This is a genomic window from Providencia sp. NPDC089933, from assembly GCF_049545585.1.
In the GTDB taxonomy this organism is placed as follows: Bacteria; Pseudomonadota; Gammaproteobacteria; order Enterobacterales; family Enterobacteriaceae; genus Providencia; species Providencia huashanensis.
Genome location: NZ_JBMWDT010000012.1, coordinates 57,672 through 173,014 on the forward strand (window position 1 = coordinate 57,672; position 115,343 = coordinate 173,014).

Below are 115,343 nucleotides of genomic sequence, written 5' to 3' on the forward strand. Positions count from 1 at the left end.
TTAATAATTAACCATCATGATTGGCGGTATATTCCGCCAGTCTTTTCACAATAATAAGGTTAGCTATTATTCTTGCAAGGATCTTCTATGTTTAAATTTCTGGGGAAATTAAGTGATATTGTATCATCACTCGCCGTCGCAGCGATTGTGATGATCACTATTCTTGCTGTGTTCATGCGTTGGCTTCTTAATGACCCTTTAATGTGGAGTGAAGAAGTTTTAATTATTTGCTACATCTGGCTTGTCATGATCGGTGCCGCTTCGGCCGCAGGTAAAAGAATGCATGTCAGTATTGATGCCATCACCTCTTTATTTCCTGAAAAAATACAGTTAGTTATCGCAGTATTCACCCATATTATGGCTATCATTGCTTTATCAATTTTCGGTTACCTTGGATACGAACTGTCTATTATTGCAGAAGATAAGATAACCCCAATTATTGGTGTTTCTTATTATTACATCGACCTCTCTGTTCCTATTGGTGCATCCATCATGGTGTTATTTTCAATTCAACATTTGTTGGAAGATATGAGCAAATTAATTAAAGGGGATAAACCATGTCAGTAGTTATCGCCTGTATTGTATTAATTTTCTGTTTTTTAATTAACGTCCCTATATTCTTAAGTGTATTAATCGCTTTACTCACTTATTTCTTTTCTGTTGGTGATATTTCTCCATTAATCGCCGTACAGAGAATTATTGGTGCAGGGGAAAACGTAACCTTACTAGCTATTCCTTTTTTTATTTTATTAGGAAATTTATTAAATTACACTGGAATAACCAGTCGAATGCTAAAATTCACTGGCACTTTATCCGGCCACTACCCTGGAGGTCTTGCTCAATCAAACGTATTGTTAAGCACCATGATGGGTGGGCTATCAGCATCTAACCTTGCAGACTGTGCAATGCTGTCTAAAATGCTAGTGCCTGAAATGACGAAATTAGGCTATGGAAGGAGTTTTTCTGCTGCTGTGACAGCCGCTGGTTCACTCATAACCCCAATTATTCCCCCTGGGATAGCCCTTATTATTTATGGGTTTGTTGCTGACGTTTCCATTGGCAAAATGTTTATGGCTGCAATTATTCCTGGCCTTATGTGCTGCCTTGCCTTAATGGTTACTATTTATTTGATTGCCAAGAGACGTGGCTATAAACCAGCAAGAGAAAAAGGACCGACTTGGTCAGAGGTATACCAAACCGGTAAAGGCGCAATGTCAGCTTTCTTGTTGGTTCTTGTGATCATTGGTGGAATTAGGTTTGGTATTTTTACCCCAACAGAAGCTGGTGCAATTGCTGTACTTTATGTCATCGTTATTGGTACCTTCTTTTATCGCGAAATGAAGTTAAAAGATATCGCCGCTTCGTTTCTCGAAACAGCTCGTTCAACCGCGAGTATTATGCTAATCATCATGACATGTTCCGCATTAGCATGGGTATTGACGAATGAGCAAGTGGCACAAGATGTCGCGCGAATGATGACCAATTTTTCTGACAATCCTTATGTATTTTTAATGATAGTCAATGCGGTTCTGTTAATTCTAGGCATGTTCATTGAAGGTAATGCCGCGATTATTGTGCTCGTTCCTCTATTAATGCCAACGGTGAAATTACTCGGTATCGACCCAATCCACTTTGGTATTGTGATGATATTGAATTTGGCTATTGGTTGTTTAACGCCACCAATGGGAACAGTGATGTTTGTCGCGACGTCTATCACAGGTGTGCGTATTGCTGACTTTATTCGTGAAGTATTACCGTTATTCTTCGCATTAATTGTTGTTTTATTACTAGTGACATTTATGCCTGTATTTACAACATTCTTACCAAGCTTATAAAAATAATACTAACTTTAGATGGCAAGTAGCTCAGAAAGCTACTTGCCCATTTTAATTAAGTGTTTTTATTTAAATTAATATAAATGAAATGCAGCAAGAATACGCATATTCACTTCACTACTTGACAACAGACTCCCTCGTAACTATTCACCATTACGGCTGAGCAACAATTTTGGGTCGAATAAATATGGCAGGAATAGCAAGAAGAGCCATTAAATAGAAAACCACACCATGATGGGCTGGAACGCGCTCATAAATATAACCAACAATAATTGTAAGCACAGCTAACCCACCACCGGTGGCTAGGGCAGAATACACCCCTTGTAACGGAATGATTTCATTTTCTTTACGCGCACTAATAAAACGCATCGCGGCTAAATGGCAAACCGTAAAGGTACCACTGTGCAGTATTTGTATAATGATTAATACTGGTAAACTGGTAAATGCCCCCATTAAGCCCCAGCGAATCACCCCACAAAATGCAGATAAGAGTAATAGATTACGAGCACTCCAACGCCTAAATAAACGGTGGCTCAACATAAAAACTATCACTTCTGCGACAACACCCAGTGACCACAAATTACCTATTACTAAATCTGAATAGCCCGCTTCTTTCCAAAATAGGGACGCAAACCCATAATAAGCTGCATGTGCACCTTGCAGCAGCGTTACGCAAACTAAAAACTTCACGATGTTCTTATCTGCAATTAATTGCTTAAAGGAAAGCTTATCATCGCCCTCTACTTTGGCAGCTCCAGTCGGCATGATAGCGGGTTTTAACATTGACCCTAGCAATAATGCTAAGCAACTTATAATCAAAGCAACCATAATGGACTGATGACCCCAGACTCCCGCCAAATAGCCCATTAAAGATGAGCCGATAATAAATGCGATAGAGCCCCAAACACGGATTTTGCCATAATCGAATGAAAATTGTTTTTGCCAAGTGCCAGCCAACGAATCCCCTAATGGAACCATTGGTGCAAAAAACAAGTTAAACCCTATCATCACAAATAATAACCATGCCCAATGGGAACCAAAAGCAAAACCAACAGAGAAAATTAATGAGAGACCTGCTAGCAGTCGTAGTGCCATGATGAGTTTTGAGGGCTCTTTAACGGAAGGAGTAATAAACATTGCACCTAGGAAGCGAGCTGTTAGCCCGACACCGAGTAAAACCCCTATCATTTCTGCATCAATACCCTCGCCCTGTAGCCACACAGACCAAAATGGTAAAAAAATACTATACGCAAAAAAATAGGTAAAATAGTCAATAGCTAACCAACGTGTTGATGGAATGACCATCACCCCTCCCTTTTTTCAATGCAAAAAACCCGCTCATACAAACATGTAGAAGCGGGTTTAGGTAATTAAATATTGTTTATATTATGCGTAAACTGGGTATTTTTTGCAGATTGTTAATACTTTTTGTTTCACGCTTTCAATGGTCGCTTCGTCATTGAGGTTGTCTAGAATATCACACATCCAGCCAGCTAGCTCACCTGCTTCCGCTTCTTTAAAACCACGACGTGTAATTGCTGGAGAACCAATACGTACACCAGACGTTACGAATGGGCTTTTCGGGTCGTTTGGTACGCTGTTTTTGTTAACAGTGATATTAGCGCGGCCAAGAGCTGCATCAGCATCTTTACCAGTAATACCTTTATCAACTAAATCAACTAAGAATAAGTGGTTTTCAGTTCCACCAGACACAACTTTATAGCCACGTTTTTGGAAAACGTCGACCATGGCTTTCGCATTTTTCGCCACTTGCTGCTGGTAAACTTTGAACTCTGGCTCCATAGCTTCTTTCAACGCAACCGCTTTACCTGCAATCACATGCATTAAAGGACCACCTTGAGAACCTGGGAATACCGCAGAGTTGATTTTTTTGTACATCTCTTCGTCGCCACCTTTAGCAAGGATCAAACCACCGCGAGGGCCTGCTAAAGTTTTATGGGTCGTTGTTGTGACAACATGAGCGTGAGGAACTGGGTTTGGATAAACACCAGCTGCAATAAGACCTGCAACGTGAGCCATATCAACAAACAGATAAGCACCAATGCTATCTGCAATTTCACGCATTTTAGCCCAATCAACCACACCTGAATATGCAGAGAAACCGCCGATAATCATTTTAGGTTGATGTTTTACTGCTTGTGCTTTGATATCGTCGTAGTCAATCTTACCGCTCTCATCAATACCATAAGGAACGATATTATATAACTTACCCGAGAAATTAACTGGCGAACCATGCGTCAAATGCCCACCGTGTGCAAGGTTCATACCTAACACTGTATCGCCCGGTTGTAATAAAGCCATGTAAACAGCAGCGTTTGCTTGTGAACCAGAATGCGGCTGTACGTTTGCGTAATCAGCGCCAAATAATTCTTTTGCACGGTCAATCGCTAATTGCTCAACGACGTCAACGTACTCACAACCGCCGTAATAGCGTTTACCTGGGTAGCCTTCTGCATATTTATTGGTTAGCTGAGAACCTTGAGCCTGCATGACTCGTGGACTGGTATAGTTTTCAGAAGCAATTAATTCAATGTGTTCTTCTTGACGTTGTACTTCTTGCTCCATTGCTTCCCATAGTTTTGGATCATAGTCTGCAATATTCATTTCACGCTTTAACATTCGCTTCTCCTGCCTCAGCAATTCAATAGGTTGAAAATCGATTCATCGCAATAACACACAGTGTAAACTCTTTTTCTCTGTTGAGATAGCCCTAAAGAAAAAATATACGCAAACGATTGCATTAATTTTTTTCACTTCATTTGCTTCTTAAGGCTTCACTATAAAATAGTCCAAATTTTATTTTTTGACGCAGAGATCGCTGAATTTGCAAGCCCCTTCTCATTATGTGTTTATTTCAGTCATATTTTCCACGTTTGAGTATTTACTTGTTACCTTAAATATTATAAGTTGTATTTAAAATACATGTTTATAAATAAACTTTGTGTCTCTCAAATAAAAGTACGTTTATTACGGTGAAATAACGCTATCTAAATGAAAATATGCAATATATTTTCAAGTAGCTGAAAAATACATCATCGCGATGAACACTAAGGGAACATGAACATAATTCAGGAGCACCTGTATGTTAGATAGCCAAACCATTGCCATTGTCAAATCAACTATCCCTGCCATTGCTGAGACAGGCCCCAAACTTACCGCCCATTTTTATGACAGAATGTTTAAACAACATCCTGAACTAAAAGATATTTTCAATATGACTCACCAAATGAATGGTGACCAACGCGAAGCCCTATTCAATGCTATTTGCGCTTATGCCGTCCACATTGAAACACCTGAAGCACTGGTTTCTGCCGTGGAAAAAATCGCACAAAAACACGTGAGTTTAAATATCAAACCGGAGCACTACCCAATTGTTGGGGAAAACTTACTGGCAGCTATCGATGAATTACTTAACCCAGGTCAAGAAGTGCTTGATGCATGGGGAAGAGCTTATGGTGTATTAGCGGATATTTTCATTGGTCGTGAAGCCGCAATTTACCAAGAAAACTCAGATAAAACGGGGGGATGGGAAGGCCTACGGGAATTTAAACTAAAACAAAAACAGCCACAAAGTGATGTCATCACCAGTTTTGAATTTGTCCCTGTCGATGGAAAACCCGTCGCAAATTACCGCGCAGGGCAATATATTACAATCTATGTAAATAGTGATGATTTTGAAAACCAAGAAATTCGCCAATATTCATTAACTACTGCACCTAATGGTCATAGCTATCGTATCGCCGTAAAACGCGAAGACCAAGGCGCTGTTTCTAATTTTTTACACCAGCAATTAAATGAAGGTGATAGCGTATTATTGGCCCCTCCTTGTGGTGATTTCTTTATCGATGTTGATAACCAAACCCCTGTCACGTTAATTTCTGCGGGTGTAGGTTTAACCCCGATGTTAAGTATGCTTAACCACCTCACAGAACAAGGGCACGATGCACAAGTTAATTGGTTACATGCGGCTGAAAATGGGGCTGTTCATGCTTTTAGCCATGAAATACAACAACTGATGGCAAAACAAAAAGCGGGGCAATCTGCCATTTGGTTTAATCAACCTCGTACAACTGATCGGGCTGGCTTTGATTATCAATTCCAAGGTTTAATGGACTTAGAGCAAGTTCGTGAATGGATTGAGCAACCAAACATGCAGTTTTACTTCTGCGGCCCAGTCGGTTTTATGCAACATGTTGGTAAACAGTTAGTTTCAATGGGGGTTGATGCCAATGCTATTCACTATGAATGTTTTGGCCCACATAAGGTTCTGCCACTCAACTAATTGATAAAAAAATGCTCTTCTCGTGAGAAGAGCATTTCTTGAGATGCATTAACGCATTAAAATTGCTTTAATCACGTTTTAAAGCTCAAGCGGCTTAGTTTTCTCGCAATTTAGCGGTAACGGGTTCATCTAACAAATACACTGTTTTAATCCCATTCCTGTGTATTTTCCGTTACCGCTTTTTCCTTCTATGTTTAAATCGCTTCTTCGTCCTGTTCACCCGTACGGATGCGGATCACCCGGGCAACGTCATAAACAAAGATTTTACCATCACCAATTTTACCGGTTTGCGCGGTTTGCATAATGGTTTCGACACAGTTTTCGACTATATCGTCCGGAACTACAATTTCAATTTTTACTTTAGGGAGGAAATCGACCATATATTCTGCACCGCGATACAGCTCGGTATGCCCTTTTTGGCGACCAAAGCCTTTCACTTCAGTAACAGTCATCCCAGTTATTCCTACTTCAGCCAGAGCTTCACGAACATCATCAAGTTTAAATGGCTTTATAATTGCATCAATTTTTTTCATAAATAGTCCCTGTTATGACCAGTTTTTACGGCCAAAACCTGAGGTGATCGGATAACGGCGATCTTTCCCAAAATTACGCATGGTAATACGCGGCCCAATAGGAGCTTGACGGCGTTTATATTCGTTAATATCAACAAGGCGTACAACTTTACGCACCATGTCTTTATCAAAACCTAACTTAATTAAATCATTAACGGAGAGATCTTTTTCGACATAACCTTCAAGTATCGCATCCAAAACGTCATAAGGCGGTAGGCTGTCTTGGTCTAACTGGCCTGGAGCAAGTTCCGCAGAAGGAGGCCTATCAATGACACGTTGAGGGATAGCTGGCGATATTGTATTACGATATTTAGCTAACTCAAAGACGAGGGTTTTAGGCACATCTTTTAATACATCAAATCCCCCAGCCATATCGCCATATAATGTTGAATAGCCCACGGCCGATTCACTTTTGTTACTTGTGGTCAACACTAACCGACGGCGTTTATTAGACATTGCCATTAGAATAACAGCTCGGCAACGTGCTTGTAGGTTTTCTTCTGTTGTATCAGCTGCTGTACCTTCAAACATAGGTGCTAATTGTGCCATGAATGCATCAAACATTGGCTCAATAGAAACAATATCAAATTCAACTCCGAGCAGCTCAGCTTGTTCTTTGGCATCATGGATGCTCATTTCAGAAGTATAGCGGAAAGGCATCATCACTGCCTGTACATGCTCTTTACCTATTGCATCTACGGCAATAGCAACAGTCAGCCCTGAGTCTATTCCTCCAGACAACCCTAAAATGGCACCGTTGAAGCCATTTTTAGTGATGTAATCACGTGTTGCCAATACCAACGCTTGGTAAACTTGAGCCACTGAGTTCGTTTCTTCTTGAGCCCCACCATCAGTCACCAATACCAAATCTTCAAAATGGACTGTCGCTACTTGTTCTTCAAACTCAGCCAACTGGTATACTTGTTTACCTTTATTCGCCAATACCTTAGAACCGCCATCGAATACTAGTTCATCTTGACCACCGACTTGGTTGAGATAGACGATAGGCATATTAGTACGTTGGCAATGATCGACCAGCAAGTCACTACGAATATGTTCTTTGTGAATATCATAAGGTGAAGCATTTATCGTGAGTAATAACTCAGCACCGGCGCCTTTAACGGCATCCACTGGCTCGTCATACCAAATATCTTCACAAATCAATAACCCAATGCGATAACCTTTAAATTCGACTACGCAGGTTTTTTCATCAGCCGTGAAATAACGAGGCTCATCAAATACGCCATAATTTGGCAGTTCTTGTTTAAAATAACGTGCGTGTAATTTGCCTTGGTAAAAAAATGACAACGCATTATAGATTTCATCGTTTTCATACCATGGGTGACCGACGATAATTGCTGTAGCAGAACTGGCTTTTTGTAGGCGTTCAAGTTGTACGAGGCAACGGTCTTCAAAATCACCACGGAAAATCAAATCCTCCGGAGGATACCCAGTCAGTGATAACTCTGAAAACATAACGATATCAGTGTGACCTGCTTGTTCTTTTACAACTTGCAGCATGCGTTCACAATTGCCTTCAATATCACCGACTAGCCAGTTAAGTTGTGCTAGCGAAATGTTAAGCTTACGGCTCATAAGGTGTTTTTTCTCCCGAAGCATGAATATGGATTGCTCTATTGCACATAATTTGTTCGATAAAATTCATGCGGTCAATAATTTTCATTTATTCTTTAAAATCATTGGCTTCTAAATCATGACGACCAAGTAATTTATAAAATTCTGTACGATTTCTCCCTGCCATTCTAGCAGCTTGAGTCACATTCCCCTTCGTCATTTGTAATAACTTACGCAAGTAATTTAGTTCAAACTGATTACGCGCTTCAACAAAAGTCGGGAGGGCCGTATTTTCCCCTTGCAGAGCCTGACTGACAAGCGCTTCACTAATAACAGGAGACGTGGTGAGTGCAACACATTGTTCAATGACGTTGACTAGCTGACGCACATTTCCTGGCCAACTCGCGGTAATAAGGCATTTCATCGCATCACTGGAAAAACTGCGTACAAACGGTTTATGGCGAGATGCTGACTCACGTAATAAATGATTAGCTAATAATGGGATATCTTCAGAGCGTTCATTCAATGCAGGAATACGTAGATTAACTACATTCAAGCGGTAATAAAGGTCTTCTCTAAACTCATTTTTTTCCATCGCTTTCGGTAAGTCACGATGAGTGGCAGATAAAATTCGTACATCAATATCTAAATCACGGTTACTTCCTAAGGGGCGTACTTTGCGCTCTTGCAACACTCGCAATAATTTGACTTGCAATGGCATTGGCATATCACCAATTTCATCCAAAAATAAGGTCCCACCACTAGCAGCGAAAAATAACCCCTCACGATTACTCACCGCGCCTGTAAATGCACCTTTAGCATGGCCAAAAAGTTCAGACTCTAATAATTGCTCAGGTAATGCGCCACAGTTAATCGCAATAAATGGCTTACGAGCACGAGGGCTTGCTTTATGGATTGCTTGAGCCAATACTTCTTTACCTGTACCACTTTGCCCATTAATTAATACGCTTACATCTGACTGAGCAACCATATGGGCTTGCTCTAGTAAACGGATCATTAAAGGGCTGCGAGTCACAATACCAGAGCTCCATTCCTCATCACTTATTGGGGTTGATGAAAGCGCAAGAGCTTCGTCGATGGCTTTATATAGTGCATCTTTATCAACGGGTTTAGTTAAGAAACTAAATACCCCTCGTTGTGTAGCCGCAACAGCATCAGGAATAGAGCCGTGTGCCGTTAATATAATAACGGGCATATTCGGATGGGCTTTTTGAATTTCATCAAATAACGCCATGCCATCCATTTCATCCATTCGTAAATCGCTGATCACTAAATCTAATTTTTCTTTTTGTAATATTTTTAGTGCTTCAGGCCCGCTTTCTGCCGTAATGACTTTAAAACCTTCACTACTTAAACGCATTCCGAGTAGTTTAAGTAGACTTGGGTCGTCATCCACTAACAGTAAATTTGCCGATTTACGGTTTGTCATTAGGTTCATTCTCCGATGAAGGCTGTTCTACAGATGAGCCCGATGTGTTACTTGGCTGCTGGCTCTCTGAAGATGTAGGTTTTTCCCCTTCTACTGCATTCTCGACTTCTTTTTCTGTTTCATTAGTACTTTTTTTGCGTGAAGAAAGTTGGCGTTCAATATCCGTTAAGTTTTCTAATTTTCGCGCAGTCGTGTTCAATTCAAAAGCCAGCTTGGCATTGTCTTCCTTTAGGCGGTCGAGTTTACTGTCCATTTCTTGCTGCAAACGCTTATAACGCGAACCTGCATCAGAAAGATTAATAATTTGCACTTGTTGTTCACGCCATAGCTGCAATAAGGGGCGTACCCCTGTTGGAAAACTCAAACTATAGGTATTAATGCTATCAAGCATTTTTCGCCTTTCAGCAATGCTGGGGTCTGCTGAATTTAATAAGATATTTTGTTGAAATGCCGTCGACCAATCCGTCACCGTTATTTGATTAGCATCAGTTCGAGCCTGAGTCATATCAACCCTATCAGCACAATCCATCATACGTAACCAAAACAAGGCGTTTTCACGAGCTGCTAGCTGGTCATTATCCCAAATAGTTTCACAAGATGCATAGCGATAGTCAGTCACTTTAACTTCAGGTACAACAACTTGTGACAGTGTTTCAAGGGGGGATTGCCCATCTTTCGTAACACAACCTGTTAAAAAAAGGCCAAATAAAACCACCCCAATATGTGTAGTTGTACGTCTCATCACGTAACTAACCACCTGCTTTTGTTTATTAAACGCGACTTTATTACAAAGTACGGTTAAAAGTTCTGTAGACCGATTTACCATTATTCATTCTCTGCTGTTAGAGGCAGTTCAATTCTAAAACAAACATCTGCTGATTTATGAGGCACCAAGGAGAGCTCTCCCCCCATTTGTTTGATGCAATCCTGTGCAATACTTAGCCCTAATCCACTTCCTTTAACAGCACCTTTTCTTTGTAATGAACCTTGATAAAAAGGCTCAAATATCATGCTTTTTTCAGAATCTGGGATTGGAGTACCTGTATTAGCAACTTCAATCAGAAGTTTATTGTCTATCCTACGACTAGAAACCCAAATATTACCTGATTCGCTGCCATAGTGCACCGCATTGGAGTAGATATTATCGATTACACGCCCAAGAAGTGTCGGTTCTGCTAAGCAACTTTCAACTTTTAGACGCACGTCCGTTTTAATATTTTTCGCTCTCGCCGGTAAATTATGTGCATTTACAATATCGTCAATCAGCTTTTGCAAATCGACTAATTGTGCTTCAGGTGGGTTATCTACCAATTTGCGATTATAATCAAGAAGTTGTTCAATAAGTTGCTGAAGGTGCTTACTGCTATGATCTAAGATTTCGACAACTTCCCTTTGGGAGACCGTTAATGGCCCAGCAACCTCATCCGCAAGAAGTTCTGTTCCCTCACGCATACTGGCTAAAGGCGTTTTTAATTCATGTGAAATATGACGCAAAAATTCATGGCGTTGAGATTCAAGCCATGCCAAACGTTCGCTCAACCAGATGATCCGCTGAGCAATAGTACGCAGCTCTCGAGGGCCTTTAAAGCGTTCTATATTGCTCGCCAAGGTTCGACCAGTACCGAGGCGGTTAATCATTCGCTCAATAACCTTCACCGGACCAATAATCATCCTTGTGAATAAAGTGACCAGTAATGCGCTCAATAAAAAGAGGATTAAACTTTGCCAACCAAATAATTGCCCTTTATTGGCAATTGCTTTTTGTAATTGCTCTCCACGACTAAAAATCACATTTCTTGTTTCTTGAATTAAAAGTGCATTTTCAGCGGAAAATTGTTCCAATGCTTGAACAACTTTCTGGGTTGGTTCGTTATTTTCACAAGTAACTGCTTTAAGTTGCCCTAATATTTTAGACAGGTTAGAGGTATCTGAGTCTTTCGGTAAAATCGTCTTTTGGCGCTCAAGCATCTGTTCATAGTCAACAAATTGCTTTTGATACTGTGTCTGTAGTGTCGCATCTTGTAAAACACAATATTGCCGATAACTACGCTCCATTTCCAAGGCGAGACTACTCATGACCTCACTGCGCCTTGCGTCAAGCAATGTGGTCTTATTGATATCGGCTGCTTGATTACTCAGTTGCTCTAAGCTTTGGTAAGCCTGATAAGCTAACACTAAGAGTGGTAATAATACCAACCAGAATGCCATAACAACCAATTGGCGCAAGGAGCGCGGGAAAAAACGCCATTTACTCAATGCATTCATCTCATACTCATTAAACGTTTTTTAATGGTAACAGAACTCTTTGTAGGACGGGTAGTTGAATCACAATTCTGTATACCGCAATGTTGAAATCAGACTAAGTGTATAATGTGATAGCAATCAACATGCCAACCTCTCTAAATAAAGGTCGGGGCTTTTTAGCCACGCATATCTATTGATAAATAAATAGCAAAAGCGCATTTCAACAACCAATCACTTAAGATGATCTTTGGGGAAACTACACTGAGATAGCAACGCAGCGGTTCGAAAGATTGGGGGAGATAAACAGGAAGGCGGGATAGAGTATTGGACTCTACCCCGCCAGCGATGGGTTACTTCTTTTATATGACTATGTCTTTACAATAAAGATAATCATATAGGTGGTGCCTCACTCAACGTGTCGCCCTGTGTTTGATAAGGCCCGAAGGCGAGTATCTGTGCTGTTGGACGGTAGGCACCTTACTTTGGCGTCATTCTTGCTTTATGTGGTATGTACCCAACTAATTATGGACCTACATAATAAATTGAATGAGCAACTGAATATTATTATGCACAAGCCATGCCAACTTTTCAAGAAAACACTCATCACTTTGAATAATAACAAAAAATATATTCAATCATTCTTTTGCGGGATTTAAGTACACAAAAATAGTGTTCTCCATTCATCGTATTGTCGCTAATTTAAGACACTCTAGCACCAAAAATAAAATAACCTTAAATATCAATAAGATAAGTGTCTCCATTTGGCGACAGTGGCAATACTGGTCTGTCGTTAATTTTATACACCCCGTATTAGAGGGGGAAAAACCTAGTTAACCCTATTGATATTTCAGTTAAGTTACATTAAATATATTTATATTTTATGTGTGAAATAAAATATTGACTCTAATTTGACAATCTATAACAAAGCAGACAACCAAAAAAATAATTACTTATAATACATTAAGATAAGAAATTCTCGCATTTTCTTTTTATATGGTTTGCTTTTTCCGCAAAGTAATATAATACTTAAAAAGAACAAATCAATTGACCTTTTTTTAAACAATAATAGGATGTCAAATGAAAGACTCTTCAACGGTAACTAACAAACCAGATGACCTCAGTGCTGGCGTATACGTTTTACAGCAAACAATTGGTTTCATGTTTCAAGCTGCATTACGTGCAGCTGCAAAACTTAATTTAGCTGAACACTTAGAGAGTGGCCCCAAAACGTCAGAGCAGCTAGCACAAGAACTCGGTTGCAGAGAAAGAACAATTCGCCAAATACTGCGCCTGCTTGCCAGCCACCGGATTTTTACCTCTCTAGGTGACTCGCGTTTTGCCTTAAACCCTGAAGCCGAATTTCTAAAGGCTGATCATCCATTTTCATTACGCCAAGCGATACTCATGGTAACAGACCAAACATTTTGGATGCCGTCTTATCAATTAAGTGATATCGCATTAAAAAAACCGGTATTTGAAGATTTATTTGGCGGTAGTTTCTTTGAATATTGGGAGAAAAATGCCAACTTACCCGACAACTTCCATAATGGTATGTCATCATTTTCAGCGATAGAAAATAACTCTGTAGTTAGGCATTATGATTTCAATGAAAATATTGTTGTAGCTGATATTGCGGGTGGCTTTGGTGGTTTACTTCTCGAAGTACTGAAAAACAACCCAACAGTTCAAGGTATTCTATTTGATAGGGAACATGTTTTAGAAAATAATATCTTACACTTATTAGAAGATGACTCTCGTTGGGAAACTTGCCCCGGTTCTTTCTTTGAAAAATGCCCAGAAGCCGATATATTTTTACTTAAGTATATCAGCCATGACTGGCCAGATGACAAAGTTGTTGAGATCCTAAAAACTATCCGCCGTGCCATGAAGCAATCATCTAAATTACTCTTGATCGATTGTGTTATTGGTGATGATGACAAACCCTATTTTGGCAAAGAATTGGATTTACTCTGTATCAACCTTTCCGCGGATGGCGGCGGGCATACAAAAGCAGAGTTTGAAGCGCTATTTGCCAAGTCTGGGTTAAAACTTAACCGAATCATCGACACGGATACCCACGTTTATATCATTGAAGTATTGCCTGTTTAATCATCTAAGTAAGGGCTAACTCTTCAGGTAATAAAGCATTAAGCCTTAGTTTTATTACCTTGTACGATTAAGTCATTGCCTATTGTGGGCTCGCCTTCCCTACTCCTTTTATACTCTGCTTTTCTGATGAATATCAGAATTCTAAATGATGTTTATAGATTATCCTTTCCCATCTTGATATAAGACTGAGTAACACACTACACATTAAAATAATAAAGCCAAATGATAAAAATCGCCTTAATTGATGACCATATTGTTGTACGGTCTGGGTTCGCTCAATTGCTTACCTTAGAAAGTGATATTTCAGTGGTTGGGCAATATGCAAATGCCCAAGAAGCTTGGCCAAACCTAATTAACCTTGATATAGATGTGGCCATTATGGACATTTCTATGCCTGATGAAAACGGCTTGCAATTACTCACGCGTCTACGCCAGAAAAAGCCCGACTTCCGTACAATTATTTTAAGTATTTATGACACGCCGGCTTTTGTTCAAAGTGCGTTAGATGCGGGGGCTAGCGCTTATTTAACGAAACGCTGCGGACCAGAAGAATTAGTCCAAGCTGTTCGTTCTGTCCATCAGGGAGGTTGCTACCTATGTTCAGATGCCATGAGAGCTTTACGCCATTCACCGCAGCAACAAAAAGGAATTCAAGAACTTACCCCTCGTGAACGCGAAGTATTTGATTTATTAGTATCAGGGTTAAGCGTTAAGGTCATAGCTGAACAACTCGAATTGAGCCATAAAACTGTTCATGTGCACCGTGCTAATGTACTCGGTAAATTACAGTGTGAAAATACCATCGATCTGGTTCATTATGCATTAGAACACAACCTGATTTCTCGATAATTTATGATGAATAAAAGCCTGCGATTAACACTGCAATCCACCTTTCTACTTTTTACCTATTCATTATTGTGGGTTGGGTTGTGGATCATCGGTTTTTATTTGAGCCAAAATAGTTTTCAAGCAACATTATTTCTTCCTCAAGGGTTAAGACTCGCTTTAATGATCATCCTTTGGCGACGCTATTGGCCAACACTGCTACTCAGTGAAGGAATACTCAATCTTTGGCTATCAGAAGAACAATTACTGTTTCAACCTATTTTATTACTCTCTCCATTGCTTAGCCTTGGAGTCGCTTTTATTATTCAAGATATCTGGTGGCGATACACTTTATATTGGCAACGTTTATTACTGTTGCTCGCCGGTGTGGCTGCAAATAGCATTCTGCATGCGTTATTATTTGGTTGGTTATCCCCCTATTCCGTTAGCCAGTTATTTTTAACGTCATTTACTGGCGGAATTTTGCTATCCCCATTTGTTTACCTAATTTATGAATATCTACACGAACAGCACTACCAAATGTTACTTGACTATGGGACTCCTGATAAGCAATTACGTACTTCATTGATTGTCTGGTGCTTTTTGTTTTGTGTTGTCGGTTTAAGCGCTCAAGTCTTTTTTGCGCCTGAAATAGAGCGTTTAATTGTCCTACTGGTATTTATTCCTAATGTTTTTATGGCCTATCGCTATGGCTGGCAAGGTGGAGTACTTTCCGCTCTATTAGGGAGTTTAATTATTACTTTTGCTCGGCAATTCCACGGTGCCTTCGCTGATTTAGAAGAACTAGAGATGTTCTTAAGTACCCAAGCCCTTATTGGTATTGGATTAGGGATTGCCATTAGCCGTCAAAAACAACTTGCTAGCAATTTACAACGTTACCGCCAACGTTTAGAACAAGAGCTAAAAGCTCGTCGTGATTTAATGCGCCAATTAGTCCATACCGAAGAAGATATTAAAAAAGCGATTGCCCGTGAGTTACACGATGAAATCGGCCAAAATATTACCGCCATCCAAATTCAATCAATGTTAGTCAAAAAAACTGCCGCTGATCCACTTGGCCAGCAAGCAGCGAGCCAAATTAATGAACTCGCGCAGCAAATTCACCAGTCTACACGGCAATTGTTGCGCCAGTTACGCCCGCCCGTGCTAGAAGAAATGTCCTTGGAAAAAGCGCTTAAACACTTAATTGCTGAGTTTTCCTTCCCTGAAAGGAATATTCAATGCCATTTTCATTACGGTTTACAAGAAACACCAATAAACGAAACGGTTTTATTTACACTATATCGGCTAGTCCAAGAGTTACTTAACAATATCAGTAAGCATGCGAAAGCCACTCAAATCCATATATCACTTGAACAAGTAAATGACCAGATCCAGCTTATCGTTGATGATAATGGCGTTGGTATTCCTTTTAGTAAACGAACCAGCGGCTTTGGTTTACGTGGTATTGAAGAACGAGTCAGAGCCTTAGGCGGTGATTGGACGTTAACCACCCAAAATGGAACGAAAATAAGTGTTAACTTGCCCACATTTTGAGATAAAACATCGCAAAACTAGGAATTATTCCTACCCCTCTAATACCTTCTCTCATCCTTTTTGTTAAAAACTTGATTACATTTGCCAAACAAGAGAAACAACACCATGACAGGTAATGACACGTTGAGTCTGGATAACACTTACCGTTTTTGGCGTCGCCGCTTAATGCTATCAATGATTATTGGTTATGCCACTTTTTACCTTACACGAAAAAGCTTTAATTTCGTGATGCCAGTTATGCAAAGTGAATTGTTTCTCGATAAAAGCGATATCGGCTGGATAGCCACTGCGTTTTACCTTACCTATGGTATTTCAAAGTTTTTATCGGGTATTTTTCACGATATTACAGGATATCGCTGGTTTATGGGGGCAGGCCTAGTGATGACTGGGTTGCTAAATATCGTATTCGCCTATTGCTTATCGTTCCCTGCTTTATTAGTGGTGTGGACATTAAATGGTTTTTTCCAAGGTTGGGGATGGCCTCCTTGCGCACGTATCTTAACCCATTGGTATTCACGCAATGAACGTGGCTTTTGGTGGGGGTTATGGAATATCTCGATAAACCTTGGTGGAATGCTGCTGCCTTTATTGACAGCGCTATTAGCCACCCAATATAGCTGGCAGATGGCTTTAATTGTTCCTGGGGTAATTGGCGTGGTTGTTGGTTTATGGCTATGTAGTCAGTTACGAGGAACACCACAAGAAGAGCATCTTCCTAGCGTGGGCCAATGGCGAAAAGATGTGCTGGAATTACGCCAAGAGCGTTTGTCTCCGCCAATGCCAATGCTCTTGATTTTAAAAGAGAGCATCGTTTTTAACCGCATGATTTGGTTATTAGGTTTCTCTTATATCTTAGTTTATTTGATCCGTATGGCAATAAATGATTGGGGAAACCTATGGTTAACGGAAACACACGGTACCAACTTACTGAGTGCTAACGCAACATTATCGTTATTTGAATTAGGTGGCTTATTAGGGGCACTTTGTTCTGGCTGGGGTTCAGATCTTTTGTTTCGCGGCCAACGCGCACCTATGATTTTACTGTTTTCATTGGGCCTGTGTGTTTCAGTTAGCGCCTTATGGTTAACGCCAATTCATCATTATGCATTATTGGCTGTATGTTTTTTTGCTATCGGCTTTTTTGTTTTTGGACCACAAATGTTAATCGGTCTAGCTGCAACAGAATATTGTCATAAAAAAGCAGCTGGAGCGGTAACAGGCTATCTTGGCTTGTACGCCTATTTAGGTGCCGCAATTGCTGGATGGCCACTCTCTCAGGTCATTGCACGTTATGGTTGGTCAGGGATGTTTACCTTGCTCGCCAGTGCAGCGGCTCTGATGGGGCTACTGCTAATGCCTCTTTTGATTGCCAATGTCAGCAAACGGGAGCACTTAGCAGGCACTGTTTCACCCTCTGATAATAAAACCTGAAAAAAGGACTGACAATGAAACTGAAAACTCTCTCTACGCTTATCGCTGCGGGTTTGTCACTTGCAGCAATCACTACCACTGCAAATGCCGCAGGCCGTCTGGTGGTTTACTGTAGCGCAACTAATGCCATGTGCGAAACAGAAACCCAAGCTTTCGCGAAAAAATACGATGTCAAAACCACATTTGTTCGTAACGGTTCTGGCAGTACTTTAGCTAAAATTGAAGCAGAAAAACGCAATCCACAAGCTGATGTATGGTATGGCGGTACATTAGACCCTCATTCACAGGCGGGGGAAATGGATTTACTCGAACCCTATAAATCGCCAAAATTATCTGAAATCATGCCTCAGTTCCAAGACCCTGCGAAACGTAAAGGGAACTATTCTTCCGCGGTTTACATTGGTATTTTAGGCTTTGGCGTAAATAAAGACCGCTTAAAAGAAAAAGGTTTACCTATCCCAACTTGCTGGAAAGACCTGACTAAACCTGAATATAAAGGCGAAATTCAAATTGCTGACCCACAAAGCTCAGGGACAGCTTATACCGCACTGGCCACTTTTGACCAGCTATGGGGAAATGAACAAGCTTTTGATTATCTGAAAAAACTGAATGCGAATATTTCACAATACACCAAGTCAGGGATTGCACCGGCACGTAATGCGGCTCGAGGTGAGTCTGCTATTGGTATCGGGTTCTTACATGATTATTCATTAGAAGTCGAAAATGGCGCACCATTAGAGCTTATTGCACCTTGTGAAGGTACAGGCTATGAAATTGGCGGTATCAGTATCCTTAAAAATGCGCGCAATATGGATAACGCCAAACTATTCGTTGATTTTGTCCTCTCTAAAGAAGCGCAAGAACTTAGTTGGAAAGAAGGTAAATCTTACCAGATTTTAACCAATACCACTGCGGAGTCTTCCCCAGTTTCATTAAAACTCAATGACTTAAACCTAATTAACTATGATATGGATAAATACGGGGATGCAGATGTCCGTAAAAATCTGATCAATAAATGGGTTACTGAAGTAAAAATGAGCAAATAACAATTTGGTGCGGCGTTAATACGCCGCATTGAGCACTTACTTAACTAAAATAAAAATTAATTTAATTAAGCTCAAAATAGTTTGTGTCATGGCTAAACACCCTGCTTACACAAAATATAATGAGCTTAGGGGGATCTATGTCTCAAACCCTAACACTGACACCACCTAAAAAGCGAGATAGCACCTTTTTCTGGTTGTTATTAGCTTGGATTGGTTTTGCTTTGCTACCTTCTTGGAGCCTTGATTATGGCTTACTTGATTCTACGCAAGATGAAATCCTTGCCGCGTATGGTTGGAGCAGCTTAAACATTAGTTGGCTTTGGTATTTATTGCCTTCTATTTTATTTATTCGCCCGTTAACACCTGCGGATCGCTATCATAAAACTCGCCATTATTTGGATATTGGCATTGCAGTAGCAACGGTTGCTATAGTCATTTTGACCTCTTATCTTGAAGGAAAAGGCTTAGGCTACTCTTCGATAGTGTTATTTATCGCCCTTGGCATGGTGATGACTCTCGCACTAACACGCCTTGAATGGCTTGGTGGCGACCAGTTTGTTATTGGTTCACTCATCACTGTTGTCACCCTGATTGCGCTGTTTATTGTTTTTCCGAGCGTGGCTATTTTTATTCCCATGTTCACCGATGGTAATGGCGATTTTGCTCCCTTTGCGTTTGTAGCGATTTTGACACAATCACATATTGTTCAAGTCATTATTAACTCAATCTTTTTATCATTGGCGGTTGGTGCTGGCTGTACCTTCTTTGGTTTAATTTTAGCTATTTACACCACTCGTATTGCGAAACGCTCCGCAATTATTGGCCGTATTTTCTCAATATTACCCATCGTAACTCCGCCATTCGTTGTCGGTTTGGGTGTTACGTTGATGATGGGGCGTTCTGGGTATATCACCGAATTTCTCGCGGCCTATATGGGGTTAGAAAATACCAACTGGTTATACGGTTTTACTGGTATTTGGCTAGCTCAAGTCCTCGCCTTTACCCCTATGTCATTTATGATTTTGGATGGGGCAATTAAAACTATTCATCCATCATTAGAAGAAGCTTCGTATACCTTACGAGCTAACCGCTACCAAACCTTTTTTAATGTGTTTATGCCATTACTGAAACCTGCACTGGCTAACGCATTCTTAATTGTCATCGTTCAGTCATTAGCCGATTTTAGTAACCCATTAGTGTTAGGCGGTAACTTCGATGTTCTAGCAACACAAATTTATTTTTATATCACAGGTTCTCAGCTCGATTATCAAGCAGCAAGTACCTTGGGTGCATCACTATTAGTTTTCTCACTATTAGTGTTCTGCGTTCAATATATGTGGATAGGTAAGCGTTCCTATGTCACTGTTTCGGGCAAATCGTATCGCGGTGATGTACAACCATTACCTGTGTCATTAATTGCTACTGTAACTACCTTCTTAGCTATTTGGGTTGCCTTTAACGTATTGTTATACGGTAGTATTTTCTATGGTAGCTTCACGGTAAACTGGGGCGTTGATTACACATTAACCTTCGATAACTTTATTAAGTTATTCGGTCAAGGTATGAGTGACGGCGCATGGCCATCCTTATTAGATACCCTTCTGTACGCGGGTATTGCTGCACCAATCACCGCCATACTCGGCTTGTTAATTGCTTATATCGTCGTTCGCCAAGATTTTCGTGGTAAAAAAACCATCGAATTTACCACCATGCTGTGCTTTGCCGTACCGGGAACAGTGGCTGGTGTGTCATACATTTTAGCCTTTAATGACTCGCCATTTTACTTAACTGGTACCGCAGCTATCGTCATTATATCGATGACCATGCGTAATGTTCCGGTCGGTATCCGTGCCGGTATTGCGGGCTTAGGGCAAATTGATAAATCGTTAGATGAAGCCTCACTCAGCTTACGGGCAGGCTCCATGCGCACCATTTTCTTTATCCTGTTGCCATTACTGCGCCCTGCGATTTTATCGGCTTTGATTTATAGCTTCGTGCGAGCGATCACGACAGTAAGTGCCATTGTATTCTTGGTAACCCCCGATACTCGCGTAGCAACTGCCTACATTCTTAATCGTGTTGAGGATGGTGAATACGGCGTGGCAATTGCTTATGGTTCAATACTGATTGTCGTCATGTTGGCCATTATTTTCTTATTTGACTATTTAATTGGCGAAGCCCGTGTTTCACGTTCCAAAGCCAAAAATGCACAGTAATCATGGAGTAACTGACATGACACAACATAATTTTGTTGAATTAAAAAATGTGACTAAACGCTTTGGTACCAATACGGTCATCGACGATTTAAGTCTTTCTATTCCACAAGGCAGTATGGTGACCTTATTAGGTCCCTCTGGCTGTGGTAAAACCACGGTATTACGTTTAGTCGCAGGGTTAGAAAAACCCACAGAAGGACGGATGTTTATAGATGGTGAGGATGTTACCGATCGTTCAATCCAACAACGTGATATTTGTATGGTTTTCCAATCATATGCCCTATTCCCTCATATGTCGTTAGGGGACAACGTCGGTTATGGTTTGAAAATGTTAGGCTTACCTAAAGCTGAAATCAGAAAACGTGTTGACGAAGCACTAGAATTGGTTGATTTAGCTGGCTTTGCTGACCGTTTTGTTGACCAAATTTCTGGTGGCCAGCAACAGCGTGTTGCTTTAGCTCGTGCATTGATCCTCAAACCTAAAGTGTTGTTATTTGATGAGCCATTAAGTAACTTAGATGCCAATTTACGCCGTAGCATGCGTGAAAAAATCCGTGAATTACAGCAACAGTTTAACATCACCTCGTTATACGTGACCCATGACCAAAGTGAAGCCTTCGCCGTTTCCGATATGGTTTTGGTGATGAACAAAGGGAAAATCATGCAATTAGGTTCTCCACAAGAACTATACCGTCAGCCTGCCTCAAGGTTTATGGCCAGCTTTATGGGAGATGCGAATATTTTCCCTGCCACACTGACTCATGATTCAGTAAATATTTTTAATTATCACTTACCTCGCCCAGCACAACTAGCAACGGATAATACGGAAATCACTGTCGGTGTACGCCCTGAAGCTATCACGCTTAGCTTACAAGGTGACGATAGCCAACGCTGTACTGTCACTCATGTGGCTTATATGGGGCCTCAATATGAGGTCACTGTTGATTGGCATGGTCAATCCATGTTGTTGCAAATTAATGCCACACAATTGCAGCCAACAGTAGGGGAAAACCTTTATTTACAGATCCACCCCTATGGCATGTTTATTCTTGAGTAATGTTACACTCTTTAAATAATGCTTAATGTGGTTAGGCAACAGGTAAATGAAATACCAGAGTAAAGTACAAGGAAGTAACCACGTTAAGAAGCATTAAAGACTAGCTTAGCTAACAACAGAATAACTTGGCATTTGTGAATAACTCGTCGCCCCTCCGCCCTTTAGGGTGGAGGAATACGCAGCACCGATAGGAAGTTTAATCACTAAAAGCATGTAAGCCGTTATTTGAATATCAAACTTTATTTTTTTCTAAAAAAATAATTAACATACTTAAAAGAATAAATAACATACCGATTATCATTGAAATTGTCATAGACTCATCTAAAAGATAAGATGAGATCATGACACTAATGATTGGTGAAATAAGAATTGAGTATGATGACAGTTTAACACCGCCGTGCCCTATCATGTAATACCAAAGAATATAAACAATCACCCCATTAGCCAGCCCCATATAGATAATTGGAATATATACAGTCCAAAGAAATTCAGGATGTATATTACTCAATATGTTTACATCAACATCTAAAAATGGCATTAACAATACAAGAAAAATCAATGAGACTATATTTTGGTAAAATACTTTTGAAGTTAGGTTTATTTTTAAGACGATTTTTTCAGATAAAATGGTTCCTATCGCCCACATGAGTGCACTTAATAGAATTATCGCTTCGCCAATACTTATGCCAGATGGCGCTATAAATATAAAAATGCCACTAATACATAATAAAGACACAATTATTGAACGAAATTCAATGTGTTTATTCATTATGCTCAGCAAGAGTGTTGCCATTACTGGCATCGTATAAACAAGTACAGACGCCTTTACAGCTTCAGTATACTTTAACGCCAAACTATTTAATATAGGAACCAAAAAAACATTCAAAAAACCAAGTGGGATACTTTTTAAAAAGTATTGAATATTAAACCGATATCGACCAATAATGAAAAATACAAAACACAAAAAAACAACTGAAATAACTAATGAATAGATTCTAAAACCCCAAACACCTACTTGGTCAATTGCCAGTTTTGATATAGGAAATGCACTCCCCCATATTAATGACATTAAAGTAGCACAAAGAAGCACTTTAATTTTTTTCATTATACCTCACAACTAATGCCATTCTTTTGCTTATTTTATTAGATATTACTGTAGAAACAAAATGTGGGATTTTTCTTTTTTTTGTGTCAAAAATTAAAATGTTTAGATATGATGGGATAAATGTTTCTAAAATTTCTTTTTTTTCGTTATCTAATATCATCGTTAACCCTCCATAGTTCGCTTCCCATTTCTTTGTTAAGTTAATCACGATGCCTATACCATCATCGGAGTCACAATGTGTAGTTAAAAAATCATTTTTATCAAACTTGCTTAAATATATGTTTGATATCATATTTACTTTCTTTCCAGTTATACTCCATAAAAAATCTTTAAATTTAACATCATCAACAACCGCAATTAAATCAACTAAAATTATTTTAATTTCATCAAAGCATATTCTTCTAAATGAAAATGAAAACTCGCCATTATCTCTATCCTCAAATGCTATTGTTTTTTCATAATTGATACTCTCTATATCAGTGTCAGAAAGATAAAAATCGCTTACCCCTCGCCTATTTTTTATAATAAAACTCCATTTATCCTCTTCAATATTATTAATTAAATTTAAATTAACTTCAAATTCAGGAAAAAAATCTTTTATTGAAAAACTAGTATACCCATTACTTAAAAATTCTTTGTTATGCTTACTTATCCCCATTAAACAGATTCTCCTCTGAAAAACTCAAGTCCCTAAGTGAGATTGTAACTTTCCTTCCTTCCAATGAGATAGCATCATATTTAGTAATAACTTTAATTACTTGGTCAACCACTAACCCTGACATTACAGCTAGTGATGGTGAGCTTTGCCAAGCATTAACAGTTCTCACCCCATTTAAAAACTGTTGCTTCATTCTTGCTTCTTGAAACTCTTTCACTGTCGGGTCATCACTATAGAATGTTTTTTTAATTTGATGTTTAACATCAAAATATGTTTTCCCTATTTGATTATTTAAATAAATAGGTCCTATGGATATTTCATGTGGGTCCCCACCAAGCTCAATGATAGGTATCGATTTATCAATAGCAACTTTGTGTATTACCTCCTCTACCGTATTTTTTTTGTAGTAGCCTAAACTTGCCCATGCAAGTAAAATCATATCAACATTATTAAGTAAATCATTAATTCTATTTTCATTTGGCGTTAAAAATTCAAAAAACTTTTCTATTTTAGTGTGTTTATTATGCTTATATATTCCATTTTCAGCTGAGTCAACTTTTCTTTTTCCGATATCCTCCTCTGTATATAAGACTTGTCTATTTAGGTTTGATAATTCGACAATATCACCATCAACAATCCTTAACGTTCCAACCCCCATTAATGCAAGTTGTAATGAGCACCATGTTCCCCATCCACCCATTCCCAGCACTAAAACTCTGCTTTTTTTCAAACGTTCCTGATATCTTATCGATGATAAATTATCATTATCGACTAAAGAAAATTGTAATAATTGACGATCGTACAATTCAATCTCTCTAGAAGAAAGTAATTCGGATGAAATAATATTATCTTCAACTAAACCACATGATATCATTTTTTGAATAAAATCTATGACTTCATATTCTTCAACATTTAAGTTTCTATTTAATAGTTCCTTTATTATTCTAGGTAATGTATGCTCTCCATCTAATTTAGACAATACGACTTTTACCCATTCAGGGGGGGACTTAATTATTTTAGCCTTACTAGGGATCTCACCAATACAAATATTTCCATTATCAGATTCAATAACATGATGAGAACGCTTTATCATTGGTTTTGTTATTCCGTTATACATATTCACACCTCCATTAAAATGCCGCCGTGGACGGCATTTTTTCAATCTTTACGACTCTAATATAACTTCTTCATCTTCATTATACATCGCAATTTCTTCGCTAATTGAAGATATACGCTCAGTTAAATCATGTAATATTATTTCATTTTCCATATTTTCACCTAGAATAAATGTAATTTTAATTAAACATTATCCACATTGATAACATTAAGATTAAAAATGATTAAATTAAGACAGTCAATATCAATAGAGAAACAAAAAAACTAACCATATAACAATAAAAAATACTGATAATTCATATTATTTAAATATATGCATGCTATTTTAAACCTCATAAAAAAACCAGCGCTTAAGTCTCCTTAAACGCTGGTTTTTAATAGCAGGATTAATTATAAGAATGCTTTATATGGCAGTTCAGGTTCATTTTTAAAAATATCATTAAAGCCACGGAAATGCTGATAATATATGCGGTCTTTATCTGTTGGGTAAGTATACTTACCACCTACCTGCCAGAAAAACGGCGCAAATTTGTATTGTAAACGCTCTTTTTTCATATTCCATAAAACTTCTATTTCACGTGGGTCATTTTGGAAGTTGGCCCAAATATCATGGTGGAATGGAATAACTCGCTCGCAATCAAGTGACTCCGCAGCACGCAAAATATCAGATGAAGTCATTTTGTCCGTGACTCCACGGGGGTTCTCTCCAAAAGAAAGCAATGCCACGTCAATATTATAACGGTTACCATGTGCTGCGTAATAATTTGAATAGTGAGAATCACCTGAGTGATAAATAGAACCACCTGTTGTTTCAATTAAATAATTCACTGCACGGTAATCCATACCATCTAGGATTTCTTTATCATAAGAAGACACGCCTTGCGGTAGCGTAACCAGTGCTGTACGGTCGAAAGAATCGAGTACACGAATTTTCATGTCTCCGACTTCAATCACATCCCCCACCTTTGCCACAACACAACGCTCTGTAGGAACGCCCCATTTGGTCCATAAATCAACACAAGCTTGCGGGCCAATAAATTTAACGTGTTCACCGCAATTTTGTAATACTGCGGCTGCGACATTGACATCAATATGGTCGGCATGGTCATGGGAGGCTAATACCGCATCAATTTGTTTAATTGCAAATGGGTCGAGAGGAAAAATAGAGGTTCTTAGGTTAGGCTGTAATGCTTCTACCCCTCCCATGCGCATCATTTGGTGTTGCTTATTCATCAACGGATTTTTCTGCGTTTTTTTACCTGTCCCACACCAAAAATCGATAGAAATATTGGTATTACCTGCACTTTTCAGCCAAATTCCTGTACAGCCTAACCACCACATTGAGAATGTGTTTGGCTCAACAGCCGTTTTTTCAATTTCTTCATTCAACCAAGTTCCCCACTCAGGAAACGTACTTAAAATCCAAGATTCACGTGTGATTTCATTTACTTTACTCATAGTATTAATACCTTTTTCCAGAATTTTGAATGTAGGGAGCTTGGCGCCTTAATAGAGCATTAAGGCACTTAGCAAGATAGGATTAAATTCAATAAACCAAATATATGAAGGAATTAGACCAGTATGACCCGTGTTCCCTGTGCTTCAATGGCTTTAATAACTTCAGGGTTAGCGTTTTTTCCAGTAATTAAAACATCAATTTTATTTGCTGGGCAAAAGAGCATTCCTGTTCGATGCCCCACCTTAGAACTGTCAACCACCACCACGAGCTTATCGATTTGGTCAAGCATCTGTTGTTCAGCCACCGCCGTTAACATATCCGCTTTATACAAGCCGGCCTCTGTTAAGCCTTTGCCCGATGTAAACATCCAGTTACCTGCATAACCCATTAAGCTGTTCAGAGCTGGGTTTAAAAAAATATTTTGTGCCTTGTTGTACTGGCCACCAATTAAAATAACATCGTCGTGGTCTTGGTCTATTAAATAGCTTGCTAGCGGAAAATAATTGGTCACTATCTGTACGTTTTTCCCGCACAATTGCTGCCCAAGAAGGAACGCTGTTGAACCGCAGTTAATTACCGCGCTCTCACCGGGTAAACAGATTTCTGCCGCCTTAACCGCTATTTGTGATTTTTCCTCGTAGTGGTCAGTACTGTTAATATTTAACGGTGTCCACTTACGCTTTTTATTTTCAATTCTTTCTGCACCATTACGGACTTTTCGTAACTTACCTTGCTCATCTAACTTAGAAATATCGCGACGAGCCGTTGCAGGAGACACATTAAAGTGATCGGTAATATGAGAAACGTTGATCACCCTATTTGTTTCTAATAAAGACAATATTTCATTGTGTCTTTGCACTTCATTCATAACTATCGTCCTGTTAATAAGTAATCACTCTATGATTAAGTTTGATTACTTGTGATTGGTTTTGATTCTATTTATCTCGCTATTAGTTGTCAACCTTTGTCGTAACAAAAAACAGATATTTACTATGAATAAAAAAATAACACTGATTTTATTGGTGTTTTTAAATTTTACGTGATCAAGTCGCCATTTATTTATTTTTTTGCTGGTAAAAAAACAGACAAATGCAAACAATCATAAAAGATCAGACGGTGATTACATATGATTACTTTTGGTTTTTTAACGACATTTTATAGGTTTAAAATGATTATATCGCAAGAACACCAGATACGATCAATATGATTAATCTCTACCCCATATAAATTACAAAAACAATTTGATTAGAGGTAAAAATATGGATTTTTTATACGACGCTTTCTATATTTTTTACAGCCAGGTAATGACAAAAGCGCCTCTATTATTAGGCTTAGTCACTTTTATTGGTTACTGGCTTTTGAAGCGTGACGGTACCACAATTCTTAAAGGAACAATCAAAACCATTGTCGGCTTTATGTTAGTCAGTGTTGGTGCCAGTACTCTGGTCTCCAGCTTCAAACCCGTGATTGAAAAAATGTCTGAATATCATGGCCTCACCGGTTCAGTCATTGACCCTTATACCTCCATGATGGCCACTATGGAAACCATGGGGGATGACTATTCATGGGTGGGTTATACGGTATTGTTAGCACTTGCACTTAACATCCTGCTGGTACTCTTTCGCCGTATTACCGGTATCCGCACCATCATGCTGACGGGACATATCATGTTCCAGCAAGCAGGGTTGATTGCTGTTTTCTATTTTGTACTTGGCGCAAGTATGTGGGAAACCATTATCTACTCTGCGGTTTTAATGGCGTTATATTGGGGGATTTCCTCCAATATTATGTTTAAACCTACGCAGGAAGTCACTGGTGGGGCTGGTTTCTCAATTGGCCACCAGCAACAATTTGCCTCATGGATAGCCACTAAAGTCGCACCAAAATTAGGAGATAAAAAAGACAGCGTAGATAATTTAAACTTACCAAAATGGTTACACATCTTCCACGATAGTATTTCTGCAACAGCGATTGTGATGACCTTGTTCTTTGGGGTTATCCTGATTTCCTTCGGCATTCCAAACCTACAATCAATGGCAGGAACAACACACTGGACCATCTATATTATTGAGACTGGGCTAAAATTTGCGGTAGCCATTCAAATTATTGTAACCGGCGTGCGTATGTTTGTGGCTGAATTATCGGAAGCTTTTAAAGGTATTTCAGAACGAGTGATCCCAAATGCAGTGCTCGCGATTGACTGTGCGGCTATCTACGCCTTTTCACCAAATGCAATGGTATTTGGCTTTATGTGGGGGGCAATTGGCCAATTTGTTGCCGTACTCGGTATGCTGGCATTTAGCTCCCCTATTATGATTATCCCAGGCTTTATCCCGATGTTTTTCTCAAACGCCACTATCGGTATTTTCGCTAACCACTTTGGGGGCTGGAAAGCCGTGATGAAAGTATGTTTTGTCATGGGAGTCATAGAAATATTAGGCTCGGCATGGGCGATTGATTTGATTAACCGCCAAGGCACTGATTTCAGCGGCTGGATGGGTATGGCCGACTGGGCATTAGCCTTCCCTGTTATTATGCAAGGGTTATCATTTTCAAAAATGTTTTTCTTTGTTGTCGTGGCGTTAGCCGTTGTCTATATGTACTTTGCGGCTAAAAAACTACGCGCAGAGGAAGATGCACAAGCCGCTTTAGAGCCTATTACTGAGCTAGAAGAAACTGAAGAACCACCCGAAGCTACATTTGAAAACCCCGCTGTTAAACCCGTTAGGATTTTAGCCGTTTGCGGTAATGGACAAGGTTCATCAATGATGATGAAAATGAAAATTGGTCAATACCTTGAGAAAAAAGGCATTCCCCATGTAATGGACTCCTGCGCAGTATCTGACTATAAGTCAAAATTAACGGCAACAGATATTATCGTTTCTTCAAAACACCTAAGTGCTGAGATGGACCCAGGTGAAGGCAAGTTTGTTTTAGGCGTACAAAATATGCTCAATCCACATTCGTTTGGTGATGAACTGCTCAGTATTATTCATACTAATTTTCTAGCAAATAAATAGCATCACTGAGGAATTATGACCTTAAATGTTCATTTAATATTAAAAGGAAGACAATGATGGGGTTTAAACAGTCATTAATTGATAATAATTCAATCCAGCTACAAGCATCCGCAACCAACTGGCGTGATGCCATTAAAATCGGTACGGATATGCTGGTCGCTTCTGGCGCAATCAAACCCGCCTACCATGATGCGATTATCAGTAGCGTCGAAAAACTCGGTCCTTACATTTGTATCGCGCCCAATCTCGCACTTCCCCATGCTAGGCCTGAAGATGGTGTGATCCGCACGGCTTTTGCCCTTGTCACATTAGAAAGCCCCATTATTTTTGATGGGGAAGAGGAACCCGTCGATGTGCTGATCACTCTTGCTGGCAGTTCATCAGATGAACACATGGAAGGCTTAATGGAAGTCACTCGCGTTCTTGATGATGAAGACAGTGAAACAGGCGTTGACCTCAATAAATTGCGCCGCTGTCGAACGATTGATGATGTTTATCAGGTTATTGATCAAGCATTATGCTAATTTAATGATAACAAAAGAAAATCACTAATTAGCTATAGAGGTAATCCACTATGTATAAAGTATTAGCACTTGATTTGGATGGCACCGTACTCACTCAGGATCACACAATTCACCCTGAAGTCAGACAAGCCATTCAGGCAGCAACAAAGCAATGTCACGTTATGATTGTAACGGGACGCCATCATACCGCTGCTCGCCCTTATTATGATGAGCTAGGGCTAACCACGCCTATTATTTGTTGCAATGGTACTTATATCTATGATTACCAAAACGAAAAAGTTATCACGCACAATGCACTCACCAAACAAAATGCACTCACTTTTATCGAACTCGCGCAACAAGACAAGCTGAAAATGGTGATGTATATCACTGATGCCATGGTGTATTCAAAAGTCGATCCTATCGATTACATGAATGCAATGGAGCAATGGGCTAACGACCCAACAATGGCCCATCCACCCAAAATTTATCGTATTGATTCATTTGAAGAACAAGTCCAGCACGCTGACTATATTTGGAAGTTTGTTGTCGAAGGTGAACCCGCTACATTACAACGTTTCTTGAATTCCCCTTGGATAAAACAAACTTTTAATGCAGAAAAGTCATGGTCAAACCGTTTCGATTTCGCCGCTAAAGGCAATAATAAAGGAATACGTTTAGCTGAACACCTTAACTCTCTGGGGTATCAACCAAACCAAGTTATCGCTGTCGGCGATAATCACAACGATATCTCCATGATTGAGCTAGCGGGCTTAGGAGTTGCAATGAAGAATGCCGATGATACCGTGAAATCCCACGCAGATGTCGTTTGTGCTACAGATAACAATGGTGATGGCCTTGCGCGTTTGATACGTGAAAATATTCTAGGACAATCACAATGACCAAACCTTTGATCCAAATTGCATTAGACCAAACTGACTTACAATCCGCTTTAAACGTCGCTGAAAATGTGCACTCCTTTGTCGATATTATTGAAGTAGGAACAATTTTAGCCTTTGCGGAAGGAATGAATGCCGTTGCCACGTTACGCAAACAATACCCAAACCATATTATTGTTTGTGATATGAAAACTACCGATGGCGGTGCCATTCTTTCCCGTATGGCCTTTGAGGCTGGTGCAGATTGGATCACCGTTTCCGCGGCGGCTCATATCGCCACTATCGCCGCCTGTAAAAAAGTCGCCGATGAATTTAACCGGGAAATCCAAATCGAAATCTATGGTAATTGGACATTTGAAGATGCTAAAAACTGGGTTGAACTTGGTATCTCACAAGCCATATACCACCGGTCTCGTGATGCTGAACTCGCTGGTATTGGTTGGACTAACGAAGATATCGAAAAAATGCGTCAGCTTTCTGACCTTGGGCTAGAACTGTCTATCACTGGCGGTATCGTTCCTGAGGATATCCACTTATTCAATGGCATCAAAGCGAAAGCGTTTATCGCTGGGAGAGCCTTAGTTGGTGAAACAGGGAAGCAGACCGCAGAAGCATTGCGTGAACAAATCAATCGCTTTTGGAAATAGTGTTTTCTCCCCTACTCGCTAAAAAAACAGGCCAGAAGAAAAATCAACTGGCCTGATAAACAACCTTAATTAACTATTAACCTAATTGTTTACGTGCATTACGGAAAATTCGCATCCATGGGCTATCTTCTCCCCAGTTTTCAGGGTGCCATGAGTTACTCATCGTACGGAAAACACGCTCTGGGTGAGGCATCATAATAGTGGCTCGCCCATCTTTTGTGGTAACCGAAGTGATTCCATTAACTGACCCATTCGGGTTAGCTGGATACTGCTCAGTCACTTGACCATAATTATTCACAAAACGCATGGCTACTAGCCCATTGTCTTCTAACTGCTGTAAATGTGCCGCACCACGAGCCTCTACCTGCCCCTCGCCATGAGAAACCGCTATCGCCATGCGAGAGCCAGCCATATTTTGCAGCAATAATGACGGGCTATTCGCAATTTCAACTAAACTAAAGCGGGCTTCAAAACGTTCTGAACGGTTACGAACAAAACGTGGCCAGTACTCTGCTCCTGGGATCAGCTCATGTAAGTTTGACATCATTTGGCAACCATTACAGACCCCTAAGGATAAGGTATCAGGACGATTAAAGAATGCCGCAAACTCATCACGAACTTTATTATTGAACAAAATTGATTTTGCCCAACCTTCCCCCGCCCCTAATACATCACCATAAGAGAAGCCGCCACAAGCTACCAGTGTTTGGAATTGACTCAGGGATAAATTCCCCGCTAACAAGTCACTCATATGAACATCAACCGCATCAAAACCTGCACGGTCAAAAGCGGCTGCCATTTCAACATGAGAGTTAACACCTTGTTCGCGCAATACCGCCACTTTTGGACGTACGCCTGATAAAATATATGGCGCAGCGACGTCATCTTCAATATCAAAAGTCAGATGAGCATGTAAACCAGGGTCTTGGTCATCTTGTTTCATCGCGTGCTCTTCATCAGCACACACTTCGTTATCACGCAGACGTTGCATTTGCCATGTTGTTTCAGCCCACCATTGGCGCAGTTGGCTACGAGAGCCATGATAAACCACCGTATCGCGACTATTAATTATCACCGCATCATCTTGCGTCGCCGTCCCCAAATAATGAACACAAGAGGCCAAGCCAGCCTGAGCAAAGCATTCTTCTACATAAGATTTATCCGCGCCATTAATTTGGATCACAGCTCCAAGTTCTTCATTGAATAACGCGGCAAGAGTGTCTTCATCGAATGAGCTAATATCAACATTGATCCCACAGTGCCCTGCAAAAGCCATTTCCGCTAATGTGACAAACAAACCGCCATCTGAACGGTCGTGATAAGCGAGTAATTTTTGCTCTGATAATAATTTCTGCACAGTATTAAAGAAGCCGAGCAGCAACTCAGGACTGCGTACATCAGGGGCTTTGTTGCCTAATTGGCGATAAACCTGTGCGAGTGCAGAACCACCTAATGCATTGTGGCCTTGACCAAGGTCAATCAATAATAATGCGTTATCTGTCGATGTTTTTAATTCAGGAGTCACTGTTAAACGCACATCTTCTACACGCCCAAATGCAGTGATCACCAATGAGAGTGGTGACGTCATTTCACGTTCCTCACCCTCATGCTGCCAACGTGTTTTCATTGACATTGAGTCTTTACCAACAGGGATGGTTAACCCTAATGCAGGGCAAAGCTCTTCACCGACGGCTTTAACCGCTTCATATAACCCAGCATCTTCCCCTGGATGCCCTGCTGCCGCCATCCAGTTTGCTGACAATTTGACGCGTTTTAAATCTTGAACGTAAGAACAGGCGATATTTGTTAACGCTTCACCGACAGCCATACGTGCAGAGGCCGCGAAATCTAATAGTGCTACCGGCGTTCTTTCGCCGATAGACATCGACTCACCATAGTAGCTATCTAAGCTTGCTGTTGTTACTGCGCAATCTGCAACAGGGATCTGCCATGGCCCGACCATTTGGTCGCGAGCGACCATCCCGGTAACGGTACGGTCACCAATCGTAATTAAGAACGTTTTCTCAGCCACCGCAGGTAAATGAAGTACACGTTTAACCGCTTCATTTAGGTTAATCGTTGTTCTATCTAATGCATCGGCTTCTGCTTTCAGGGTTTTCACATCCCTAAGCATTTTCGGCGTTTTACCCAGCAGCACATCCAACGGCATATCAATAGGTTGATTATTAAAATGCTGGTCATTTAGCGTTAAATGGCGTTCTTCTGTTGCTTCACCAATCACTGCAAATGGCGCACGCTCACGCTCACAAATTGCCGTAAATACAGGAAGCTGTTCTGGTGAAACCGCCATAACATAGCGTTCTTGTGACTCATTACACCACACTTCTAATGGGCTCATTCCCGGCTCATCATTGAGGATTTTACGCAGTTCAAAGCGACCTCCACGGCCCCCATCACTGACTAGCTCAGGCATAGCATTTGACAGACCACCAGCGCCCACATCATGAATAAATAAGATTGGGTTATCATCACCAAGCTGCCAACACCTATCGATAACCTCTTGGCAGCGACGCTCCATCTCTGCATTATCACGTTGCACGGAGGCAAAATCTAAATCAGCATCGGATTGACCTGACGCCATAGATGATGCAGCACCTCCCCCTAAACCAATATTCATGGAAGGGCCGCCAAGTACTACTAATTTAGCACCTACGGTGATCTCACCTTTTTGAACATGGTCCGCTCGGATATTACCAATACCGCCCGCTAGCATAATTGGTTTGTGGTAGCCTCGTAATTCTTCACCATTATGGCTGTTAACTTTTTCTTCATAGGTACGGAAGTAACCCAATAACGCAGGACGGCCAAACTCATTATTAAATGCCGCCCCCCCAAGAGGCCCTTCCATCATAATGTCCAGCGCAGTAACAATCCGCTCAGGTTTACCGAAATCCTCTTCCCATGGCTGTTCAAAGTCCGGAATTCGTAAGTTAGAAACAGAAAAACCAACTAAGCCTGCTTTTGGTTTTGCACCACGACCTGTGGCCCCTTCATCACGAATTTCACCACCAGACCCTGTTGCAGCACCAGGCCACGGAGAGATTGCCGTTGGGTGGTTGTGTGTCTCTACTTTCATTAAAATATGTGCATCTTCTTGATGATAACGATAAGTGCGCCCTTCTGGATCAGGGAAGAAGCGGCCAACTGATGAGCCTTCCATTACCGCAGCATTATCTTTATATGCAGATAAAACGTGATCAGGTGTTTTCTCAAAGGTATTTTTAATCATTTTAAACAGCGATTTCGGCTGTTCTTCACCGTCAATAACCCAATCTGCGTTAAAAATTTTATGGCGGCAGTGTTCTGAGTTTGCTTGTGCAAACATATATAATTCAACGTCTGTTGGGTTACGCTTCAAGCCTGTAAAAGCATTTAGCAGATAATCTATTTCATCATCAGCCAATGCTAACCCCATTTCTTTATTTGCTGTTTCTAATGCAAGGCGTCCACCAGCAATAATATCAACCACTTTCATGGGAGCTGGTTGTTGCTGCGCAAACAACGCACTGGCTTGTTCAAAAGAAGAAAAAATAGTTTCCATCATGCGGTCATGCAAAATAGTGATTACATCATGCCATTGTTCTTGGGTTAAGTTGTCCCCTTGAACATAGTAAGCAATTCCGCGTTCAATACGTTTCACTTGAGTAAGACCGCAGTTATGCGCGATATCCGTTGCTTTAGAAGACCATGGAGAAATCGTCCCCGGACGTGGGGTCACTAGAATCAGCTTACCGAATGGGTCATGCTCCGCCAGAGAAGGACCATACTTTAACAAACTGCTCAGTTTGCCTTGCTCACTTTCACTTAACGGCGCTGACAGCTCAGCAAAGTGCATATATTCAGCATAAATATCCGTAACAGGGAGCTGTTTTTCTGCGAACAGCGCCAAAAGGCGGGTAATACGAAATGCTGATAGAGCAGGTGAACCACGCAAAATTTCCATAGTCTTAATTTCTCTCTTTTAAACGCCAGCCCTGAACATGAAAGCAGGGAAACCGAAGGACATTATAGAGCAATGTTCATCAATACGAAACCGTTTGCGTGATTAAAAATGAAGCGGTTAGTTAAATATTATTATGTGCTAAATACGATAATATAGGTTGCACCGATCTTGATTGTTAAGCAAAATAGCCAACCACTGGAATTATAACCATTACTTAGCCATACTCTTTTTAGGTATACCAGCACCAGTTAATGCACGAGAAACTATTATTTGAATAACTTAAAAGTTAACTATCTAATCATCCTAGTTATCACGCTACTGGCTACAATGGTCATTGGTTTTAACGTCCGTTGGCCAAATACACAAGATTCACAAATTAATAGAATTATATCTCAAGGTGAATTACGTATTAGTGCTGTTAGCTCACCACTTATCTATATAGATGAGCAAAAACAGTTACGCGGATTTGACTATGAACTCGCCCAAGGGTTTGCCTCATATCTTGGTGTTAAACTAAAAATCACCATTCGCCCAAATTTTGAGCAGATTTTTGATGATCTTGAAAATGGGGATGCAGATATCGCTGTCGCTGGGCTACTTTATAATAAAGAAAGGTTAGCAAAAACTAAAACTGGGCCAAGTTACCTTAATGTCACCCAGCAACTCGTATATAGAAAGGGAACCACGAGGCCAAAATCTTTCAATGATATTGATGGCAAACTACTGGTCACCTCTGGTACCGCCCATGCTAGCACGCTAAAGGAGCTTGCTAAGGAATACCCAAATCTAAAATGGGAAGAAACATCTCAATATACTACAAATCAAATACTTGAGATGCTAGCTGATGGTGAAATCGATTATACACTAGAAGATTCTATCGCCATCGCTTTACAGCAGCGCATCCATCCTCAAATTGCTGTCGCTTTTGACCTATTAGATGACCATGCTGTTACCTGGTATATGCGACGTAGTCAAGAAAATAGCTTAGATGCCGCATTACTGGACTTTTTCAATCTCAGCAATGAAAGTGAATTATTAGCACGATTAAATGAAAAGTATTTTAGCCACGTAGAGTCATTCGATTACTTTGATACCATGGCATTTATTAAAGCTATCGATAATAAACTACCTGACTACCAACCTTTATTTGAAAAATATGCCCAACAGATAGATTGGAAACTACTCGCAGCAATTGCATGGCAAGAATCTCACTGGGACCCCCTTGCAACTTCTCCTACCGGGGTTCGTGGCTTAATGATGTTAACAAAACCAACGGCAGCAACGATGGGAATTGCCGATAGGTTAGACGCAGAAGAAAGTATTAAAGGCGGTGCTGCTTATATTGCTTATATAATGGACCGGTTACCCGAAAGCATCGCAGAAGATGACCGAATTTGGTTCGCTCTTTCAGCTTATAATATGGGATATGGCCATATGCAGGATGTGCGTAAACTAACGGAAATGCTAGGTGGGGACCCAAATCGGTGGTTTGATGTTAAAGCACGGTTACCATTACTGACCCAAAAGAAATATTATTCACAGCTAACCTATGGCTATGCTCGTGGACATGAGGCTTATCGCTATGTTGAAAATATTCGTCGATATCATCAAAGCCTAGTCGGTTATTTGCAAAGCCGAGAAAGAAAACAACATACGCTTGATATTGCTCAAAAGTCATTAACTTACTTGATTTCGCCTGATAACTTAAAAACTACAGGGGCTAACCCAACTGAAAATCAGTCACCTATTACAGAAAAAGTTAGCATTAAAAACCTGGGGGCGATGAGCTCCTCTAACCAAACACCTAAAATCCATAACATGGAAAAGCTATCCTTAGGCCATTATTTGATTTCGCCTTATTCATTACAAGATGAAACAGAGACTGATAACCCAGTGCCAGTTCCACCACTTAAATCCCCAGATAACCCGCTTTAAACCTACGAATTAATAGCAAATCGGATAGTGAAATAACACCGTTAACTCTGTTGACGCTTTTGTGCTTTTTTCTGCTCTCTGCGCATTTTAAAAAAAGCACTAAGCATTGAAGAACACTTTTCGGCTAAGACTCCGCCAGTCACATCCACATAATGATTTAACCCAGCTTGCCCCATAATATTAATATAAGAACCACAAGCCCCTGTTTTAAAATCTTTAGCGCCATACACGACACGACCAATTCGGCTGTGAATTATCGCCCCTGCACACATGATGCAAGGCTCTAATGTGACATATAATGTGGTATCTAATAAACGGTAGTTGCTCAGAGCTTGCCCTGCTTGTTGCAAAGCAATAATTTCAGCATGGGCTGTCGGGTTGTGGTCAATAATGGAACGATTCCAGCCTGAAGCAATTAGTTGATTATCTTTAACAAGTAACGCCCCCACCGGGATTTCGCCTATCTCTTGCGCTTTCAACGCTAGCTCTAGGGCTTGTTGCATCCAAAACTCATCAATTTCTATTTGCGTCACTCTTACCTCTGTTCAATACATTTTATGTATTGATTATCCCGAAATGTTAGAGTGACTGCAATTTGAAATAGTCGACACCCGTATCATCTTCAGCTAATTGCTAAAAATAGCTAATTTTGCGGCAAACCCCATGAAGAACGCCCCAACCGTACAGTTTCCTAACTTCGCCAGCACTTGTTTTTCACGTAAAAAACGCGCAATTAAGTAACCACTAAAAATCAGTAAGCTCAGATATAAAAAGCTAACAGCTTCCAAAATGGTGGCTAATACCAAGTAAGGTACCCATGCATGAGAATAATTAAAATCTATAAACTGAATAAAAAATGAAATATAAAATAAAATGGCCTTAGGGTTAGTTAAACTGAGTACTAAAGCCCGAGTGAAATATTTCTCAGCTTTAATTTCTATCGTACTTTGTTCAGAAGACATTGATTTCTTTTGTAAAAAAGTAGCATACAAAATTTTGCAGCCTAAATACAATAAATAAGCAGCCCCTAAGTAACGAACAATGGTGAATAGAGTCGGTGATGCTTTAATCAGTGATGCGACACCAATAAAAGAAAGGAAAATCAGGATTGCATCCCCAGTAAATACCCCTATTGCAGCGCGGTACCCTGCTCGAGTACCATGTGATGTACTTGTTTTTAATACATAAAGCGAGTTTGGCCCCGGTACAATGATAATTAATATTAACCCTGCCAAATACGTCCAAAAATTCAATACACCTAGGTTTTCAAACATAGCCATACCCTAATAATTTTTTATTATTACTACCATAACTTTTGTTATCTGAAAATATTTATTCAAGTGAATGTTATCGGTAAATATTAATCACTTAATTTTCTTTTACATTCAAGGTTAATAATTCAACTCAATTTTTATCAGCAATTTAATCGGCGATATATCAATAACTACTTCATGCATAACAAGTTATTTAGGGGAGGTCGTTCCTCATAATTAATAACTTTAGCCACTTCGTCAGATAAAGGAGCATAGATTATGAGTAAGCAGTCCCTCAAATTTGAGTGAAATACCTGACAACAGGTAAGGGGTAAATTACTTGTACATTGCTTCATTTATAGTACCGGACACATTGTCCAGATCAATACAATTGAATGTTAGTGTTCTATCCTCCATCAACACCCTAATAGAATATAACTTCTCCATTGAAGCCCCTATTTTCTGTGGATACACAGCATAAGGTATTAATTGTTCTTTTTGCCACTCTTTGCAAGATTTAAAATCACCTAGCCCTTTAACTTTTATGAGTTGCTTATAAGGGCTTACTACTTCTGGCTTTTTATTGTTATCTAACATCGCCTGTAGTTCATCCAAGCTGTAGGTAGTCGCCATTACAGACGATTGAAAACATATGAACAACACAACTGCTAGTATCCTTTTCATCTCACACCATCCCATTAATTAATTTCAGTGATGTTAGCGTAGAGGAAATGCAAATTGAAGCAAACCTGCCGAGTTTCGCTAGACACACTTAAACTAACTACCTTTACATAACTTGTAACCCATTTAACCTTCATTTGATAGCATCCCGTTTTATACATCACAATGGAGTGTTTTTTTATGCGCAAATATATTGCACCTTTAGCTGTAATTTCAGTCACACTATCTACGTTCGCTATGGCCAATTCCATACAAACTTCATCTGAATCGGTAGAAGTCAAAGAGGGTGTTATCAATGCTCCTGAAATCACTATCAAATTAAACGGGAAGCAATCTAGCAATGAACCACAGGAAAAAATTATTGTAGAAGCTGATTCTATCGAAATTGTCGGTGGAGAACTTCGAGCTAAAGGCGCTAAGTTATATGAGCAGGATAAGAAAATAGAATCGAATAAATAATTTATTGCTCAAGCTAGCTAGATCATCAATGGCTTGGGCAACAAAAACCTGCCAAAGCAGGTTCACTTTATCTTTTAGTCTTGCCAACATTATTCTGATTAGTTTTGTTTTTTCTCACACAATTGACAGAGACTCGCCTAACTTACTACCTTTTAAATTCATCTGTTTCAGAAGCTCCGCATATATAGTAACCTTACCTGCTTTACTGAAATCAATGCATAGATAGTGTGATTCTTCGTATTTAGATCGACGTAGCTTGTTAAGATGATTTAAAATGATTTTAGCGGCAGTAATACAAACCTCATGTGTGTACTTATATAAGTGGGCTTGCATGGCTCCTAGCGCAGTAAAGCACCTAAATATTCATCAACTGATGGTGATTTTAAGTTTTGTATTGCTTTATCCGACATTACTGACATTGAAATGCCCCTATATAACAAAGCACTCTACTTTAAGTGCACTCACTAGGTATTTTCTAAGCTATAAAAAGGGATGCGTTGAGTTTTGTGTTACGAATTTAGATTTTTCAATATGAAATATACTGTATAAAATCACAAATACCAGACGAAAGTAACGAATAAGTGCAAGGTATAAGTTGCTAATTATTAACTTATTTAAGTGTAAATTATTGATATGTCATTATTAATTACTAAAAAATGTATCAACTGCGATATGTGTGAGCCAGAATGCCCAAATGATGCAATTTTTATGGGCGATGAAATTTATGAAATTGACTCCAGCCTGTGTACTGAATGCATAGGCCATTATGACAAACCTACGTGTCAATCTGTCTGCCCGATAACAAACACAATCATCACCGACCCTCAACATATTGAAACTGAAGAACAGTTATGGGACAAATTTGTTGCAATTCACCACGCTGATAAAATTTAACCCCAATTAACCTCCCCTCGCTATTGAGCTTTAATGCTTAGAAAGCTGCCAGTAGACTTTCTGGCAGCTAGGCATAGCATTATTTAAAGATTACTTTCAATAATGACTGTAGCAGCGGCATAGTGGCGTTCGTCTGTAATCGAAACATGGAAATGTGTTGCTTTTAAGCTACCTGCAAGTTCCAGCGCAGCGCCATTTAAGTTAAGTAATGGCTTACCCAATTTATCATTTGTCACTTCGAATTGGGTAAATGCTAAACCATTGCGTATTCCTGTGCCTAATGCTTTTGCAGCAGCCTCTTTGACTGCAAAACGTTTTGCCAAAAAACGCGCTGGCTTTGATTGTTTTTGGTATTGAACGAACTCGCTTTCTGTCAGTATCCTGTTCGCTAGGCTGTCACCTGTGCGTTCAATTGCAGACTCAATGCGTGCTATTTCAACAATATCTGTACCTAACCCTACAATCGCCATTATTTACGCGCTTCTAATAATATTTTTTTCATATCAGCAACGGCTTGTGCTAACCCGCTAAATAAAGCACGACCAATGATTGCATGACCAATATTTAGCTCATAAATTTCCGGTAATTGGGCAATACGCTGAACATTATGGTAAGTCAACCCGTGACCTGCATTCACTTTAATACCTTTACCTGCGGCATATACCACACCATCACGAATACGACGAAATTCTAACTCTTGCTCTTGTTCTGTTTTCGCATCTGCATAAGCCCCAGTATGGATCTCAATAAATGGTGCCCCACACTCTTGTGCCGCATCGATTTGCTCGTGATCTGCATCAATAAATAATGAAACTAAAATACCCGCTTCAGAAAGGCGCTTAACGGCATCAGCTATTTTTTGTTTTTGACCTGCGACATCCAAGCCACCTTCAGTGGTGACTTCTTCACGTTTTTCAGGGACTAAGCAACAAAATGCAGGTTTAATACGGCAGGCTATCTCAACCATTTCATCCGTTACTGCCATTTCAAGATTCATTCGAGTTTGAATGGTTTCATTTAAAAGGGCGACATCTCTATCGGTAATATGGCGACGATCTTCACGTAAATGCACCGTGATGCCATCAGCCCCTGCTTGCTCAGCGACAAAAGCAGCTTGTACAGGGTCGGGATATTGAGTGCCTCTTGCATTCCTAACAGTTGCAATGTGGTCAATATTTACACCTAACAAAAGCTCAGCCATTTTTTTCTCCCAATAAATAAACGATAACAAACAACTCTCCCTTCTATCCTACTGTAATTTGCCGTCTTGAGGGAATAAATCTCTCATCATTCGAGGTGAATTCCAGCTTAATTGCCCTATTTCAATGGTTACACTTTTATTTTGCGAAGCGCTTCGTAGAATTTTATTGAAATGATAAATTCACGTTGTTCAAAGCGAAGACTTTCAGTAAAAATAATAAAAAAGGGGCGAATAACCATAATCAATATATTTAATATATGGGGTCATTCAATCATTAAAATAACAATATATTTAATTGGGCTTATTCTGCACTTTAGGCGAGTAGGTAAATTGGCGAAATAGCTCGCGGCTTTTTAAGGGCTTTCCACCTAAGTAGGGTTTAAGGGCAATGCGAGTGAAGCGTTTGGCTGCTTTCAATGTATCAGCATCTGGGAATTCTCTACTAGCCAGTGCTTTAAGTTGCTTACCTGTGAAACTGAGCTGGTCAATAATTAAACTACCAATAAAACCTTTTTCTTCACGGTAACGGTAAGTCATAGTATCGGAAACTGGCTCTCCACTGCCTGCACAGTGTAGAAAATCCACCCCATAACCAAGGTAGGAAAGCAGTGCCAATTCAAATTGGCGTAAAGCAAATTCTGGGGTCTGTTCACTTGCTGCGAGTATTTGCAAACAGGAAAGGTAATCAAAAAATAAGGCTGAATAAGGAGTGCCAAATTCTAATACTCGAGCGGTTAATTCATTAAGGTATAAACCGCTATATAAAACCGTCCCCGTTAAAGGTAAAGCCAAGGAAACAGGGTCAGCATTAATGAGTGTTTTGATTTCACCTTTGCCTCCCCAACGGATCAGCAAAGGTGTGAAAGGCTGTAAACAGCCTCTTAATGGTGAGCGGTTACGGCGAGCACCTTTCGCAAGCAAGCGAATTTTCCCTTCACCTTCAGTGAAAAAATCAAGTAATAAGCTTGTCTCACTGTAAGGCCTTGAATGGAGTACAAACGCACGTTGCCAACCACTCATTCTGCCACCAATTATTTGAGGTCGTCGACATAACCAAGGCTGCGCAATGCTCTTTCGTCATCAGCCCAACCAGATTTAACTTTAACCCAAAGCTCAAGGTGTACTTTATTATCAAACATTCTTTCCATATCAATACGTGCTTCAGTACCAATGGTTTTCAGTTTGCTACCTTTGTTACCAATCACCATTTTCTTCTGGCCTTCTCGCTCAACCAGAATCAACCCATTGATATGATATATACCCGAATCCGTCACTTTAAATTGTTCAATTTCTACAGTCACTGAGTATGGCAATTCATCCCCAAGAAAACGCATTAGCTTTTCACGGATGATTTCCGATGCCATAAAACGCTGGGAACGGTCGGTGATATAGTCCTCAGGGAAATGGTGAGTCGCTTCAGGTATATGTTGCTTCACAATCTTAGCAATTGTATCTACACCCGTGCCTTTCTCCGCACTGATAGGAACAACATCCAAAAAGTTCATTTTCTGGCTAATCATACCGATATGCGGCAACAATATCGTTTTATCGACCACATTATCAATTTTATTGATCGCTAAAATAACAGGGCAACGTAAGCTAGACAGCTTAGTCAATACCATTTCATCATCAGGCGTCCAATTAGTGCCTTCAACCACAAAAATAACTAATTCCACGTCACCAATTGAGCTCGATGCGGCTCGATTCATTAAACGGTTAATAGCTCGTTTTTCTTCAATATGTAACCCTGGAGTATCTACATAAATAATTTGGTAATTATCTTCTGTATGGATCCCCATAATACGATGGCGAGTCGTCTGAGGCTTTCTCGATGTAATCGAAACTTTTTGCCCCAGTAATTGATTTAATAATGTTGATTTACCAACATTTGGCCGCCCAACTATAGCCACAAAGCCACAGTGGGATTGTAATTCACTCATTCAAGCTCCAAAATTTTCAATGCTTGCTCTGCGGCGGCTTGCTCTGCTTTACGGCGACTTGACCCAACCCCATTAATAGGCTGTTCAATACCGCTGACTTGACAGTGGATCGTAAATTCTTGATCGTGAGCTTCACCTTTTACCTGAACAACTAGATAGTTAGGTAATGGTAAATGACGCCCTTGCAGATATTCTTGTAACCTTGTTTTCGGGTCTTTTTGTTTATCACCCGGACTGATTTCATCCAGTCTACTTTGATACCAATCTAAAATAATTCTTTCGATCGTTTGAATATCACTATCTAAAAAAATACCACCGATCAGTGCTTCAACAGTATCAGCAAGGATAGATTCGCGACGAAACCCACCGCTTTTTAATTCCCCCGGCCCTAAACGCAAGCATTCACCGAGTTCAAATTCACGGGCAATTTCCGCTAATGTATTTCCACGCACAAGTGTTGCTCGCATTCGGCTCATATCACCTTCATCCACTTTAGGGAAACGATGATATAAGTCATTTGCAATAACAAAACTTAATATTGAGTCCCCTAGAAATTCTAGGCGCTCATTGTGTTTGCTGCTTGCGCTTCTATGTGTTAAGGCTTGGATTAATAACTCATTTTGATTGAATTGATAACCAAGCTTACGCTGTAATCTTTCTAGTAAAGAGGGGTTCATGTGCGCCCAACCATTTTTATTTGATAAAAAAGCACACGCAACAGACCTGTAAAATAAGCCATTTTACAAAACTGTTGCGTTTGCACTGACTCCCGAGTCAACCCACATTTTATACAGCTCAGTAGAACTAATTATAAAATACCATTAGTTACCATGCATTATAAAGGAGGGTTAATAATTGGAGAGCCAATAATATTAATTAAACTATATTGTACACTGGGTAAAATAATAATGCTTCGGATTATGCGGATTTTCAAATGAAAACCCGCACAACCACCGTTTGGCAGATCCAATTAATAAGATTATAGTGGACCAATTCGGCTAAAGCGAATACCTGTAGGCCATTCGTTTTCTTGTTTATCCAAACTTAACCAAATAAACACAGCTCGACCAACTAGGTTTTCTTCAGGAACAAAGCCCCACATACGGCTATCTAAACTGTTGTCCCTATTGTCACCCATCATAAAATAATGCTTTTCAGGCACAATCCATTCATTCTTTGGCATACCCGGTTGCAAATACCTTGCTTCAGTAATAGCTTGGCGAATAATTAGGATTTGATGCTCAACGGTGCCTAATTTTTCGCTACGCTCATACTGGCGCAGTGCATTTCTAGGTAATGCTTCGTCCAATGGGATTTCATAATTACCCTTTTGGCTGTCAACAACAGAATCAACATCAAAAAACATCGTCCATTCACTCGGTGCCAATGGACCATAAGTAATAGGGAGTTTTTCCGTGCACTTGTTATCAGCACAATTTGGGTAAATAGTCAGTTCTTTCGCATCTGGGTTATAAACGATTTTATCCCCAGGCATACCAATCACACGTTTTACAAAATCAACATTTGGATCTTTCGGGTATTTAAATACCGCAATATCACCACGTTTAGGTTTACCAGTTTCGATTAATGTCGTCTGCGTAATTGGGTCTTTTAGCCCATAAGCAAATTTCTCAACCAACATAAAGTCGCCAACTAATAAAGTTGGCATCATTGACCCTGAAGGTATTTGGAATGGCTCATAAATAAATGAGCGGACAACCAGCACAATAGCTAACACAGGGAAAATAGATGACCCTGTTTCAAGCCATGAAGGACGGCGAACTGCATTCGCAACATCCGCTTCACTCACTGCACCGTTAGTCGCATCCTGTAATTGCTTTAGCTTCGCTTTACGAGCAGGTGCAAATTTAAACTTGTCTAAACACCATATAATCCCTGTGATTAATGTTGCCAGTGTTAGGATCAAGGCAAAGGTGTTAGCCATTGAGTCTCCTTGTAAACTTAGTTGTCTTTACCAACATGCAATATAGCAAGAAACGCTTCTTGTGGTAATTCAACATTACCTACTTGTTTCATCCGCTTCTTACCATCCTTTTGCTTCTGTAACAGTTTCTTCTTACGGCTAACGTCACCGCCATAACACTTGGCAAGCACGTTTTTACGTAGTTGTTTAACTGTAGAACGAGCAATAATATGGTTACCAATCGCCGCCTGAATCGCAATATCAAATTGTTGGCGAGGTATTAGTTCTTTCATTTTTTCGACAAGTTCACGCCCACGATGTTGTGAATTTCCGCGGTGAGTAATCAAGGCGAGGGCATCAACACGTTCGTTGTTAATAAGAACATCGACCCGCACCATATCCGATGGTTGGAAACGTTTAAATGCGTAATCCAACGATGCATAACCACGAGAGGTTGATTTCAAACGATCGAAGAAGTCCAGAACAACTTCAGACATTGGAATATCATAAGTAAGCGATACTTGATTACCATGATAGACCATATTGGTCTGAACACCACGTTTCTCAACACACAATGTAATCACATTACCTAAATACTCTTTAGGCATCAGCATGTGACATTCTGCAATTGGCTCACGCAGTTCTTCAATATTATTCAATGCAGGTAGCTTCGAAGGGCTATCTACATACACAATTTCACCGTTGGTTTGTTTTACTTCATACACTACCGTTGGTGCAGTAGTAATCAGGTCAAGGTCGTATTCACGCTCTAAACGCTCTTGGATGATTTCCATGTGTAATAAGCCAAGGAAACCACAACGGAAACCAAAACCGAGTGCCGTAGACGTTTCTGGCTCATAGAATAATGATGCATCATTCAGGCTAAGTTTACCAAGGGCGTCACGGAAAGCTTCATAGTCATCAGAGCTTACAGGGAATAAACCTGCATAAACCTGTGGTTTTACTTTTTTAAAGCCAGGCAGCGCTTTTTCAGCAGGATTACGAGCACCTGTTAAAGTATCACCTACTGGTGCCCCAGTGATATCCTTAATCGCACATACTAACCAGCCTACTTCACCACAATTTAATACATCGCGGTCAATTCGCTTCGGTGTAAAAATACCAAGGCGGTCAGCGTTATACACTTGACCTGTACTCATGACTTTGATTTTATCGCCTTTTTTCAAGGAGCCGTTTTTAATACGGATCAATGAAACAACACCTAAATAGTTATCAAACCATGAGTCAATGATTAAGGCTTGCAAAGGCGCATCCGCATCACCTTCTGGTGGGGGGATCTCTTTAACCAGACGCTCAATCACATCTTGAACGCCAATCCCTGTTTTTGCTGAACAGCGAACAGCATCATGTGCATCGAGCCCCACGATATCTTCTATTTCATCCGCAACACGCTCAGGGTCTGCCGCAGGCAAGTCGATTTTGTTCAAAACAGGAACAACTTCTAGGTCCATCTCAATAGCGGTATAACAGTTTGCAAGTGTTTGAGCTTCAACCCCCTGCCCTGCATCAACCACTAACAGGGCACCTTCACATGCTGCTAATGAGCGTGATACTTCATAAGAGAAGTCAACGTGGCCAGGTGTGTCAATGAAATTTAATTGGTATGTTTCACCATCCGCAGCGGTATAATCGAGTGTAACACTCTGTGCTTTAATGGTGATCCCACGCTCACGTTCTAAATCCATTGAGTCTAAAACCTGCGCCGCCATTTCACGATCTGTTAAACCACCACAAATCTGAATAATACGATCTGATAAGGTAGACTTACCATGGTCGATATGAGCAATGATAGAAAAGTTTCTTATGTTATTGATTTTCAAGGTAATATCTTCTTTTAAATTGCCTTACAAAATCAGCTTTGTGCAAATATCGCGACAAAACTAAAATGCTATGATTATCACAAGATTGTTAATTAGCAGCATTTTACATACAAGAACCCACTAACACAAAGATTCAATGTAAAACAACTGTAAACCTGTATAAGGTTAATAAGTTAGTTATCGTAATTTATCGCTAACTCCCCTGTAAAATATACTGTTTTATACCACCGTGCTTATACTATTTTCATTCCTGCTCGAAATAATCTAAAAAGCCAATGAATTGCTAATCATCCATTTATTAATAAGCTTTAAACCGCAAAAGGGAAACTACATGTTTCCCTTTTTAGTGATAGTACCAATTTATATTTCGAATACAACCCATTGAAATTTAGCAATTAACTTGTATCGAAAGCTCTGTCGGAGGTAACCCAATTTGTAAAACCACAGGTTGAAAAGCTTCGTCATCACGCCATTTTGACGCCAACTTACGTGCTATAAAAAAGCCAATTACACCACCAGCCACACCAGACATAGCTATCCAAAACTGTTCTAAGCTAAATGATTGCGCTAGACCTGCAAAAATAAATAACCCTAAAATAGGCGTTAAATAAACTAATAGTGCAGAGCGTATCAGGCTACCTTCTGGAATACCGACCTCAATCTTTTGCCCTACCACCAGTGGCTGTTCAATCGCAATTTCTAATTCATGTTCCGTATTTGGCCCTATTTTACTTAATGCGTAAGAACCACAGGTTTTACGAGCACCGCAACTTCCACAGCCAGATGAAGAACCATAGCGCAATAACGCCCTACCGTTTTGCCAACGGACTACTGTTGCCCACTCTTTTACCATAACTTACTCCCGGAACTGAATACTACCCGCCACGACTTGTGCGGTTGCCAACGGTAATTCACCGATGATAGTGACCACATGTTGTTTTTGCGCCATCGTATAAATTGTCCGACGCCCATTTTGTAAGGGTTGATCTAACAACGGGCCTTTTGCAGATTTTGTCACATTAACAGAAAAGGTAAATAGACCATCACTAAACATCGCCGTTTCGACTATATCGTCTTCAGCTAATTTACGTGAAGAGCGCGATATTTCTTCGAAGCCTGGTGGCAACATACCGATTTGCCACTTAAATGAGGGATTGCCATTTTTGGGCGAAATCAATAAAGGCGGCATATTTACCTTGCTCAAGGTAAGCAACGAATCTTTCACTGTTTTGCTATCGAGTACCGTTGAGATCACACGAAATTGTTCAAGTGTTTGACTATTATTATCGAGAAGATCGATACGTAATGGTAATTTCGTTTCTTCATCGATCAATACTACATAGTTAAAACGTGAATTGTCTTTCGATATTATGCGGATCACTAATGCAGGTCGGTCACCAATATGAGTGCGCCCTGCATCAATAAAATTATAATACGGTTTAATTTGTTGATAATTAGCAAAAATTACCGAAGGTAAGTTATCAACAATATTTTTGCCATTTAAGCTAAATGCATCAAACCCTGGCTCAAAATAGCTAATGCTGTCACCTTTTTGCACAATTTCACGTCGTGACGAATCCATCTGGATCATCTGAGAAACAGGCTTACCATCAATAATAGTATGGCGATAACGTACAGGAGTAATTGATTGAGGGTTAAATGTCACAAATGACATTTCATAAGAGAGAGCTTGGGCAGCATTTCCCATTTCTTTAAAAAGAACATCGGCATCTTGTTCAGATGCCGAAGCTTGATTAGAAACAATCAGGCTGCCCGTCAGGCAGATGACGGATAACCATTTATTCATTATTGCAATTTAACTCCTGCTGAAGACGCAGCTTGTGCAGGTTCTTGATATTGCTGATTCTGATTCAACATTGAGCGTCTTTCAATTTCATACTGCTGCAACATTGCATTAATACGTTGATTTTGCTGCTCAACTTGTTGCAGTTGTTGCTCGTTACCAAACAGTTGATTATCAGATATATTTAAGCTTACTGGCGCACCACTTCCTACTGGAATTGTGTTAAACATAGGCTCATCAACTGGTGAATCAACAGCATCACTTTGATTATATTGTTGAACACCAACAATCACAGCCAGTGAAACACAAGCTGCCACACCAATTTGGGTTAATTGACTCGCCCAAGGACGAATTTTGCCCCAGAATGGGAAGCTTCCCCAAGTCGCAGGTTCAGGCTGCGATTCAACAACTACCTGAGGATTAATACGCACAGCTTCATTCTCTAGTGCTGCCGCAACTTTACTAGCAATATCAAAATGCATGACCTCGCTAGTTTCGTTACGTAGAGTATCACGAATAAGATGATAGCTCTCCCAACGTTGCTTTAACGTTGAATCACGTGAAATGGCGTTTACTAGTTCTAAATCTAGAACTTCGCCATCCATCATTGCGGAAAGTTTCTCTCTTTGCATGCCCAATTACCTTCAGTTAATTGCATCACAATTATAGTTAATTGACTGATTTAACAATACTAATACTGTTGAATCAGAGGTTGTACTTTATTATCAATCGCTTCTCTTGCTCTAAAAATACGCGAACGTACAGTGCCAACAGGACAATCCATAATTTCTGCGATTTCTTCATAGCTCAAACCATCTAGTTCGCGAAGCGTAATTGCCATTCTTAAATCTTCTGGCAATGATTCGATGGTTTTAAAAACGACTTTCTTTAATTCATCAGACAACATTAAGTTCTCTGGGTTCGAAATTTCTTTTAAAGCACCAGCGGTTTCAAAGTTTTCTGCATCACTCGCTTCGAGATCTGACGCGGGTGGACGCCTATCTTGAGCAACTAAATAATTTTTAGCCGTATTAACCGCAATACGATAAAGCCAAGTGTAAAATGCGCTATCACCACGAAATGACCCGATGGCACGATACGCTTTTATAAATGACTCCTGAGCCACGTCAGGGACGTCGGCCTGCGGCACATAGCGAGAGACTAGACTTGCAACTTTATGCTGATATTTTATTACCAGTAAGTTGAAAGCTTGTTGATCGCCTTTTTGCACCTTCTCAACCAATATCTGGTCAGTTAATTGCTCGCTCATTCCAGGAAGTATCTCCCGAATTCAAGCTGATAATATGTTAACTTGATCATGTTCTCCCTTCCTAAAGCAAGCACTACTTTGAGTAGTAGAACTAGTTGAAGTTCAATTAAATCTAAAAAAATAGTCAATAATTTACAAAACGGCCAACGTTGCTGTTTCGATGATCCTAAAAGATCTTCATTAAAACAACTGTATATAACATTTCCGTCTCTCATGAATACAGCATACGAATTTTGTAAATAAATACTATTACCACCACACGAAACCAATTTGAATATGTAAATAGACTTAGGTCAATACATGTTTACTAAACAGCAATCCATCAATAGCAATAGACAATCCAATAGGCTAACATAAAAAACTCAATACATACTATTATATACACGCAAACACTTATGAACGCATCCACACAGCATTACACTGATATCTTAATCATTGGGAGTGGTGTCGCAGGACTTTCAGCTGCCTTACGGCTCGCCCCCTTTCATCAAGTGACTATTCTCAGCAAAAGCAACCTCAGTGAAGGGGCTTCCTACTACGCACAAGGTGGTATTGCCGCCGTTTTTGATGATACCGACAGTATTGAATCTCATGTTGAAGATACCCTCATCGCTGGTGCGGGTATTTGCCAAAAAGAAGCGGTTGAATTTATTGCCTCAAACGCTAAGCATTGTGTTCAGTGGCTGATCGACCAAGGTGTTTTATTTGACACCGAAATCACCGAAAGCGGCGAAACACAATATCATTTAACCCGTGAAGGGGGTCATAGCCATCGGCGGATCTTACATCATGCGGATGCCACAGGTAAGGAAGTTGAAACAACTTTAGTCGATCTTGCCATTGCCCACCCTAATATACATATTAAAGAACGCTATAACGCCGTTGACCTTATCCTTTCTAATCCAGCCAACTCTTCTCGTATTTTAGGTGCCTACGTCTGGAACCGCCAAAAAGAACAAGTCGAAACAATCCGAGCAAAAACAGTTGTGTTAGCAACGGGAGGTGCTGCTAAAGTTTATCAATACACGACAAACCCTGATATTTCTTCTGGCGATGGCATCGCAATGGCATGGAGAGCCGGCTGCCGTGTTGCTAACCTTGAATTTAACCAGTTCCACCCAACCTGTTTATTCCACCCGCAAGCACGTAATTTTTTACTAACAGAAGCATTGCGCGGAGAAGGGGCTTATTTAAAACGCCCTGATGGTAGTCGTTTTATGCCAGATTATGACGAGCGATGCGAACTTGCTCCTCGTGATATTGTTGCTCGGGCAATTGACCATGAAATGAAGCGCCTTGGTGCTGATTGCATGTATTTGGATATCAGCCATAAGCCTGATGATTTCATAAAAAACCACTTCCCAACCATTTATGCGAAACTAATGACTCTAGGGTTAGATCTCACAAAAGAGCCAATCCCAATTGTGCCTGCGGCTCATTATACTTGTGGTGGCGTCATTGTGGACAAAATGGGTATGACCGATATCACCAACTTATATGCTATAGGGGAAGTGAGTTACACCGGTTTACACGGTGCAAACCGTATGGCCTCAAATTCACTCTTAGAATGCCTTGTATATGGCTGGTCAGCAGCAGAAAACATCAATAAAACCATAAAACAGATCGATGAGATCCCTTATTTGCCTGAATGGGATGAAAGCCGAGTGCATAATTCGGATGAACAGGTTGTAATCCAACATAACTGGCATGAATTACGCCTATTTATGTGGGATTATATGGGGATCGTTAGAACCACCAAACGCCTTGAGCGCGCCTTACGTCGTATTCATCTATTACAGCAAGAAATCCATGATTACTATGCGAATTTCCGTATTTCAAATAATTTACTGGAATTACGAAACCTCGTTCAAGTTGCTGAATTAATGGTACGTTGCGCGCTAGAGCGCAAAGAAAGCCGTGGGTTACACTATACACTTGATTATCCAGACCCATCACCAAATTCAGGGCCTACCGTTTTAATACCTGAATAGAGGGTCACAAAGCCGGCACTGGTGTCGGCTTTTCTTTAGCTAGCTTCACGGCATATAGCTTAGTACTTTAAATAAAATGGCTGAATAAGTTTACGAAATGCTTCGGTATATTCATTATTTTCATTTTTTAGCGCTAAAGATGTTTGTTGTACCGATGCTTCCTGTAATTGAATACCCAGCAGCATACGGTGATAACCAGTTTTAGGTTTATCGCTAATATCGACGCGAAAAGCTGTAAACCAGCCAGATTTCCCTGCCATATCCTGCAATCTTTCCCCAACTTCGTATGGTAAGACTAAACAAAACAGCCCATGGGGAGCAAGACAGGACTTCGCACTTTTTAGCAATACATCATGGGTTAAAGCACATGTATACCTTGCTTGGTCTCGTTTTTTATCACGGCATGCGACCGCAGGTTCAAAATAAGGCGGGTTACTCACAATCAAGTCATACTGAGTCAGCGAATGCTGGCTATAAGTAATAATATCTTGGTTAATTATATGTAAGCGTTCCGCCCAAGGTGATTCATTAAAGTTTTCTTGTGCTTGCGCCGCTGCTTCATGGTCTAATTCGACGGCATCAACACGCAATGTTGGGTTTCTTTGGGCTAACATCAGGGCTATCAAGCCACTACCACTGCCAATATCTAAAGCTGCTCTAACCCCTTTTACGGGTGCCCAAGCCCCCAGCAACACGCCATCAGTCCCCACTTTCATTGCACATCGGTCATGTGCGACAAAAAACTGTTTAAAAGTAAACCCACCTTTGCGGTAATTTTGTTTTAGTTCACACATGCAAACACTCTAATTGGACAATATTTATTCTATCGTACTCATTTTGAGCAAATAAAAATGATAATTTAACCTATTCGCTACAATATTATTCTTATATTATGAGAATAATATTTGAGACGAATTTTTTTTACTGCTAAGTTCAAAAAAAGGAGATGCAATGAATAGTATAAATCGAACCCTAGACATCTTGTCATATATCACAACCAGTGCATCTCCGGTGACGCCTCAGGCTATCTCATCTGCATTAGGCATCCCATTATCGACAGTTTATCGGTTGCTGGCAATTCTCATAAATTGGGAATTTCTCTCTTATGCAAAACAATATGGCACTTATTGTGTCGGTTCGCAGAGTATCAAAAACCAAGAAAAATACTATCACCACAGTTTATTGATGGGAGCTTCTAAACAAGAGCTACAAAAGCTAGCGAAAAAAACGCAAGAAACCGTGGCGATAATTACTTCAAACTTACGGGAAACTATTTGTGTAGACATGATTGAAAGTGAACAGGCCTTACGCTGCTCTTTTATTATTGGTCGTGGTAATACCTTAATAAAAGGAGCAAGTGCAAAAACGTTACTGGCCTTTCGTCATGAACAATACCAAACCCATGTATTTGAAACACATGCGAAACAATTAGCACATGAGCAAAGTAAATTTAAATTACAACAAGACCTACTGCAGATACAAAAACAAGGCTATGGCGTGTCTATCAGTGAAATTGACGAGGGCGTATTGGGGGTTTCTGCCCCTATTTTCAAAGGAAATGATGTTTTAGCTGTAATTTCAGTTATGGCGCCTGAATTCCGTTCCACTCATCGCGTCGATGAATTTATTACGCATACTTGCCAAACAGCCCATAACATTACTAAATTAATTAACCTGGAGTAACTATGACACAAGCTTTCCAATGGCAAGGGCGCACAGATGGTGAAACACAAGAACATTTGCGCATCCATCAGGTCATTAACCAACACGCTCCTGCTAAATTTGCCTTAATTGGTTTTGCGTCCGATGAAGGCGTTAGACGTAATAAAGGCCGTCAGGGGGCCAAAGCGGGTCCAAATGCTATTCGCAGCCAACTTGCAGGGTTGCCAATTCATCAACCACTTGCCATCAAAGATAACGGGACAATTAGCTGTGATGACGGTGATCTCGAAGCCGCACAACGCCGTCTATCTGATGAATTAGTAGCTATATTATCTGCTAACCAAAAACCTATCGTCCTAGGTGGTGGTCACGAAGTGGCATTTGCCAGCTTCCAAGGCCTGTTTGACTATGTTGAACAATATCAAGCGGGTAAAACAATTGGTATTATTAACTTTGATGCGCATTTCGATTTACGCGAAGCCCCTATTGCCACTTCCGGCACGCCATTTTTGCAATCTGCCATGTTATGTCAGCAATACCAACGTCCTTTCAAATACTTATGCTTAGGCATCGCAGATCATGGCAATACAAAAGTCCTATTCGATACCGCTGATACGTTAGGTTGCCAATATATCCGCGATAAAGAATTAGCTTATACCAAGCTACCTCAAGCAATTGAAAAAATTAAAAAATTCATTGACGATGTCGACTATTTATATGTCACCGTAGATTTAGATGTATTTTCTGCAGCCATTGCGCCAGGCGTTAGTGCACCAGCACCGAAAGGTATTTCTACTGAAATTTTTGATGAACTATTTGCCATTATCAAAAGTAGCCAAAAAATTGCCGTTTTTGATATCGCAGAATGTAACCCTGAGTTTGATATTGATAACCATACCGCCAAACTCGCAGCTTATTTGATTTACCAATATTTATTCTAATAAAACAACACAACAATTCGACTGATAAATACACTGTTTCTCACGCTGTTAAGATAACTTACTTTCGAGCACCACAATAAAAATAGCTTTGAAATTGATTATCAAATTAGCTGTAGCGCAATATCTTAATGGTTTTTAACTATTGAATTTCGCGTTACAGCTAGGCGGCAAGTGACGTTATCCCTAGGAGCATACAAAAGTATGTGACTAGGGTAGCGGAGCGCGGCTAACAACTCTGTAGCGTGAAAGACAACAGTTAAAAAGGGAAAAATATGATTCTACACCTCGACACGCTCTCCACCCTATTTCTAACAGTAATCTGCCTATTGATGGGGATCCACTTAAAAAAACGTATTGATTGGCTACAACGTTTTTGTATTCCCTCCCCTGTTATTGGCGGTTTTCTGGTTAGTTTGATTATCTGGGGACTTAAATCATTCAATCTAGCCGAGATTAATTTTGATACCAGCTTACAAACCTTTTTAATGGTTGCCTTCTTTACCACTATTGGGATTGACGGTAGCTTCCGTATTTTGAAAAGTGGTGGTCGGTTACTATTTATCTATCTTTTCATCTGCTGGTTTGTGGTTATCTTCCAAGACACTTTCGGTGCAGGGCTTGCCCATTTATTAGGTGTTGAACCTGTTATCGGCATTATGGCTGGCGGTGTTTCTCTAACAGGAGGGCACGGTGGTGCGGCTGCTTTTGGTGGTATGGCAGAAAGCTTAGGGGTGCAATCAGCGACAGTCGCCGCTATTGCCGCCGCAACTTTCGGTTTAATAACGGGAAGTCTACTCGGTGGGCCAGTCGCTTCATTTTTGATCAAGAAATTTAACGTTCGCATTCAAGCTGATGAAAATGTAGAACGAGTTCAAATACCTGAAACCATCGCAGGGAAAATCGAATCTATCGATGCCCATGCTTTTTTAAAAATGCTCGCGTTAGTACTGGGGATCATGGTAATTGGTCAATTCGCCTCGGCACAATTTACTAAGGCAACAGGCTTTTCATTACCGAGTTATGTAGGCGCAATGATCATCGCTATTGTTATCCGCAATATTAACGACCAAGTTGAATTATTCCGCATCAACCAAAAATCGGTTGACCTGATATCAGAAGTCTCCCTTGGCTTATTTTTAACAATGGCGATGATGTCATTAAAAATTTGGGAGTTGAAAACAGTTGCACTACCATTATTTACCATCCTATTAGCGCAAGTTATTATATTAACGTTATTAGTTGTCTTTGTTATTTTTAGGCTGCTAGGTAAGAATTACGATGCCGCCGTGATGTGTGCTGGTTTAATGGGCCACGGGCTGGGAGCTACGCCAAATGCAATGGCTAACATGTCTTCCGTTTGTGAGCGTTATAAACATGTTTCCATGAAAGCCTTTATGATTGTCCCATTGAGTGGTGCAGTACTCATTGATTTAGTCGGGATACCTTACCATACTTGGCTTATTAATATATTTAGCTAATCATTTCGAAAGGGAGGTTCTCCTCCCTTTTCAATGGTGTTATCCAGCCTAAACCCTACCTACTTTCATTGATATATCACTCCCTGTCTACTTTAAAAACAGTTACAATTGAGGAAAGCTGATTTTTCAGGTGAACAATTTTGCTAACCTGTTTATAATCAGCGCCCCAAATAGAGGTATATCATGACTGCATCCACTTTTTCTGAACTTGAACTTGACGAAAGCCTAATTAATGCGCTTTCGGATAAAGGCTATCAACGCCCAACGGCTATTCAAGCCGCGGCTATTCCTGCTGCGATGGATGGCCGAGACGTTTTAGGTTCAGCCCCTACTGGAACAGGTAAAACCGCCGCATTTTTAATCCCTGCGATTCAACATTTACTTGATTTTCCAAGAAAAAAATCAGGGCCACCTCGAGTTCTGGTTGTTACACCAACTCGTGAATTAGCCATGCAAGTTGCTGAACAAGCAAAAGAATTATGCGCACATAATCACCTAGATATTGCAACGATTACTGGTGGTGTCGCTTATATGAACCATGCTGAGGTTTTCAGCGAAAATCAAGATATCGTTGTCGCCACAACAGGTCGCTTACTCCAATATATCAAAGAAGAAAACTTTGACTGCCGGGCCGTTGAAATTTTAATCCTTGATGAAGCAGACCGCATGTTAGATATGGGGTTTGCGAATGATATCGAAACCATTGCTGGTGAAACGCGCTGGCGCAAACAAACTATGCTCTTCTCTGCAACTCTGGAAGGCGAAGCAATCCGTGATTTTGCAGAAAGGTTATTAGAAGAACCCATTGAAATTGATGCAGACCCTTCTCGTCGCGAACGCAAAAAAATTCAACAATTTCATTACCGAGCCGACACACTAGAACATAAAACAGCTTTACTATGCCACTTGTTAAAACAAGAAGAGGTAACAAAAGCGATTGTGTTTGTTCGTAAACGCGAACGCTTACGTGAAGTCGTTCAATGGCTGCGTGAAGCAGGTATTGAACCATGTTACCTTGAAGGTGAAATGCCGCAAACTAAACGTAACGAAGCTGTTCGCCGTTTAGTTGATGGCCAAGTTAAAGTATTAGTTGCAACCGATGTAGCTTCCCGTGGTTTAGATATCGATAACGTCAGCCATGTGTTCAACTTTGACTTACCACGTACTGCTGATGTGTATTTACATCGAATTGGTCGTACGGGTCGCGCAGGCCGCAAAGGGGTTGCAATTTCCTTAGTTGAAGCTCACGACTTTCCACTGCTGGGTAAAATAACTCGCTATATTGAAGACCAAATTAAAATTCGTGTTGTTGACTCTTTGCGTCCGACCACGAAAGCCCCTTCAGAGGCAATGCTGAATAAGCCTAAACCGTCGAAGAAAGTCCTTGCAAAACGCAAGGAAAAGAAAAAAGAAGAACAAACTAAAAAGAAAGAAAAAGTACGCCATCGCGATAAGAAAAATATTGGGAAACGCCGTGCTCCAATTGCACCGACAACACCTGAGCAAACTAAGTAAATAAAAACGGGTTTCGACCCGTTTTTTTATTATTTCATCATATTAAACACTTTTTCACGCATAAATTTTCCCTCATGGGTTAACAATTCTGGTTTAATAATATGATTATTGAGAATGTCTTTGCAGTCTAAGCCTTGGTTGTTTTTAACTCGCCAATCAGCTCCACTTGCTAACAATAACTCTGCCACCTCAAGTGCATGGCTATTCACTGCATCATGTAAGGGAGTATTGCCTAAACTATCCCTAATATTTACCGTTACACCATTCTTTAATAAGATTTGAGATTGCATGACTTGGCCGTTTTGTGCAGCTAAATGCAAAATACTTTTTTGTTCTTTTGATTGCATACTTTTAATTAATTGCCCATATTGAGATTCAATTAAAACTTGCATAAATTGCCCATTCATTGCACTAACTGATTGCCGAGCTAAAAAGTCAATATCGCTAGGTTTATGATGTCGAACTAAAATAGCTGAAAACTCATTAATATCCCCTGCTTTAATCGCTTTCTTACAACCTTCTTGCCAATTTAATACTTGTTGTTCTTCAGGGTTAGGGAATACAGTTAATGGTATTTCTTGGATTTTATTATATTCTCCAGTAAGGGCATTCCAATTATTCCACGGTTTATGCATGCACATCATTTTAATAATTTTAACCATTGTATGTGCAATAAAACTTCTTGTTAATAAACGGTGTGGTAGCCAATTTTTCCAAGAACTCTGTTCGCTATAAGGCATTTTAATACAATTTCCCAACGCAGAAGGGATTGGTAAAGAATTTTGTAATGAATCAAGCCAGTCATACTGCACAGTATAAAAACGTATTAGTCCTTCCTGAGCCACTTTTTCAGCCATGTGGTAATCTATGCCGACTTTATTAACAGTGCTCTTAGACAGCCCTGCTGGGCTAAATGCAATACAAGGGGAATTGCTTGCCAATGCTGCAATAGACGATAGCCCTCCACCTAATGAATGCCCTGTACAGATTGTATTTCCATTAACTGCATTTGATAAAACATTCATTAAACTCACGGCTTGAAAATATTGAGATTCATACAAACCAATTCCTTGGCGGATATTTGCATAAAAATCGCTGATATCATTGCTACCACTAAAACAAAGAATATATAAATCATGAAACCGACAAATATTAGCTTGGAACCCTGTCTGCTTATCACTTAATAATTCAGCACTTATTCCCAGTTTATTCAATTCACTATCATCTAATCTTTCAATCTCTTGTATTGTCTGCCAATTTTTATTGTAAGCCCCCTGTGAAAGCAACGCTAATATATAGTCTTTCGGCTGTGCATCCCGACCTAAAAAGTCATTTTTTAATATTTTTGGGGGCCACAAATTTCCCCCGCAAGACTGATTTTCTACATGCTGATGTTGTAAATATATATCTAAACTTTCTTGAGCAAGAGAAAGCTCATCTCTAGAGGATATCGTTTCTGGCGTTAAAAAAGGCATAAATTCCTCCTAACAAATATATCGTGTTGGAAGAATATTGGAATACAAATAGCCAAGGAGAGAAATAATCTACTTTATTAGTCGCAAATAAAAAGCCATTGATAACAATGGCTTTAGAATTTATTACACAGTATTTAACGTAGTTATACTAAATTTTATTATAAGCTTTCAGTAAAAGTACGGGTAATAACATCACGCTGTTGTTCAGGGGTTAATGAGTTAAAACGTACTGCATAACCTGATACACGGATGGTTAATTGTGGGTATTTTTCTGGGTTTTTAACCGCATCTTCTAATGTTTCACGGCTTAAAACATTCACATTTAAGTGCTGGCCACCTTCGACACGAACTGTTGGCTTCATCTCCAAAGGGACTTCACGATACTCAAAAGCACCTAATTCGTCTTTCGCGACGATTTGGCCTTCGTTATAATCCGCTTTTGCACAAACACAACGAGCCTCATTTTTCTCGTTATCAAGTAACCAGAAAGAATTTAATAATGCTGCATTATCTGTTTTAGTAATTTGAATACCAGTAATCATGTCGACCTCCACGTTCGAACTTGATTGCAATCGGTTTTTATTAACCGAAACTGCATTAACCATCAATCTTATAAAAACTAGCAATTGGATATTTGGTCTAACCAATGTATATAGTCATTTTATACCAGTTGAACCCCCGAGTTTCTTTGATATTTATCAATTATTTCGCGCAGTAACTAAACAGATCAGTTCAACTTTATGATTTAAATCAAAATTAATCCGTTTGTTTTTTAATTTTTTTCATAAACTTTAAAAAATATTTTAAATACTATAATCAATATCAGGGCTTTATCTCTTGCCTATGAACCAGTAAGCTTAGGGTATCAACTGGTTCAGTTATAAATTGGACTGTCATAGATTCATTATTATGGAATACTTCATGTCAGAACCTATCACATGGCACGATGTCATTGGCCCAGAAAAATCCAAGCCTTACTTCAAGGAAACACTTGCTTACGTTGCTGATCAACGCAAAAAAGGTAAAGTTATCTATCCACCACAAGATGATGTTTTTAATGCTTTTCGTTATACAGAACTTGCCGACATCAAAGTGGTTATCTTAGGTCAAGACCCCTATCACGGACCTGGTCAAGCCCATGGCCTATCTTTTTCAGTACTCCCAGGGGTAAAACCGCCACCTTCTTTAGTTAATATGTATAAAGAACTGGAGAAAGATATCGCTGGTTTTCAACGGCCTGATCATGGCTATCTACTGAGTTGGGCTAAGCAAGGTGTCTTATTACTCAATACCGTACTGACGGTAGAGCAAGGTAATGCACATTCCCATGCACATCTAGGCTGGGAAACCTTTACAGATAAAGTTATTGAAGCTATTAATGAAAATACTCAGGGGGTCATTTTTCTATTATGGGGCGCCCACGCACAGAAAAAAGGCAAAATAATTAATACTAAGCGCCATCACGTCCTTAAAGCCCCACATCCATCGCCACTTTCAGCGCACCGTGGTTTTTTAGGTTGCGGACATTTTTCCCAAACAAATGCCATCTTAGAACGGGAAGGCAAAACACCTATTGACTGGAACCCAGTCATCAACGAATAAAATACGATGTAATGGGCTAGAAAAGCAGAACAAGAAAACAATAAAATCAAACAATTGATTTTCAATAATACTAGTAATTAAATGGGATGCCTGTGCATCCCATTTAATTATCATTATCGTTATTTCGACACGATGACCATTGCTGGTCTTAATAGACGGTTATTTAACGTGTAGCCTTTTTGCATCACATCAATAACATGACCTGCTTGATGATCAGGCGATTCTATCATCGTCATTGCTTGATGAACCTCAGGGTTAAACGGTACATTCGCTTCGCCTACTGGTTCAATGCCAAATTTCGCCACTGCATCTAAGAATGTTTTCAGCGTTAAATCTAACCCTTCTACCATTGCTTTAGATTGTTCATTGTCACGGTCTGCCGCATCAATAGCACGCTCTAAATTATCAATAACTGGTAATAGTTCATTAGAAAATTTTTCAAGAGCAAATTTGTGCGCCTTTTCGATATCTTGTTCCGTCCGACGACGAATGTTTTCGATTTCAGCATGTGCGCGCAACATGGCTTCACGCTCAGTTTTTCTTGATGCTTCAAGCTGTTGCTCAAGCTCAGCAATACGCGCTGCTAACGCTTCTTCGTTTGCTTGCATTTCATCAGCTTGCTGAACTTCAGCTTCTTGCTCTTGTTGAACTTTTTGTGATTCATTTTGCTCAAAAGCTTGCTCATCATGCATGTTTTGGTCTTTACTACTCATGAATATCTCCGCGTATTTAGCATTAATCCCCTATATGAGAGTATTATGGGGATCTAATACAGGGATTCAAGGGAAGTCATACAATGAGAGGCCAAAAAAGTATGCGAAAGGGCAATAATACACCACAATCACAATTTAAAACGATAGGCATTGTCGGGCACCCAAGGCATCCGGAAGCATTGGCAACTCATGAATTAATTTATCATTGGCTAATTTCAAAAAATTACCATGCAATTATTGATAAACAAGTTGCCAAAGATCTGAAGCTGGCTAATGCCAATACAGGGTCATTAACCGATATCGGCCAACAAGCAGACCTCGTCGTCGTCGTTGGGGGTGATGGTAACATGCTGGGTGCTGCTCGCATTTTATCCCGCTATAATAATAAAGTTATCGGCGTAAACCGGGGTAACCTCGGTTTTTTAACTGACCTCGACCCTGATAATGCCTTACAGCAGCTTTCTCGGGTCCTTGAAGGTGAATATCGCGAAGAAAAACGTTTTCTATTAGAAGCTCAGGTTATCAAAAGTAATCAAAAATCACGGAAAAGTACTGCAATCAACGAAATTGTTCTGCACCCAGGTAAAGTCGCTCATATGATCGAATTTGAAGTCTATATTGATGAAAAGTTCGCATTCTCTCAGCGCTCTGATGGCTTAATCATTGCAACTCCAACTGGCTCTACCGCCTATTCACTTTCTGCGGGAGGCCCTATTTTAACGCCTAATTTAGACGCCATTGTCTTAGTCCCTATGTTCCCTCATACCCTATCATCACGGCCACTCGTTATTAGTAGTGATAGCAGTATCCGTTTAAAGTTTTTACGCACAAATATCGACTATGAAGTCAGTTGTGACAGCCAAATTATGCTGCCAATTCAAGATGGTGAAGAGGTTATAATTAAACGCAGTAATAAAAACCTTAACCTAGTTCACCCCCAAGACTATAACTATTTCAATACGTTAAGTTCAAAATTAGGATGGGCTAAAAAAACTTTTTAATTTTTTTGCGCTACCTCTTTACTGTATAAAAAAACAGTTTAAACTGTATGAAAACACAGGTGTGTATTTTTACAGGAGAGCGCAGATGCTTACTCAATTAACCATCAATAATTTTGCTATCGTTCGTGAATTAGAAATTGATTTTCGTAATGGCATGACCACCATCACAGGTGAAACAGGTGCGGGTAAATCTATCGCTATTGATGCGCTCGGCCTGTGTTTAGGGGAACGTGGTGAAGCCAATATGGTACGCTCTGGCACTCAACGTGCAGATTTGTGCGCCCGCTTCTCCCTTGCAGATGCAAAAATGGCCGCAAATTGGTTAGCTGAACATCAACTTGATAACCAAAATGAGTGCCTATTACGCCGTACAATATCTTCTGATGGCCGCTCCCGTGGCTTTATTAATGGCGTATCCGTACCTCTTTCGCAGCTTAGGGAACTCGGTGCTTTACTAATCCAAATCCATGGTCAGCACGCTCATCAATTATTACTTGATAATACTCACCAAAAATCACTACTAGATGCCTATGCAAATCAACAAGAACTGCTCTCGCAAATGAAACAAGCTTGGCAGGTTTGGCATAACTCTTGCCAGCAATTGGCCATTTTTCAAAAACAAATGCAAGAATATGAAGCTCGTCAACAGCTATTAGAATATCATTTGAAAGAATTAAATGAATTTATGCCCATCCAAGGGGAATTTGAAGAAATTGACCAAGAATATAAACAATTAGCAAATTATGGTCAGTTTTTAACACTTGGGCAAACTGCGGCTCAAATATTATCAGACAATGATGAAGCCAACGTGATGGGCCTGTTGAACATGGCAAAAAATGAGTTATCTGAATTAGTCGCTCTCAATCCTAAGTTTTCAGGGTTACTGGATATGCTCGAAGAGGCTTCAATCCAAGTCAGTGAAGTCAGTGATGAAATAAAACATTATTGCGATCAGTACGAACTTGACCCCAATCGCTTGTTTGAACTTGAACAACGCATTTCTAAACAAATTAGCCTAGCGCGTAAACATCATGTTACTCCTGAAGCACTACCAGAACTATTTCAACAGTTACTAAGTGAGCAAGAACAAATTTCCAATCAAAATGAAGATTGTGAAGCATTAAATGCTCAGGTTATTAATGATCACCAAAAAGCATTAGCTTGCGCTAAGCGCTTACACCACATGCGCCTGCATTATGCCCAAGAGTTAAGTTCATTAATTACCGATAGCATGCACCAACTATCTATGCCCCACGGCCTGTTTACTATTGATGTAAAATTTGTTCCGGAACAGTTGCAAATCGACGGTGCTTGTAAGATTGAATTCAATGTTACGACTAACCCCGGTCAGCCTCATCAAGCTTTAAGTAAAGTTGCATCCGGCGGTGAATTATCACGCATAGCATTAGCTATCCAAGTTATTACCGCTAAAAAAATGGACACCCCAGCCTTAATTTTTGATGAAGTCGATGTCGGTATCAGTGGGCCAACAGCAGCGATTGTTGGTAAATTATTACGTGAATTAGGTGAGTCGACGCAGGTTATGTGTGTAACCCATCTACCGCAAGTTGCTGGTTGTGGTCATCATCATTTTTATGTCAGTAAAGAAACAAATGGCGTAGAAACTGAAACACATATGCAATTACTGGACAAAAAATCAAGGTTACAAGAACTTGCCCGACTTCTTGCCGGTTCAGAAGTCACAAAAAACACACTGGCAAATGCAAAAGAATTACTCGCAGCGTAATTTTTGACAACTTTTTTACGCTCATGTGGTCTTAGAGTCGATAAGGAAGGTTTTAAAATGTATCAATGTCGATTATCATTGATGTTCTGACTCCAAAAGGAATGAGATATCCATGCGTTATAAATTGTTAACTGCTGCTGCACTATCACTCGCATTAATGTCTACGGGCTGTTCAATGATGGAACGTCTTGTCTATCACCCTGACATTAACCAAGGTAATTACCTCACAGCGAAAGATGTTGCCAAGATCCAAAAAGGAATGACACAGCAACAGGTCGCTTACACTTTGGGCACACCAATGTTATCCGACCCGTTTGGTACTCAGACTTGGTATTATGTTTTCCGCCAAGAGCTCGGGCATGACCCAGTTCAGCAAGAGACTTTAACTCTAATTTTTGATCGCAATGGTATTTTAACTGATATCAAAAATGAGAAAAACCTTGCAGCCCAAGAGTCAATGGAAGCCGCTGAAACTAAAGCATCCGAGACCAAGTCAGCTGACTAATCATATAGTTAGGGCTTTATGAAGCTATCTACCTGTATCATTAACTACATGTTTGAACAGGTAGTTATTTTGAATGAGCATTGTTATACCACTCTTATTTCCAAAGCAATTTGAAGATATTAAGTCTACATAACAAAAAAACCGAGCTATCGCTCGGTTCATCAAAATCATATTAGCTCTATCAACTATTTTTTGTTTCTTTAGATTTTTCAGCGCGCTTTCGACGTAATTCTTTCGGGTCTGCAATTAAAGGCCGGTAAATTTCAATCCGATCACCATCTTGCACTTTATCAGTCAACTTTGCAGGGCGGCTATAAATACCCACTTTATTTTTCTTTAAATCGATATCATCACGCAACGCAAGAATTCCAGAGGCAATTATTGCATCCTCAATTGTTGTACCATCAGCAACCTTCACTGATAACAAAAATTGTTTTTCCGGCAATGCATAGGTTACTTCGATACTAAGCTCAAACACTGTAAACATCCTTAGCTCTTAAAGTAAAGGCTTGAACCATGTTGTTCGCCAATTCCTTAAAAATTTTACCGAATGCTAACTCTATTAATTTATTAGTAAATTCAAAATCAAGATGAAATTCGATTTTGCATGCATCAGCACTTAAAGGAATAAATTTCCATCCTCCAGATAACTTGCTAAATGGCCCTTCGACCAACTGCATGTGAATACACTTGTTATCCTCAAGTACATTTTTAGTAATAAAGGTTTTGCTGATCCCCGCTTTTGACACTTCAACTGAAGCTGTCATTTCATCAGAACTGTGGCTAATAATTCGGCTACCTACACACCCAGGCAAAAAACTTGGGTATGAAATAACGTCATTGACGAGTTTATACATTTGTTCTGCGCTGAAAGGGACTAACGCAGAGCGACTAATCTGTGGCATATCAATTCCTATCCCCAAAAACTGAGCATATAATACCATCATTGACTGGTTAAACAAAAAACAAAACCCATACAGGGCAAGATTTGCACAATCAGAAAAATATCAGCTTAGAAAGATTTCTTTCAACTCAGCTTACAGTATAATGATTGCACTATGACAAAGAAAAAACCATATAAACCCGGTTCAGCAACAATTGCTATGAACAAGCGTGCTCGCCACGAATATTCTATCGAAGAGGAGTTCGAGGCGGGTTTGTCCCTACAAGGTTGGGAAGTTAAATCACTACGCGCTGGCAAAGCCAATATTGGTGATAGCTACGTGCTTTTACGTGACGGTGAAGCCTACTTATTTGGTGCAAACTTTACACCACTTACTGTTGCATCATCCCATGTAGTGTGTGATCCAACCCGTAGCCGAAAACTACTTCTGAATCAACGTGAATTAGACACACTTTACGGCAAAGTTAATCGTGAAGGGTATACCGTTATTGCACTTTCCCTCTATTGGAAAAATGCATGGTGTAAAGTCAAAATTGGTGTTGCAAGGGGTAAAAAAGCCCATGATAAACGTTCTGATATCAAAGATCGTGAATGGCAACTCGATAAAGCACGTATAATGAAACATTCTAATCGCTAAGTTCTAGCTTTATAGGATAATTTTCTGTTATACTGTGCTCAACAACTTGGGGCTGATTCTGGATTCGACGGGATTTGCGAAACCCAAGGTGCATGCCGAGGGGCGGTTGGCCTCGTAAAAAGCCGCAAAAAAATAGTCGCAAACGACGAAAACTACGCACTAGCAGCTTAATAACCTGCTTAGAGCCCTCTCTCCCTAGCCTCCGCTCTTAGGACGGGGATCAAGAGAGGTCAAACCCAAAAGAGATCGCGTGAATGCCTTGCCTGGGGTTGCAGCGTTAAACTTAATCAGGATAGTTTGTTAGTGGCGTGTCTGTCCGCAGCTGGCAAATGAATTTAAAGACTAGACTAAGCATGTAGTACCGAGGATGTAGAAATTTCGGACGCGGGTTCAACTCCCGCCAGCTCCACCAAATTTGGTGGGTCAGTGATAGGACAACAGGTTTAAAAACAGGAAGTTAGCAAAATCAGTTGGACTACGCACTGACACAAATAGGACTACAAATGATACGCAAATCGTACGCGGATTATTAAGTTCATTAAAAGCCCACTTCGGTGGGCTTCTTATTTGATAGATTTGTTAACGTACTCACCTTAATATTGACACATAATTTATTTATTTTTTTCGGCTGTTTTCCCTATGGACTCTATCAGTGATAAGATTATTTTCTCTTGTGGTAATGTTGGTGTTTTTTCAAGACTAATACTATTTTCACGTAGGTTTTTTAAAATAATAGCAAATTTATCAATTTCGCCTTTACTCATTGCGTATGCAAGCTTTTGATTCTCGAAATCGGTACCTAACTGCATATAATATTTTATAAAAACTAACACCGCCTTCATCACAAAACCTATAAATATTATCAAAGATAGGTTTAGAAGAACGGTTGCGATAGAGTCAGCAATTTTCTCACTTTCACTTTTTTCAGGTTTTGATAAATCGGACAATTCGCCAAGTGCCTTATTTACACTAAACCATTGTTTATACCTCTCCAGTGTAAGTTCAACTGCATCATCAACGGATATACCAGAGGAGCTGGGATTTATATCACTATTTTTTATATCCGCGGGTAAAAGTTCGGAACCCTTTGAGTCTATATTATCTGGATATATAAACTGACCATTTCCATCATAAACACCAATATTAACTTCGCCGTTTCTCGTTTTGTGCAATACAGTATCGCCAATTTTAAGTGTTCTATTATTCAATGATGTCATTATCTCTGAAAGCCAACTACGCTGAGAGTCTTTTCCATTGGTGATTAAGTATGCAACCATTACAGCCGCACAAACAAGAATTGAAATTAACAAAATGTTTGCCCATCTTACAAAACGCGCCCTTTTCTCAAGCAATAATGTTATGTCATCATCTAATAAGGAGTCTTTTCGTTTTTCTGTAGTGTCACCGCTCATTTATCATCCTTTTAATTTGTATTACCTTGGAAAAAACAAAGATAATATAATGATTTTTAACTAATTTTTAATATTAACTGCAATATTTCCTATTTACATAAGCAACCTTATTAGGATAGCATTGTAGTATATATTTAAGCACACTAATAATGGGCAAATCGCACGCGACTTATTAAGTTCATGAAAAGCCCGCTTCTTCAGTGGGCTTTTTATTTACTACTACAGCGATGTATCATTTTCATCAATGATAGCTTCCTGCTCTGCCCTTTCCGCTTCCTCTGCTGCTCGTTTAGCTTCTTCTTCAGCTAATCGCTCGGCTTCTATCTTAGCGAGTCGCTCAGCTTCAGCTTGCTTTTGATTGTAGATAGAATTGGATGGCATGTTTACACGCACGTCAATCCAGTGACCCGCTGGAATATCACAAGGCTCTCCTGGTGTTAATTCAACTTTTCCGTCAAAGCCCGGTATTGATTCCTCGCCCTCTGTAGCATCACGCAAAAACTCAGGATAAAGCTTGAAGCGCTCATACTGTATGTTTTGCGGTAAATCATGCTGACGATAAGAGGTGTATAAAACAATATCCCCATCTTCATTGGGCTCAACAATACGGCCGTCAAATGGGTGTGGTTTTCCTTTCTCCAGTACATCATAAAGCGCATACACAAGTGGAAGCTGGTTAATGCCGCACGGAATTGTGATACCGCCGTTAATGCCGCCCCAACTTGCATCTGAGTGTAGACCAAGAACGCCATGCAACTGGTAAATACCTGTATGTAGTTTTTTGAGTGTTACACCTTCTGCCTCATCGTTTGGATCGACATGGTCAGCGAATACCCGAATAATCGGTGATGCGGCTTTTAAGTTACCGTTTGAGTCTTTGGTTGTGTTCCCTGTCGAATAGAATTCTATCCACGGAGACATACTTGTTGCCCCTGTTGGCGATTTCAAGAACAACCTTGTACTCCAATCAGGGGAATATAACATTTTCGTTGAAACTGCAGGATCACGCCCGAAAAATATCCCCCCCCCATACTCACTTTTTCCTGATGGTGTTCCAACTGCATCGGGATTAATATAAAAAAAGCCTAGTGCTCTCGCTTTGTTGGCATTAAAATCCAACTCCTTTGGCACACTATTAATATTAGACGCCCCTAAGCCAAAACCCCCTTCAGTAAGCAAATTAACACCGTTGAATTTAAGTTTCTTATCTCCGTCAAGAGTTAATGCAGATCCTGCCGCCTGATTTGCTATTGTCAGAATCTTATCCTTCGTCCCAAAGCCGACGTATCCTATATTTACACTTTCATCAATTTCTTTAAATCTCAAATATATACCAGCATTTGCGTCTGTTTTTTTAAGTATCAGCGCTTCTCCTTTTCCTGAAATTGTTCCGCCCGTTTTATCAAACTTCCCATCTAGCTGCTTATCCATTTCTGCAACCGTACGAAGCTTAATTTTCTGGCCTGTCGGCAATTCAACATCAATGGTACCTTGATCCGTCATCCATTGATTTAAAATTTCTGTGTAGACTTCACTCGCAATCACCTGCGCTGTTGCTTTGTTAACACCATCAGAAATGGAGTCTATCATCGTTGTTAGAATGATATATTTTGCATTAGTCAGCTTTGCTGAAACAGGGAAGGCCAACGTTAAAGCCGTGTTACTTTCAATGGAATAAATGCTATTAATGAGCAAATTGGAACCATTTTCAATCAGCACAACTTGCCCAACTGAAATAAGCGTAGTGTTATCTTTCCAACGTGTGCCTGTCCCTGTTATTTTTGGACTATTTGCTGTAGTGGTAACGGTACCGATATTATACATAGGATTAATTCTCCGAAATTTGGACGTAAAAAAACCGCTTTCGCGGCTTATTGGCTAATTCAATAAATTGATAGTTAGAAGTAATCGTCTCGATTTAAAACCAAAACATTACACTCTGAGTAGAATTCACTGCCCGTTCCTGACTTTTGGTCACCTTGCACCCCAGCATAAGAACCCCTTGCTATACTGATGGCGCCATTTTGCATTCTTAGACCTGCATTCCATGCCCTTCTGCTACCCGTTGACCCTGTAAAAAACAACCCATATTGACCTAATGTCACCATAGGTTTATCAAACGACTTCACCGCATTCCTACCTAATTTGACGTAATCAGGGGCCTTTATTGGCGGATAATAATTTGTGAGCACCGGTTCACCGAGGTCATTAAATATAAATACACCCCAATCATTGAGCTTTGCAGGTGGGCTAAATCCACCTTGAGTTATGACGATATCCATTTGAACTGATTGCCCGTTCGTAATAACACGATTATTTGCGTGGTCATACTCAACAACTGCTGAAGCATGATCCCAATACGCTAATACTGATTGGGTGCTCATATTGGGTAAGTTATTTGGCAGGGTCATTGCATTATTAACAACCCCGCTATAACTCCATACGATAAAACCTAACTTAGACTTATCCGTAATTTTTGAATAATCCGTGGCATTATCAATCACAAGACCAAAATTACCCTTCTGGTCATCTGTATCAAACATTTCAAAAATATGAATGGTTGCTGTTGGGTCTCTATAACCATCAAGGTCTGTATTACCGTTCGGATTGATATAGTTAACATACATATAGACCGTCACTGTATCACCAGAAATAACGATATTTTTTATCACCGAAAACATTAACCAACCGTGGCGCGGTAACCACGCGTTACAGGCTTTGTATGGGATAGCAACTAAGGTTGAGTTAGGGGACTTATTTTCAATTTTAAATTGAACCGTATAGTTTTCAGTTTTCCTTGGTGGCTGGCCTAAACTAAGGGTCTGTAGATAAGTAAAGTTTCGAGTTCCAGACAGTGAGTAGGGGTTCTTCACCCCCACCTCATTAAAAATATAAACATCATATTCCATAAAGCCGCCCTATCACTATTTTCGGTTTTCCTCCCGCATACACTGCGATTTGGTCATTTTTAATGGTCATTCGTGATCCTGAGTTATCACTACCATTTATTTCAATGGTGCCATTATTCATATCGATCCGCGTGCCTGTTTTGCCTACTACATAGTTTTTAGAACGCATATCCGTCCCCACAATAATTTTTTCGATTGTGGCTTTATTGATAAACGCTTCATTGATAAACACCTGTCCGTTTTCGACAAAGAAAACAGGCTCTAACTTGCCACTTGCTGGATTGAAAATACCAAACGTATCCGCACTGAAACCAATTTGAGTGACCACCTTGCCGTTTTTGACTGTCGCACCAATCATCATTTGCGCTTCATAATACTGACCATTGAGCATAACCGCTGATTTGATGCTAAATATCGATGATGCATTTCCCTTATGATCAACTGACGTCTCGGCGCGTCGCTCAATTGCCGCCTTGGTATCTTTAATTTCAGATTGAATTGTCTCATTAGTGCTGGCCTGAGCCTTTTCATTATCTGAAATCACTTTTTCAATACGAGTAAAGCGAGCATTGCTTTGTTCATACTGCGCATTTAGCTGCAAGAACTTTTCAGCATGAGCCACTTCATTAGTCGCAATAAGCTTGTTGGTCTCAATGATGCTTGCTTTAATTAAACGAGCATCTTTACCCTGCTTCATATACTGAACAGCTAACTGTGAAAGGGTTTCCGCTTGGGAAGACTCTTTGTCTGTTTCTGTTTTCTGCATATGAGCAATGTCAGCTTCGTTACCCTCAAAGCGACTGCTTGTTTTCTCCTCGTTTTCTGCAACGGTTTTATTAGTGTCAGCTATCGCACTGGTGTTCTTAGTCACCGCTGAACTGATGTCAGAAAGGTCTTTACCTTGCTTATCAATGACCTTTCCTTGCTCGTCTATGTTTTTCTGAAGTTGTGCGCGAGTTTGCTCTGTATGTTCTGCTGCAGCTTCTTTATCACTTGCTTGAGACTGGCGAATATCAACGAAAGCAGCTTGATTTGCTTCGTGCTGTGCATCGACTTTCTCAGATAAATTAGCTTGCGCTTTATCAGTATCGGCAATCGTTTTTTCATTACGCTCAACTTGCGCCTTTATTTTCCGGTTGTCATTATTGAGCTTATTGACTTCCGAATTAGTTTGAGAAATAGCTTCTGCTTGTGCTTTTTCAGCGTCAGATTGCGTTTTACGCACCTGTGAAAAGTTAGCATGCATTTCTTCATAGATACTTTGCTGATTTTCTTTCGTTTCTGTTGTCGTTTCTTCCAAATTAGCAATAGCCGTTTTTTGAGAATCAACAACACTACTCACATCCGACAGTTCGCGGCCCTGTTTATCAATATCCCCCTTCAGTTGGTCATCACCCGCTTTAATATCAGCAGTGAGCTGTTCTCGGGTTTGTGCAAGTGCCTTGTCTTGTTCAACCTGAACCTTTTTGATTTCAGTGATATTTGCCGCAGTATCATCAATATGCGCTTTAAGCTGAACACCCGTTTCCGCTATAGCCTTGTCAGCCGTCGCAATCGCTTTTTCATTCCGTAAAATACTGGCTTCAGAGGTTCTCAAACGGTCAGTCATCTTGCTAAAGCTAGCAATGGTCTGCATAGCCGTTTCGGCTTGGGCAATTTCCTTGTTAGTGTTCGCAATTTCCATGCGAGTGATCGCGCCGTAAATATCGCCAAACTCTGCAATTGTGGTTTGCTTAAACTCGACCTGTGCTTTTTCCAGCGTGGCTGTCGCTTTTTCCACCTGTGTGACTCGCCCTGTCACACCGTCAACATCGGCTTTGACTTGGTCTATTTTTTCCGCTGAAGCTTTCTCATACGTGGCTTGCGCTTGTTTAACTTCTAAAATTGATGATGTATTAGAGGCTATTGTTGCGCTCGTTTGAGTCTGCCAAAGTGCCGCGGCTTCTCTATCTGCAACTTGCACTTGCTTGATTTCAAAGATTTCCGCTTTACGATCTTTAACTTCCTCATTCAGCTTAAAGTTTACGCGCGTTGTATACTGCACATTCTGCAGGACAGCTTCACCCACAATTTCAACGTTCGTATTGAGTTGAAAAACTTTGTTATCAAGTTCAATTGTCTTGCTGTCAACATCAACGATGTCATGTTTGATATTGACTTGCTCTTCCTCAATATCCTCAATTCGAGATTCCATTCGCTGGCCAGCTTCAGTACTGAGAAACTTATCGCCAATAACTTCCAATATTTCATCAGCCCGATCCTCTGGCTTGCCGTTGGCTTCAACAAACTGCGATTTGCCTACTGGGTTCACGGTTCTGACATAAACATAATATGTCTGGCCAGCTTTAAGCTTTCTTCCCTGAATAACCCACATCGTGCCATTGCCAAGGTATTCAGCTAGCAACTCTACTTCATTAATGTTGGCAATCTGCTTCTCGGAAAACCAAAACTCATACTGCAGACGCAGCGCATTTTGCCCCCCCACATGGGGGATAATCCCTAAGCTGAAAAAGCCCGGCTCGACATCAATATAAGAAGGTGGTGGCGGTGGGTTAATATCAAAAGAGACAGAGGCCTGCTCACCTTTTTGCCCATCTTTATTTTGTGGTACCACGAAAAGCAAATAATTGCCCTGCGGTAAATTCCCAATACGATAACGGTTTTCTTGGGTTTTAGCGGTACCAACAATACGCCCTGCTTGGGTTAATTTGAGAATAAAATCAACACCACGGATCGCGTTTGCCGTAGTCCAGTTGGCTTCTACTTGCCAGTTATCACTATCAGCGCTGATCTCTACGGAAAGGTTTTCAACTGGGGGGATATAGCCACCCAATGGCGTATCGGGCAAGGGCTCAAATTTTACGCCCCGATCAACAATGGACTCCTTTTCAGGAACATGCTGAACTGCAATAATACCGTAGGTACCATCACCTTTATCAGAAACGGTGATAGCTCTAAACAAGCGTCGAGCCAAATCAGGTGGATTAATCCCCCAAATGGTTTTTGCTTTTAGTCCTTTTGGTACCATTTCAACTTTGATTTGATTGTTTGATAAATACCCCGTAATTTTTACACGCTCATATTTCCCGGTACCATTCATCAGGGTAATAAATATTGCGCCAGATTTAGGCGCGGTGATTTCTCTGTCTAGGGTTAAAACCTTTTGAGTGGTGTTAATGCTAATTAAACGACCACTAATAGGATCCTCACCACCGACCCAGTCATTATCCATGATTTCAATAATGTCACCGGGAGTATGGCGTAAACCCTCTGTCCCCACGTCAAATTCTACCGTTTGTGTTTCTAACTTTTCAGTCATTAACACCCACAAACCATAGCGCCTTGCTTGGCCTCGGCTTGTACACCCAAATGCATCGAGACGCAAAACATTAGGACCGAACTGAGCCACCAATGCATCATCTGTCACCTGCTCGATACTGGTTTTCCAGCCGTTATCGGGATCAATAAAACGAACTTCAATGATGTTATGACGAGCCTTTGCTGGGCTAAAGCTGTAATTAAATCGACCCGCAACCACATTGGCGTTTGTGTAAGGCCAGACAACATCACTCGGGCGATCTTGGATGAAGGTAAGCATTTGCCCATTCCATGCAAACATCACCCGCATTTGTGAGCAGAGATCTTGGAAAAAATCATAAGCCTTGCGAATGTCTGTCACATAAGCATTGCAGGTAACACGAGGCTCTTTGCCGCCAAAACCATCAGGCACTTTCTGATCACAATATTGACCAATAACATAAAGGGAAAATTTATCAATTTCTGATAGTTTTAACCGCTTACCTAGCCCAGCACGGGTATTTGTCAATAGGTCATATAAAACCCATGCAGGGTTATTGGTATAAGCAGGCTTAAATGTCCCACCCCATATACCACTATACTCTCGCGTTTCAGGGTTATAGTTATCAGGTACCTGAACAATGCGCCCCCTAATGAGGTAACTACGAGAAGGATATTGATTGCCAAACTGTTCGCTTTCAAACGTCAACCCGGCAACTGCTGACCCCGGATAGGTTTGATTAATATCAGTGATCTCGGTGTAGCTTGACCATATCGTATTGTTCTGTAGTTTATCGCTATTACTATCAGGTGTAATGCGAACCATGCGAATACTAAATGGTGGGGAAGGTAAATTATCAATAATAACCGCAGTTAAATAAGGTGAATTACTACGCTTTCCTCGGATTGTAATATTTTTCTCTGTCACCCATGTACCATTACGCTGCACTTGAATTTGTAATTCTACTGCAGTGGGTACTCTATCCCCGTTATCCTTAACTTCGACCAATGTTTGAGTTCCAAACGTTAAGCGGAGGCGGTCAATGTTACGCGAAGTAATTGTCCGGGTAACTGGGGAGTTTTTTTTAACTTCAATCCCCACAGGGGTTTCACTTGAGGATGAAGAAAACCCCTCTAATGCTGGCTGTTCTAATGTACCCGACACCCACTGAGCCGTCATGCCATTAACGTTGCTATTACCAGACGAATCAATCACAGGGGTATTATTAAGATACACACCTTTCAAATCACCCACAGGCCCCTCAATTGGCCCTTCGCTTACAAGGTCAACAATAGACAGTTTTTGCCTTGATGTTAAATCGTTAGGTGCTTCGTACGGAGTACGTTGCTTTCCTCCACCTTTACCCATGATTAAGTCTCCCCACTACCGCCGTGTTTACCCACATCAATATCTTTTCCGTCACTGTCATCCATAATTTCGACTGACTGAGAAATTACCCTTGAACCACACATGATTTCACCGTATGCGATAGGTACCGCCATCCCTTGAGCTACTGAATTATCTAGGTTGCTGAAATAGGTATTCCCTTTTTCCTCCTCAGAGCGAGATAAACTGGCCCGTTTAGGAAGTGGGGTAAGCATTTGAGCAACGCCACCCAGCATCATTGCGGCACCAGCTGACATCATCATGGTTGCTGCTGTCGCTGATATCCAAGCTGGCCCCCACCACCCTAGCCCCAAAATAGCGGCACCTGCCACAAACTGGAAAACACCGCCAGACTTAGCGCCTTCAATACGTGGCACAATATGGATAACCGCATTAGGTATTAGCGGCTCATAAATGCGCTGGTGAAGCTCATCGGGTTTGACGTCAGAACCACTGATACGGATCTGGTACCAACCTTCGCGAAATTGCTGTTTAAGATTGGGAACTTGAAGGAATAAGGCATGAAGCCCTTCTGCTGCAGTTTTAATATTTAAATCGAATCGACGGCCAAATCGTTGCAGATCCCCATAAAATCGGATGGTTGCCAATTTCGGTAACGCCAAATCGAGTGAGTCATTTTTTGCCATCTTTCGTTATAAACCTCACGTTTGCTCAGTTGATTAGGGACGTGGTGTAGAATGGTTTGATCACCAAGGTAGACTGCAGCGTGATTTGCCCGAGAACTTGCGTAACAACACAAAATAATGTCACCGGGATGGATATCTCTTTTGACTTGCTTAAAACCATTTTCAGTCAAATTATCTAAATAAAGCTCCTTCCCTTGCCGCCACCAATTGTCTTCGCGGTCAAAATCTGGCAATGAACAACCGGCTAAATGGTAAGCGTCACGGAATAGGCCATAGCAATCTGTAGAGCCATGAATAAACTCACGGCCTAATAACTTAGGTACACAATCAAATTTGATAATTTTTTCATCACACACCAGCCACCAAGGTAGATGTGTTTTTAGTTGGTGAGCTCTATCTGCTGAACTCAGATAAGGCTTTCCGTACGGATGGCTGTGAACAATAGCAACCACATCACCTAAACGCTCGGCTTGAATGTAGTTTTCAACTGAAATCGAGAAGTAATTATCAGGATCGGCATGCTGATTTTCACAGGGGATATAAACCTCAGCACCCTCTTGAATAATCACAAGGCCGCACGACTCCTGTGGCACCATGCTTTTGGCATGTTCCAGAATAGTTTGTTCTAACATAGGGATCCTTATTGACTAAGGCGAGAAGAAGAAAGGAAACAGCCTATTCGACCTGCGTTATTTCTTAATTCACAATCAGATAACCGCTTTCCACATTTATCTTTTGCTGGGTCTTGGGTTGGGTTCCCGAACTCATCAGCAACAGCACCACCTTTATAGCCGCACTCTTCACCCCGATAAACAAAATTACATACATCAGAAAGAATGACTCGAGCTGGCAATGTCGCCCCATCCGTTTCTGTTGGGGCGGCTAACTCGAAAGTGGCTGTTTCTGCATTTATCGAGGTCAACTGCTCAATTACCCAGCGACTAACTTGCTCTTGAGTCGGATCCGCATTTTTATTACCACCAGCAAAATTCTCAGCATCGAGAAACTTGGCGTCCGTTTTCCTGCGGATCACTATGCCACCTATACCAGAATTTAATCGACTGGCAATGCCATAAACTAAACCAAATATATTTGATAATGAAATAGTTGGACGGTTTGATGGACCTTTTCCATTAAATCCAAATCCTTCACCAACAATAGGATAAGGCTCATATTGTTGCCCTTGCCAAGTAATCGGTTTTAATAATTCATTCGCACCATCATGAAACCGATAGCGGATACCACCAATATTGGTTAAATCTATTTCATATAATATTATTTCGGAGTCACCTTCAATTTCAGTAACTGCAATAAGTAACTCAGGTGGGATGTTTTGCATTTTTTTTACCTACAAAAAAACCACCCGAAGGTGGTTGTATCACTATCACTATGAAAAATTTTTATTGATTATCTATAATATTTAATATTTTTTTAATAAACTCACCTTGAATTCTTGTAGGTAGTTTTTCTGCAATTTCATGAATATCATCATTATACTTTAATTTTAGCATGGCGGGTGTAACTCTAGGGTTATGCTTTTTTATTTCAAATGCTAACTTCTTCACCCCATAGTCATTAATTACTTCCCTTCCATTTTTTATACCAATTAATTCATCTTTATTATAATTTAATAAAGAAAATGAATAATCAACATTTGAAGGACTCGCCTTTGCTACTTTTATATCACTACCGCAATGTTTACATTTTATAGCATCAGTATTAATAGATTCCGCGCAAAATGGACATTTTTTTGTTACTGACGATTTTTTACCAAAAATAGTTGCCAATAAACCACACAAAATAATAAAGCAGCTAATCAAAATGTAATTCTGCTTGTCTGCCATTAAACCAATATTATTAACCCTTCCCCCATATCCAGTTGCTACAGTAACATCCATTGCGAAAGAAGCTATAGCGCCAATTATGCCAATAACCAAAAGAAATAGCCCAAATCCTTTCATAATGACCTCTACTAAGATAATTGTCATTATATTAGCGCATTGAAGCAAAAGGAAAAGAGATCAAACCTTAGAAAATGACCTGCTCAAATTCTGCACTTATTGTTTTACGGATATTTCCGCTACTTGAAGACCATTTTCTGCAAACAACTACAACTGCAGGTTCACTTTTGATAGGTTGAAATAAAAACGATTTTACGCCACCGTGTCGCTTCAAAAATTCCAGTGCTTGGTTTGCTTTTTCTGGAACAAGCGATAAATTAACACTGAATTTTCCAAGATGTGCATTCAATCCATCAACTTTCCGTTGTTCATAACCATCACCAAAGCGCACGGATCTTGCTCGGGGTGAAAAATCCGTTTTCATCCCCGTCTTAACTGGCCAATTAAACGTTTCCATTAAACCTCCATTATTTAGCCTTCATTCTGGAGGCTTTAAGTTTACTTTATGAAGAAAATGAGCCGCCATCACGACGCTGTTTTCTCATATAATCTTCAGCACCTTTTTTACCCGCTTCATAAACCACTTTAAGCGCCTGAGGTCCAATCTCGCCATTTGAACCATCATTCTGAATAGTGACATGATTGGTTTGATAGAAATCACCAGAATTTTGCTTAGTCTTCGCAGCAATAACACCTAGTTTTCCATCAACGCCACGGCGCAAAGGTAGTATCGCCTCTGGTCCCGCCTCTCCCATAAGTCCAGCACCGCGAGCAAATGGAAATAACGTTGGTTTAGAAACAATCTGACCGCTATAAGCACTTAGACCAGGAGTATTATACACACCACCATTAGCATTCGGGGTCACACTACCAAAACCAAAGGCTTCAAACCCTTTAACAATGGTCATTTTAATCGCAATTTCAGCTAACATTTTTAGGATAGAGCGAGTGAAATCTTTAAAGTTAGCCTCTCCACCCGTGAGCGTTTCCGCCAGCTGAGAGCTAAAACCATTGAGCGTAGCTGAGGTTACATTTTGGATTTGCGCATTAGCATCCAACGCTGCATCACGATAATTACCCCAAGCCGTACTAGCACCTGATACCCAATCCGTTTTTGCAGCATCCTCCTTATCAAAAGTAGCTTGCTTAGCTGATTTAACTTTGTCCCATTGTGGTGTATCACCATAAACAGAACGAAGCTGTTCGATTTCCAAGGCACGCTGAAGCTCTATAGTAGACTTACCCAATGAATCAGTTATTGTTTTTTGTCTTGCTTCCTGCTGTTTAACATATTTATCAGCCTGATCCTGCAGTTTATTTAGGTGCTCTTGCTTGGCAATTTTGTCACCCAAATCCGCCAACTGATTTTTATTTGCAAGAATACTTTCTTTATTTTTCAATAAAGATTGTTCATCAAGAGATAATTTACGAGTCTTTCGAGCTTCTTCTAAAACTTCAAATTTAGCTAACTCTAGCTGTAGGCTTTTACGTTGCTGACTAAGAAAATCTGTTGCTGAGGAATGCTGTTCAAGAAGCCTTAACTGCGCCTGAAGAGATGTAACCTCTGCTTGCGCAGCTTCATCATGCCGAGTTCCCATATCCGGCTTATAGGCCTTGCCTTTTGGTGTTTTACGATCTAGTTCCTTTTGGTACCTTTCTTTTTCTCGTTTAATAGCCTCATCTTTTGCAGCTTGAGAGGCATATTCATCATTCCTGATTTTTCTCAGTTCGCTTTGGTGTTTTTCTTCTGCTGTTTCATATTTCTTCTTTAATGCTAAGTCCGCTTCAAACTGCTTCTTCATTTTTTCATTAAACGCAGTAATAGCACTTGTTCCTGCTTTAAATGACTCTTCATTAGCCACTTGATTTTGCAGCGTTTTAATCTCTGAACTTAGATTTTTAACTAAAGTTCTATTTGCCTCTAAGTTTCTCGTGGCATTTTGATTTAAAAAAGACTCTGAATTTCTTCCAACCCCATAACCAGTTGTATCTGGTACTCCTCCTTTTTCGGCTAGTTCAAGTTCTTTTTTAATCGCAGCTAATTGCTTAACTTTTGCGTCTAACTTCTCTTGTACAGAAACTGAACGGCCTACATTAAGCATTTGATTCCATGCATTTTGAGCTGCTTCCCCCACCCATTTCCATGCAGTTTCAAGCGTCCCTAAATTTTCACTTATTTGCTTAGTTCGCTCATTCATTGAAGTAGAAAAAAGCTCCCATGCTAATTTGGTTGCTTCAGTCTTCCTCCCTTGCTCCTCTAGCGTAGTTATTTGTTCAAGCTGTGTCGCTGTCAAAAAATGAAGGGATTTGTCCAACTCCATGACAGCTTGAACGGGTTGATCTTTAAGGCGCTGAAACTGTTTAATAGTTTCATCAATGGATTGACCTGTGGCCTTCTCCATTTTCGCGGCAACACCAGCAACCATGTCTACCTGTGAACCCGTAAAAGAACCTGAACCGACTACTTGTGCCAGTGCATCTGCCATTTTGTACTGAGTTATCCCCTCACCCGAAAGGGATTTAGCCAAGGCATTGAGTTCACCCTGAGTTTTAGCCGCATAGTTACCGGTTAAAATAAGTTGCTTATTGTACTCGCTAAGCTCTTTAGACCCTTGGTATGCCGCAATACCAAAAGCCGTTAGTACGCCAGCCCCGCCCACCATGGCGACTTTCCAAGGGGTAATTAAAGATGTAATGGCTTTCAGTGAATTACCAAACCCACCAAAAGAGTCTTTAATTTGCCCGCCTTGCTGAATGGCCACCAACCATAATGGCATGCCAGAAGCTAAAGAAGTGACAATATCGGTCATTTGCATAGGCAACTGACGCATGGCTTGACGATACTGCCCAGAGGTCAAAGTAACCCCTTTCATAACACTATTTTGTTTTTCAAGCTTACGAATATAAATATCAGCTGAACTCGATACCCCAAGCTGTGCTGCTTGCAATCGCAACATTTCAGTGCGTGACAGGTTTTGCTGTGTGACCTGTTCTTTTAACTTATTAATAAAGCGCTGCTTGGCTTGTGCCGCGCTATTTTCTGCCTGTGTAATGGATTTCGATGTACCAATCGCTTGTGAGGTAAGCGCTTGATAATCTTTGACATGCAATAACCCCTGCTGCATGTCCTTGTTCATCTTGCGCTTAATTGCGCTCAGATCTTCCAGTCCCTTACCATTCGCTTTAATTGCATCTAACTGTGCATAATATTGCTCAGCAAGTACCTCTTGACTTCTTGCATTTTGCGCCCGTTGTGCCTCAGCTTGAATGAGTCCTTGTATTTTTTGATGGGCAGTATCCATTTCATCATTAGCTCGCTTCCGTTCGCTGGCTAATTTTTGTTCTGCTGAAATAGACTCTTTTTCAAACTGTTTGAGTTGTGACCGTGAACGTGTTAGAGCTGCTTCAGCCTTCGCTGCTTGTTTGGCTAAAAAGTCTTGCTGCCGCTTAATTGAGGCTTGCTCTTTGCGTTCCTGATCGTTAAGCTCACGCTGAACCCGACCTGCTTTTTCAAGAAATTCGGTTGTATTCGCGCCAATCTTAATCTCAAGATCCGCTATTTGGTTGCTCATACCGCACCCCTCCTGATATCCCCTCGCTAGCTAACTGAATGGCCTCATCTGACATTCCTCCCTCGTCAGCCTCAACATCGGTTAGCAACATAAAATCGGTCAATTCGGTTTTCGTGCCACCCATCGCCATATAAAGAGAGGTGTGCAAGGCAGCAAACTCAATATCAACAAGTTGAGGCATAAAAGGCGTCTTGCTAAAGTGCGCTACCCAATCACTAAACTCGGAGGCACTCATTTCACTTAGCATTCGACGCCAATCTGGGCGCCCAAATTCACGTGCAAGTCGCAAAGCAAAAATACGCTCACGGCTGGCTACTTTTCCAACGTGATAGACTCACCATTTTCCGCTTCATCGTCATCACCATCAGAACTCGACATGCCGCTGATTTCCGAGATCGCGCGAACCGCTTCGCTTAATGCATCCATGCTCCATGTTTGCGCGATTTCGTCGTAGAGATCGTCAATCTCACGATCGCGGTCTTCATGCCAACGTGAGCGAGAAACCAACCATGCTTGGCTCTCTACCATTGAACGCATCGATTTGGCATCTCTTTCAGCACCTTCAAGACCGTCCGTTTCCTTTTCTTTTTTTGCTAAAAAATCAAAGTAATCAGCACGTTGTAGGGCTGACAGCTCATAAAGAACAATATTTTCATCGCCAATAGTGATTTCTTTTTTCTTTAAAAACATGACATTACCTTTATTTAGTTACAAAAAAAGCCACATTTCTGTGGCTATTTCATTGATTAGACGAACTTAATTACTCTTTAGGTTGATTAGCCGTTTTGCCCGTTGGCTTTGGTGTGATTTCTTCCGCCATCGTTGGACGACCGGTATTTTTAATTTTTACCGTACGCGTCATGGTTTCTTTGATCGGAATGGATTTACCTAGGGCGCTAATCCAGCCTTTAAATAAATCAAGTGTGCCATTTGGATACTGTATTTTGTAAAAGCGCGGCAAACCTTCATCAAACCATTTAACAAGGTCTTTTTGCCCTTCTTCACCCGGCAACCAAGCAAGGGTGACACTGGTTTCACCCGATGATTTCTCACCTTGAGTGGTGTTTTCCCAGTCCCCATCGGGATCATCAAGGTAGCTATCATCTTCACTCGCCGCAGTAATTTCCCCCGGTTCTAACGATTTTATTAACGCTAATCGAGTGAAACCCGTTTCACTAAAGGGATCTTGGGTTGGGTCACCCGTTCCGGTATACACCCAAAGTGTGGTGCCCGCCCCTTTTGTCGGCGCTAATGGATTTGGTACTTTTGCCATCGTAAAATTCCTTACATGTCATATTCAATTTGGTAAGTGATATCAACCGAAGCCCATAACGCCATTTCATCATCGCGATCATAATCAAACCCTTTCGGTGTCATATCGGTTAATACATCACCTAAATTGCTCATGCTTTCGATTGCTGGGTATAGCTTTTCTTCTACCCATTTATCTAAATCAGAATCAGTTTTGGCGGCTTTTAAAAAAAGCTCGATATGAAGAATGGCAGTCCATTGGTTGCTATCAAGGTACTTTGGATCTGGGTGAGGTTCAGTTAAATAAACAGCGACAACAGGCAGCTCACTTTCATCAAAGTTAACGGGTCGCCCATCATAAGTTGATAATTTTGGGAGGCTAGCCTTGAGCCCCTCAATCACTAACTGGCGGATCTTGGTGTGCTTAATCACTATCCCCCCTTAAAATAAAGTCGAAGTTGGTTATTTAAGGCATCTCGCATTTCTTTGCTCATGTCCTCCTCACGAACCTTAATGGCATGCTCTTCAAAAGCTTCCGTTAGCGGTTTAGAAACGGGTATTTTGACAACATCAATCGGATAACGACTTAAACTGAGCCGTTGCATGACATGCCATTTGCCATTTTTTAGCTGTTGAATGAACGCGCCTTTAAACGTGAATTTGCCCACTTTTAAAACACTACCGTGTCGGCGCTCAATCCCTCGACTTCGAGACAATTGAACACGCGCCGTACCGAGTACAATCGCAGGTAAATTACCTCGGTTTACAGTGACTCGAGCTTTTGGCGTTCCCTGCTTCGCACTGGCCTTTTTGAACCTTACGCGCTTGCGGATGATCTTCTGTTGGATTTTGACTTCTTTAGAAACTTGCTTAACACTGCGGCTAATTGCTCTCGCTGCAATTCGATTAATCGCCTGAGCCGTCGCAACGGGAGTCACTTTATCGACAATAACGCTCAGATTTCGGATAGCTTCATCCTTCCCCTTCATCGTCATCATCCTCTAAAAAAATCATCCACTTACCATTGAATCTTTGGCGGCGTGTGGTTTTATAATGGAAGCCGTCAGCAATAACACTGTCATTCTTCCCGGGCTTATACGTATCAGAAAAAATGACATAAGAAAGCCCATCCCCCGTAACTGGCCCGAATTCGGGTAAGAAATGAGACTCTACCCCAATATAGTCAACGCCGTTAATGGTGATGGGCTTTCCCATTCGCTTTGCGGTGAGTGCGTCCAGTCGATCTGTTAACCGTTCAAACGCACTCATAAATTAACCACCTGCCGAAGCTGTTGCTGGGAAAATATTAAGTTTAACCGGCACTACTTCCGCACTCGCTTCGGCAGCTTCCCATGTGATACCCACAGGAACGCCACCTTTGTCAGCAACAATCCCTTTATCACTCGTCACGGCCTGTCCAGCCGTCAAAGCAACACCCGCTTTTTTCTTCAATAAAAAAACACCTTCTGCAAAACCATCACCTGTTTCACCCGGTTCAATATTCGTTGTAGCAATACAGGCCAACGCCCCCACAATCACTAAATCGCCACTGAGAATAACGGTTGCGCCTGTATTTTTAACCTCAACAGTTAATCCCTGTTGTTGATAATTCTTAGCCATAATTTCTCCTTCTGGCTCCAAAGAGCCAGATTTTAGGTACAAAAAAAGCCCGTTAGGGCGAGAGACTTAACCTGTAATAAGGTTATTTCGTATCGACACGAACCATGCCGCGATAATCTACTGGGGCAACGCCCGCATCGATACGAACTTTAGTGGTTACACCGTCAGAGCTAAAGCCTTCTTCTTGATCAATGTAAGGCGTATCCACACCGTCAAGGTAGGCAACCTCAATGGTATCGGTACCTTGCGCCGAGGTCAGGAACCACGTTGGTTTATCTTTACCTGCACCGCGTGATAAACGAGATTCACGGATAACTTCAACAATATCTTTGACTGGGTTAATGATCCCTGCGTTAATATCCGCACCCTTGACACTGCTAGAACCAATAACTTGTTTGGCAGCAGTAGCTAAGGCCGTTGGAACCAACATAAATGCAGGCTCAATATTTAACTCACGCTCACCTTCTTTTTGCTCTTGCATTAACGCACAAGCAGCCGCAATCGTGTCAACATCCATACCACCACTGGCTAAGTTTGCGTGCTTGGCATCAAACATTTTAATGTTATCACCGCTGAAAATTTCGTTATCCATCAGAATAGCGTAAACCAAGTCACCAATGGTCGCTTTGGCTGCGCGGCCTAGTTTCATCGGGATATCGGTGAGCATTGACATATCATCGTTAATGATAGCTTGGCGAGTAATGCTGAATAACTCACCATAGGTTGCCAGTGCGATAGTTGCCTTTTTGTCACCCGTAGTGACGTATTTGTATTCCGCCCCCTCACGAACTTCACGAATAGAATTAAAACCGCCCATCCCGACACGAGTCGCCGTTTTAAAGTCGCCCAAGTGCCCTTTTTTCGTCCATTTTTCAAACGTTTCTGGCGCTTCATTCCAGCCTTGCAAAATAGATTTATTTGCCACATCTAACAAAATATTACCAAAGTCAGACGTACCGTGCGTGAAGGCCATACCAACCATTTGCATTGAGTTGCGAGTTGCAATACCAACGCCACGATCCGTTAATGACATACGAGCCAATTCACGTAATGTCATGCAGTTATAAGGGTTATCGGCATGAGCTTCACCATAACCCGCTCGCGCCATTAATGATGCTCGGACACTATCCCCGACAAGATTACCGTTATTCGCATAAATATGAGCACCGTAATTGCTTGTATTTGTTGGTGTCGCATCTTTGGCAACCAAATTCAAAATTTTATCTTTTGCCTGCTCAACGGTGCAGTTGATATCCGTCAAGCACTCAACCATGACGTCATTATGTTTACCGCCAAACATCGCAAATAGATCTTTAATGCCATTCATGCGCGTTTGTTCAGCTTGGCGAGCTTGCGCCTGAATACTTGCGGTATCGGGCTCTGGCGCATTGGTTGGGTTTTGTGCTTGTGGTACTGGATCTGCCGATGGCGCCGTCGTATTGCGAGGGTTAGTCAGACTATTTTTTAACGTGTTTTTTAATGAATTAGGCATGGATTTAAATTCCTCAATGCGTTTAGATGAAAGGCTGGCCATCGCTTTGACTGGCTCAATAACAGAGTTAGCAAAACCGTGCTCCACACACTCTTCTGCCGTTAACCATGTCTCTTCACTGAGCATGGCTTCAATTTCTTCTTTTGTTTTTCCTGTTTTCTCCATGTAGGCAGGAATTAAGACATTTTCAACCTTATCGAGCAGGTCGGCATAATCGCGCATATCATTGGCATCACCCCACGACACGCCCCAAGGTTTATGGATCATCATCATGGCATTTTTTGGCATTTTGACTTCATCACCCACCATGGCAATAACTGACGCCATTGAAGCTGCTAGCCCATCGATATGAACCGTAATGGTGGCATTGTGGTTTTTGAGTTGGTTATAAATGGCGATACCCTCAAAAACTTCACCTCCGGGCGAATGAATATGAAGGTTGATGTGGTTGATATTACCGAGGGAAATTAAATCTTCGGTAAATCGCCGGGCGCTTATCCCCCACATGCCAATTTCGTCATAAATATAAATGTCAGCTGAAGTTTCACTGGTCGCTTTCATTTGAAACCAGCTTTTCTCCGGTGCCGACATTAGCGGTTTACTCATCGTCGTGCTGTTTTTTGGTAGCATGAGATGTGTGTTTCTCGTCTGCATTGTCGTTACCTTTGTCGTTGGCGGGGTCAGTATCAAATTTCAGCCCCAGTCGTTCATTTTCATCAATTTCCGCTTTACGGCGGCGTTTAACTTCTGCTGGATTTCCACCTCTTGCACGAACCCAATCACTTTCTGTCGCAGCACCACCGCGAATTTGAGTTTTCCATGCATTCGATTCTCTTTGTGGATCAATCCATGGCATAACTGGCCCACTATACGTTGCGTTGTAAAGGGAAATTAGCTCAACATCAGGCGGAACAGTGATAACACCCGAAACAATTGCCATTTGTAACCATTGACGATAATTCGGACGGCAAACTGAACCACAAAACGTGTCCTGAAGGATGTAATACCCTTCAAAGGATTCCACTAACTCTTGCCGCTGTGAGCTATATGAGCCGTTATAATCTCGTGCTATGCTGGAATAACTTCCACGACTTCCAGCCGCAACAGCCCTAAGTTGACCGTTACGAAACGTCTCAAGATTTTGATTTGGCCTGTCAGACTTAATCATGCCAATATCTTCGCCCGGCAATAACTCATTAAATAACATGCCGGGGACAATGGTCATTTCGCCGCGATCATCCTCCCCAGATTGATTGCTGTATTCTTGCCCATCTCCTTTTTTAATGTACATTCCAAGCGAGGCGGCAATTCTAGCGGCAGTTAATTCTGCGTCTTCATAATCTTTCAATGCACTCAACCGCATCAAAATCCCAGTAAAAAGACTATTCCCCCTTAGTTGGTGCAAGCGCCGAACATATTTCAAGTGCAACATATTTTCGGCTTTAATTGATTTCAGTCCCCCTAATTGCTGCCCAGAGGTTTGTAAATTTTTATACACCTTATAAGCAACAGGCCGTCCCCACTCATTAAGTACTATTCCTTGCTGAATATGCTTATCGGTGTCATTTAAATTAATGGGTACAAAATCAGGCTCTAGAGCCTCTAACCAAAAAGGGATCCCCGCTTGCTTTTCAAGCCCCTTTTGATTTCCTTTAACAAGTTGAGCAAATACCTCACCATCACGCAGCCACGTTCGTACCAAAAGACGCTCAAGCATGGGGCGCGTATATTGGCCCGTCACATCAGGACGGATAGACCATTCTGCCCATGCAGTTCTAATTTGACTGGCAAGCTCATCATGTATTTTTCCTGTTTTTGACAAGGGCTGAGGCTCAACAATAATTCCCTTTCCGCCAACAACACGCTCTTCCATTTTGTCTAGAATGCCAATCACAAGATCATGGTTATTATCTAACCACCTAGCTTGCTCTCGTAACGACTGCCCTCCGAGTTGTGTTAATTGATTGGCATTGCGCCGCTCTCGCCGCCCTTTATGTAATCGGCTGGGGATCACTGCCTCGTAAGCTTGAATTTGCAACCGCGCCCTGAGCCGACCACTCGCCCAGCCGGGCGATATCATCGATATGGCTTTATCAATAATATTCATTCAAACCTCGCTACTTTAAATCCTTTAGATCCTCGCTGAGCATTGCAGGCTTGGATATAACGGCGTTCCCAGTATTCACGGCCTTTACGAACTTCACTCAAGTTCTCCATCGTCATAGTTTGACCATTGAAAGTAATACTTTTTCCTTCAAGTATTTGAATTTCTGCATCTAGATACGCATCTAGCATTTTTTTAATTTGATCGCGGGTCATACCCACCCTCCCGATGTTTCAGAAACTGGCACCCACGGCGAATCCACCACTTTTGTGGTTTTTGCGTTTGAGTTAGACTGAGTAAGTGTTGGTTGTATAAGAGGTTGACTTGCGACTGAATGAGCTGAATTTGTGGTAGCAATATCAGGCAACTGAGCCCATTTAGGCGGTTTCTCCCAATTGATAGTTTCGTAGTCCAGTAAAATTACGAGTGCATGGGCGTAAACCATTAAGTCGAATGCTTCGTTCGCGCCTTTCCCCGGCTTAGACCACTTCCCGTTGATATCACGCTCCTCGTACGTTAATTCATCGTAAAATGAATCATCAAGCCAATCAGGAAAGTGTATGTAATTAGGGCCCACAGTATCCCGCCCTAAATGCGCTGAAATACGGTCTTTTAATTCGTTTGTTTGTAATAAATGAATGGGCACATCGCCTTTCGCTTTCGCCTTACGTTCAGAGCGTGCAGTATTATCAGGATAAGACTTTGTGATTAACTTATTTCGTGTATGACTATCCCCTTTAAATAGATAAACTCGGCGAGAAATCCCCTCCTTCTTACAGCGCCGCCAAAATTTATAAGCGTTGTCTGTTACACCATCTTCACCACCGGTATCAATAGCGATGGAGTGAATCCCCATTTCAATATCTATATTACTTTCCAATGGATAGGTTTTATTGATCACATCCGTGATCAGAATGTCCCAATCCTCAGCATAAGACGCAGGGTTTATTTTTAAAGACTCGCCGTCCTCATTTGCTCGGAGAGATCGTTTAACATCAAAACGGTCAATAACCCAACGCTCCCCCTTTTCGCCATAACCCGTAACTTGAACAACAAATCGCCTATTTTTACCTGCCTGAACGTCAACGGTTGCAACGAGAAACCGAACACCCTCTGGAATAGTTCCCTGCTCCCATGCTTCCGCACGATCTTTAAGCTCATCACCACTACGCTGTTCTTGTGCAATTTTAGGAAGATAGGGTAATCCCCAGTCAGTATTAATTGCTGCTTTTAAAGTCTCTTCACTGCCTGTTGTTTCATAATCACGTTCACCTGAAAGCAGTTTATAGACTAATTGCGCCCATGTTTGATAAGCTGCAGCAGGGCCTTCCATCCAGAAAGAAGCAATACGAGAGCGCCTTGCCTGACCTGTAATATGACCATTACGATCTATTTTTTGTCCTTCTATTAACCAAATTCCCTTGCTGTTAAGCTCTCGTTTTTGGCTGGGCTCAATTAAATTTAAGCAATGTGGGCACTGTAGCCTTGCAGCTTCACTCGCAATAACGGGGTCGCTATGTGACCTGTACCCTGTCATATTCTCTTTAATTGGCTGAAAATATTCACCACAGCTAGGACAAGGCCAATACCAACGACGGCGATCTCCACGATTATAAAGAGACATAATGCCTGTGGTCGGAGGAGCTTCATGCGCAGAGGTTCTTTTCCATTTAATGTCGGTAATATCCCGTCCCGGGGAACTCTCTACTAATGTCATGCCTGCCGACATGAATGTGGTTGTTCGTTTTGATGCTAAAGAGTAGCCATCTCCTTCCCCGTCAATATCTTCGGGAAAGCGGTCATAGTCCGTTAATGCCACAAACTTAAAATCCGAGGATGACATCACATTAATAGACGGCCATCCCATTTTTAAAAAACTACCCGACAGAAAATACTTATCCAATACGTTGTTATCATTTTTCCTTGGGCTAAGCCTTTTAGAAACCTCTGGGCTAGCTCTAAAAGTTCTGGCTAGTCGCTTTTTTGAATGCTCCTGCGCCTTATCGCGTGTCATTTGAACAATTAACATATCGGATGGGTCACAGATGATGTTGTACACCACCCAGCCATCAATTAAGCCTATGGTTTTACCCGTTCTCGCCGGACCAACAAAAATCACTGCGTCATATTCACGAGATGCCAAACAATTCATTGGCTCAATAACATAGGGAGCAACTAAGGGATCCCAAGGAACCGAGTTACCAGCCCCAACCGGAACACGCATATATTTTGCTACGGCTTCTGCAACAGGCATTCGGCGTGGTGCTCGTAAAAGCCCCCCAACATCTTTTTTTATTGCAGCGGCAGTAATCTGCTTTACCATTACTCCTCCCCGCTATCGACCTCCTCTTCTCCATCAATGACTCGCTCGGCAATCTGATCGCGTAAGTCATCAATAATATTTTGTACGCGTGAAACTGCGGAAGGCGTCAACGCGCAATCTCTTTCCAAAATATCTGGCAATGTTTCCAGTGTTTGTATAACCGCTTTAGCTAATGCAGCGAACTCACGTGCCACATCTGACGCAAGAATTAACTCGCCTGTTTCTTGCTCAAATTTGAGCCGTTCGCGTTCTGATTGGTACCACGCCTTTCTGTCCTGCGGCAGCATTTCATCACTTGAAACTGGCGGGGGTAACTTCATTAATTCAGAAAGTATTGATGTCAATGAATACAATTTTAAATTGGAACCATTACCGCCCACTGGCGTAATACTTTTTATTCTTGCTGCCACAGTTTGGCGGTGGACATCAGCAAGTGCAGCAAGTTGGCTAACATTTAGCTTAAGGTTCTTTAATTCATTATCCATAAATATTTATTAATGATTTTAGTGTGAATTGATTACGTAATTAAAAATCAAATTCCAAATATTGAAAAAACGCCTTTATAAACAGGCTTAGTGATGAACAAAAAACATACAATTTCGACACTGGAAAACAATTAAATTCACTTTAAACAACAACTTACGTTAGTGCTGACGGCCCATAAAAACCCAAAAAATTCGCGTTTTGTGCGTGGTCGCCGCCTCGTGGTAAGGGTACCCCCTCGGGAGTACCTTTTGAATTATGCGTAAAATTAATCAATCTAATGAGTTTAAGGTTTCTTTGGTGGCGAGAGCGGCTTGGAATTGTTAGACCGCTTGGGTTGATAACCTTTAACATTTGTATCGCTATCATTTAACTGCTTATCCAATTGTTCTCTGAATTGGTTGGGGTTCTTAAAGCCTTCGCTGCCCATGGCTTCCTCCATTTGGTGATTAACCGCCAATGAATGGCATTGCAATTAGAAAACCGCGCTCAGTCAGCTCATAGCAAAGTTTTTCCCTGCTGGACTTGTCAATATAAGAGGTCTCCTTGAAATCAAGGACACCTAAATGACCACTCTCAATCAATGAACGAACGCTTTGAAGTACGTTGTCATGCCTTCTGCCAAGCCACTCAATGAAAAAGCCACCAGTGATTAGCTGATGGCTTTAATATATAATTCAAATAACAAATATATTATGAATGTATTCTTATTTTGATGCTTAAGAACGTGTAATCATCAATAATATCTTTTTCGATTCTTCGTCTTAAACTAGCTGAGAATGCAGATGGTAATCCCATTGTTCTCTCCGAAAATCTAGGTCTTGATTCCCAGTGCTTGTATGCTCCATCTGACATTAAAGTTAATATAACATTTTCCTTATCAGCAATATCCAAGATATTTTTATCAAAAGAATCATATTGCAATTCTATGTCATTAGATAGAGCTGATGTAAGAATGGTTGATAACCTTTCCTTATGATTCCGAAGGTTTCTCATACTATGCTCACCAGAGTCTAATAGCTCTTGATACTTTGTATGATCTTTAGTTAGTTGGATTAATTTATTTTCATTTTTAAAATAAAGTCGGCAATCACCTACATGACCCACGTGGATCACTGAGTTTACTATATGCACAATTGTTAGTGTTGTTGCCACACTAAAACCAAACTTATTTATAGCTTCTTTAGCGTAAATGAACGCTTTATCTATATTGAAATTTGGTTCCGCAATTAGCTTTTGGATTGCTTGTATTGCACTTTTTGAGGCTAAATCAGCATGCTCTGTCGATCCAACCCCATCTGCTATAGCAAAGACAATATTTGAGTCATAATCGTATGTAGGAGGTAAGAAATAATCCTCATTTACAAGCTTACCCTTGGCTGCCTCACTGAAACAGGATATGTCAATTATTCTATTCACGGCGCTACCCCCATAGCTTTACAGAAATCAACTAACAATTCATTAGCATCTACATACCTATTTTCTGGCCAATGCTCCCTACACTTTGATATGACTTTTTTTAGTTTGTCAGTGCGATCACTTGAATATATATCACTAATAACTTGCCCTATGGCAAAAATATCTGATTGGACTGAAAACAAACCACTTTCCGTTATTTCTGGAGCTCTATATCCATCAGTTCCCATTCCATTTGGTTGAAATTTTGTTTTTATTTCAGCTCTAACCTGATTTAAATCCTTAACTAACCCAAAGTCACTGATTTTATATCTTCCATCACTGTATTGAAGAATATTTGCAGGCTTTAAGTCTCTGTGAACGTATTCGTGGTCATGTATGGTCTTAATGCCCAGAATTATTTGTATCACTGACTTAATTTTATCTTCAGCTGACATGCCAGCCTTAATAGCCTCGACCAAGTTGCAATCAGCTTTCTCCATAACAAAATAAGGTTTGTCTCCAGCTGTACTGAACAGCACTATTGGCGCTATGGAATCATAATTAATTCGATTAAGAGTACACTGTGTTTTGATCTCAACTAAAAACCGTTCCCTCAAATCAGCAATTTCTTTTAACTTTGTATTGTTATTTTCTGGTGATGGGGAGAAATACTTTCTTGCGTATCTTCTTGAGTGTGTTTTTTGCAAGTTGTATACATTAACCTCATACACCTCCCCAAAGCCTCCGCGCCCTAACCTTTGCAAATCCTCTAAAAAATAATTGCCACATTGATCCACATTAAGTCCTCAAATAAGAAGCTACGGGATTATGAGAGTCAATCTCGTCCTGAGCTAGTACAAATCACCATAATTTAACTTTATGATACTAGGCTTGGGCAGTATAGAGAATAGTTAATTTATTTAATATTGACTCGGTTCTAATGTAATGTTGAATTATTTCTAGCTGCCTCAATCTCTCGAATAGCTTTCTTATCTAAATTGCATTGCTCAATCACTGTTAGTAGTGACTCGTTAAGCAATAGCGAATCACCCCAAGGAAATGTCTCAGGGATGTACTCAGGCAAGCAATCATTGAGCAGATGGGCTGGGATGGGTACTGATGGCGTTTGAACGTATTCTATTCGCGTGGTTGTGCAGCTCGACAGTAGCATCACGAGGAGCATCAATAGCAGCACACTTATCATCCGCAATAACGGTTTTGATAATGGTTTTAACCGTTTCAGAAGCCACTGCCGCCGCGTCACGCTCCCTAAGGTTATTTCGTGAAATTTCATTAAACGTTACCGAGAGTTCTAAAACGGTGGATAATATGAATTGATTGGCGGCTAGCTCATTTGATTTTTTATCAAACTTATTACTCAATTTGTCATAGTCATCAGCAACCCACCAGAGCCAAAACAGTAAAATGGCGCAAGCGGCCATTAATGCTTTAGTTAGCGACCCCATATCACGACTCTTTCACTGACAATGCGGCGTCACCGATTGGCAGAGGGCGGTTATCAATTTCCACATCTTTAGGCCATCTATAACCAACGACTCTGGCCAGCGGGAATGATTTGATATTAACCGCATCCGACTGATTGCCGCCTAAAATAAGCAATTTACCGTCCGCTGTTTTCCCTACACAAAAACCAACGTGTCCACCGCCAGCCCTATCAAAAATTACCACGCAACCATAGCGAGGTTCTTTTAATGCAATACCCCAATCTAAATATGATTTTGCCGCTTCAGGAACCTTACTGACCGAGCGACTACCTATAATTCCAGCCCGTTCAAGCATCGCGCCTGCATAGCCCGCGCACCAAGAGGTTTTGTCCTCCTTGATACCCGACCATTTCATATCTTTCCAATATTGAACAATCTTAGGATTGCTGTTCGGGCTGGGGAATCGGGTAACTCCAATTTCTTTTCTGGCTTCGATTAGCCACTTAGGTTCTGTCATTTTTTCACCATAAAAGTAAAAGGCCGCTTAATTAGCAGCCAGATTGATTTGATTCGGGACATTAACTTACTAATGACAACAACCGACATGATATTGCCACCAGCGGAGAATATGACGATAAACAAAATACCGCTGAGCAATACATCGGATGATGCTGCTATTCGGTCGCCTGCCACTGTTTGGTATATTTGATAGACCCAGCAAATAAATAAGGCCGTACCGACAATCGAATCTCGGCGCTTAGCATAACGACACAAAAACACTGTAATTGCCGAGGCTGATTTAAACAAAATATCGGCGGAACCCAGAGGATTGATATCTACCCAGCGTGTCACGGTGGTAAAAATTGTTAAGAAGGTTTCCATCAGTTACCCCCTTTATTTCGCCAATCTTTAATGGCCTGTACGATACTGCTGAAGTTTCGGTCTATTGATGCTGCAATACGACTAAACAACTTTCTAAGGTTGTCTTTGTTTGCAGCAAGCACCAGAACGGGGATTAATAATGCCGAAATAATAATGGCTGTAATCTTAGGGCTAATTTCCCATGACCAGACTTGAGCGATAAATTCAGAAGCCTCTTTAGCAATGAGGATCCCCGCACCTAGCGCCAAAATAAAATGGAATATCTTTCGTCGGTTATTATCTTTAGATGCAATGACGGAAACTGAAGCGCCAATAACTGCCCCTAGCACAACACCATAGTCGGCACCAATAAGGAAACCGCCCATCGCGCCACCGCCAGCAGCACCGAGGGTTATCCCTATTGATGTGCTCATAAATTATTTGTTCTCTTAGGTTAATAGGTAGCCACCAGCAAGGTAATTTCAGTAATTAAACATGTTGATAGTGATTTGCGGTGGCTATATACGAAAAAGGCCACGCTATGCGCAGCCTTTTAGTGTTCTGTACTGGATTTCTTACTTGTTACGTTTTGTTAATGAGTCGATTAGTGAAGCCAATTGCTCCAAGCCATCGAATGTTGATGGAATATTATTTTCATTTGGCTGTATATTTGAAAAAATAATATTTTCAAATTTATCTAATGCCTCCCGATTATCCTTACTTTTTGAAAAATCAGAGTAATTGTCAACAAACATGCATAAGTTCATTCTAAGCTTTATCTGTGTTAATTCAGCTTTAATTGAATTATAATTATGAAGAGCCACTCTAAAAAAATAAAGTGAAATAATAGTTAATGCTGAAAAACCTAAGTAGTGAACAATATTTACATCAGAAATTTTATTATTTGTTTCAGTAATCACTTTAATACTTAAAGGTGAAAATGATAAAATCGCAAGAAATATAAGAACAGCCAAAGAAGCCCACCTTTCTTTATTTTTTGATATATAAATATTTGAATAAGCTTTTGTAAGGCCTGCGAAATTATAATCAATTGATAAGTCACTTAAATATTTTTTCAATTCATCCAGTTTACTTTGTTTTTCATCAAGATCATTTTTAATAACCTTTGATTTTTCATCATATAACATATTAATATTACTTTCGTAATCATTTACTTTACTTTCTATCCTTACACATTCTGCATGTTTACTCTTCACACTTTCATTTATATCATTAAATTCAATTTTTATGTCATTTAATGAATTAATTTCCCTTCTAACATTCGAGAATAATACACTAAACACATACTCACTATAGTCATAAGTAAGATAATACAGTTGTAAGCTAATCGTCTTATCGAATAAGTAAAATGATGATTGATGCTTTTTTATAAAAAAAACATGATCAGAAAATAGAGTTTGATAAAAGCCGTCATACTCTTTGATTCTATATTCTATAAAATATCTTATAATTATTGTGTATGATATTAAAATATCATTAGGGCTTTCAAATTTAATCGGAAATCTAAATTTTGATGTTATATCACATATTTCATCAAGGCTATAATAATTATTCACTACTAAGCGAAACGTACTTTTTATTTGCTCAAAAAACTCAGCTAGAATTTCAACTTCATAACCCTTAAGACCCCCCTCATTTATCGAAGGAAATAATTTATTAATTCCATCATCTGAGTTTAAAATTTTTTCTATCTCATGAAGTGATTTTAAGTATGACTCCAAATGTCCAATTTCATTGTTCATAGCATGCCTTAAAATTAAATAAAATAAAATAATAATCAGTGATCACGATTTTATCCTAAATAATTAATAGGTTCTATTAATATAAACCCCGCATGGCGGGGCTATATACAATTTGGGCAACATATCAAATTAGCCTTAAATATGGCCTATTTTGTTCATTTTTGCAAGTTATAGTACTTATTTTTGGATATTTGTCTATTTCTTGTTCGCCCCATGGATAACAAAGCCTGTTTGTCTAACTCATAGCAAATATTTAAAAGGTCGTTCCAATATACTTCATAGTTCATTTTCCAGTTATTACGCTCTACACCCACCAGCCGCGCTAGGTCAGTTTGTAAGTAATCACGACCAGTACAAACCTGAACTGATAACCAAACCAATGACCTCAATCTCTCTTTGACCTTTTTGGTTATTTTCTTACTTTTATGCTGTTTTTCAAATTCAGACCATATGTGAACACTAATATTAACCTGATGCTCAAATTTTAAACTATGCCCATAACAATACTTTATCCATGAGTGTTGCTCTTCACTTAACGCATTGATAGCCCTACGCCATGAACACAGTAAAAAATCTTCATGGTCTATCATCGGCTTTGGAGTTCGGCGACAGCGAGTTTCCAATACATAAACTGGATCCGTATCACGGCAAACAAGGCGACCATTTAATTCCAAGTCTCTTTTTCTAATTCTTGGGGTTGTCCTAGTATCTGTTAGCCCAAAATCTTCAAATGCTGCAAGCTGCCCCTTAGTTGCGACTCTTAAATTTGATGTAGCTACCCATGCCATATCGCTTAAATATTCCAAGTCATGCGCATAAATTGGCATATAAAACCCTCCACTGCGTTCCGCACAACGCATTAACCAAAAACACCCAGTGCCGCAGAACGGTCTAGGAATCGAAATAACAAAACCAACTGACTTCCGTGCTCCCTTTCCCATCCGTTTGGATCCTTATGCAACTCGCTGTGGTGAATGCGACATAATGGAATAGTGAACAAATCATGGGCCTTAGTACCCATTCCGCCCTGACCATGACCGATTAGGTGATGTGCTTCGTGCGCGATAGAGTTACAAACACAGCACGGTTGTGATTTTACCCACTGCAAGTAACTATCATTAATCCAGCGCTGTAATTTTGGCTTTAACATCAAGCTAGCTGGTGGCTCGGGATCGATGGTTAAATTTAACACGGGTTTTGATACCCGTTCATCACCAACCAAATCGCTGAGGTATTGGCCAGAAAAAGAGATAAGACCCGATGGTTGATGTTTTAATTCATCAGGTAATGTCGAGATCAGCATTCTGTCATTAAACATGTTAAGGCTTGCTCCTGGTCTAAACATAACAACCTTAACTTCAGGAATAATGATGGGGGTTAATATCCATTGGTGATTCATGATATTTTCTCCACTTCTGCATTGAGGGGCCTTATCTCAATTTCAAATCGACCACCTTTGACTACTTCATGCCATTCAATGACTGCACGTTTAACCTGAACGTCATCACTCCAAACCCCTGCATGCGTTAAAGCATCAAAAGGTGCTTTTAAGTAATTATCGATATCCATTCGACGTTTTGATGGTGGGTACATCTTCACAATGACAGATACATGCTCAGTGATTGCTTTCGGTCTTCTACGTAATTGTTCATAGATGGCGGCGGCTGCATTTGCTCGGAACGCCCGTCCCTTTGCACTGATTAACGTTTTACCGTTTATGTTCCGCCAGCAAGCATTGACACTCGGCGGGAATGGTAAAATTAGAGATATTAAATTACTCACTAATTACCCCCTTATTCCATACTGCTACTGCCGTAGGCTTATCATTTACTTCTGGCCCCTTTTCACCACAGCTGTGGCACTGAATGTAAAACCATGTTCTATAACTGTGGCTCTCGATGGTTATGTTTTCACTTCCACAATGAGGACAAGGGTAAATTTCGGCTATTTTGCTTTTCATCCAACCTTCCCCTCATGCTGAAGTTTTTTATTTTCAATAAACGCTAAATCTGTTCTGGCACTACGTAATCTGGCTTTGGTGTTCTTTTCTTCCCTCAAAAGCCCATCGACTGATTTACGCAGTTCGTCACGCTTATTTAATAATTCACTCATTCCTCGGATTACCGACTCGGCATTATTTGCCCTAGCTAACAGAACATCGAAAGCCTCGACAACACAGCCACAATCGTTGCATTCAACTGTTCTATGCTCTTCATCGATAACTAGCGAATGATGCTTACAGTACATTTGCTGTCTGTTTTTTCTTCCCTTTACTTCCGTATCGATAGTGGGAATGGCATCACTAGGCGCTTTGAATTGAATAACATTGTCATTTTCACTCATGTCCTTACCCCCGCCAGCAATGTATTGAATTTTAATATCAATGGGTTATGCGTTTTCATTAACTCTTTAACATCACACTTAACGTATGGATTTGTTTTTACTCTATATTTTTTACTTTTATTATCTTGCGATACTGCCTTTTCATAAGCATTCTGCTGAAGGACATAAACAATAAAAGTGCCTTCCTTTCGGTCAGTTTTCACTACGGCACCAGCCCTAAGTAAAAACGCTATCGTATGCTTTGTATGATTATCAGATGATGCATATATGCTTCTGATTTTCTTGGTTGTTATTTCATTACCTGCTTTAAATTCACTCGCTATTCTTAGATATAATGGAGTCACGCTGCCACCCCCATTTTTTTAGCTAACCATTGCGCTTGCTCTATAAATGCCTTACCGCGCTGCTCTAATTCTTCGCGGCTAATGTAATCAAATGCTTTTCCATTCCATGTTTTATCGAATACAACAATTGCCCCAGCAAAGAATGCACCGGTTGGTTTTTGTTTTTCATCAGCGGGGATAAACCACTTCGGAACGTCAAAACCAATACGCCCACGGATAAAACAGATGTGATCTGCATTTTCTGGCCACCACACTTCACTCGTTGCCGCTTTCAATAAAAAGACATAACGGCCACCAAGTTCCCGCATCGCTGAAGCATGAGACATAATGTGACGAACGCCTGTGATTGCCTGCTTTTCGTGATATGAGCTACGGGAGTACGGGGGGTTACCAAAGGCAACACCACCAATTTCTTTTAACTTCGCTGACCAATCTTGAGTGAGGGCGTTATCTTCCGCGGTATAGAAATGAGGAGCCTTACTATTTTCACCATCGGTGAACAGGTCTAGTGTGAAAGGCCCATAAATTGAGTTGATGCCATAAACTAGGTTTTCGGGGGATTGCCACTGATCCCCAATTTCATTTAATTTATGGGTAGGTTGTAACTTCAACGCATTGAGCTTTTTAACGTAATCACTTTGTGGAATGGCCTGCGCTACAGCAGAGCAAATTCGCTCACCGATCCAACGCATGACCGGTACAGCCATTGAATTACCTAGAGCGCGATAGCGGTGACCATCTGGACAATCATCAATAGATTTGTCTTTGAAAGGCACTTTTGTGTGATTATCAGGAAAGCCCTGTAAGCGCTCGCATTCAATAGGAGTTAATCTGCGCACGATGTTATTAACACTAACACCGTGGCGATCCACTTTTGTTAATGTGTATGAAATATCGCCTTCATTGTAGCCATTTCCATTGCCGCCATTTTCAGGCTTGCGACCAATTGTATTGCCAGCTAATGCGATAGCAGGTTGCTGAGAGGCTTGCAAACAACCTACCGTTTCAGAACTAGCACCCAGTGTTGATGATGTTTTTCCGCCAGCTTGTGGGTTAAAGACAATTAAATCAGTCGCACTTTTATCATCACGGCTTCTTAACGTTGATGCGGAATCGTCTTGGGTATATTGACCAAATGACTGTAAACGGAATGTATCAATGATATGGAAATCACCCGTGAATGCTTCTTGGTTGCCTAACCAATGTTTAGCACCGCAATTTGCTAAGATGGTTCCTGTTGTTTGATTGCCGCTTGCAAGGCATTCTCCAGCATCGCTGGTAATTGCTTCTGCCTGCGTTCTGCTCGTCTCAATATCCCCTCGCATGCCTGCTTGCTCAAATAATATCTTTGCGACACTAATGTCTTTTCTAGCAGTTGCGACAACGAAGACACGACGACGGCGTTGGGGCACTCCGAAATATTGAGCGTCGAGGATCCGCCAGCTAATAGTTCTTTGTGGTCCAGACACAACACCAGCGTTTGACCATTTTTCCCCTGTTGGCTTAAGTTCTTCACTTTCCCCGGCAAGTCCAGCAAGAAAGCATCCAAAGGCATTGTCTTTACTGCTGAGGACGCCGGGGACATTTTCCCAGACGATGATTGCCGGTTCCTTGCCTTCGTTTTTTCTGATTTCATCAATACAGTCCGCTAATTCAACAAATGATAAAGTTAATTGCCCGCGTTCATCACTTAAACCACCACGTAAACCCGCTACGCTAAACGCTTGGCATGGAGTACCACCCACTAGCACGTCAGGTGCAGTTACTTCACCTGCTTTCAATTTGTCGGTAATAGTGGTCATGTCGCCAAGGTTTTTAACTTCTGGCCAGTGGTGATTTAATACAGCGCAAGGGAATGGCTCTATTTCACTAAACCACTCGGCTTTCATGTTTAATGGTTCCCAAGCCACGCTTGCCGCTTCAATGCCAGAGCACACCGATCCGTATGTTAATTTCATTAGATAGCACCCCGCTGCTGGTGGGATTTAACATACTCACGCATATGCCTATAACGCTGCTGAACTTGAAAATCGTCAGCATAATGATTTAAGTGGCGAAACTTCCTGCAGGTAACCAAATCACGACGGGATTGATTCCATCTGTTGCGAAGCTTGCGAATCGTGCGCCATTTACGTAGCTGTTTGAACATGGCAATCATGCCTAACACATCAACGCCATAGATTGTTTTAGTTTCACTACGCATCATGCTGTCACCTCTTTCGCTGCTTGCTCTGCTGCTTGTTGCCAAATACCTACCCATGCCTTGCGACCTACAAAATCCGACATGTTACGAACACCCTGCTTGCCCGCTAATTCAGCTGCGATTTCCTCAATGCGGTTTTTTGGGGTTAGCCTTGAACCAATGATCCGTGTGTAAGCATTGTCACGCTCTACGGGGTCTACACTCACTTTTTGTCCACTGGCAAATTTAACAATGACCTTTTCCCATTGCTCGCGGAGCTTGGAGGGGCATAAAATGACTGAATGCCAGAAATCATCGAGGGTAATGCGCTTGTAAAGTTGGCAAATTTCCTTGTGGCTGCGCCCGTCAATTTCACGCATCAGTCGAACTGTATTCGCCCATTCAGTGAAGTTAGGCTTATCAGGCTCACCAATACCGCGCTCTTGGAATAGCCACTGTTTCCGCTCAAATAGCCATTGGGCACACTCTAGGTCTTTTTCCGTTCCCCATTTTTTGAAGTTAGTGCTGTAAATCACCGCCTCTGGGTAACGATTTAAAAAATCAATTTTTGACTGGTCGCTGGATTCGCTAGAATTCTGCGACGAAAGGGATTTATTGATCTGTAAGTTATTATCTGAGTTAAGATCTGTATAAAGATAGGAATCCGCATTTTCGACGTTTCCATGATTCTGCATTTCTGCGGTTTCCATTCCGCATTTTCGACGATTGGATTCGTCGATTTCGACGTTTCCATTCCTCACTTTCGACGTTTCAGAAATTGCAGGAAAAATCATTGAGATAAGTGCATCACCATCTAATCGATAGTGCGTTACTGGAGTGCCGTTTACTTTCTTAGTCTTAGTTTCAATGATGCCGGGGAAGTATTTTTTACGTAATTTATCCACCAGCCGACGAGACTGTTCTTCACCTGATAGCCCTTTAATTTCATCAGCAAGATCTTCATGGCTCTTATAAAACCAACCATCATCCGCACTTGATGCAACACCAGACCAAAATACCAATTGGTTCAGTATTGCAGCCAATGCATGGGCTTGCTGATCACCCTTAAAAAACTCAAGGTAAGGCACAGGTATAACAATTACGTTTTTATGCCCTGACATTGCTTGCACAACATCAAATGTGTTAGTTGCCATACCTATCACCACTTTTAATCTTTAACTTCTGTGTAATCACGTTGAAATAACCAGAGCGGAACAAAGCACCGATGTGGATAATCGCCCCACATGAAGATGACCCGCTTTTGGTACGGATCCCACTCAATGACTTTAACGACGATGCCGCGCCTATCTCGGAAGTAACGGTTAAGGTTTTTATGTTTGTCATTTGGCATCACCTTTACCTTTGGAATTGAAATCAACGATGACATTTAAATTACCCACAGCCCACTCAACATATCTGCGGTTTACGGGGATCCATTGGTTCTGTACCATAAGCTCATACTGCAAATGAGGACTTCCATCTGAGCTCGCTGAACTTCGTAGTTGCACTGGAATGGAATTATTTGATAAGCTACTCATGCTAATTACTCCACACAAAAGTTGTTAGCAACCGACGCCTCGGACCGCATATCTGAGGCGTCAACCTTTTCAGGGCGACAGAATACGCGGTAAACCAATGACGCATGTTCTTGTAGTTTTGCACTAGCCAGATATAACCTTTCTTCAATTTTCTCCCGTTCCGACTCATCAACTTCACCATCAGCGATAGATTCCTTGATGCATTCGCAGTACTCACCGATAGCGGACAATGCTTCCATTAAGCGGTTGTTAATGTCATCATTATCGATATCACCAATATCTGGTTGTGGAACAAAAATACCGCCTGATGCTTTAGCAACTGCATTAGCTATAAAGTGATTACCGCTTGCCTGCTGTAGCACCATTGCCCAACCCAAAGGAAATAGCTGATCGCCATCCGTACGTAGACGGTTATAAAGTGATTGAGTTGTTACCCCTGATGGATTATCAGTATCTTTTTTACCCAACCATTCAGGTGCTTCATCATAGCCACCCGGTAATGATGAGATTGTTTTTCTGATTGCAGCCACCAGCCATGCCGGTTGTTTTTCTGCTTGCCAATTTTGTTTCATCCCACATCTCCTATAAATTTGCTGTGGTTACATGAAAATTACAGTTCTGGTTTAATCTTTCCGTAAATTAACTAGCGACTACTGATTGCGTACCACGTAAATAAGACCAGTCGATATCCGGGCGAAGATCCTCGCAACGAACTTCGCCTAAGGTTGCCTTTTCTATTTCAGGGCAGCGTTCTGCTGGAATTTGACGGGCACCGTTAGCCCACTGAGATATTAGGGTTGCAGGAACCCCAAGCTTTTTAGCAAGCTCAGTCGCCTTGCCTCGCTTGTTGCTTGTGTATGTTTTTAGTGTCATCTGCTTTACCTTACATGTTATTTGAATTAAATGATAGCGTAACGCTATCAATAGTCAATAGCGTTTCACTTCTTCTAATGGTTAGCGCATTGCTATCTAATGTAGAAAACAAATGAAATTGGCAGCGATATGAAAACTATTGAAGAAATTAGACGCGATTGGCTTAACCTGCTTATCGAGCAACACAAAACAATTGCCAACCTAAATGTGGCTCTAGGGCGAGCAAAAACAGATGCAACCCTGTCGCAAATAAGAAATAAAGCTAGTGATAGCAAAAGTGGGAACCCTAGAAATATGGGCTCCCCTTTAGCTCGAGAGATTGAGGAGAAATTAGGCCTAGAGGTTGGCTCGCTGGATCATGACCCGCATAGAGTCAATAAGAGCAACGAGGATGATAACTTTTTAAAGGCTTATAACTCAGCTGATGAGGCCATTCAATCAATAATAAGCTTCATTTTAAATAGAGACACCGCCAATCCTCTGCCTCAATGGGTAGATGTAGATGCTAAGGCTCACGCTGACTCATTGGAACTGAAGGCAAGAAAGTGGTTTGCAAACAATAAAAGCAATGAAGGTGAAATCAAGGCCAGAGCTTAAGCTTGCTTGGTCAGATGGTAAGCCATTATTTTTACCCACAAAAAACCCCAGCCATAAATCCACATCAAATTAATAGCGTTTTGCTATTGACACAATATTAGCGACGCGCTATCTTTATCGCATCAGCAATACAGATACTAAATTTTAAATGTGTGGGGTATTAGGTATGTGCAATTCTGATAATGGTAAATGCAAGTGCCTAGACATTAAACAGGAATTACTTAATAAGGTTGAACAGCTTGAAGAGGCAGCGAAAAGAGGTCGTACATTGCGCGAGCTAAATCTAGACATTCCAGCGGAGAAAACAATCTCCGCCGAACAATGTAATTGGACGCTGAAGGATTGTGCAATGTTTCGTCGATTTATAGAGCAAAGCTTTAATAAATGTAAATGTCAGCAAATTATTGAATTGATGAATAATGATAATGCCAGAAATGAAATAAAAGCCACAGCACAAAAAATTGCTAATGGCTTAGGAATGACTACTTATAGCTCAATGGCTCTTTCTAAAACATTAGCCAAATAATCTTCTAGGCCATTAACTCTTACTTCGTCAGGAGATAGTTTAATGACTTTAATGAGCTCCAATGCAGTCGCTGAGAACTTGGCTTTTTGTTCATCAGTTTGTGATGAAATTAATAAATTAAATAGCATTTCAAGGCCAGCAATACGTACATCACTTGGGTAATCATTTAAGTTTTTATCTTGCACTTTAAAATTCTCTTGGTTGTTGTGGTAACACCAAGAATACCACAGCCGCCTGATGTGGATAAGTTAGTTCAGGCAACCATTTAACTGTGTGGAGTGCTTAGTATGGGAATGCTTATTTTAACTCGTCGAGTCGGTGAAACTTTAATGATTGGTGATGATATTCAAGTCACTGTTTTGGGTCTGAACGGTAACCAAGTGCGGATTGGTATTGAAGCCCCAAAAGATGTTGCTGTACATCGTGAAGAAATTTATCAGCGTATCTTAGCTGAAAATAGTATTGCCACTGCTAGTGATTGACCCTTGTAGTTTTTGGCGGTGTTGTGCCGCCCTTTTTCATAATACATAAGGCCACTGATATTCAGTGTTCATACTAGGTAAATATATTCATTATTTGTCAGTGGTCTTATTTATTGTGTGGAGTTAATTATATTTGAGGATATCTCATGAGTGTTTTTAATGTTAAAAACCTAATTATTTATCGGATAACTCGTGATATTGATTTTAATAATATCGAAGAGCAGTTATCACATTTAAAATATGAGCCTTGCGGTTCACTTGATATGCAACGTTTTGGTTTTATTCCACCGCTTGGCATTGGTAATTCTGATTGTTTGACTCATAAAGTTAATGACCAGATGCTTATATCTCTTTTTAAAGAAGATAAAATGCTACCAACTCCTGTTATCAATAATGAGTTAAATAAAAAAATTGAGAAGCTAGAAGCAGATCAGGCTAGAAAATTAAAGAAAGCTGAACGCCAAGCCATTAAAGATGAAGTTATTCAGGAACTGCTACCTCGTGCATTCTCTAAGTATACCCGTTTCGATGTGTGGGTTAATCTTACTGATGGCTTTATTGCTGCGCTAGTATCGTCACATCGACGTGCTGAAGATTGTTTTGCAATGATACGCAAAGCTATTGGCTCTCTGCCAGTAGTACCCGTAACAATGAAAGACCCTATTGAATTAACGCTAACAGAATGGGTTAGAAGCGGGCAATTACCAAAAGGCTTTGTGTTTGGTGAACAATCAGAAATGAAAGCCATCCTTGAAGAAGGTGGAATTGCTAAATATACAAAACAAGACTTAATTTCTGATGAAATTCAAACGAATATTGAAGCAGGTAAATTAGTCACTAAATTATCATTAGGTTATGAAGATAGGGTTACATTCTGTATTGATGATAGTTTTGTTTTATCTAAGCTTAAATTTGATTCCGCATTTTTAGAAACTAATGATGATATCGAACGAGAAGATTATAACCAACGCTTTGATGCTGATTTCTTCTTAATAGTCTCAGAATTAAATATTTTAATAAAAGCATTAATTGATTCACTTGGCGGCGAAGCCAAGCTTTAAATAAATTAACCAACACCAAGGAATTTAATTCTCTTTATTAAGAGACGGAATCTTATTATCTAAATTTTGTGTGGAGTATTAATTATGTCTAAAGAACTAACATTAAGTGAATTATTAACTCAGCGTTGTGTTGAGTTTGCAAATAGCGAACAAGCAGTAGAAATTATTGATAAAGGCATCACTAAATTATTTACCAGTGTTGTTGATGATGCCTTTCGTTCCTATGGAGATTTCGGTAAGGCTTTTAATAAGGCAATGGAGGGTGCATTACCTGCGAATATAGAGGATGTGGTTGATTTGAAAAAATACAACACGCTGGTTGCTGAAAAAATGCGTAACTCTTGGGAAAACTCAGGAATCGAAACCGACTTACAGGAAAAGGTTGCCGCTTTAGTAAAAGATTTCACAAGTGACGAAGAGTGCCCTAAATACATTAAAGCTTCTGATCTATGGGAGGCATTTATCAAAGACAACACTAGCGATGCCATGGAAAGTGGCTGGGATTCTCCACAGGTATTTTTTGATGATGAACGTGACGGATCTATTTTTGTTAGCTTGCACCCAGATGAGGCCACATCTTCATATAGCTCAATAAGAGAAAGCGAATGTGATTATAGATTCCATCTAGGTGATGTCCGAGTTGATGGTTATGGAAGTGAATTACTTTTGCATGAAGGTCATAAAGTGTATGAGCTGTTTAGTGGCAAAGTGAAAGGTAAAGTTTTAGGGAAAAACATAATAAAACCATACTCCACTTTCGATAAATTAATTTTGAACCTCTATTACGGCGGCAGCTTATTAGTTTGGGATGAATCACCAGAAGATATTTGTTATAGCAATGGTTGGGATTAATGAGGGTATAAATTATGCAACTTAGCCAAATTAATTTAATTTCCGCTATTTCTAATGAAATAGAAAAACAAATACCCGGCATACCTGCTGAACCTCGTTATATGAATGCCATTATTAGGGCTGCAACATTGGTTTGTGAAGAATTCAAAAAGCCGCTTGTTAAAGCTTCTGAAGATATGGGGCTTGCTGCATGGCTTGCTAGTGATGATGTAGGGGCGAGTTCAAGATATATGGCTTCCGTTCTTTCTGGTCAATTTAGTGCTCCAAATCATTACCCTTGGGATGGTGCCGATTTAGGCCGCTGCATTAGATTGCTGGTGGCTGTACCAGAGCTAGCAAGCCAATTACATGAAATGAAAGCATGTTCACCTCAGTGGTCTGCTGTTATCGATAATTGGGATAAATGGAAAGCGCTTCACGATGCTGGTGAAGGTAAAAAGCTTTATCAAGAAATGAAATTAACTTACGAGTCACTAAGGGATTTGCCATGAAAACCTTGAATAGCATCCCATGGCTTGGAAAGTGCCCTAAATGCGCTCATGAATCAGCACGAGTACAAACTGAGAATGGGAAAGATGACTGGCTTTATTCTGGAGATAAAGTCACTTGTGAAAATTGCGGGCACACTGGTGAAATAGAAGCTGATGGTGAGTGTGCTTGGTGTGAGTGGAATGATGTAAATGAATAGCATCAAACACCCTGTTATTCGCTACCATGGCGGCAAGTTTCGACTTGCCCCATGGGTGATTAGTCACTTTCCAGATCATCGTTGTTATGTTGAGCCGTTTGGTGGTGCCGCCAGCGTTCTTATGCGTAAAGAGCGTAGTTATGCTGAGGTATACAATGATCTAGATAGCGAGGTAGTCAATTTATTCACTGTATTACGCGATGCTGAACTGAATGAAAAACTTCAATTAGCTTGTAAATTGACACCGTATTCACGTGATGAATTCAAACTGGCCAGCAAACCCGCTACCGACCCAGTAGAAAAAGCCAGAAGAATGGTTGTTCGTGCCTGTATGGGGTTTGGTTCTGCTTCTGGTCTTGGTGGTACATCAGGCTTTCGCTCGGATAGTAAAAGAAAATATGCCCTCTCCTCTCACTTATGGGCTAAATACCCAGAAAATTTAAGTGCTGTTTGCCAGCGCCTTCAGGGGGTGATTATTGAAAATAAAACGGCCGTGGAATTAATAAAGCAACACGATTCAAATGACACATTGTTTTATTTAGATCCACCTTATGTTTCTGATACTCGAGTAAAAGGAAACCGGTACTACAACTTTGAAATGACCAATAAACAACACATGGAGCTACTTAATTCAGTAAAAGAAGTTAACGGGAAAGTTTTAATTAGCGGTTACAACTCTGATTTATACAACAGAGAATTATCAACATGGAGGAAGGTAACTAAAAACTCAAGAATTTCTGCAGGTAGAGGAACTGGCATTCGTACTGAATGCCTATGGTTGAATTTTTAAGTCTGTATGCGGCAGGCGTGGAGGTGATTATGGAAGGTATTTCAGTTGAGTGCTTACCGATATCGGTTTATTGCAAGATATTTAATGATACAACCGACGCGATAAGAAAACGGATTGAAAGGCAGTTCTGGCATGAGGGAGTTCAAGTTTTAAAAATTGAAGGCTCGAAAGAGCGATGGATCGATTTGATAGAGGTGAACAAGTGGGCCAGACAAAACAAAATATCCTCCCCCGTGGAGTTATGATCCGTAAACACAGAACAGGAGAAACAATTAATATTTCATTTACATTTAAAGGGGTTCATTGCCGAGAGCCCCTATCTAATCTTGAAGTTAACCCTAAAAATATAAAATATGCAGAACGCTTATTAGGAGAAATATATAACAAAATTGAAAAAGGTATTTTTTCTTATGTTGAGTATTTCCCTAAATCATCAAAATTAAAAGTATTTGGCAACAAACATAGAGGTAGAAATATCAATGAATATCTGGATGAATATTTAGATATTTGTGAAACCAGAGGTTTATCCCCTTCCACAATTGGTGGCTATAAAAAATGTAAAAGCGCCCTTTCTACACTGCATGATTTATCAGTGGTAGATTTGACGCCCGGCATATTAAAAACATGGATCCAAAAACAAAAGACATCATTAAAAACAATTAGGAACCAGTTATCTTTTTTGCGTAGCGCATTAGACGAGGCTGTAACTGATGGATTGATTCCCTCTAACCCAGCAAGTTTAGTTACGGCCTCAAGATACCAAGCTAAAAATAGCGCATCAGATAGTGATTATATTGTGGATCCTTTAGCGCCAGAGGAAGTCACCGCTATTCTGGCTGCTGTACGATACGAACAATGGAGAAACTTGTTCCAATTTGCAATTAATACTGGGTTACGTAGCTCTGAGTTATGCGCGTTACACTGGGATGATATAGATTTCATCGATAACAAAGCTCACATTAAATCCGCCAGCGTTGTTGGTGTCATTAAAGGCACTAAAACGAAGGCAGGAACGCGGATCATTGAATTGAATGAATATGCTATTTCCGCAATCAACGCCCAGAAGCAATTCACCTTCTTAAAGGGTGATACTATTTTCGAAGATCCAAAAACAAATAAAGCATGGGCTGGTGCTGATGCAATTCGAAAAAAAGCATGGGTACCAACATTAAAGAAAGCTGGCGTACGATATAGAAACCCATACCAAACACGACACACATTTGCGATCAAACATATTAGTAATGGCGTTAACCTCTTTTGGCTGGCTTCACAGATGGGACACAAAGGCCCCGAAATGTTGTTTAGACACTACGGTGCATACCTAGAAGAGTATGACGGCAACACATCAATTTTAAAGAAAGCGGACAACCAATAGACACCGCTAGGACTATGGATAAGCCGTAAATCATGCGCAGGGCAATATTTAGCTAATTACCATTTATATAACAATAGGTTAAACAATTCCAGATGCGGGTTCAACTCCCGCCAGCTCCACCAAATTATCTTCTAAGGACGTCCAAAGAAGACTGAAAAGCCCGCTAACTCAATGAGTTGCGGGCTTTTTTATGTCCTGCGCAGTCTGATGTTACCTAATTAAATCCAATCATCTTAGGCACCTTGATAGGCACCTCGTTAACCTTTATAGTTTTTGAGGTGCCTAAAAACAATGGAACATCAAAAATGGCAAGACAAACCAAACCCTTATCCGCAAAAGAGATCGATGCCGCAAAGCCAAAACAGAGTGATTATGTCCTCTATGATGGCGATGGATTAGAACTATTGGTTAAATCCAATGGCAGCAAGCTGTGGTCATTTCGCTACATTCGCCCTCTCACTAAAAAGCGAGCTAAAAAGAGCCTTGGTTCTTACCCTGCCGTCAGCCTTGCTGATGCACGTAGTTACCGCCTTGAAGCAAGAACACTACTCGCTAAGCAGATAGACCCACAAGATCACCATAAAGAGCAAGTCCGTAACACCTTAGAAGCTAAGGCAAATACCTTTCAACTAGTTGCTGAACGTTGGTGGGAAGTGAAGAAGTCCACTGTAACCGAAGATTATGGTAATGATATCTGGCGTTCACTCGAACGAGATGTTTTTCCCGCCATAGGCGATATCAGCGTTACCGACATCAAAGCTCATATATTGGTCCAAGCAATACAACCGGTTCAAGCTAGAGGTGCGCTAGAAACGGTTCGTCGCCTATGTCAGCGTATCAACGAAGTGATGATCTATGCTCAAAATACTGGCTTAATTGATGCCGTACCGAGTATCAATATTGGCAAGGCTTTTGAAAAACCCAAGAAAAAGAATATGCCAAGTATTCCTCCTGATCAGCTACCAAAGCTCATGCAGACAATGCGTACAGCTAGTATTAGCCTATCAACTCGATGCTTGTTTATGTGGCAGCTGCTTACCATCTCTCGCCCTGCCGAAGCCGCTGAAGCTCGTTGGGACGAAATCAACTTTGAAACCAAGGAATGGAAGATACCGGCTGCTAGAATGAAAATGAACCGTGAACACACCGTTCCATTGTCTGACGCTGCTTTAGCTATCTTAGAGCTAATAAAACCACTCAGTAGCAACCGTGAGTTTATCTTTCCTAGCCGTATTAAGCCTACTCAACCAATGAACAGCCAAACCGTCAATGCTGCACTAAAACGTGCTGGATTCGGTGGTGTACTGGTCTCACACGGCCTACGCTCAATTGCCAGCACAGCACTCAATGAGCAAGGCTTCCCACCTGATGTTATCGAAGCCGCCCTCGCCCATGTTGATAAAAATGAAGTTAGGCGCGCCTACAACCGCAGTGATTACTTAGAACAAAGACGCCCTATGATGCAATGGTGGGCTGATTTTATTGAAAACGCTGACAAGGGAAGTATTATTGAAGGAAGGATTAGAGGGATATCGCTAGTTGGGTAACATGTGTACCAGCTCAGATTTGAGCTGGTACTATAACTACACAGAATTATGTATCATCCAGATGTCGGCTCTGTGCCAAAAGCGGAAGTAGCCAAAATTTTGCATTATGTCAATCTACAAGAATATACGAGAACAACTCGGCATTTCTTACAGACAGTGGTATTGCTTTCTGTAGTGTTGTCACATAAACGCTAACTCAGTATGTACTTCGAAATTTTTTGCATAAATTTCTCAATCTGGGCTCGGTGCCGATGCCAGCTAGCATAAGATTTAACATACCAAGATCATGACTTCCAAGCCAGCGCCAAGTTTTATCGTTAACCATTTCGAAAGCTCGGCGTGATGTGGCCAACGCATCTCGGTCGTTCAGTGCTTCTTTTGCTATCCTAGCCTTGGCGACGAGTTGGCACTCGGTATGTTGCTGGTAACTCTCGGCTGATAGTTACCAGCATGATGTCTTAGCAGATAGATCTTGCACTCATTCCTACGTTGAGCCGTAAAGTGTTGTTGGATATCTTTTATAAACTCGTTGTTATGACAAGTGACGATCGATTGCGTGTTTGTGATGTGGTCGATTTCAAAAATAGTCTCTCGGATTCCACTTCTATGGTCATTGTCGATCGTATTTATGGAGTCATCGAAGATTATAGCTGTACAGTAAATGTGCAGAATTTACTGGAGTTGTACTGGCTATGATGACATGATTATGTCAGTTAATTATGAAAAATAAATTTTAAAACTTCATATTGAAGCCACTAAAATCACTTTTTTTCTTGTACGGTATGGTGGTGTACTGTTCTGTTGATGTTTTGCTCATAACATGTGCAAGATTAAGTTCATCTCCAGTATCCAGCCAAAACTCAACAGTCAAATGAATTTTGGGTTTAAGGCCATGCATTAATGCAACCATTTGTGCGCTGAATTGCTCCCCCGTATTTAGCTTGTAGTTTGAGCTGAATCCTTGGATGAAGCCACTTTCACCTAATACATTATACCTTAATTCATTATCATTTAATTTATTAGTAAATAAGAACAAGAAATCAGCAGTAACCTCACTGAAATGATCAGCGGAAACCCGGATAATTATTTTATTCGATTCAGTTTTATAGTCATATGTAAGATTAGAGAATGATTCGTCCTGAGGTTTATAGGTACTTTTGCCAGAGATAATGTCATTCATTTGAGCTATAACTACATCAACGCCATTTGTGTAAAGGTCCAAATAGACTTTTTGAGTAAGAAGCGCAGGCATAGGTGATTCATCGCAACGTATAGCAACGAATTTGACGTCTCCAGTTGCAGCTTTCATAAGTGCATTTTGCCACTCTAAAGACACCATATTACTTTTAAGGCTATTCTCTGTTACAAAGAAAAAGAAAATCTTAACGGATTCGATGCCATCGTTCATTCGATCAATAATCCCTTCACCAGGTTGAATTGACCAAGAATCATAAAATACGTTATCCCTACCATATATATTCGCAATTTTATCTGCAATATGACCAACGAAAGCTTTGTCTTTGTAATTGTGACTAATGAAAATCATCGCCTAATCCTTTAATTCGTGTATAAATGAAGTAAAAATCCAACAATTGAAGTCTCGTTATTATAACTATAGATTTTGAAATTTCATTGGCTTCATACCCCTGCAATCCCCCAAAATCGTCAAAGCTCACTTCATCGCCGCGCTGTTGCAGCATTCCTAACAGGTCACCGTTTATTAGTCCACTTATCGCTCACAGCAGACCACCCGACGCTTCAGGTGACCAGTTTTATGTCAGGAGCGAAAGTTGCTAAAATGGTTTGCCGTGACCAATAGAGTCAGAAGGCAACAAATCTTCATGTTTTGAGATATAGACTGATTAGTTTTCTTAAATGCTATAGATTGCTTTTCTTAAATATTATAGATTGGCTTGATGCTAACATAACATAAATTAAGAGTGCTTAATTAAATGGACGGTTGCTTGAGGCAATTTCACTTATTACAGATTGAACTTTCGGTTGGAGGCTGTGGGAGTTAGAATGGGACGGAGATCAGGATTTGAAGGTTTTATACGAGCTACAGGCAGAGCCGTTGCAGCAGCAGAGCGTGAGCGTAAGAGAGCAGAACGTCATTATTTGGCCGAAACTCGCCGTATAGAACGCGAAATAAAACGTGATAATGCTCAGAGACTTCGCGAGCAAAAAGAGGCTGATAAGTTAGCAAAAATAATGTATCTGGAAGAACGTCAAGATGAAGTTTCCGATCTAAACGCTGAGCTGACCGAGAATATCACTGCACTTTCTACACTTCTGGAACATACCCTCGAATTTGACGATTCAATTGATTTTTCGGTATTAAAAAAACGCCCAAAAATCGAAGACTTCAAAACACCCAAACATCTCTTACCAGACCCTGAACCTGAGATGAAAGTCGTGAACGCTCCAGCCCTATGGATGACTATTTTCCCATGGGTAAAGAACAAATATTATCGAGAGTTACAGAGTGCAGAAGAATCTTTCAATAAAAATAAGGAAGATTATTCAGTTAAACTCTTAAATCAAAAAGTTGAGCTTGACGCTTTAGTTGCTGAGTATCAGACCCGAAAAACTGCTTATCTTGAAGAAATAAAAAGTCAACACGACGAAATTGACCAATTTGAGCAAGACTATCTTAACTGCGATCCTGACAGCGTGTTGACTTATTGTGAAATGGTATTAACACGGTCGGAATATCCTGAGAAGGGCTTTCCCCAAACCTTTAGATTGGCCTATTTACCTGATAGCAAAGAGTTGGTAGTTGAATACAACTTACCTGAAATTGCAGTAGTTCCACGCGAGTTAGAATACCGATATATCAAATCAAGAGATGCTATTGATGCTAAGGCGCGAAAGATTAGCGAGATCAAAGAACTCTATCAGAACATAATCGCCGCGATCACACTCCGTACAATGCATGAGCTTTTCGAAGCTGACAAGGCATCTGCTTTAACGTCAGTTTTGTTTAACGGTGTAATCGAAACTATCGATCCTACAAGCGGACATGACACCAAAGTCACATTAGTATCTGCCCGCGCTCACAAGGACGATTTCATGCAAATAAAATTGGAAAGGGTAGAAAAGAGTGCATGCCTTAGAAGTTTAGGCGCACAAGTTTCAGGGCGGCCAGATGAGCTTCAAGCAGTAAAACCTATTATTGAGTTCAACATGGTTGATAAACGCTTTATTGAACAAGGCGACGCCTTATCTGCCCTCGAAACACGACCAAACCTTATGGAACTTTCACCATCAGAATTTGAGGTATTAGTATCAAATCTTTTCACTCAAATGGGACTGG

120 protein-coding genes, 1 other RNA gene and 2 pseudogenes (2 of these 123 cut by a window edge) are annotated in these 115,343 nt (G+C 40.5%); 41 read left to right on the forward strand and 82 right to left on the reverse strand.

What is annotated here, in order from left to right:
- From ACPEH5_RS16545 to ACPEH5_RS16555, 3 genes are all read left to right on the forward strand, one after another.
- Positions 1-11, forward strand: partial view of a C4-dicarboxylate TRAP transporter substrate-binding protein gene (locus tag ACPEH5_RS16545; protein ID WP_071548209.1) — the end only. The gene continues 994 nt to the left of window position 1, outside the view; 11 of the gene's 1,005 nt are visible here — the last part of the coding sequence; the start codon falls outside the window, past its left edge; it ends in the stop codon at positions 9-11.
- A gap of 76 nt (positions 12-87) precedes the next feature.
- Positions 88-567 (forward strand): TRAP transporter small permease, encoded by a 480-nt coding sequence (locus ACPEH5_RS16550; protein WP_048607855.1) that lies wholly within the window; start codon positions 88-90, stop codon positions 565-567.
- The gene (locus ACPEH5_RS16555) at positions 558-1,835 is read left to right on the forward strand and encodes a TRAP transporter large permease (RefSeq protein ID WP_042844653.1); all 1,278 of its coding nucleotides are present in this window, start codon (positions 558-560) and stop codon (positions 1,833-1,835) included. Before ACPEH5_RS16550 ends, ACPEH5_RS16555 begins: the two co-directional genes overlap by 10 nt.
- 153 nt (positions 1,836-1,988) lie before the next feature.
- Here the strand turns inward: ACPEH5_RS16555 and ACPEH5_RS16560 are convergent, their stop codons facing one another.
- Together ACPEH5_RS16560 and glyA are read right to left on the reverse strand one after the other, a co-directional pair.
- Positions 1,989-3,140 carry a 3-phenylpropionate MFS transporter gene (locus ACPEH5_RS16560; RefSeq protein ID WP_042844654.1) on the reverse strand — a complete coding sequence of 384 codons (1,152 nt, stop codon included), beginning with the start codon at positions 3,138-3,140 and terminating at the stop codon, positions 1,989-1,991.
- 81 nt (positions 3,141-3,221) lie between these two features.
- Entirely contained in the window at positions 3,222-4,475 is a 1,254-nt protein-coding gene (gene glyA, locus ACPEH5_RS16565; protein WP_105881182.1) for a serine hydroxymethyltransferase, read from the reverse strand.
- Between the two features lie 463 nt (positions 4,476-4,938).
- Between glyA and hmpA the strand changes: the two genes are divergently transcribed.
- Positions 4,939-6,138: an NO-inducible flavohemoprotein gene (hmpA, locus tag ACPEH5_RS16570; protein ID WP_042844659.1), complete on the forward strand. Its 1,200-nt coding sequence runs from the start codon at positions 4,939-4,941 to the stop codon at positions 6,136-6,138.
- Positions 6,139-6,332: 194 nt separating this feature from the next.
- Here hmpA and glnB read toward each other — a convergent pair whose 3' ends face one another.
- The 5 genes from glnB to ACPEH5_RS16595 all read right to left on the reverse strand — a co-directional run bounded on the left by glnB (position 6,333) and on the right by ACPEH5_RS16595 (position 12,000).
- Positions 6,333-6,671: a nitrogen regulatory protein P-II gene (gene glnB / locus ACPEH5_RS16575; RefSeq protein ID WP_004912721.1), complete on the reverse strand. Its 339-nt coding sequence runs from the start codon at positions 6,669-6,671 to the stop codon at positions 6,333-6,335.
- 12 nt (positions 6,672-6,683) lie between these two features.
- On the reverse strand, positions 6,684-8,306 hold the full coding sequence (locus ACPEH5_RS16580) for an NAD+ synthase (protein ID WP_071548212.1): 1,623 nt from the start codon (positions 8,304-8,306) through the stop codon (positions 6,684-6,686).
- An 88-nt stretch (positions 8,307-8,394) separates the two neighbouring features.
- The gene (glrR, locus tag ACPEH5_RS16585) at positions 8,395-9,735 is read right to left on the reverse strand and encodes a two-component system response regulator GlrR (protein WP_042844663.1); all 1,341 of its coding nucleotides are present in this window, start codon (positions 9,733-9,735) and stop codon (positions 8,395-8,397) included.
- Positions 9,722-10,477, reverse strand: a complete 756-nt coding sequence (gene qseG / locus ACPEH5_RS16590; RefSeq protein WP_071548855.1) for a two-component system QseEF-associated lipoprotein QseG — start codon at positions 10,475-10,477, stop codon at positions 9,722-9,724. The genes glrR and qseG overlap by 14 nt, the downstream gene beginning before the upstream one ends.
- Before the next feature lie 83 nt (positions 10,478-10,560).
- On the reverse strand, positions 10,561-12,000 hold the full coding sequence (locus ACPEH5_RS16595; protein ID WP_042844664.1) for a sensor histidine kinase: 1,440 nt from the start codon (positions 11,998-12,000) through the stop codon (positions 10,561-10,563).
- 1,056 nt (positions 12,001-13,056) lie between these two features.
- On the opposite strand from ACPEH5_RS16595, the gene ACPEH5_RS16600 reads away from it, so the two are divergent.
- The 7 genes from ACPEH5_RS16600 (at position 13,057) to fbpC (ending at position 22,220) form a co-directional block, all read left to right on the forward strand.
- On the forward strand, positions 13,057-14,088 hold the full coding sequence (locus ACPEH5_RS16600) for a methyltransferase (RefSeq protein WP_042844666.1): 1,032 nt from the start codon (positions 13,057-13,059) through the stop codon (positions 14,086-14,088).
- A gap of 222 nt (positions 14,089-14,310) precedes the next feature.
- Positions 14,311-14,937 carry a response regulator transcription factor gene (locus tag ACPEH5_RS16605; RefSeq protein ID WP_042844669.1) on the forward strand — a complete coding sequence of 209 codons (627 nt, stop codon included), beginning with the start codon at positions 14,311-14,313 and terminating at the stop codon, positions 14,935-14,937.
- Positions 14,938-14,943: 6 nt separating this feature from the next.
- Positions 14,944-16,470 carry an MASE1 domain-containing sensor histidine kinase gene (locus tag ACPEH5_RS16610; protein ID WP_181469342.1) on the forward strand — a complete coding sequence of 509 codons (1,527 nt, stop codon included), beginning with the start codon at positions 14,944-14,946 and terminating at the stop codon, positions 16,468-16,470.
- Between the two features lie 105 nt (positions 16,471-16,575).
- Positions 16,576-17,901 (forward strand): MFS transporter family glucose-6-phosphate receptor UhpC, encoded by a 1,326-nt coding sequence (gene uhpC / locus ACPEH5_RS16615; RefSeq protein WP_042844672.1) that lies wholly within the window; start codon positions 16,576-16,578, stop codon positions 17,899-17,901.
- A gap of 14 nt (positions 17,902-17,915) precedes the next feature.
- Entirely contained in the window at positions 17,916-18,947 is a 1,032-nt protein-coding gene (locus ACPEH5_RS16620) for an ABC transporter substrate-binding protein (RefSeq protein WP_042844675.1), read from the forward strand.
- 137 nt (positions 18,948-19,084) lie between these two features.
- Positions 19,085-21,163 carry an ABC transporter permease gene (locus tag ACPEH5_RS16625; RefSeq protein ID WP_166686818.1) on the forward strand — a complete coding sequence of 693 codons (2,079 nt, stop codon included), beginning with the start codon at positions 19,085-19,087 and terminating at the stop codon, positions 21,161-21,163.
- 16 nt (positions 21,164-21,179) lie between these two features.
- Positions 21,180-22,220, forward strand: coding sequence for a ferric ABC transporter ATP-binding protein (fbpC, locus tag ACPEH5_RS16630; protein WP_042844680.1), 1,041 nt, complete (start codon positions 21,180-21,182; stop codon positions 22,218-22,220).
- A 232-nt stretch (positions 22,221-22,452) separates the two neighbouring features.
- Here fbpC and ACPEH5_RS16635 read toward each other — a convergent pair whose 3' ends face one another.
- The 6 genes from ACPEH5_RS16635 to ulaR all read right to left on the reverse strand — a co-directional run bounded on the left by ACPEH5_RS16635 (position 22,453) and on the right by ulaR (position 27,426).
- Positions 22,453-23,325: a DMT family transporter gene (locus ACPEH5_RS16635; protein ID WP_131680551.1), complete on the reverse strand. Its 873-nt coding sequence runs from the start codon at positions 23,323-23,325 to the stop codon at positions 22,453-22,455.
- Positions 23,312-23,983, reverse strand: coding sequence for a 2OG-Fe(II) oxygenase family protein (locus ACPEH5_RS16640; RefSeq protein ID WP_129466134.1), 672 nt, complete (start codon positions 23,981-23,983; stop codon positions 23,312-23,314). Before ACPEH5_RS16640 ends, ACPEH5_RS16635 begins: the two co-directional genes overlap by 14 nt.
- Complete coding sequence (locus ACPEH5_RS16645; RefSeq protein WP_129466135.1) at positions 23,970-25,100, reverse strand: ThiF family adenylyltransferase; 1,131 nt, start codon at positions 25,098-25,100, stop codon at positions 23,970-23,972. The genes ACPEH5_RS16640 and ACPEH5_RS16645 overlap by 14 nt, the downstream gene beginning before the upstream one ends.
- Before the next feature lie 48 nt (positions 25,101-25,148).
- Positions 25,149-25,253 carry a pantocin A family RiPP gene (locus tag ACPEH5_RS16650; protein WP_071548218.1) on the reverse strand — a complete coding sequence of 35 codons (105 nt, stop codon included), beginning with the start codon at positions 25,251-25,253 and terminating at the stop codon, positions 25,149-25,151.
- Between the two features lie 236 nt (positions 25,254-25,489).
- Positions 25,490-26,557: an L-ascorbate 6-phosphate lactonase gene (ulaG, locus tag ACPEH5_RS16655; RefSeq protein ID WP_210814096.1), complete on the reverse strand. Its 1,068-nt coding sequence runs from the start codon at positions 26,555-26,557 to the stop codon at positions 25,490-25,492.
- Between the two features lie 113 nt (positions 26,558-26,670).
- Positions 26,671-27,426, reverse strand: coding sequence for an HTH-type transcriptional regulator UlaR (gene ulaR / locus ACPEH5_RS16660; protein WP_042844690.1), 756 nt, complete (start codon positions 27,424-27,426; stop codon positions 26,671-26,673).
- A gap of 391 nt (positions 27,427-27,817) precedes the next feature.
- Here ulaR and ACPEH5_RS16665 point away from each other — a divergent pair, with 391 nt between their 5' ends.
- Genes ACPEH5_RS16665 through ACPEH5_RS16680 form a run of 4 tightly spaced genes read left to right on the forward strand, consistent with a single transcriptional unit; the run spans position 27,818 to position 31,627 of the window.
- Positions 27,818-29,578, forward strand: coding sequence for a PTS ascorbate-specific subunit IIBC (locus ACPEH5_RS16665; protein WP_131680553.1), 1,761 nt, complete (start codon positions 27,818-27,820; stop codon positions 29,576-29,578).
- Positions 29,579-29,634: 56 nt separating this feature from the next.
- Positions 29,635-30,102: a PTS sugar transporter subunit IIA gene (locus tag ACPEH5_RS16670; RefSeq protein ID WP_042844695.1), complete on the forward strand. Its 468-nt coding sequence runs from the start codon at positions 29,635-29,637 to the stop codon at positions 30,100-30,102.
- 50 nt (positions 30,103-30,152) lie between these two features.
- A complete protein-coding gene (locus ACPEH5_RS16675; protein WP_048607865.1) occupies positions 30,153-30,983 on the forward strand; it encodes a Cof-type HAD-IIB family hydrolase in 831 nt (276 codons plus the stop codon).
- Positions 30,980-31,627, forward strand: a complete 648-nt coding sequence (locus ACPEH5_RS16680; protein WP_048607868.1) for a 3-keto-L-gulonate-6-phosphate decarboxylase UlaD — start codon at positions 30,980-30,982, stop codon at positions 31,625-31,627. Before ACPEH5_RS16675 ends, ACPEH5_RS16680 begins: the two co-directional genes overlap by 4 nt.
- Positions 31,628-31,703: 76 nt before the next feature.
- On the opposite strand, the gene purL is transcribed toward ACPEH5_RS16680, so the two are convergent.
- Positions 31,704-35,591 carry a phosphoribosylformylglycinamidine synthase gene (gene purL, locus ACPEH5_RS16685; protein WP_281111123.1) on the reverse strand — a complete coding sequence of 1,296 codons (3,888 nt, stop codon included), beginning with the start codon at positions 35,589-35,591 and terminating at the stop codon, positions 31,704-31,706.
- A 327-nt stretch (positions 35,592-35,918) separates the two neighbouring features.
- Between purL and mltF the strand changes: the two genes are divergently transcribed.
- Positions 35,919-37,526 (forward strand): membrane-bound lytic murein transglycosylase MltF, encoded by a 1,608-nt coding sequence (gene mltF, locus ACPEH5_RS16690; protein WP_240133185.1) that lies wholly within the window; start codon positions 35,919-35,921, stop codon positions 37,524-37,526.
- A gap of 41 nt (positions 37,527-37,567) precedes the next feature.
- Here mltF and tadA read toward each other — a convergent pair whose 3' ends face one another.
- The 3 genes from tadA to ACPEH5_RS16705 form a co-directional block, all read right to left on the reverse strand.
- Complete coding sequence (gene tadA, locus ACPEH5_RS16695) at positions 37,568-38,059, reverse strand: tRNA adenosine(34) deaminase TadA (protein WP_042844704.1); 492 nt, start codon at positions 38,057-38,059, stop codon at positions 37,568-37,570.
- A 93-nt stretch (positions 38,060-38,152) separates the two neighbouring features.
- On the reverse strand, positions 38,153-38,800 hold the full coding sequence (leuE, locus tag ACPEH5_RS16700; protein WP_042844705.1) for a leucine efflux protein LeuE: 648 nt from the start codon (positions 38,798-38,800) through the stop codon (positions 38,153-38,155).
- Between the two features lie 315 nt (positions 38,801-39,115).
- Entirely contained in the window at positions 39,116-39,463 is a 348-nt protein-coding gene (locus ACPEH5_RS16705) for a hypothetical protein (protein WP_042844706.1), read from the reverse strand.
- Positions 39,464-39,640: 177 nt separating this feature from the next.
- Between ACPEH5_RS16705 and ACPEH5_RS16710 the strand changes: the two genes are divergently transcribed.
- Positions 39,641-39,919 (forward strand): hypothetical protein, encoded by a 279-nt coding sequence (locus ACPEH5_RS16710; RefSeq protein WP_129466142.1) that lies wholly within the window; start codon positions 39,641-39,643, stop codon positions 39,917-39,919.
- Between the two features lie 132 nt (positions 39,920-40,051).
- Here the strand turns inward: ACPEH5_RS16710 and ACPEH5_RS16715 are convergent.
- Positions 40,052-40,329: pseudogene (locus tag ACPEH5_RS16715) on the reverse strand (recombinase); the annotation flags it as partial.
- 223 nt (positions 40,330-40,552) lie between these two features.
- Here ACPEH5_RS16715 and ACPEH5_RS16720 point away from each other — a divergent pair.
- Positions 40,553-40,813 carry a YfhL family 4Fe-4S dicluster ferredoxin gene (locus ACPEH5_RS16720; RefSeq protein ID WP_166686823.1) on the forward strand — a complete coding sequence of 87 codons (261 nt, stop codon included), beginning with the start codon at positions 40,553-40,555 and terminating at the stop codon, positions 40,811-40,813.
- An 83-nt stretch (positions 40,814-40,896) separates the two neighbouring features.
- Here the strand turns inward: ACPEH5_RS16720 and acpS are convergent, their stop codons facing one another.
- The 11 genes from acpS to rpoE form a co-directional block, all read right to left on the reverse strand.
- On the reverse strand, positions 40,897-41,283 hold the full coding sequence (gene acpS, locus ACPEH5_RS16725) for a holo-ACP synthase (RefSeq protein WP_042844709.1): 387 nt from the start codon (positions 41,281-41,283) through the stop codon (positions 40,897-40,899).
- Positions 41,283-42,014, reverse strand: a complete 732-nt coding sequence (pdxJ, locus tag ACPEH5_RS16730) for a pyridoxine 5'-phosphate synthase (protein ID WP_042844710.1) — start codon at positions 42,012-42,014, stop codon at positions 41,283-41,285. Before pdxJ ends, acpS begins: the two co-directional genes overlap by 1 nt.
- A gap of 291 nt (positions 42,015-42,305) precedes the next feature.
- A complete protein-coding gene (gene recO / locus ACPEH5_RS16735) occupies positions 42,306-43,034 on the reverse strand; it encodes a DNA repair protein RecO (RefSeq protein WP_129466143.1) in 729 nt (242 codons plus the stop codon).
- Between the two features lie 11 nt (positions 43,035-43,045).
- Positions 43,046-43,954 (reverse strand): GTPase Era, encoded by a 909-nt coding sequence (era, locus tag ACPEH5_RS16740; RefSeq protein WP_042844713.1) that lies wholly within the window; start codon positions 43,952-43,954, stop codon positions 43,046-43,048.
- Complete coding sequence (rnc, locus tag ACPEH5_RS16745) at positions 43,951-44,631, reverse strand: ribonuclease III (protein WP_042844714.1); 681 nt, start codon at positions 44,629-44,631, stop codon at positions 43,951-43,953. The genes era and rnc overlap by 4 nt, the downstream gene beginning before the upstream one ends.
- A 302-nt stretch (positions 44,632-44,933) precedes the next feature.
- Entirely contained in the window at positions 44,934-45,899 is a 966-nt protein-coding gene (gene lepB / locus ACPEH5_RS16750) for a signal peptidase I (protein WP_281111115.1), read from the reverse strand.
- 17 nt (positions 45,900-45,916) lie between these two features.
- Positions 45,917-47,713, reverse strand: coding sequence for a translation elongation factor 4 (gene lepA / locus ACPEH5_RS16755; protein WP_042845371.1), 1,797 nt, complete (start codon positions 47,711-47,713; stop codon positions 45,917-45,919).
- A 394-nt stretch (positions 47,714-48,107) separates the two neighbouring features.
- On the reverse strand, positions 48,108-48,572 hold the full coding sequence (gene rseC / locus ACPEH5_RS16760) for a SoxR-reducing system protein RseC (RefSeq protein ID WP_042844716.1): 465 nt from the start codon (positions 48,570-48,572) through the stop codon (positions 48,108-48,110).
- A 3-nt stretch (positions 48,573-48,575) separates the two neighbouring features.
- A complete protein-coding gene (rseB, locus tag ACPEH5_RS16765; RefSeq protein WP_042844718.1) occupies positions 48,576-49,526 on the reverse strand; it encodes a sigma-E factor regulatory protein RseB in 951 nt (316 codons plus the stop codon).
- Positions 49,526-50,155, reverse strand: a complete 630-nt coding sequence (gene rseA, locus ACPEH5_RS16770) for an anti-sigma-E factor RseA (RefSeq protein ID WP_042844719.1) — start codon at positions 50,153-50,155, stop codon at positions 49,526-49,528. Before rseA ends, rseB begins: the two co-directional genes overlap by 1 nt.
- Positions 50,156-50,214: 59 nt before the next feature.
- On the reverse strand, positions 50,215-50,793 hold the full coding sequence (rpoE, locus tag ACPEH5_RS16775; protein ID WP_042844720.1) for an RNA polymerase sigma factor RpoE: 579 nt from the start codon (positions 50,791-50,793) through the stop codon (positions 50,215-50,217).
- Positions 50,794-51,188: 395 nt separating this feature from the next.
- On the opposite strand from rpoE, the gene nadB reads away from it, so the two are divergent.
- Positions 51,189-52,784: an L-aspartate oxidase gene (gene nadB, locus ACPEH5_RS16780; RefSeq protein ID WP_042844726.1), complete on the forward strand. Its 1,596-nt coding sequence runs from the start codon at positions 51,189-51,191 to the stop codon at positions 52,782-52,784.
- 59 nt (positions 52,785-52,843) lie between these two features.
- Here the strand turns inward: nadB and trmN are convergent, their stop codons facing one another.
- Positions 52,844-53,578: a tRNA(1)(Val) (adenine(37)-N(6))-methyltransferase TrmN gene (trmN, locus tag ACPEH5_RS16785; RefSeq protein ID WP_129466145.1), complete on the reverse strand. Its 735-nt coding sequence runs from the start codon at positions 53,576-53,578 to the stop codon at positions 52,844-52,846.
- Between the two features lie 157 nt (positions 53,579-53,735).
- Here trmN and ACPEH5_RS16790 point away from each other — a divergent pair, with 157 nt between their 5' ends.
- The 4 genes from ACPEH5_RS16790 (at position 53,736) to srmB (ending at position 58,380) form a co-directional block, all read left to right on the forward strand.
- Entirely contained in the window at positions 53,736-54,467 is a 732-nt protein-coding gene (locus tag ACPEH5_RS16790; protein ID WP_281111111.1) for an IclR family transcriptional regulator, read from the forward strand.
- Positions 54,468-54,469: 2 nt separating this feature from the next.
- Positions 54,470-55,387 (forward strand): formimidoylglutamase, encoded by a 918-nt coding sequence (gene hutG / locus ACPEH5_RS16795; RefSeq protein WP_071548222.1) that lies wholly within the window; start codon positions 54,470-54,472, stop codon positions 55,385-55,387.
- Positions 55,388-55,659: 272 nt separating this feature from the next.
- Positions 55,660-56,865, forward strand: a complete 1,206-nt coding sequence (gene gltS / locus ACPEH5_RS16800) for a sodium/glutamate symporter (RefSeq protein ID WP_166686824.1) — start codon at positions 55,660-55,662, stop codon at positions 56,863-56,865.
- 183 nt (positions 56,866-57,048) lie between these two features.
- Positions 57,049-58,380, forward strand: coding sequence for an ATP-dependent RNA helicase SrmB (srmB, locus tag ACPEH5_RS16805; RefSeq protein WP_042844736.1), 1,332 nt, complete (start codon positions 57,049-57,051; stop codon positions 58,378-58,380).
- A 29-nt stretch (positions 58,381-58,409) separates the two neighbouring features.
- Here srmB and ACPEH5_RS16810 read toward each other — a convergent pair whose 3' ends face one another.
- Together ACPEH5_RS16810 and grcA are read right to left on the reverse strand one after the other, a co-directional pair.
- Entirely contained in the window at positions 58,410-59,855 is a 1,446-nt protein-coding gene (locus ACPEH5_RS16810; RefSeq protein WP_042844738.1) for an ankyrin repeat domain-containing protein, read from the reverse strand.
- A 158-nt stretch (positions 59,856-60,013) separates the two neighbouring features.
- Entirely contained in the window at positions 60,014-60,397 is a 384-nt protein-coding gene (gene grcA, locus ACPEH5_RS16815) for an autonomous glycyl radical cofactor GrcA (protein WP_042844740.1), read from the reverse strand.
- Positions 60,398-60,776: 379 nt separating this feature from the next.
- Here grcA and ung point away from each other — a divergent pair, with 379 nt between their 5' ends.
- Positions 60,777-61,457, forward strand: a complete 681-nt coding sequence (gene ung / locus ACPEH5_RS16820; protein ID WP_042844741.1) for a uracil-DNA glycosylase — start codon at positions 60,777-60,779, stop codon at positions 61,455-61,457.
- Positions 61,458-61,576: 119 nt separating this feature from the next.
- On the opposite strand, the gene grpE is transcribed toward ung, so the two are convergent.
- Entirely contained in the window at positions 61,577-62,170 is a 594-nt protein-coding gene (grpE, locus tag ACPEH5_RS16825) for a nucleotide exchange factor GrpE (RefSeq protein ID WP_042844743.1), read from the reverse strand.
- A gap of 101 nt (positions 62,171-62,271) precedes the next feature.
- Between grpE and nadK the strand changes: the two genes are divergently transcribed.
- The 3 genes from nadK to bamE all read left to right on the forward strand — a co-directional run bounded on the left by nadK (position 62,272) and on the right by bamE (position 65,423).
- Entirely contained in the window at positions 62,272-63,171 is a 900-nt protein-coding gene (gene nadK, locus ACPEH5_RS16830; protein WP_042845373.1) for an NAD(+) kinase, read from the forward strand.
- A gap of 85 nt (positions 63,172-63,256) precedes the next feature.
- Positions 63,257-64,918, forward strand: a complete 1,662-nt coding sequence (gene recN / locus ACPEH5_RS16835) for a DNA repair protein RecN (RefSeq protein ID WP_042844745.1) — start codon at positions 63,257-63,259, stop codon at positions 64,916-64,918.
- A 112-nt stretch (positions 64,919-65,030) separates the two neighbouring features.
- On the forward strand, positions 65,031-65,423 hold the full coding sequence (bamE, locus tag ACPEH5_RS16840; protein WP_042844747.1) for an outer membrane protein assembly factor BamE: 393 nt from the start codon (positions 65,031-65,033) through the stop codon (positions 65,421-65,423).
- Between the two features lie 181 nt (positions 65,424-65,604).
- Here the strand turns inward: bamE and ACPEH5_RS16845 are convergent, their stop codons facing one another.
- Complete coding sequence (locus tag ACPEH5_RS16845) at positions 65,605-65,910, reverse strand: RnfH family protein (RefSeq protein WP_210814087.1); 306 nt, start codon at positions 65,908-65,910, stop codon at positions 65,605-65,607.
- On the reverse strand, positions 65,894-66,328 hold the full coding sequence (locus ACPEH5_RS16850) for a type II toxin-antitoxin system RatA family toxin (protein WP_197679461.1): 435 nt from the start codon (positions 66,326-66,328) through the stop codon (positions 65,894-65,896). The genes ACPEH5_RS16845 and ACPEH5_RS16850 overlap by 17 nt, the downstream gene beginning before the upstream one ends.
- A gap of 153 nt (positions 66,329-66,481) precedes the next feature.
- On the opposite strand from ACPEH5_RS16850, the gene smpB reads away from it, so the two are divergent.
- Positions 66,482-66,964 (forward strand): SsrA-binding protein SmpB, encoded by a 483-nt coding sequence (gene smpB, locus ACPEH5_RS16855; RefSeq protein ID WP_042844751.1) that lies wholly within the window; start codon positions 66,482-66,484, stop codon positions 66,962-66,964.
- 48 nt (positions 66,965-67,012) lie between these two features.
- Positions 67,013-67,376, forward strand: a transfer-messenger RNA (tmRNA) gene (gene ssrA, locus ACPEH5_RS16860).
- Between the two features lie 199 nt (positions 67,377-67,575).
- On the opposite strand, the gene ACPEH5_RS16865 is transcribed toward ssrA, so the two are convergent.
- From ACPEH5_RS16865 to ACPEH5_RS17085, 45 genes and pseudogenes are all read right to left on the reverse strand, one after another.
- Complete coding sequence (locus ACPEH5_RS16865; protein ID WP_272690185.1) at positions 67,576-68,376, reverse strand: hypothetical protein; 801 nt, start codon at positions 68,374-68,376, stop codon at positions 67,576-67,578.
- 219 nt (positions 68,377-68,595) lie between these two features.
- Positions 68,596-70,200: a hypothetical protein gene (locus ACPEH5_RS16870; RefSeq protein WP_423727060.1), complete on the reverse strand. Its 1,605-nt coding sequence runs from the start codon at positions 70,198-70,200 to the stop codon at positions 68,596-68,598.
- Between the two features lie 74 nt (positions 70,201-70,274).
- Positions 70,275-71,285, reverse strand: coding sequence for a DUF6453 family protein (locus tag ACPEH5_RS16875; protein WP_423727061.1), 1,011 nt, complete (start codon positions 71,283-71,285; stop codon positions 70,275-70,277).
- Complete coding sequence (gpJ, locus tag ACPEH5_RS16880) at positions 71,275-75,951, reverse strand: TipJ family phage tail tip protein (RefSeq protein ID WP_423727062.1); 4,677 nt, start codon at positions 75,949-75,951, stop codon at positions 71,275-71,277. Before gpJ ends, ACPEH5_RS16875 begins: the two co-directional genes overlap by 11 nt.
- A 2-nt stretch (positions 75,952-75,953) precedes the next feature.
- A complete protein-coding gene (locus tag ACPEH5_RS16885) occupies positions 75,954-76,616 on the reverse strand; it encodes a tail assembly protein (RefSeq protein ID WP_423727063.1) in 663 nt (220 codons plus the stop codon).
- Positions 76,520-77,248 carry a C40 family peptidase gene (locus ACPEH5_RS16890; RefSeq protein WP_423727064.1) on the reverse strand — a complete coding sequence of 243 codons (729 nt, stop codon included), beginning with the start codon at positions 77,246-77,248 and terminating at the stop codon, positions 76,520-76,522. Before ACPEH5_RS16890 ends, ACPEH5_RS16885 begins: the two co-directional genes overlap by 97 nt.
- Before the next feature lie 8 nt (positions 77,249-77,256).
- Positions 77,257-77,955 carry a phage minor tail protein L gene (locus ACPEH5_RS16895; RefSeq protein WP_423727065.1) on the reverse strand — a complete coding sequence of 233 codons (699 nt, stop codon included), beginning with the start codon at positions 77,953-77,955 and terminating at the stop codon, positions 77,257-77,259.
- A 61-nt stretch (positions 77,956-78,016) separates the two neighbouring features.
- Complete coding sequence (locus ACPEH5_RS16900; protein ID WP_423727066.1) at positions 78,017-78,577, reverse strand: hypothetical protein; 561 nt, start codon at positions 78,575-78,577, stop codon at positions 78,017-78,019.
- Between the two features lie 67 nt (positions 78,578-78,644).
- Complete coding sequence (locus ACPEH5_RS16905; RefSeq protein WP_423727067.1) at positions 78,645-78,974, reverse strand: phage tail protein; 330 nt, start codon at positions 78,972-78,974, stop codon at positions 78,645-78,647.
- Positions 78,975-79,020: 46 nt separating this feature from the next.
- The gene (locus ACPEH5_RS16910) at positions 79,021-82,089 is read right to left on the reverse strand and encodes a phage tail tape measure protein (RefSeq protein WP_423727068.1); all 3,069 of its coding nucleotides are present in this window, start codon (positions 82,087-82,089) and stop codon (positions 79,021-79,023) included.
- Positions 82,064-82,336: a phage tail assembly protein T gene (locus tag ACPEH5_RS16915; protein ID WP_423727069.1), complete on the reverse strand. Its 273-nt coding sequence runs from the start codon at positions 82,334-82,336 to the stop codon at positions 82,064-82,066. Before ACPEH5_RS16915 ends, ACPEH5_RS16910 begins: the two co-directional genes overlap by 26 nt.
- Positions 82,337-82,401: 65 nt before the next feature.
- Positions 82,402-82,779, reverse strand: a complete 378-nt coding sequence (gpG, locus tag ACPEH5_RS16920; protein WP_423727070.1) for a phage tail assembly chaperone G — start codon at positions 82,777-82,779, stop codon at positions 82,402-82,404.
- A gap of 91 nt (positions 82,780-82,870) precedes the next feature.
- A pseudogene (locus ACPEH5_RS16925) lies at positions 82,871-83,362 on the reverse strand (phage tail tube protein); the annotation flags it as partial.
- An 11-nt stretch (positions 83,363-83,373) separates the two neighbouring features.
- Positions 83,374-83,772 (reverse strand): phage tail terminator protein, encoded by a 399-nt coding sequence (gene gpU / locus ACPEH5_RS16930; protein ID WP_423727071.1) that lies wholly within the window; start codon positions 83,770-83,772, stop codon positions 83,374-83,376.
- Entirely contained in the window at positions 83,772-84,335 is a 564-nt protein-coding gene (locus ACPEH5_RS16935) for a phage tail protein (protein ID WP_423727097.1), read from the reverse strand. The genes gpU and ACPEH5_RS16935 overlap by 1 nt, the downstream gene beginning before the upstream one ends.
- On the reverse strand, positions 84,313-84,609 hold the full coding sequence (locus tag ACPEH5_RS16940) for an ATP-binding protein (protein ID WP_423727072.1): 297 nt from the start codon (positions 84,607-84,609) through the stop codon (positions 84,313-84,315). Before ACPEH5_RS16940 ends, ACPEH5_RS16935 begins: the two co-directional genes overlap by 23 nt.
- Positions 84,610-84,612: 3 nt before the next feature.
- Complete coding sequence (locus tag ACPEH5_RS16945) at positions 84,613-84,960, reverse strand: DUF2190 family protein (protein WP_423727073.1); 348 nt, start codon at positions 84,958-84,960, stop codon at positions 84,613-84,615.
- An 82-nt stretch (positions 84,961-85,042) separates the two neighbouring features.
- On the reverse strand, positions 85,043-87,082 hold the full coding sequence (locus ACPEH5_RS16950) for a ClpP-like prohead protease/major capsid protein fusion protein (RefSeq protein WP_423727098.1): 2,040 nt from the start codon (positions 87,080-87,082) through the stop codon (positions 85,043-85,045).
- Positions 87,051-88,559 (reverse strand): phage portal protein, encoded by a 1,509-nt coding sequence (locus ACPEH5_RS16955; protein ID WP_423727074.1) that lies wholly within the window; start codon positions 88,557-88,559, stop codon positions 87,051-87,053. Before ACPEH5_RS16955 ends, ACPEH5_RS16950 begins: the two co-directional genes overlap by 32 nt.
- Positions 88,556-88,771: a hypothetical protein gene (locus ACPEH5_RS16960; protein WP_210814720.1), complete on the reverse strand. Its 216-nt coding sequence runs from the start codon at positions 88,769-88,771 to the stop codon at positions 88,556-88,558. Before ACPEH5_RS16960 ends, ACPEH5_RS16955 begins: the two co-directional genes overlap by 4 nt.
- Positions 88,768-90,879 carry a phage terminase large subunit family protein gene (locus ACPEH5_RS16965; RefSeq protein WP_423727075.1) on the reverse strand — a complete coding sequence of 704 codons (2,112 nt, stop codon included), beginning with the start codon at positions 90,877-90,879 and terminating at the stop codon, positions 88,768-88,770. Before ACPEH5_RS16965 ends, ACPEH5_RS16960 begins: the two co-directional genes overlap by 4 nt.
- On the reverse strand, positions 90,879-91,364 hold the full coding sequence (locus tag ACPEH5_RS16970) for a DUF1441 family protein (protein WP_423727076.1): 486 nt from the start codon (positions 91,362-91,364) through the stop codon (positions 90,879-90,881). The genes ACPEH5_RS16965 and ACPEH5_RS16970 overlap by 1 nt, the downstream gene beginning before the upstream one ends.
- Positions 91,365-91,648: 284 nt before the next feature.
- The gene (locus ACPEH5_RS16975) at positions 91,649-91,792 is read right to left on the reverse strand and encodes a hypothetical protein (protein WP_210814723.1); all 144 of its coding nucleotides are present in this window, start codon (positions 91,790-91,792) and stop codon (positions 91,649-91,651) included.
- Between the two features lie 19 nt (positions 91,793-91,811).
- Positions 91,812-92,015, reverse strand: a complete 204-nt coding sequence (locus ACPEH5_RS16980; protein ID WP_423727099.1) for a Rha family transcriptional regulator — start codon at positions 92,013-92,015, stop codon at positions 91,812-91,814.
- 40 nt (positions 92,016-92,055) lie between these two features.
- Positions 92,056-92,781: a PP2C family protein-serine/threonine phosphatase gene (locus ACPEH5_RS16985; RefSeq protein ID WP_210814333.1), complete on the reverse strand. Its 726-nt coding sequence runs from the start codon at positions 92,779-92,781 to the stop codon at positions 92,056-92,058.
- Entirely contained in the window at positions 92,778-93,557 is a 780-nt protein-coding gene (locus ACPEH5_RS16990; RefSeq protein ID WP_423727077.1) for a protein kinase domain-containing protein, read from the reverse strand. The genes ACPEH5_RS16985 and ACPEH5_RS16990 overlap by 4 nt, the downstream gene beginning before the upstream one ends.
- A gap of 140 nt (positions 93,558-93,697) precedes the next feature.
- Entirely contained in the window at positions 93,698-93,964 is a 267-nt protein-coding gene (lysC, locus tag ACPEH5_RS16995) for an Rz1-like lysis system protein LysC (protein WP_423727100.1), read from the reverse strand.
- Positions 93,849-94,226: a hypothetical protein gene (locus ACPEH5_RS17000; protein WP_423727102.1), complete on the reverse strand. Its 378-nt coding sequence runs from the start codon at positions 94,224-94,226 to the stop codon at positions 93,849-93,851. Before ACPEH5_RS17000 ends, lysC begins: the two co-directional genes overlap by 116 nt.
- A 1-nt stretch (position 94,227) precedes the next feature.
- Complete coding sequence (locus ACPEH5_RS17005; protein ID WP_423727078.1) at positions 94,228-94,722, reverse strand: TIGR02594 family protein; 495 nt, start codon at positions 94,720-94,722, stop codon at positions 94,228-94,230.
- Positions 94,719-95,087, reverse strand: a complete 369-nt coding sequence (locus ACPEH5_RS17010) for a hypothetical protein (protein ID WP_423727079.1) — start codon at positions 95,085-95,087, stop codon at positions 94,719-94,721. Before ACPEH5_RS17010 ends, ACPEH5_RS17005 begins: the two co-directional genes overlap by 4 nt.
- Entirely contained in the window at positions 95,087-95,500 is a 414-nt protein-coding gene (locus ACPEH5_RS17015; RefSeq protein ID WP_147675574.1) for a putative holin, read from the reverse strand. Before ACPEH5_RS17015 ends, ACPEH5_RS17010 begins: the two co-directional genes overlap by 1 nt.
- 141 nt (positions 95,501-95,641) lie before the next feature.
- Positions 95,642-96,829 (reverse strand): hypothetical protein, encoded by a 1,188-nt coding sequence (locus tag ACPEH5_RS17020; RefSeq protein WP_423727080.1) that lies wholly within the window; start codon positions 96,827-96,829, stop codon positions 95,642-95,644.
- 155 nt (positions 96,830-96,984) lie between these two features.
- Complete coding sequence (locus ACPEH5_RS17025; protein WP_423727081.1) at positions 96,985-97,656, reverse strand: bacteriophage antitermination protein Q; 672 nt, start codon at positions 97,654-97,656, stop codon at positions 96,985-96,987.
- A gap of 32 nt (positions 97,657-97,688) precedes the next feature.
- Positions 97,689-98,228, reverse strand: a complete 540-nt coding sequence (locus ACPEH5_RS17030) for a DUF968 domain-containing protein (protein WP_423727082.1) — start codon at positions 98,226-98,228, stop codon at positions 97,689-97,691.
- A complete protein-coding gene (locus ACPEH5_RS17035; RefSeq protein ID WP_423727083.1) occupies positions 98,225-98,611 on the reverse strand; it encodes a RusA family crossover junction endodeoxyribonuclease in 387 nt (128 codons plus the stop codon). The genes ACPEH5_RS17030 and ACPEH5_RS17035 overlap by 4 nt, the downstream gene beginning before the upstream one ends.
- Complete coding sequence (locus tag ACPEH5_RS17040; RefSeq protein ID WP_423727084.1) at positions 98,604-98,789, reverse strand: Lar family restriction alleviation protein; 186 nt, start codon at positions 98,787-98,789, stop codon at positions 98,604-98,606. Before ACPEH5_RS17040 ends, ACPEH5_RS17035 begins: the two co-directional genes overlap by 8 nt.
- Positions 98,786-99,172: a hypothetical protein gene (locus ACPEH5_RS17045; RefSeq protein WP_423727085.1), complete on the reverse strand. Its 387-nt coding sequence runs from the start codon at positions 99,170-99,172 to the stop codon at positions 98,786-98,788. The genes ACPEH5_RS17040 and ACPEH5_RS17045 overlap by 4 nt, the downstream gene beginning before the upstream one ends.
- Positions 99,169-99,516 (reverse strand): hypothetical protein, encoded by a 348-nt coding sequence (locus ACPEH5_RS17050; RefSeq protein WP_423727086.1) that lies wholly within the window; start codon positions 99,514-99,516, stop codon positions 99,169-99,171. Before ACPEH5_RS17050 ends, ACPEH5_RS17045 begins: the two co-directional genes overlap by 4 nt.
- Positions 99,513-101,474 carry a phage N-6-adenine-methyltransferase gene (locus tag ACPEH5_RS17055; RefSeq protein ID WP_423727087.1) on the reverse strand — a complete coding sequence of 654 codons (1,962 nt, stop codon included), beginning with the start codon at positions 101,472-101,474 and terminating at the stop codon, positions 99,513-99,515. The genes ACPEH5_RS17050 and ACPEH5_RS17055 overlap by 4 nt, the downstream gene beginning before the upstream one ends.
- Positions 101,474-101,719 (reverse strand): hypothetical protein, encoded by a 246-nt coding sequence (locus ACPEH5_RS17060; RefSeq protein WP_423727088.1) that lies wholly within the window; start codon positions 101,717-101,719, stop codon positions 101,474-101,476. The genes ACPEH5_RS17055 and ACPEH5_RS17060 overlap by 1 nt, the downstream gene beginning before the upstream one ends.
- Complete coding sequence (locus ACPEH5_RS17065; RefSeq protein ID WP_423727089.1) at positions 101,719-102,852, reverse strand: replication protein 15; 1,134 nt, start codon at positions 102,850-102,852, stop codon at positions 101,719-101,721. Before ACPEH5_RS17065 ends, ACPEH5_RS17060 begins: the two co-directional genes overlap by 1 nt.
- Before the next feature lie 14 nt (positions 102,853-102,866).
- Positions 102,867-103,085, reverse strand: a complete 219-nt coding sequence (locus ACPEH5_RS17070; RefSeq protein WP_423727090.1) for a DUF4222 domain-containing protein — start codon at positions 103,083-103,085, stop codon at positions 102,867-102,869.
- Positions 103,039-103,236 carry a hypothetical protein gene (locus ACPEH5_RS17075; protein ID WP_211889470.1) on the reverse strand — a complete coding sequence of 66 codons (198 nt, stop codon included), beginning with the start codon at positions 103,234-103,236 and terminating at the stop codon, positions 103,039-103,041. The genes ACPEH5_RS17070 and ACPEH5_RS17075 overlap by 47 nt, the downstream gene beginning before the upstream one ends.
- A 5-nt stretch (positions 103,237-103,241) precedes the next feature.
- Positions 103,242-103,808 carry a YmfL family putative regulatory protein gene (locus ACPEH5_RS17080; RefSeq protein ID WP_272515962.1) on the reverse strand — a complete coding sequence of 189 codons (567 nt, stop codon included), beginning with the start codon at positions 103,806-103,808 and terminating at the stop codon, positions 103,242-103,244.
- Between the two features lie 67 nt (positions 103,809-103,875).
- Positions 103,876-104,109, reverse strand: a complete 234-nt coding sequence (locus ACPEH5_RS17085; protein WP_140186937.1) for a transcriptional regulator — start codon at positions 104,107-104,109, stop codon at positions 103,876-103,878.
- 129 nt (positions 104,110-104,238) lie between these two features.
- On the opposite strand from ACPEH5_RS17085, the gene ACPEH5_RS17090 reads away from it, so the two are divergent.
- Positions 104,239-104,706, forward strand: coding sequence for a hypothetical protein (locus ACPEH5_RS17090; RefSeq protein ID WP_423727091.1), 468 nt, complete (start codon positions 104,239-104,241; stop codon positions 104,704-104,706).
- Positions 104,707-104,872: 166 nt separating this feature from the next.
- Positions 104,873-105,232 carry a hypothetical protein gene (locus ACPEH5_RS17095; protein WP_272670883.1) on the forward strand — a complete coding sequence of 120 codons (360 nt, stop codon included), beginning with the start codon at positions 104,873-104,875 and terminating at the stop codon, positions 105,230-105,232.
- Here ACPEH5_RS17095 and ACPEH5_RS17100 read toward each other — a convergent pair.
- Entirely contained in the window at positions 105,193-105,417 is a 225-nt protein-coding gene (locus ACPEH5_RS17100) for a hypothetical protein (RefSeq protein WP_163861198.1), read from the reverse strand. The genes ACPEH5_RS17095 and ACPEH5_RS17100 overlap by 40 nt on opposite strands.
- A gap of 108 nt (positions 105,418-105,525) precedes the next feature.
- On the opposite strand from ACPEH5_RS17100, the gene csrA reads away from it, so the two are divergent.
- The 8 genes from csrA to ACPEH5_RS17140 all read left to right on the forward strand — a co-directional run bounded on the left by csrA (position 105,526) and on the right by ACPEH5_RS17140 (position 112,027).
- Positions 105,526-105,714: a carbon storage regulator CsrA gene (gene csrA / locus ACPEH5_RS17105; RefSeq protein ID WP_423727101.1), complete on the forward strand. Its 189-nt coding sequence runs from the start codon at positions 105,526-105,528 to the stop codon at positions 105,712-105,714.
- Positions 105,715-105,860: 146 nt separating this feature from the next.
- Positions 105,861-106,775, forward strand: a complete 915-nt coding sequence (gene rdgC / locus ACPEH5_RS17110) for a recombination-associated protein RdgC (RefSeq protein WP_423727092.1) — start codon at positions 105,861-105,863, stop codon at positions 106,773-106,775.
- 84 nt (positions 106,776-106,859) lie between these two features.
- Complete coding sequence (locus tag ACPEH5_RS17115; protein WP_371025864.1) at positions 106,860-107,627, forward strand: hypothetical protein; 768 nt, start codon at positions 106,860-106,862, stop codon at positions 107,625-107,627.
- 14 nt (positions 107,628-107,641) lie between these two features.
- Entirely contained in the window at positions 107,642-108,118 is a 477-nt protein-coding gene (locus ACPEH5_RS17120; RefSeq protein WP_423727093.1) for a hypothetical protein, read from the forward strand.
- Positions 108,115-108,315, forward strand: a complete 201-nt coding sequence (locus ACPEH5_RS17125) for a hypothetical protein (protein WP_423727094.1) — start codon at positions 108,115-108,117, stop codon at positions 108,313-108,315. Before ACPEH5_RS17120 ends, ACPEH5_RS17125 begins: the two co-directional genes overlap by 4 nt.
- Entirely contained in the window at positions 108,308-109,105 is a 798-nt protein-coding gene (locus ACPEH5_RS17130) for a DNA adenine methylase (RefSeq protein WP_423727095.1), read from the forward strand. Before ACPEH5_RS17125 ends, ACPEH5_RS17130 begins: the two co-directional genes overlap by 8 nt.
- Positions 109,106-109,307: 202 nt before the next feature.
- Positions 109,308-110,480: a site-specific integrase gene (locus tag ACPEH5_RS17135; protein ID WP_110592038.1), complete on the forward strand. Its 1,173-nt coding sequence runs from the start codon at positions 109,308-109,310 to the stop codon at positions 110,478-110,480.
- 305 nt (positions 110,481-110,785) lie between these two features.
- Positions 110,786-112,027: an integrase domain-containing protein gene (locus tag ACPEH5_RS17140; RefSeq protein ID WP_281111098.1), complete on the forward strand. Its 1,242-nt coding sequence runs from the start codon at positions 110,786-110,788 to the stop codon at positions 112,025-112,027.
- Positions 112,028-112,760: 733 nt separating this feature from the next.
- On the opposite strand, the gene ACPEH5_RS17145 is transcribed toward ACPEH5_RS17140, so the two are convergent.
- Positions 112,761-113,573 carry a toll/interleukin-1 receptor domain-containing protein gene (locus tag ACPEH5_RS17145; protein ID WP_281111096.1) on the reverse strand — a complete coding sequence of 271 codons (813 nt, stop codon included), beginning with the start codon at positions 113,571-113,573 and terminating at the stop codon, positions 112,761-112,763.
- Positions 113,574-113,648: 75 nt separating this feature from the next.
- Here ACPEH5_RS17145 and ACPEH5_RS17150 point away from each other — a divergent pair, with 75 nt between their 5' ends.
- On the forward strand, positions 113,649-113,846 hold the full coding sequence (locus ACPEH5_RS17150; RefSeq protein WP_281111094.1) for a hypothetical protein: 198 nt from the start codon (positions 113,649-113,651) through the stop codon (positions 113,844-113,846).
- A gap of 203 nt (positions 113,847-114,049) precedes the next feature.
- On the forward strand, positions 114,050-115,343 hold the 5' portion of the coding sequence (locus tag ACPEH5_RS17155) for a restriction endonuclease (RefSeq protein ID WP_281111092.1). 320 nt of this gene lie beyond the right edge of the window; only the first 1,294 of its 1,614 coding nucleotides appear in the window; its start codon is at positions 114,050-114,052; its stop codon lies off the right edge, out of view.

Bases quoted from the DNA above. Each gene is read 5' to 3' on its own strand.
- ACPEH5_RS16550 (WP_048607855.1), top strand. From the start codon at position 88: ATGTTTAAATTTCTGGGGAAATTAAGTGATATTGTATCATCACTCGCC.
- ACPEH5_RS16555 (WP_042844653.1), top strand. From the start codon at position 558: ATGTCAGTAGTTATCGCCTGTATTGTATTAATTTTCTGTTTTTTAATT.
- ACPEH5_RS16560 (WP_042844654.1), bottom strand. From the start codon at position 3,140: ATGGTCATTCCATCAACACGTTGGTTAGCTATTGACTATTTTACCTAT.
- glyA (WP_105881182.1), bottom strand. From the start codon at position 4,475: ATGTTAAAGCGTGAAATGAATATTGCAGACTATGATCCAAAACTATGG.
- hmpA (WP_042844659.1), top strand. From the start codon at position 4,939: ATGTTAGATAGCCAAACCATTGCCATTGTCAAATCAACTATCCCTGCC.
- glnB (WP_004912721.1), bottom strand. From the start codon at position 6,671: ATGAAAAAAATTGATGCAATTATAAAGCCATTTAAACTTGATGATGTT.
- ACPEH5_RS16580 (WP_071548212.1), bottom strand. From the start codon at position 8,306: ATGAGCCGTAAGCTTAACATTTCGCTAGCACAACTTAACTGGCTAGTC.
- glrR (WP_042844663.1), bottom strand. From the start codon at position 9,735: ATGACAAACCGTAAATCGGCAAATTTACTGTTAGTGGATGACGACCCA.
- qseG (WP_071548855.1), bottom strand. From the start codon at position 10,477: ATGAGACGTACAACTACACATATTGGGGTGGTTTTATTTGGCCTTTTT.
- ACPEH5_RS16595 (WP_042844664.1), bottom strand. From the start codon at position 12,000: ATGAATGCATTGAGTAAATGGCGTTTTTTCCCGCGCTCCTTGCGCCAA.
- ACPEH5_RS16600 (WP_042844666.1), top strand. From the start codon at position 13,057: ATGAAAGACTCTTCAACGGTAACTAACAAACCAGATGACCTCAGTGCT.
- ACPEH5_RS16605 (WP_042844669.1), top strand. From the start codon at position 14,311: ATGATAAAAATCGCCTTAATTGATGACCATATTGTTGTACGGTCTGGG.
- ACPEH5_RS16610 (WP_181469342.1), top strand. From the start codon at position 14,944: ATGAATAAAAGCCTGCGATTAACACTGCAATCCACCTTTCTACTTTTT.
- uhpC (WP_042844672.1), top strand. From the start codon at position 16,576: ATGACAGGTAATGACACGTTGAGTCTGGATAACACTTACCGTTTTTGG.
- ACPEH5_RS16620 (WP_042844675.1), top strand. From the start codon at position 17,916: ATGAAACTGAAAACTCTCTCTACGCTTATCGCTGCGGGTTTGTCACTT.
- ACPEH5_RS16625 (WP_166686818.1), top strand. From the start codon at position 19,085: ATGTCTCAAACCCTAACACTGACACCACCTAAAAAGCGAGATAGCACC.
- fbpC (WP_042844680.1), top strand. From the start codon at position 21,180: ATGACACAACATAATTTTGTTGAATTAAAAAATGTGACTAAACGCTTT.
- ACPEH5_RS16635 (WP_131680551.1), bottom strand. From the start codon at position 23,325: ATGAAAAAAATTAAAGTGCTTCTTTGTGCTACTTTAATGTCATTAATA.
- ACPEH5_RS16640 (WP_129466134.1), bottom strand. From the start codon at position 23,983: ATGGGGATAAGTAAGCATAACAAAGAATTTTTAAGTAATGGGTATACT.
- ACPEH5_RS16645 (WP_129466135.1), bottom strand. From the start codon at position 25,100: ATGTATAACGGAATAACAAAACCAATGATAAAGCGTTCTCATCATGTT.
- ACPEH5_RS16650 (WP_071548218.1), bottom strand. From the start codon at position 25,253: ATGGAAAATGAAATAATATTACATGATTTAACTGAGCGTATATCTTCA.
- ulaG (WP_210814096.1), bottom strand. From the start codon at position 26,557: ATGAGTAAAGTAAATGAAATCACACGTGAATCTTGGATTTTAAGTACG.
- ulaR (WP_042844690.1), bottom strand. From the start codon at position 27,426: ATGAATGAAGTGCAAAGACACAATGAAATATTGTCTTTATTAGAAACA.
- ACPEH5_RS16665 (WP_131680553.1), top strand. From the start codon at position 27,818: ATGGATTTTTTATACGACGCTTTCTATATTTTTTACAGCCAGGTAATG.
- ACPEH5_RS16670 (WP_042844695.1), top strand. From the start codon at position 29,635: ATGGGGTTTAAACAGTCATTAATTGATAATAATTCAATCCAGCTACAA.
- ACPEH5_RS16675 (WP_048607865.1), top strand. From the start codon at position 30,153: ATGTATAAAGTATTAGCACTTGATTTGGATGGCACCGTACTCACTCAG.
- ACPEH5_RS16680 (WP_048607868.1), top strand. From the start codon at position 30,980: ATGACCAAACCTTTGATCCAAATTGCATTAGACCAAACTGACTTACAA.
- purL (WP_281111123.1), bottom strand. From the start codon at position 35,591: ATGGAAATTTTGCGTGGTTCACCTGCTCTATCAGCATTTCGTATTACC.
- mltF (WP_240133185.1), top strand. From the start codon at position 35,919: ATGGTCATTGGTTTTAACGTCCGTTGGCCAAATACACAAGATTCACAA.
- leuE (WP_042844705.1), bottom strand. From the start codon at position 38,800: ATGTTTGAAAACCTAGGTGTATTGAATTTTTGGACGTATTTGGCAGGG.
- ACPEH5_RS16705 (WP_042844706.1), bottom strand. From the start codon at position 39,463: ATGAAAAGGATACTAGCAGTTGTGTTGTTCATATGTTTTCAATCGTCT.
- ACPEH5_RS16710 (WP_129466142.1), top strand. From the start codon at position 39,641: ATGCGCAAATATATTGCACCTTTAGCTGTAATTTCAGTCACACTATCT.
- ACPEH5_RS16720 (WP_166686823.1), top strand. From the start codon at position 40,553: ATGTCATTATTAATTACTAAAAAATGTATCAACTGCGATATGTGTGAG.
- acpS (WP_042844709.1), bottom strand. From the start codon at position 41,283: ATGGCGATTGTAGGGTTAGGTACAGATATTGTTGAAATAGCACGCATT.
- pdxJ (WP_042844710.1), bottom strand. From the start codon at position 42,014: ATGGCTGAGCTTTTGTTAGGTGTAAATATTGACCACATTGCAACTGTT.
- recO (WP_129466143.1), bottom strand. From the start codon at position 43,034: ATGAGTGGTTGGCAACGTGCGTTTGTACTCCATTCAAGGCCTTACAGT.
- era (WP_042844713.1), bottom strand. From the start codon at position 43,954: ATGAGTGAATTACAATCCCACTGTGGCTTTGTGGCTATAGTTGGGCGG.
- rnc (WP_042844714.1), bottom strand. From the start codon at position 44,631: ATGAACCCCTCTTTACTAGAAAGATTACAGCGTAAGCTTGGTTATCAA.
- lepB (WP_281111115.1), bottom strand. From the start codon at position 45,899: ATGGCTAACACCTTTGCCTTGATCCTAACACTGGCAACATTAATCACA.
- rseC (WP_042844716.1), bottom strand. From the start codon at position 48,572: ATGGTAAAAGAGTGGGCAACAGTAGTCCGTTGGCAAAACGGTAGGGCG.
- rseB (WP_042844718.1), bottom strand. From the start codon at position 49,526: ATGAATAAATGGTTATCCGTCATCTGCCTGACGGGCAGCCTGATTGTT.
- rseA (WP_042844719.1), bottom strand. From the start codon at position 50,155: ATGCAAAGAGAGAAACTTTCCGCAATGATGGATGGCGAAGTTCTAGAT.
- rpoE (WP_042844720.1), bottom strand. From the start codon at position 50,793: ATGAGCGAGCAATTAACTGACCAGATATTGGTTGAGAAGGTGCAAAAA.
- nadB (WP_042844726.1), top strand. From the start codon at position 51,189: ATGAACGCATCCACACAGCATTACACTGATATCTTAATCATTGGGAGT.
- trmN (WP_129466145.1), bottom strand. From the start codon at position 53,578: ATGTGTGAACTAAAACAAAATTACCGCAAAGGTGGGTTTACTTTTAAA.
- ACPEH5_RS16790 (WP_281111111.1), top strand. From the start codon at position 53,736: ATGAATAGTATAAATCGAACCCTAGACATCTTGTCATATATCACAACC.
- hutG (WP_071548222.1), top strand. From the start codon at position 54,470: ATGACACAAGCTTTCCAATGGCAAGGGCGCACAGATGGTGAAACACAA.
- gltS (WP_166686824.1), top strand. From the start codon at position 55,660: ATGATTCTACACCTCGACACGCTCTCCACCCTATTTCTAACAGTAATC.
- srmB (WP_042844736.1), top strand. From the start codon at position 57,049: ATGACTGCATCCACTTTTTCTGAACTTGAACTTGACGAAAGCCTAATT.
- ACPEH5_RS16810 (WP_042844738.1), bottom strand. From the start codon at position 59,855: ATGCCTTTTTTAACGCCAGAAACGATATCCTCTAGAGATGAGCTTTCT.
- grcA (WP_042844740.1), bottom strand. From the start codon at position 60,397: ATGATTACTGGTATTCAAATTACTAAAACAGATAATGCAGCATTATTA.
- ung (WP_042844741.1), top strand. From the start codon at position 60,777: ATGTCAGAACCTATCACATGGCACGATGTCATTGGCCCAGAAAAATCC.
- grpE (WP_042844743.1), bottom strand. From the start codon at position 62,170: ATGAGTAGTAAAGACCAAAACATGCATGATGAGCAAGCTTTTGAGCAA.
- nadK (WP_042845373.1), top strand. From the start codon at position 62,272: ATGCGAAAGGGCAATAATACACCACAATCACAATTTAAAACGATAGGC.
- recN (WP_042844745.1), top strand. From the start codon at position 63,257: ATGCTTACTCAATTAACCATCAATAATTTTGCTATCGTTCGTGAATTA.
- bamE (WP_042844747.1), top strand. From the start codon at position 65,031: ATGCGTTATAAATTGTTAACTGCTGCTGCACTATCACTCGCATTAATG.
- ACPEH5_RS16845 (WP_210814087.1), bottom strand. From the start codon at position 65,910: ATGTTTACAGTGTTTGAGCTTAGTATCGAAGTAACCTATGCATTGCCG.
- ACPEH5_RS16850 (WP_197679461.1), bottom strand. From the start codon at position 66,328: ATGCCACAGATTAGTCGCTCTGCGTTAGTCCCTTTCAGCGCAGAACAA.
- smpB (WP_042844751.1), top strand. From the start codon at position 66,482: ATGACAAAGAAAAAACCATATAAACCCGGTTCAGCAACAATTGCTATG.
- ACPEH5_RS16865 (WP_272690185.1), bottom strand. From the start codon at position 68,376: ATGAGCGGTGACACTACAGAAAAACGAAAAGACTCCTTATTAGATGAT.
- ACPEH5_RS16870 (WP_423727060.1), bottom strand. From the start codon at position 70,200: ATGTATAATATCGGTACCGTTACCACTACAGCAAATAGTCCAAAAATA.
- ACPEH5_RS16875 (WP_423727061.1), bottom strand. From the start codon at position 71,285: ATGGAATATGATGTTTATATTTTTAATGAGGTGGGGGTGAAGAACCCC.
- gpJ (WP_423727062.1), bottom strand. From the start codon at position 75,951: ATGGGTAAAGGTGGAGGAAAGCAACGTACTCCGTACGAAGCACCTAAC.
- ACPEH5_RS16885 (WP_423727063.1), bottom strand. From the start codon at position 76,616: ATGGCAAAAAATGACTCACTCGATTTGGCGTTACCGAAATTGGCAACC.
- ACPEH5_RS16890 (WP_423727064.1), bottom strand. From the start codon at position 77,248: ATGTTAGAACAAACTATTCTGGAACATGCCAAAAGCATGGTGCCACAG.
- ACPEH5_RS16895 (WP_423727065.1), bottom strand. From the start codon at position 77,955: ATGCAAAACATCCCACCTGAGTTACTTATTGCAGTTACTGAAATTGAA.
- ACPEH5_RS16900 (WP_423727066.1), bottom strand. From the start codon at position 78,577: ATGAAAGGATTTGGGCTATTTCTTTTGGTTATTGGCATAATTGGCGCT.
- ACPEH5_RS16905 (WP_423727067.1), bottom strand. From the start codon at position 78,974: ATGGAAACGTTTAATTGGCCAGTTAAGACGGGGATGAAAACGGATTTT.
- ACPEH5_RS16910 (WP_423727068.1), bottom strand. From the start codon at position 82,089: ATGAGCAACCAAATAGCGGATCTTGAGATTAAGATTGGCGCGAATACA.
- ACPEH5_RS16915 (WP_423727069.1), bottom strand. From the start codon at position 82,336: ATGCTAAGTGAAATGAGTGCCTCCGAGTTTAGTGATTGGGTAGCGCAC.
- gpG (WP_423727070.1), bottom strand. From the start codon at position 82,779: ATGTTTTTAAAGAAAAAAGAAATCACTATTGGCGATGAAAATATTGTT.
- ACPEH5_RS16935 (WP_423727097.1), bottom strand. From the start codon at position 84,335: ATGACGATGAAGGGGAAGGATGAAGCTATCCGAAATCTGAGCGTTATT.
- ACPEH5_RS16940 (WP_423727072.1), bottom strand. From the start codon at position 84,609: ATGAGTGCGTTTGAACGGTTAACAGATCGACTGGACGCACTCACCGCA.
- ACPEH5_RS16945 (WP_423727073.1), bottom strand. From the start codon at position 84,960: ATGGCTAAGAATTATCAACAACAGGGATTAACTGTTGAGGTTAAAAAT.
- ACPEH5_RS16950 (WP_423727098.1), bottom strand. From the start codon at position 87,082: ATGCTACCAAAAAACAGCACGACGATGAGTAAACCGCTAATGTCGGCA.
- ACPEH5_RS16955 (WP_423727074.1), bottom strand. From the start codon at position 88,559: ATGAATATTATTGATAAAGCCATATCGATGATATCGCCCGGCTGGGCG.
- ACPEH5_RS16960 (WP_210814720.1), bottom strand. From the start codon at position 88,771: ATGACCCGCGATCAAATTAAAAAAATGCTAGATGCGTATCTAGATGCA.
- ACPEH5_RS16965 (WP_423727075.1), bottom strand. From the start codon at position 90,879: ATGGTAAAGCAGATTACTGCCGCTGCAATAAAAAAAGATGTTGGGGGG.
- ACPEH5_RS16970 (WP_423727076.1), bottom strand. From the start codon at position 91,364: ATGGATAATGAATTAAAGAACCTTAAGCTAAATGTTAGCCAACTTGCT.
- ACPEH5_RS16975 (WP_210814723.1), bottom strand. From the start codon at position 91,792: ATGGGCAGCGAAGGCTTTAAGAACCCCAACCAATTCAGAGAACAATTG.
- lysC (WP_423727100.1), bottom strand. From the start codon at position 93,964: ATGATAAGTGTGCTGCTATTGATGCTCCTCGTGATGCTACTGTCGAGC.
- ACPEH5_RS17000 (WP_423727102.1), bottom strand. From the start codon at position 94,226: ATGGGGTCGCTAACTAAAGCATTAATGGCCGCTTGCGCCATTTTACTG.
- ACPEH5_RS17005 (WP_423727078.1), bottom strand. From the start codon at position 94,722: ATGACAGAACCTAAGTGGCTAATCGAAGCCAGAAAAGAAATTGGAGTT.
- ACPEH5_RS17010 (WP_423727079.1), bottom strand. From the start codon at position 95,087: ATGGAAACCTTCTTAACAATTTTTACCACCGTGACACGCTGGGTAGAT.
- ACPEH5_RS17015 (WP_147675574.1), bottom strand. From the start codon at position 95,500: ATGAGCACATCAATAGGGATAACCCTCGGTGCTGCTGGCGGTGGCGCG.
- ACPEH5_RS17020 (WP_423727080.1), bottom strand. From the start codon at position 96,829: ATGAACAATGAAATTGGACATTTGGAGTCATACTTAAAATCACTTCAT.
- ACPEH5_RS17025 (WP_423727081.1), bottom strand. From the start codon at position 97,656: ATGCCAATTTATGCGCATGACTTGGAATATTTAAGCGATATGGCATGG.
- ACPEH5_RS17030 (WP_423727082.1), bottom strand. From the start codon at position 98,228: ATGAATCACCAATGGATATTAACCCCCATCATTATTCCTGAAGTTAAG.
- ACPEH5_RS17040 (WP_423727084.1), bottom strand. From the start codon at position 98,789: ATGAAAAGCAAAATAGCCGAAATTTACCCTTGTCCTCATTGTGGAAGT.
- ACPEH5_RS17045 (WP_423727085.1), bottom strand. From the start codon at position 99,172: ATGAGTGAAAATGACAATGTTATTCAATTCAAAGCGCCTAGTGATGCC.
- ACPEH5_RS17055 (WP_423727087.1), bottom strand. From the start codon at position 101,474: ATGAAATTAACATACGGATCGGTGTGCTCTGGCATTGAAGCGGCAAGC.
- ACPEH5_RS17060 (WP_423727088.1), bottom strand. From the start codon at position 101,719: ATGCGTAGTGAAACTAAAACAATCTATGGCGTTGATGTGTTAGGCATG.
- ACPEH5_RS17065 (WP_423727089.1), bottom strand. From the start codon at position 102,852: ATGGCAACTAACACATTTGATGTTGTGCAAGCAATGTCAGGGCATAAA.
- ACPEH5_RS17070 (WP_423727090.1), bottom strand. From the start codon at position 103,085: ATGTCATCGTTGATTTCAATTCCAAAGGTAAAGGTGATGCCAAATGAC.
- ACPEH5_RS17075 (WP_211889470.1), bottom strand. From the start codon at position 103,236: ATGAGTAGCTTATCAAATAATTCCATTCCAGTGCAACTACGAAGTTCA.
- ACPEH5_RS17080 (WP_272515962.1), bottom strand. From the start codon at position 103,808: ATGAAACAAAATTGGCAAGCAGAAAAACAACCGGCATGGCTGGTGGCT.
- ACPEH5_RS17085 (WP_140186937.1), bottom strand. From the start codon at position 104,109: ATGACACTAAAAACATACACAAGCAACAAGCGAGGCAAGGCGACTGAG.
- ACPEH5_RS17090 (WP_423727091.1), top strand. From the start codon at position 104,239: ATGAAAACTATTGAAGAAATTAGACGCGATTGGCTTAACCTGCTTATC.
- ACPEH5_RS17095 (WP_272670883.1), top strand. From the start codon at position 104,873: ATGTGCAATTCTGATAATGGTAAATGCAAGTGCCTAGACATTAAACAG.
- csrA (WP_423727101.1), top strand. From the start codon at position 105,526: ATGCTTATTTTAACTCGTCGAGTCGGTGAAACTTTAATGATTGGTGAT.
- rdgC (WP_423727092.1), top strand. From the start codon at position 105,861: ATGAGTGTTTTTAATGTTAAAAACCTAATTATTTATCGGATAACTCGT.
- ACPEH5_RS17115 (WP_371025864.1), top strand. From the start codon at position 106,860: ATGTCTAAAGAACTAACATTAAGTGAATTATTAACTCAGCGTTGTGTT.
- ACPEH5_RS17120 (WP_423727093.1), top strand. From the start codon at position 107,642: ATGCAACTTAGCCAAATTAATTTAATTTCCGCTATTTCTAATGAAATA.
- ACPEH5_RS17125 (WP_423727094.1), top strand. From the start codon at position 108,115: ATGAAAACCTTGAATAGCATCCCATGGCTTGGAAAGTGCCCTAAATGC.
- ACPEH5_RS17130 (WP_423727095.1), top strand. From the start codon at position 108,308: ATGAATAGCATCAAACACCCTGTTATTCGCTACCATGGCGGCAAGTTT.
- ACPEH5_RS17140 (WP_281111098.1), top strand. From the start codon at position 110,786: ATGGCAAGACAAACCAAACCCTTATCCGCAAAAGAGATCGATGCCGCA.
- ACPEH5_RS17145 (WP_281111096.1), bottom strand. From the start codon at position 113,573: ATGATTTTCATTAGTCACAATTACAAAGACAAAGCTTTCGTTGGTCAT.